This is a genomic window from Sphingomonas sp. SORGH_AS_0950, assembly GCF_030818415.1.
Taxonomy (GTDB): Bacteria; Pseudomonadota; Alphaproteobacteria; order Sphingomonadales; family Sphingomonadaceae; genus Sphingomonas.
This window is the reverse complement of record NZ_JAUTAE010000001.1, coordinates 2,374,668-2,484,538: the sequence shown is the minus strand read 5'-3', so window position 1 is coordinate 2,484,538 and position 109,871 is coordinate 2,374,668. Positions and strand designations below refer to the sequence as shown.

General features: G+C 68.9%; 114 protein-coding genes, 1 tRNA gene and 1 pseudogene (2 of these 116 cut by a window edge). 62 read left to right on the top strand and 54 right to left on the bottom strand.

The genetic code is table 11. The features are described 5' to 3' along the window. Together QE385_RS10945 and QE385_RS10940 are read left to right on the top strand one after the other, a co-directional pair. Positions 1-198 carry the end of a sterol desaturase family protein gene (locus QE385_RS10945; RefSeq protein WP_307104686.1) on the top strand. The gene continues 336 nt to the left of window position 1, outside the view, so only the last 198 of its 534 coding nucleotides appear in the window; its start codon lies off the left edge, out of view; its stop codon occupies positions 196-198. 26 nt (positions 199-224) lie between these two features. After that, positions 225-557 (top strand): pilus assembly protein PilZ, encoded by a 333-nt coding sequence (locus tag QE385_RS10940; protein ID WP_307101732.1) that lies wholly within the window; start codon positions 225-227, stop codon positions 555-557. Between the two features lie 193 nt (positions 558-750). Here QE385_RS10940 and QE385_RS10935 read toward each other — a convergent pair whose 3' ends face one another. Further along, positions 751-1,686 carry a ribose-phosphate pyrophosphokinase gene (locus QE385_RS10935; protein ID WP_307101731.1) on the bottom strand — a complete coding sequence of 312 codons (936 nt, stop codon included), beginning with the start codon at positions 1,684-1,686 and terminating at the stop codon, positions 751-753. Positions 1,687-1,784: 98 nt separating this feature from the next. Between QE385_RS10935 and gltX the strand changes: the two genes are divergently transcribed. The 4 genes from gltX to QE385_RS10915 all read left to right on the top strand — a co-directional run bounded on the left by gltX (position 1,785) and on the right by QE385_RS10915 (position 4,869). Then, positions 1,785-3,110: a glutamate--tRNA ligase gene (gene gltX, locus QE385_RS10930; RefSeq protein ID WP_307101729.1), complete on the top strand. Its 1,326-nt coding sequence runs from the start codon at positions 1,785-1,787 to the stop codon at positions 3,108-3,110. A gap of 86 nt (positions 3,111-3,196) precedes the next feature. After that, positions 3,197-4,093: a tetratricopeptide repeat protein gene (locus QE385_RS10925; protein ID WP_307104684.1), complete on the top strand. Its 897-nt coding sequence runs from the start codon at positions 3,197-3,199 to the stop codon at positions 4,091-4,093. 6 nt (positions 4,094-4,099) lie between these two features. Then, positions 4,100-4,705 (top strand): LON peptidase substrate-binding domain-containing protein, encoded by a 606-nt coding sequence (locus QE385_RS10920; protein WP_307101727.1) that lies wholly within the window; start codon positions 4,100-4,102, stop codon positions 4,703-4,705. Next, positions 4,702-4,869 carry a Trm112 family protein gene (locus QE385_RS10915; protein ID WP_307101725.1) on the top strand — a complete coding sequence of 56 codons (168 nt, stop codon included), beginning with the start codon at positions 4,702-4,704 and terminating at the stop codon, positions 4,867-4,869. The genes QE385_RS10920 and QE385_RS10915 overlap by 4 nt, the downstream gene beginning before the upstream one ends. A gap of 110 nt (positions 4,870-4,979) precedes the next feature. On the opposite strand, the gene QE385_RS10910 is transcribed toward QE385_RS10915, so the two are convergent. From QE385_RS10910 to QE385_RS10900, 3 genes are read right to left on the bottom strand one after another with little or no spacing between them, the layout of a single operon-like run. Then, positions 4,980-5,543 carry an MAPEG family protein gene (locus QE385_RS10910; protein WP_307101723.1) on the bottom strand — a complete coding sequence of 188 codons (564 nt, stop codon included), beginning with the start codon at positions 5,541-5,543 and terminating at the stop codon, positions 4,980-4,982. After that, positions 5,527-5,940, bottom strand: a complete 414-nt coding sequence (locus QE385_RS10905) for a VOC family protein (protein WP_307101721.1) — start codon at positions 5,938-5,940, stop codon at positions 5,527-5,529. The genes QE385_RS10910 and QE385_RS10905 overlap by 17 nt, the downstream gene beginning before the upstream one ends. Positions 5,941-5,958: 18 nt before the next feature. Next, complete coding sequence (locus QE385_RS10900; protein WP_307101718.1) at positions 5,959-7,173, bottom strand: UbiH/UbiF/VisC/COQ6 family ubiquinone biosynthesis hydroxylase; 1,215 nt, start codon at positions 7,171-7,173, stop codon at positions 5,959-5,961. Positions 7,174-7,298: 125 nt separating this feature from the next. Here QE385_RS10900 and QE385_RS10895 point away from each other — a divergent pair, with 125 nt between their 5' ends. Beyond that, entirely contained in the window at positions 7,299-9,614 is a 2,316-nt protein-coding gene (locus QE385_RS10895) for a DNA translocase FtsK (protein WP_307101716.1), read from the top strand. Positions 9,615-9,911: 297 nt separating this feature from the next. On the opposite strand, the gene QE385_RS10890 is transcribed toward QE385_RS10895, so the two are convergent. From QE385_RS10890 to hemC, 4 genes are read right to left on the bottom strand one after another with little or no spacing between them, the layout of a single operon-like run. Further along, entirely contained in the window at positions 9,912-10,664 is a 753-nt protein-coding gene (locus QE385_RS10890; protein WP_307101714.1) for a hypothetical protein, read from the bottom strand. Positions 10,665-10,720: 56 nt separating this feature from the next. Further along, positions 10,721-11,677, bottom strand: coding sequence for a hypothetical protein (locus QE385_RS10885; protein WP_307101712.1), 957 nt, complete (start codon positions 11,675-11,677; stop codon positions 10,721-10,723). Next, a complete protein-coding gene (locus QE385_RS10880; protein WP_307101710.1) occupies positions 11,674-12,357 on the bottom strand; it encodes a uroporphyrinogen-III synthase in 684 nt (227 codons plus the stop codon). The genes QE385_RS10885 and QE385_RS10880 overlap by 4 nt, the downstream gene beginning before the upstream one ends. A 4-nt stretch (positions 12,358-12,361) precedes the next feature. Next, positions 12,362-13,273: a hydroxymethylbilane synthase gene (gene hemC / locus QE385_RS10875; RefSeq protein WP_307101708.1), complete on the bottom strand. Its 912-nt coding sequence runs from the start codon at positions 13,271-13,273 to the stop codon at positions 12,362-12,364. 66 nt (positions 13,274-13,339) lie between these two features. Between hemC and tsaD the strand changes: the two genes are divergently transcribed. Next, positions 13,340-14,365 carry a tRNA (adenosine(37)-N6)-threonylcarbamoyltransferase complex transferase subunit TsaD gene (gene tsaD / locus QE385_RS10870; RefSeq protein ID WP_307101706.1) on the top strand — a complete coding sequence of 342 codons (1,026 nt, stop codon included), beginning with the start codon at positions 13,340-13,342 and terminating at the stop codon, positions 14,363-14,365. Next, positions 14,362-15,339 carry an NAD(P)H-dependent glycerol-3-phosphate dehydrogenase gene (locus QE385_RS10865; protein ID WP_307101703.1) on the top strand — a complete coding sequence of 326 codons (978 nt, stop codon included), beginning with the start codon at positions 14,362-14,364 and terminating at the stop codon, positions 15,337-15,339. The genes tsaD and QE385_RS10865 overlap by 4 nt, the downstream gene beginning before the upstream one ends. 154 nt (positions 15,340-15,493) lie before the next feature. Here QE385_RS10865 and QE385_RS10860 read toward each other — a convergent pair whose 3' ends face one another. Next, positions 15,494-17,353, bottom strand: a complete 1,860-nt coding sequence (locus QE385_RS10860; protein ID WP_307101701.1) for an AsmA family protein — start codon at positions 17,351-17,353, stop codon at positions 15,494-15,496. A gap of 121 nt (positions 17,354-17,474) precedes the next feature. Between QE385_RS10860 and QE385_RS10855 the strand changes: the two genes are divergently transcribed. From QE385_RS10855 to QE385_RS10840, 4 genes are read left to right on the top strand one after another with little or no spacing between them, the layout of a single operon-like run. After that, on the top strand, positions 17,475-17,786 hold the full coding sequence (locus QE385_RS10855) for a YggT family protein (RefSeq protein ID WP_307101698.1): 312 nt from the start codon (positions 17,475-17,477) through the stop codon (positions 17,784-17,786). Beyond that, the gene (locus tag QE385_RS10850) at positions 17,786-18,088 is read left to right on the top strand and encodes a DUF167 family protein (protein ID WP_307101695.1); all 303 of its coding nucleotides are present in this window, start codon (positions 17,786-17,788) and stop codon (positions 18,086-18,088) included. Before QE385_RS10855 ends, QE385_RS10850 begins: the two co-directional genes overlap by 1 nt. Continuing rightward, a complete protein-coding gene (gene folD, locus QE385_RS10845; protein WP_307101694.1) occupies positions 18,085-18,981 on the top strand; it encodes a bifunctional methylenetetrahydrofolate dehydrogenase/methenyltetrahydrofolate cyclohydrolase FolD in 897 nt (298 codons plus the stop codon). The genes QE385_RS10850 and folD overlap by 4 nt, the downstream gene beginning before the upstream one ends. A 4-nt stretch (positions 18,982-18,985) precedes the next feature. Then, on the top strand, positions 18,986-19,609 hold the full coding sequence (locus QE385_RS10840; RefSeq protein WP_307101691.1) for a MarC family protein: 624 nt from the start codon (positions 18,986-18,988) through the stop codon (positions 19,607-19,609). Positions 19,610-19,714: 105 nt separating this feature from the next. On the opposite strand, the gene QE385_RS10835 is transcribed toward QE385_RS10840, so the two are convergent. Further along, entirely contained in the window at positions 19,715-21,484 is a 1,770-nt protein-coding gene (locus QE385_RS10835) for an AcrB/AcrD/AcrF family protein (RefSeq protein ID WP_307101689.1), read from the bottom strand. Between the two features lie 119 nt (positions 21,485-21,603). Here QE385_RS10835 and QE385_RS10830 point away from each other — a divergent pair, with 119 nt between their 5' ends. The 7 genes from QE385_RS10830 (at position 21,604) to QE385_RS10800 (ending at position 30,246) form a co-directional block, all read left to right on the top strand. Next, positions 21,604-21,987, top strand: coding sequence for a GtrA family protein (locus tag QE385_RS10830; RefSeq protein ID WP_307104683.1), 384 nt, complete (start codon positions 21,604-21,606; stop codon positions 21,985-21,987). Between the two features lie 4 nt (positions 21,988-21,991). Continuing rightward, positions 21,992-22,720, top strand: coding sequence for a bifunctional 2-polyprenyl-6-hydroxyphenol methylase/3-demethylubiquinol 3-O-methyltransferase UbiG (locus tag QE385_RS10825; protein WP_307101687.1), 729 nt, complete (start codon positions 21,992-21,994; stop codon positions 22,718-22,720). Between the two features lie 163 nt (positions 22,721-22,883). Next, positions 22,884-23,993, top strand: a complete 1,110-nt coding sequence (locus QE385_RS10820; RefSeq protein ID WP_307101685.1) for an 8-amino-7-oxononanoate synthase — start codon at positions 22,884-22,886, stop codon at positions 23,991-23,993. After that, entirely contained in the window at positions 23,990-24,610 is a 621-nt protein-coding gene (bioD, locus tag QE385_RS10815) for a dethiobiotin synthase (protein ID WP_307101683.1), read from the top strand. The genes QE385_RS10820 and bioD overlap by 4 nt, the downstream gene beginning before the upstream one ends. Before the next feature lie 35 nt (positions 24,611-24,645). Next, positions 24,646-25,854 carry an adenosylmethionine--8-amino-7-oxononanoate transaminase gene (locus QE385_RS10810; protein ID WP_373424718.1) on the top strand — a complete coding sequence of 403 codons (1,209 nt, stop codon included), beginning with the start codon at positions 24,646-24,648 and terminating at the stop codon, positions 25,852-25,854. A 196-nt stretch (positions 25,855-26,050) separates the two neighbouring features. Continuing rightward, positions 26,051-29,497, top strand: a complete 3,447-nt coding sequence (locus tag QE385_RS10805) for a LamG-like jellyroll fold domain-containing protein (RefSeq protein WP_307101680.1) — start codon at positions 26,051-26,053, stop codon at positions 29,495-29,497. Then, a complete protein-coding gene (locus tag QE385_RS10800; protein WP_307101678.1) occupies positions 29,494-30,246 on the top strand; it encodes an SGNH/GDSL hydrolase family protein in 753 nt (250 codons plus the stop codon). Before QE385_RS10805 ends, QE385_RS10800 begins: the two co-directional genes overlap by 4 nt. On the opposite strand, the gene QE385_RS10795 is transcribed toward QE385_RS10800, so the two are convergent. Both QE385_RS10795 and QE385_RS10790 read right to left on the bottom strand, forming a co-directional pair. After that, a complete protein-coding gene (locus QE385_RS10795) occupies positions 30,225-30,638 on the bottom strand; it encodes a PaaI family thioesterase (protein ID WP_307101677.1) in 414 nt (137 codons plus the stop codon). The two genes, QE385_RS10800 and QE385_RS10795, sit on opposite strands and share 22 nt — an antisense overlap. Next, entirely contained in the window at positions 30,635-31,066 is a 432-nt protein-coding gene (locus tag QE385_RS10790) for a PaaI family thioesterase (protein ID WP_307101674.1), read from the bottom strand. The genes QE385_RS10795 and QE385_RS10790 overlap by 4 nt, the downstream gene beginning before the upstream one ends. Before the next feature lie 42 nt (positions 31,067-31,108). Between QE385_RS10790 and QE385_RS10785 the strand changes: the two genes are divergently transcribed. Continuing rightward, complete coding sequence (locus QE385_RS10785; protein WP_307104681.1) at positions 31,109-31,891, top strand: crotonase/enoyl-CoA hydratase family protein; 783 nt, start codon at positions 31,109-31,111, stop codon at positions 31,889-31,891. 212 nt (positions 31,892-32,103) lie between these two features. Here the strand turns inward: QE385_RS10785 and QE385_RS10780 are convergent, their stop codons facing one another. Then, positions 32,104-32,559, bottom strand: coding sequence for a peptidylprolyl isomerase (locus tag QE385_RS10780; protein WP_261268364.1), 456 nt, complete (start codon positions 32,557-32,559; stop codon positions 32,104-32,106). A 116-nt stretch (positions 32,560-32,675) separates the two neighbouring features. Here QE385_RS10780 and mgtE point away from each other — a divergent pair, with 116 nt between their 5' ends. The 4 genes from mgtE to QE385_RS10760 all read left to right on the top strand — a co-directional run bounded on the left by mgtE (position 32,676) and on the right by QE385_RS10760 (position 37,346). Then, the gene (gene mgtE, locus QE385_RS10775; protein WP_307104678.1) at positions 32,676-34,088 is read left to right on the top strand and encodes a magnesium transporter; all 1,413 of its coding nucleotides are present in this window, start codon (positions 32,676-32,678) and stop codon (positions 34,086-34,088) included. A gap of 239 nt (positions 34,089-34,327) precedes the next feature. Then, the gene (locus tag QE385_RS10770; protein ID WP_307101672.1) at positions 34,328-35,587 is read left to right on the top strand and encodes a NupC/NupG family nucleoside CNT transporter; all 1,260 of its coding nucleotides are present in this window, start codon (positions 34,328-34,330) and stop codon (positions 35,585-35,587) included. 257 nt (positions 35,588-35,844) lie between these two features. Continuing rightward, the gene (locus tag QE385_RS10765) at positions 35,845-35,991 is read left to right on the top strand and encodes a hypothetical protein (RefSeq protein ID WP_307101670.1); all 147 of its coding nucleotides are present in this window, start codon (positions 35,845-35,847) and stop codon (positions 35,989-35,991) included. Between the two features lie 26 nt (positions 35,992-36,017). Beyond that, positions 36,018-37,346, top strand: a complete 1,329-nt coding sequence (locus QE385_RS10760) for a carbohydrate porin (protein ID WP_307101668.1) — start codon at positions 36,018-36,020, stop codon at positions 37,344-37,346. Between the two features lie 137 nt (positions 37,347-37,483). On the opposite strand, the gene QE385_RS10755 is transcribed toward QE385_RS10760, so the two are convergent. Beyond that, positions 37,484-38,353: a 3-hydroxybutyryl-CoA dehydrogenase gene (locus tag QE385_RS10755; RefSeq protein WP_307101665.1), complete on the bottom strand. Its 870-nt coding sequence runs from the start codon at positions 38,351-38,353 to the stop codon at positions 37,484-37,486. Positions 38,354-38,431: 78 nt separating this feature from the next. Here QE385_RS10755 and QE385_RS10750 point away from each other — a divergent pair, with 78 nt between their 5' ends. After that, entirely contained in the window at positions 38,432-39,454 is a 1,023-nt protein-coding gene (locus tag QE385_RS10750; protein ID WP_307101662.1) for a DUF1176 domain-containing protein, read from the top strand. A gap of 18 nt (positions 39,455-39,472) precedes the next feature. After that, the gene (locus QE385_RS10745; RefSeq protein WP_307101661.1) at positions 39,473-40,093 is read left to right on the top strand and encodes a YbhB/YbcL family Raf kinase inhibitor-like protein; all 621 of its coding nucleotides are present in this window, start codon (positions 39,473-39,475) and stop codon (positions 40,091-40,093) included. Positions 40,094-40,485: 392 nt separating this feature from the next. On the opposite strand, the gene QE385_RS10740 is transcribed toward QE385_RS10745, so the two are convergent. Then, on the bottom strand, positions 40,486-41,511 hold the full coding sequence (locus tag QE385_RS10740) for a GGDEF domain-containing protein (protein WP_307101659.1): 1,026 nt from the start codon (positions 41,509-41,511) through the stop codon (positions 40,486-40,488). Positions 41,512-41,655: 144 nt separating this feature from the next. Next, positions 41,656-42,189: a peroxiredoxin gene (locus QE385_RS10735; RefSeq protein WP_307101657.1), complete on the bottom strand. Its 534-nt coding sequence runs from the start codon at positions 42,187-42,189 to the stop codon at positions 41,656-41,658. A gap of 94 nt (positions 42,190-42,283) precedes the next feature. Between QE385_RS10735 and QE385_RS10730 the strand changes: the two genes are divergently transcribed. After that, on the top strand, positions 42,284-43,105 hold the full coding sequence (locus QE385_RS10730) for an inositol monophosphatase family protein (RefSeq protein WP_307101655.1): 822 nt from the start codon (positions 42,284-42,286) through the stop codon (positions 43,103-43,105). Between the two features lie 39 nt (positions 43,106-43,144). Here the strand turns inward: QE385_RS10730 and QE385_RS10725 are convergent, their stop codons facing one another. After that, positions 43,145-45,262, bottom strand: coding sequence for an AsmA family protein (locus QE385_RS10725; RefSeq protein ID WP_307101654.1), 2,118 nt, complete (start codon positions 45,260-45,262; stop codon positions 43,145-43,147). Positions 45,263-45,438: 176 nt separating this feature from the next. On the opposite strand from QE385_RS10725, the gene rpmI reads away from it, so the two are divergent. Next, complete coding sequence (gene rpmI, locus QE385_RS10720; protein WP_007406658.1) at positions 45,439-45,642, top strand: 50S ribosomal protein L35; 204 nt, start codon at positions 45,439-45,441, stop codon at positions 45,640-45,642. A 21-nt stretch (positions 45,643-45,663) separates the two neighbouring features. Next, a complete protein-coding gene (gene rplT / locus QE385_RS10715; RefSeq protein ID WP_307101652.1) occupies positions 45,664-46,029 on the top strand; it encodes a 50S ribosomal protein L20 in 366 nt (121 codons plus the stop codon). 221 nt (positions 46,030-46,250) lie between these two features. On the opposite strand, the gene QE385_RS10710 is transcribed toward rplT, so the two are convergent. From QE385_RS10710 to QE385_RS10700, 4 genes and pseudogenes are all read right to left on the bottom strand, one after another. Further along, positions 46,251-46,571 (bottom strand): hypothetical protein, encoded by a 321-nt coding sequence (locus tag QE385_RS10710; protein ID WP_307101650.1) that lies wholly within the window; start codon positions 46,569-46,571, stop codon positions 46,251-46,253. Positions 46,572-46,606: 35 nt separating this feature from the next. Next, positions 46,607-46,822, bottom strand: a complete 216-nt coding sequence (locus tag QE385_RS10705; protein ID WP_307101649.1) for a hypothetical protein — start codon at positions 46,820-46,822, stop codon at positions 46,607-46,609. 63 nt (positions 46,823-46,885) lie between these two features. Then, a pseudogene (locus QE385_RS19855) lies at positions 46,886-46,957 on the bottom strand (hypothetical protein); the annotation flags it as partial. 93 nt (positions 46,958-47,050) lie between these two features. Then, on the bottom strand, positions 47,051-49,195 hold the full coding sequence (locus tag QE385_RS10700; protein WP_307101647.1) for a TonB-dependent siderophore receptor: 2,145 nt from the start codon (positions 49,193-49,195) through the stop codon (positions 47,051-47,053). A gap of 175 nt (positions 49,196-49,370) precedes the next feature. Between QE385_RS10700 and QE385_RS10695 the strand changes: the two genes are divergently transcribed. After that, complete coding sequence (locus tag QE385_RS10695; RefSeq protein WP_307101645.1) at positions 49,371-49,775, top strand: DUF1489 family protein; 405 nt, start codon at positions 49,371-49,373, stop codon at positions 49,773-49,775. A 168-nt stretch (positions 49,776-49,943) separates the two neighbouring features. Here QE385_RS10695 and QE385_RS10690 read toward each other — a convergent pair whose 3' ends face one another. After that, positions 49,944-50,543 (bottom strand): ankyrin repeat domain-containing protein, encoded by a 600-nt coding sequence (locus QE385_RS10690; RefSeq protein WP_307101643.1) that lies wholly within the window; start codon positions 50,541-50,543, stop codon positions 49,944-49,946. Positions 50,544-50,612: 69 nt separating this feature from the next. Between QE385_RS10690 and QE385_RS10685 the strand changes: the two genes are divergently transcribed. Genes QE385_RS10685 through QE385_RS10675 form a run of 3 tightly spaced genes read left to right on the top strand, consistent with a single transcriptional unit; the run spans position 50,613 to position 52,296 of the window. Next, positions 50,613-51,203 (top strand): SCO family protein, encoded by a 591-nt coding sequence (locus QE385_RS10685; RefSeq protein WP_307101641.1) that lies wholly within the window; start codon positions 50,613-50,615, stop codon positions 51,201-51,203. Continuing rightward, positions 51,203-51,631, top strand: a complete 429-nt coding sequence (locus QE385_RS10680) for a YcgN family cysteine cluster protein (protein ID WP_309691131.1) — start codon at positions 51,203-51,205, stop codon at positions 51,629-51,631. Before QE385_RS10685 ends, QE385_RS10680 begins: the two co-directional genes overlap by 1 nt. After that, positions 51,628-52,296, top strand: coding sequence for a M48 family metallopeptidase (locus QE385_RS10675; RefSeq protein ID WP_307101637.1), 669 nt, complete (start codon positions 51,628-51,630; stop codon positions 52,294-52,296). Before QE385_RS10680 ends, QE385_RS10675 begins: the two co-directional genes overlap by 4 nt. On the opposite strand, the gene QE385_RS10670 is transcribed toward QE385_RS10675, so the two are convergent. Further along, positions 52,272-54,482, bottom strand: a complete 2,211-nt coding sequence (locus QE385_RS10670) for a transglycosylase domain-containing protein (RefSeq protein WP_307101634.1) — start codon at positions 54,480-54,482, stop codon at positions 52,272-52,274. The two genes, QE385_RS10675 and QE385_RS10670, sit on opposite strands and share 25 nt — an antisense overlap. Before the next feature lie 204 nt (positions 54,483-54,686). Here QE385_RS10670 and QE385_RS10665 point away from each other — a divergent pair, with 204 nt between their 5' ends. Continuing rightward, positions 54,687-55,277, top strand: a complete 591-nt coding sequence (locus QE385_RS10665; RefSeq protein WP_307101633.1) for a PilZ domain-containing protein — start codon at positions 54,687-54,689, stop codon at positions 55,275-55,277. Positions 55,278-55,591: 314 nt separating this feature from the next. On the opposite strand, the gene QE385_RS10660 is transcribed toward QE385_RS10665, so the two are convergent. Next, positions 55,592-55,678: transfer RNA gene (locus QE385_RS10660), tRNA-Leu, on the bottom strand. Positions 55,679-55,813: 135 nt separating this feature from the next. Between QE385_RS10660 and QE385_RS10655 the strand changes: the two genes are divergently transcribed. Then, complete coding sequence (locus tag QE385_RS10655; protein WP_307101630.1) at positions 55,814-57,205, top strand: MATE family efflux transporter; 1,392 nt, start codon at positions 55,814-55,816, stop codon at positions 57,203-57,205. A 38-nt stretch (positions 57,206-57,243) separates the two neighbouring features. Here QE385_RS10655 and QE385_RS10650 read toward each other — a convergent pair whose 3' ends face one another. Beyond that, a complete protein-coding gene (locus QE385_RS10650; protein ID WP_307101628.1) occupies positions 57,244-57,978 on the bottom strand; it encodes an MJ0042-type zinc finger domain-containing protein in 735 nt (244 codons plus the stop codon). Between the two features lie 155 nt (positions 57,979-58,133). Between QE385_RS10650 and ftsE the strand changes: the two genes are divergently transcribed. The 4 genes from ftsE to QE385_RS10630 all read left to right on the top strand — a co-directional run bounded on the left by ftsE (position 58,134) and on the right by QE385_RS10630 (position 61,002). Then, a complete protein-coding gene (ftsE, locus tag QE385_RS10645) occupies positions 58,134-58,871 on the top strand; it encodes a cell division ATP-binding protein FtsE (RefSeq protein ID WP_307101626.1) in 738 nt (245 codons plus the stop codon). A 162-nt stretch (positions 58,872-59,033) separates the two neighbouring features. Beyond that, positions 59,034-59,762: an ABC transporter permease gene (locus QE385_RS10640; protein WP_307101624.1), complete on the top strand. Its 729-nt coding sequence runs from the start codon at positions 59,034-59,036 to the stop codon at positions 59,760-59,762. Continuing rightward, complete coding sequence (locus tag QE385_RS10635) at positions 59,759-60,295, top strand: YdcF family protein (RefSeq protein WP_307101622.1); 537 nt, start codon at positions 59,759-59,761, stop codon at positions 60,293-60,295. The genes QE385_RS10640 and QE385_RS10635 overlap by 4 nt, the downstream gene beginning before the upstream one ends. Beyond that, positions 60,292-61,002 carry a 1-acyl-sn-glycerol-3-phosphate acyltransferase gene (locus QE385_RS10630; protein WP_307101621.1) on the top strand — a complete coding sequence of 237 codons (711 nt, stop codon included), beginning with the start codon at positions 60,292-60,294 and terminating at the stop codon, positions 61,000-61,002. The genes QE385_RS10635 and QE385_RS10630 overlap by 4 nt, the downstream gene beginning before the upstream one ends. Positions 61,003-61,102: 100 nt before the next feature. Here QE385_RS10630 and QE385_RS10625 read toward each other — a convergent pair whose 3' ends face one another. After that, a complete protein-coding gene (locus tag QE385_RS10625) occupies positions 61,103-62,014 on the bottom strand; it encodes a prephenate/arogenate dehydrogenase family protein (RefSeq protein ID WP_307101619.1) in 912 nt (303 codons plus the stop codon). Further along, complete coding sequence (gene hisC / locus QE385_RS10620) at positions 62,014-63,132, bottom strand: histidinol-phosphate transaminase (RefSeq protein ID WP_307101617.1); 1,119 nt, start codon at positions 63,130-63,132, stop codon at positions 62,014-62,016. Before hisC ends, QE385_RS10625 begins: the two co-directional genes overlap by 1 nt. A 64-nt stretch (positions 63,133-63,196) precedes the next feature. Between hisC and QE385_RS10615 the strand changes: the two genes are divergently transcribed. From QE385_RS10615 to QE385_RS10605, 3 genes are all read left to right on the top strand, one after another. After that, the gene (locus QE385_RS10615; RefSeq protein WP_307101615.1) at positions 63,197-64,357 is read left to right on the top strand and encodes a homoserine O-acetyltransferase; all 1,161 of its coding nucleotides are present in this window, start codon (positions 63,197-63,199) and stop codon (positions 64,355-64,357) included. After that, positions 64,354-64,950: a methionine biosynthesis protein MetW gene (metW, locus tag QE385_RS10610; protein WP_307101613.1), complete on the top strand. Its 597-nt coding sequence runs from the start codon at positions 64,354-64,356 to the stop codon at positions 64,948-64,950. Before QE385_RS10615 ends, metW begins: the two co-directional genes overlap by 4 nt. Before the next feature lie 73 nt (positions 64,951-65,023). Beyond that, positions 65,024-65,416, top strand: coding sequence for a response regulator (locus QE385_RS10605; protein WP_307101610.1), 393 nt, complete (start codon positions 65,024-65,026; stop codon positions 65,414-65,416). A gap of 80 nt (positions 65,417-65,496) precedes the next feature. Here the strand turns inward: QE385_RS10605 and QE385_RS10600 are convergent, their stop codons facing one another. The 6 genes from QE385_RS10600 to QE385_RS10575 form a co-directional block, all read right to left on the bottom strand. Then, positions 65,497-67,020, bottom strand: coding sequence for a sensor histidine kinase (locus QE385_RS10600; protein WP_307101608.1), 1,524 nt, complete (start codon positions 67,018-67,020; stop codon positions 65,497-65,499). 91 nt (positions 67,021-67,111) lie between these two features. Continuing rightward, complete coding sequence (gene ssb, locus QE385_RS10595) at positions 67,112-67,708, bottom strand: single-stranded DNA-binding protein (RefSeq protein WP_307101606.1); 597 nt, start codon at positions 67,706-67,708, stop codon at positions 67,112-67,114. Positions 67,709-67,729: 21 nt separating this feature from the next. Beyond that, the gene (locus tag QE385_RS10590; RefSeq protein WP_307101604.1) at positions 67,730-69,589 is read right to left on the bottom strand and encodes a ferrous iron transporter B; all 1,860 of its coding nucleotides are present in this window, start codon (positions 69,587-69,589) and stop codon (positions 67,730-67,732) included. Positions 69,590-69,612: 23 nt separating this feature from the next. Continuing rightward, entirely contained in the window at positions 69,613-69,864 is a 252-nt protein-coding gene (locus QE385_RS10585) for a ferrous iron transport protein A (RefSeq protein ID WP_373424655.1), read from the bottom strand. Positions 69,865-70,067: 203 nt separating this feature from the next. After that, positions 70,068-70,742: a COQ9 family protein gene (locus QE385_RS10580; RefSeq protein WP_307101603.1), complete on the bottom strand. Its 675-nt coding sequence runs from the start codon at positions 70,740-70,742 to the stop codon at positions 70,068-70,070. After that, complete coding sequence (locus tag QE385_RS10575; protein ID WP_307101602.1) at positions 70,739-71,719, bottom strand: DMT family transporter; 981 nt, start codon at positions 71,717-71,719, stop codon at positions 70,739-70,741. Before QE385_RS10575 ends, QE385_RS10580 begins: the two co-directional genes overlap by 4 nt. Before the next feature lie 65 nt (positions 71,720-71,784). Here QE385_RS10575 and QE385_RS10570 point away from each other — a divergent pair, with 65 nt between their 5' ends. After that, positions 71,785-72,879 carry an alkene reductase gene (locus QE385_RS10570; protein ID WP_307101601.1) on the top strand — a complete coding sequence of 365 codons (1,095 nt, stop codon included), beginning with the start codon at positions 71,785-71,787 and terminating at the stop codon, positions 72,877-72,879. Between the two features lie 78 nt (positions 72,880-72,957). On the opposite strand, the gene QE385_RS10565 is transcribed toward QE385_RS10570, so the two are convergent. The 9 genes from QE385_RS10565 to QE385_RS10525 all read right to left on the bottom strand — a co-directional run bounded on the left by QE385_RS10565 (position 72,958) and on the right by QE385_RS10525 (position 80,309). Further along, the gene (locus tag QE385_RS10565; RefSeq protein ID WP_307101599.1) at positions 72,958-73,383 is read right to left on the bottom strand and encodes a hypothetical protein; all 426 of its coding nucleotides are present in this window, start codon (positions 73,381-73,383) and stop codon (positions 72,958-72,960) included. Beyond that, positions 73,380-73,928, bottom strand: coding sequence for a GNAT family N-acetyltransferase (locus QE385_RS10560; RefSeq protein WP_307101597.1), 549 nt, complete (start codon positions 73,926-73,928; stop codon positions 73,380-73,382). The genes QE385_RS10565 and QE385_RS10560 overlap by 4 nt, the downstream gene beginning before the upstream one ends. Then, positions 73,925-74,344 (bottom strand): 6,7-dimethyl-8-ribityllumazine synthase, encoded by a 420-nt coding sequence (gene ribH / locus QE385_RS10555; RefSeq protein WP_307101595.1) that lies wholly within the window; start codon positions 74,342-74,344, stop codon positions 73,925-73,927. Before ribH ends, QE385_RS10560 begins: the two co-directional genes overlap by 4 nt. Next, complete coding sequence (ribB, locus tag QE385_RS10550) at positions 74,344-75,495, bottom strand: 3,4-dihydroxy-2-butanone-4-phosphate synthase (RefSeq protein ID WP_307101592.1); 1,152 nt, start codon at positions 75,493-75,495, stop codon at positions 74,344-74,346. The genes ribH and ribB overlap by 1 nt, the downstream gene beginning before the upstream one ends. Continuing rightward, positions 75,485-76,087 (bottom strand): riboflavin synthase, encoded by a 603-nt coding sequence (locus tag QE385_RS10545; protein WP_307101590.1) that lies wholly within the window; start codon positions 76,085-76,087, stop codon positions 75,485-75,487. The genes ribB and QE385_RS10545 overlap by 11 nt, the downstream gene beginning before the upstream one ends. A gap of 1 nt (position 76,088) precedes the next feature. Beyond that, complete coding sequence (gene ribD, locus QE385_RS10540) at positions 76,089-77,030, bottom strand: bifunctional diaminohydroxyphosphoribosylaminopyrimidine deaminase/5-amino-6-(5-phosphoribosylamino)uracil reductase RibD (protein ID WP_307104675.1); 942 nt, start codon at positions 77,028-77,030, stop codon at positions 76,089-76,091. A 14-nt stretch (positions 77,031-77,044) separates the two neighbouring features. Beyond that, positions 77,045-77,392: a hypothetical protein gene (locus tag QE385_RS10535; protein ID WP_307101588.1), complete on the bottom strand. Its 348-nt coding sequence runs from the start codon at positions 77,390-77,392 to the stop codon at positions 77,045-77,047. A gap of 304 nt (positions 77,393-77,696) precedes the next feature. After that, the gene (locus tag QE385_RS10530) at positions 77,697-78,512 is read right to left on the bottom strand and encodes a phasin family protein (protein WP_307101586.1); all 816 of its coding nucleotides are present in this window, start codon (positions 78,510-78,512) and stop codon (positions 77,697-77,699) included. An 81-nt stretch (positions 78,513-78,593) separates the two neighbouring features. Next, positions 78,594-80,309, bottom strand: a complete 1,716-nt coding sequence (locus QE385_RS10525; protein ID WP_307101584.1) for an alpha/beta hydrolase — start codon at positions 80,307-80,309, stop codon at positions 78,594-78,596. A gap of 120 nt (positions 80,310-80,429) precedes the next feature. On the opposite strand from QE385_RS10525, the gene QE385_RS10520 reads away from it, so the two are divergent. Further along, positions 80,430-81,641 (top strand): LL-diaminopimelate aminotransferase, encoded by a 1,212-nt coding sequence (locus QE385_RS10520; protein ID WP_307101582.1) that lies wholly within the window; start codon positions 80,430-80,432, stop codon positions 81,639-81,641. Between the two features lie 22 nt (positions 81,642-81,663). Here QE385_RS10520 and QE385_RS10515 read toward each other — a convergent pair whose 3' ends face one another. Beyond that, a complete protein-coding gene (locus QE385_RS10515) occupies positions 81,664-82,836 on the bottom strand; it encodes a GGDEF domain-containing protein (RefSeq protein WP_307101580.1) in 1,173 nt (390 codons plus the stop codon). A 277-nt stretch (positions 82,837-83,113) separates the two neighbouring features. Between QE385_RS10515 and pheS the strand changes: the two genes are divergently transcribed. From pheS to QE385_RS10490, 5 genes are all read left to right on the top strand, one after another. Further along, the gene (pheS, locus tag QE385_RS10510) at positions 83,114-84,190 is read left to right on the top strand and encodes a phenylalanine--tRNA ligase subunit alpha (RefSeq protein ID WP_307101577.1); all 1,077 of its coding nucleotides are present in this window, start codon (positions 83,114-83,116) and stop codon (positions 84,188-84,190) included. Next, a complete protein-coding gene (gene pheT, locus QE385_RS10505) occupies positions 84,187-86,550 on the top strand; it encodes a phenylalanine--tRNA ligase subunit beta (protein ID WP_307101575.1) in 2,364 nt (787 codons plus the stop codon). The genes pheS and pheT overlap by 4 nt, the downstream gene beginning before the upstream one ends. Continuing rightward, positions 86,543-87,424: an aldose 1-epimerase family protein gene (locus QE385_RS10500; protein ID WP_307101573.1), complete on the top strand. Its 882-nt coding sequence runs from the start codon at positions 86,543-86,545 to the stop codon at positions 87,422-87,424. The genes pheT and QE385_RS10500 overlap by 8 nt, the downstream gene beginning before the upstream one ends. A gap of 256 nt (positions 87,425-87,680) precedes the next feature. Then, positions 87,681-89,207 (top strand): peptide chain release factor 3, encoded by a 1,527-nt coding sequence (locus QE385_RS10495; RefSeq protein WP_307101571.1) that lies wholly within the window; start codon positions 87,681-87,683, stop codon positions 89,205-89,207. 57 nt (positions 89,208-89,264) lie between these two features. Next, on the top strand, positions 89,265-89,786 hold the full coding sequence (locus tag QE385_RS10490; protein ID WP_307101570.1) for a hypothetical protein: 522 nt from the start codon (positions 89,265-89,267) through the stop codon (positions 89,784-89,786). A 107-nt stretch (positions 89,787-89,893) separates the two neighbouring features. Here the strand turns inward: QE385_RS10490 and QE385_RS10485 are convergent, their stop codons facing one another. The 5 genes from QE385_RS10485 to rpmF form a co-directional block, all read right to left on the bottom strand. Next, a complete protein-coding gene (locus tag QE385_RS10485; RefSeq protein WP_307101568.1) occupies positions 89,894-90,259 on the bottom strand; it encodes a MerR family transcriptional regulator in 366 nt (121 codons plus the stop codon). Beyond that, positions 90,243-90,542, bottom strand: coding sequence for an integration host factor subunit alpha (locus QE385_RS10480; RefSeq protein ID WP_307101566.1), 300 nt, complete (start codon positions 90,540-90,542; stop codon positions 90,243-90,245). The genes QE385_RS10485 and QE385_RS10480 overlap by 17 nt, the downstream gene beginning before the upstream one ends. Before the next feature lie 90 nt (positions 90,543-90,632). After that, a complete protein-coding gene (locus tag QE385_RS10475; RefSeq protein WP_307101563.1) occupies positions 90,633-91,601 on the bottom strand; it encodes a beta-ketoacyl-ACP synthase III in 969 nt (322 codons plus the stop codon). Further along, positions 91,598-92,626, bottom strand: coding sequence for a phosphate acyltransferase PlsX (plsX, locus tag QE385_RS10470; protein WP_307101561.1), 1,029 nt, complete (start codon positions 92,624-92,626; stop codon positions 91,598-91,600). The genes QE385_RS10475 and plsX overlap by 4 nt, the downstream gene beginning before the upstream one ends. Positions 92,627-92,664: 38 nt before the next feature. Next, positions 92,665-92,844: a 50S ribosomal protein L32 gene (gene rpmF / locus QE385_RS10465; RefSeq protein WP_230482852.1), complete on the bottom strand. Its 180-nt coding sequence runs from the start codon at positions 92,842-92,844 to the stop codon at positions 92,665-92,667. Between the two features lie 205 nt (positions 92,845-93,049). Here rpmF and QE385_RS10460 point away from each other — a divergent pair, with 205 nt between their 5' ends. After that, entirely contained in the window at positions 93,050-93,484 is a 435-nt protein-coding gene (locus QE385_RS10460) for an MAPEG family protein (protein ID WP_307104673.1), read from the top strand. Then, the gene (locus QE385_RS10455) at positions 93,484-95,112 is read left to right on the top strand and encodes a M28 family metallopeptidase (RefSeq protein WP_307101559.1); all 1,629 of its coding nucleotides are present in this window, start codon (positions 93,484-93,486) and stop codon (positions 95,110-95,112) included. The genes QE385_RS10460 and QE385_RS10455 overlap by 1 nt, the downstream gene beginning before the upstream one ends. Before the next feature lie 156 nt (positions 95,113-95,268). On the opposite strand, the gene QE385_RS10450 is transcribed toward QE385_RS10455, so the two are convergent. Next, positions 95,269-95,940: an MBL fold metallo-hydrolase gene (locus tag QE385_RS10450; RefSeq protein ID WP_307101557.1), complete on the bottom strand. Its 672-nt coding sequence runs from the start codon at positions 95,938-95,940 to the stop codon at positions 95,269-95,271. 81 nt (positions 95,941-96,021) lie between these two features. Between QE385_RS10450 and pabB the strand changes: the two genes are divergently transcribed. The 4 genes from pabB (at position 96,022) to msrA (ending at position 100,218) form a co-directional block, all read left to right on the top strand. Next, complete coding sequence (gene pabB / locus QE385_RS10445; RefSeq protein WP_307101555.1) at positions 96,022-97,770, top strand: aminodeoxychorismate synthase component I; 1,749 nt, start codon at positions 96,022-96,024, stop codon at positions 97,768-97,770. Between the two features lie 54 nt (positions 97,771-97,824). Continuing rightward, positions 97,825-99,024, top strand: coding sequence for a pyridoxal phosphate-dependent aminotransferase (locus QE385_RS10440; RefSeq protein WP_307101553.1), 1,200 nt, complete (start codon positions 97,825-97,827; stop codon positions 99,022-99,024). A gap of 244 nt (positions 99,025-99,268) precedes the next feature. After that, positions 99,269-99,406 carry a hypothetical protein gene (locus tag QE385_RS10435; protein WP_307101551.1) on the top strand — a complete coding sequence of 46 codons (138 nt, stop codon included), beginning with the start codon at positions 99,269-99,271 and terminating at the stop codon, positions 99,404-99,406. Between the two features lie 146 nt (positions 99,407-99,552). Then, positions 99,553-100,218 carry a peptide-methionine (S)-S-oxide reductase MsrA gene (gene msrA / locus QE385_RS10430; RefSeq protein ID WP_307101549.1) on the top strand — a complete coding sequence of 222 codons (666 nt, stop codon included), beginning with the start codon at positions 99,553-99,555 and terminating at the stop codon, positions 100,216-100,218. Positions 100,219-100,221: 3 nt separating this feature from the next. Here msrA and pdeM read toward each other — a convergent pair whose 3' ends face one another. Further along, positions 100,222-100,884 (bottom strand): ligase-associated DNA damage response endonuclease PdeM, encoded by a 663-nt coding sequence (gene pdeM, locus QE385_RS10425; protein ID WP_307101547.1) that lies wholly within the window; start codon positions 100,882-100,884, stop codon positions 100,222-100,224. A 146-nt stretch (positions 100,885-101,030) separates the two neighbouring features. On the opposite strand from pdeM, the gene QE385_RS10420 reads away from it, so the two are divergent. After that, positions 101,031-102,989 carry a potassium transporter Kup gene (locus QE385_RS10420; RefSeq protein WP_307104671.1) on the top strand — a complete coding sequence of 653 codons (1,959 nt, stop codon included), beginning with the start codon at positions 101,031-101,033 and terminating at the stop codon, positions 102,987-102,989. Positions 102,990-103,029: 40 nt separating this feature from the next. On the opposite strand, the gene QE385_RS10415 is transcribed toward QE385_RS10420, so the two are convergent. Then, positions 103,030-103,296, bottom strand: a complete 267-nt coding sequence (locus tag QE385_RS10415) for a hypothetical protein (protein WP_307101545.1) — start codon at positions 103,294-103,296, stop codon at positions 103,030-103,032. A gap of 197 nt (positions 103,297-103,493) precedes the next feature. After that, positions 103,494-104,876, bottom strand: coding sequence for a DEAD/DEAH box helicase (locus tag QE385_RS10410; RefSeq protein WP_307101542.1), 1,383 nt, complete (start codon positions 104,874-104,876; stop codon positions 103,494-103,496). Between the two features lie 278 nt (positions 104,877-105,154). On the opposite strand from QE385_RS10410, the gene QE385_RS10405 reads away from it, so the two are divergent. Next, a complete protein-coding gene (locus tag QE385_RS10405; protein WP_307101541.1) occupies positions 105,155-106,156 on the top strand; it encodes a fumarylacetoacetate hydrolase family protein in 1,002 nt (333 codons plus the stop codon). Between the two features lie 132 nt (positions 106,157-106,288). Here QE385_RS10405 and QE385_RS10400 read toward each other — a convergent pair whose 3' ends face one another. Continuing rightward, positions 106,289-106,666 carry a 4a-hydroxytetrahydrobiopterin dehydratase gene (locus tag QE385_RS10400; RefSeq protein WP_307101539.1) on the bottom strand — a complete coding sequence of 126 codons (378 nt, stop codon included), beginning with the start codon at positions 106,664-106,666 and terminating at the stop codon, positions 106,289-106,291. On the opposite strand from QE385_RS10400, the gene QE385_RS10395 reads away from it, so the two are divergent. From QE385_RS10395 to QE385_RS10380, 4 genes are read left to right on the top strand one after another with little or no spacing between them, the layout of a single operon-like run. After that, positions 106,636-107,055 (top strand): metallopeptidase family protein, encoded by a 420-nt coding sequence (locus tag QE385_RS10395; protein ID WP_307101537.1) that lies wholly within the window; start codon positions 106,636-106,638, stop codon positions 107,053-107,055. The genes QE385_RS10400 and QE385_RS10395 overlap by 31 nt on opposite strands. Then, on the top strand, positions 107,052-107,642 hold the full coding sequence (gene ccmA / locus QE385_RS10390) for a heme ABC exporter ATP-binding protein CcmA (RefSeq protein WP_307101535.1): 591 nt from the start codon (positions 107,052-107,054) through the stop codon (positions 107,640-107,642). The genes QE385_RS10395 and ccmA overlap by 4 nt, the downstream gene beginning before the upstream one ends. Continuing rightward, on the top strand, positions 107,639-108,277 hold the full coding sequence (locus QE385_RS10385) for a heme exporter protein CcmB (RefSeq protein ID WP_307101533.1): 639 nt from the start codon (positions 107,639-107,641) through the stop codon (positions 108,275-108,277). The genes ccmA and QE385_RS10385 overlap by 4 nt, the downstream gene beginning before the upstream one ends. Before the next feature lie 4 nt (positions 108,278-108,281). Then, positions 108,282-109,031, top strand: a complete 750-nt coding sequence (locus QE385_RS10380) for a methyltransferase (protein ID WP_307101531.1) — start codon at positions 108,282-108,284, stop codon at positions 109,029-109,031. A gap of 106 nt (positions 109,032-109,137) precedes the next feature. On the opposite strand, the gene QE385_RS10375 is transcribed toward QE385_RS10380, so the two are convergent. After that, positions 109,138-109,871 carry the 3' portion of a class I SAM-dependent methyltransferase gene (locus tag QE385_RS10375; protein WP_307101528.1) on the bottom strand. It continues 136 nt past the right edge of the window, so only the last 734 of its 870 coding nucleotides appear in the window; its start codon lies beyond the right edge, outside the window — the gene reads right to left on this strand; the stop codon is at positions 109,138-109,140.

Below are 109,871 nucleotides of genomic sequence, written 5' to 3'. Positions count from 1 at the left end.
GATTACATGAAGCGGATCATCCAGGCGCACCGGCTGCACCATGTCGTGGAAACCAAGCAGGGCACGGTCAGTTTCGGTTTCCTGGTCGCGCCGCGCCCCGAGGCGTTGAAGGCGGAGTTGAAGCGCCGGGCGCATGCCGGGGTGCGGCGACCGGCCGGTGCGGCGGAAGCCCGGGATGCCGCGTTGACGGAAAAGTAACCTTGTTTGGCCATAGCGGGAGCGTCATGGAAAAACCGGTCTTCACACCGCCCTTCGAGCCCGTCCAAGGCCAGGAACTTCGCCGTTCGCTTCGGCAGGCGGTGCGGATGCGGGCCCATCTGCGCGACAAGGGGCAGACCCGGTTCGAGATCGACGTGGTCGACCTGTCGCAAGAGGGCTTCCGGGCCGAGACCAGCTTCACCCTGTGGCCGGGCACGATCGTCTGGCTGACCCTGCCGGGGCTCGCCCCGCTGGAGGCGGTGATCGCCTGGCGCGACCGGTTCAAATATGGCTGCGCCTTTTCCAAGCCGCTCCACCCGGCGGTGTTCGAGCATATCGTCGCGCTGGGCAATCGCTGACTTTTTCTAGAGCGAGCGCCGTGATCGTCTCACCTAGACCCGACCCTCCCCCATCCCCTCCCGCCTGCGGGAGGGGCGTGCCTGGTTCGACCGGCTTGCGCGTATTCTAAGCCCCTCCTCCCGGTAGGGGGGAGGGGTTTGGGGTGGGGGCCAGCCGCGCACGAAACGCCTACGACTTGCGCCCGTCAAAGACTCAATCGAACAGGCTCGACACGCTGGTCTCGTCCGCGATGCGCTTGATCGCCTCGCCCAGCAGCGGGGCGATGGGCAGGTGCCGGATCTTGGCGGTGGTGCCGATCGACTCGTGGTTGCCGATCGAGTCGGTGATGACCAGCTCGCGCAGTTCCGAACCATCGACCCGCGCCACCGCGCCGCCCGACAGGACGCCGTGGGTGACATAGGCGACGACGTCCTGCGCCCCCGCCTGGCGCAAAGCGGCCGCCGCGTTGCACAGCGTGCCCGCCGAGTCGACGATATCGTCGATCAGGATGCAGAAGCGCCCCTCGACGTCGCCGATGATGTTCATCACCTCCGACTCGCCCGCGCGCTCGCGACGCTTGTCGACGATGGCGAGCGGCGCGTTGTTCAGCCGCTTGGCGAGCTGGCGCGCGCGGACCACGCCGCCGACGTCGGGCGACACGACCATCAGATTGTCGTTCTTGAACCGCGCGAGGATGTCCGCCGACATGACCGGCGCGGCATAGAGATTGTCGGTCGGGATATCGAAGAAGCCCTGGATCTGCCCGGCATGCAGGTCGACCGACAGGACGCGGTCGGCGCCCGCCACGGTGATCAGGTTGGCGACCAGCTTGGCCGAGATCGGCGTGCGGGGCCCGGGCTTCCGATCCTGGCGGGCATAGCCGAAATAGGGGATCACCGCCGTGATACGGCTGGCCGACGCGCGCTTCAGCGCGTCGATCATGATGAGGAGTTCCATGAGGTTGTCGTTGACCGGATAGCCGGTCGACTGGATCACGAACACGTCCTCGCCGCGCACATTCTCCTGGATCTCGACGAAGATCTCCTCGTCGGCGAAGCGGCGTACCAGCGCTTCCGTCAGCGGCACCTCCAGATAGGAGGAGATCGCCTTCGCCAGCGGCAGGTTCGAATTGCCGGTCATCAATTTCATGGTGGTATCCCGTCCCCGCAGACAGCCCGTTACTCGCGGCCCCTTTAATCGCGCTGTCACAATAGCGCAAAGGCGATTCCCGGATTATGGCGCCAGGCATGACCGTGACCCGTTTCGCTCCCTCGCCCACCGGGCGGCTGCATGTCGGCAATATCCGCACCGCGCTGCACAACTGGATGTACGCGCAAAAGGCCGGCGGGCGCTTCCTGCTGCGCATCGACGACACCGATGCCGAGCGGAGCGAGGAACGCTATGTCGATGCGATCCGGGCGGATTTGCAGTGGCTGGGGCTGAACCCCGATGCGGAGGTCCGCCAGTCGCAACGTTTCGCGCTGTACGAGGCGCGCTTCGCCGAGCTGGTCGCGAGCGGCCATGTGTACCCCGCCTATGAAAGCGCGCAGGAACTCGACCTGAAGCGCAAGATTCAGCTCGGGCGCGGCCTGCCCCCGGTGTACGACCGCGCCGCGCTGGCCCTGACCGACGAGGATCGGGCGAAGCTGGAAGGCGAGGGCGTTCGCCCGCACTGGCGGTTCAAGCTCGATCACGGCGCGGCGATCGAATGGGACGATGCGGTGCGCGGGGCCCAGCGTTTCGACCCCGCGACGATGAGCGATCCGGTGATCCGCCGCGCCGACGGCAGCTGGCTCTACATGCTCCCCTCGGTCATCGACGATATCGACATGGGCGTGACCCAGGTGGTGCGCGGCGAGGACCATGTCTCCAACACCGCGCTCCAGATTCAGATGTTCCAGGCGCTGGGGGCCGAATTGCCGCGCTTCGCCCATGCCGCGCTGCTGACCGGCAACGAGGGCAAGCTGTCCAAGCGACTCGGCTCGCTGGGCGTCGATCACTTCCGGGAGATTGGCATCGAGCCGCAGGCGGTGCGCGCGCTCCTCGCACGGATCGGGACCAGCGATCCGGTCGAGCCGGTCGCCGACATGGCCCCGCTGATCGCCGGGTTCGATTTCACGCGCTTCGGCCGCGCGCCCGCGCGCTTCGACGAGGGCGAACTGGCGCAGCTGAATGCGCGTATCCTGCACCAGACGCCTTACGAAGCGGTCGCGAAGCGGCTGCCCACCGGCATGGGCGAGGCGGAATGGGAGGCGGTGCGCCCGAACCTCGCCACCGTCGCCGAGGCGGCGGACTGGTGGCAGGTGATCGAGGGGCCGGTCGATGCGCCGGAGCCCGCCGGGGACGACCGCGCTTATCTGGCGCAGGCGGCGGAGGTCGCCGCGCGGATCGACTGGGCGAACGACCCCTGGCACGCGCTGACCGCCGCGCTGAAGGACGCCACGGGGCGCAAGGGCAAGACGCTGTTCCTGCCGCTGCGCCTGGCGCTGACCGGCCGCGCGCAGGGGCCGGACATGGCCGCGCTCCTGCCGCTGATCGGGCGCGACCGGACGATCGCACGGCTGAACGGCTGATTGCGGCTTCGGCCTTTCATTACCGACCGCCCTCGCCCACATAGGGTGGGCAACACGTAAAGGAGCGTCTTTTGGCCACGTTGGGAATGTCGCCCGCCGAGAAGGAGGCCGTCACCGCCTTCCGCCGCGATGTCGTAGAGCCGTCGATGACCAAGCTGGTCATCCTCGATTTCTGGGCCGAATGGTGCGGGCCGTGCAAGGCGCTGGGCCCGACGCTGGAAAAGGTCGCCGCCGACTATGCCGACAAGGGCGTGGTGCTGGCCAAGATCGACACCGACAAGAACCAGTTCATCGCCAACCAATTCCAGATCCGATCGATCCCCACCGTCTATGCGATGTTCCAGGGGCAGCTGGTCGCCGACCTGACCAGCGCGCGCACCGAAAGCGCGTTGCGCGCGACGCTGGACCAGCTGCTCAAGCAATTGCCGATCCAGTCGGAGGCGGCGGACGCGGCGGCCGAGCTGGAACCGCTGATCGCGATGGGCGAGGAAGTGCTGGAGGCCGGTGACGCCGAGCGCGCGGTGTCGATCTTCCAGCAGCTGCTCGACATGGCGCCCGACCATCCCGCCGTGCTGTCGGGGCATATCCGCGCGCTGCTCGGCGCGGGCCGGGTCGAGGAGGCCGAGGCCGCGACCGAGGCGCTGCCGCAGGAGCTTGCCAAAGACCCCGCCATCCACCGCGCGATGGCTGCGGTCGCGCTGGCGCGTTCGGCCCCACCGGCGGCGGATTATGCCGGTCTGGCGGCCGAGGTCGCGGCTGATCCGGACGATCACGAGAAGCGGTTCGCGCTGGCGAACGCGCAGATGGCGGCGGGCGACCGTGACGGTGCGGCGGACAATCTGCTCCACATCGTTGCCGCCGACCGCAGCTGGAACGAGGATGCCGCGCGGCAGCAGCTGCTCAAGCTGTTCGAGGTGGTCGGCATGACCGACCCCTGGGTGTCGCAGCAGCGGCGGCGGCTGTCCGCCATCCTGTTCGGATAACGCCCCATGGCGCGGCTCTCGATCTTTCCGCTGGCGGGTGCGATCCTCTTTCCGGGGATGCCGCTGCCGCTGCACATCTTCGAGCCGCGCTACCGGGCGCTCGTCTCCGACGCGATGGCGCGCGACCGGCGGATCGGCATGGTCCAGCCCTCGGGCGATGGCGATACGCCCAGCCTCTACCAGATGGGCTGTGTCGGCCGCATCGCCGAGGTCGAGGCGATGGAGGATGGCCGCTACAACCTCGTGCTGGAGGGGGTGTCGCTGTTCCGCATCGTCCGCGAGCTGACGGTGACGACGCCCTTCCGTCAGGTCGAGGCGGAGTTGCTGCCGGTGGTGGACGAGGACCTGTTGTCGCTCGGCCGCCGCGCCTCGCTGGAGCAGGAATCGCGCCGCTTTGCCGAGCTTCAGGGCTATGCGGTCGATTGGGACGCGGTCGGGCGGCTGGATGACGAGAGCCTGGTCAACGGCATCGCGCAGATCGCGCCCTTCGACATCGCCGCCAAGCAGGCGCTGCTCGAGGCGCCCGATCTGGAGCAGCGCGCCGAGCTGATCATCCAGCTGATGCAATTTTTCGGTCGCCATGACGGCGAGGATCGGGTGACGCTGCAATGAGCCTGGACCCCTGGCTGCTCGAACGGCTGGTCTGCCCGGTGACGCGGACGCCGCTGCGCTATGACGAAGTCGCCCAGGAACTGGTGTCGGAGGCGGCGGGGCTGGCCTATCCGATCCGCGACGGCGTGCCGGTGATGCTGGTCGAGGAAGCGCGGGAACTCTGATCCCCACCTCCGTTCGCACTGAGCGAAGTCGAAGTGCACGTTCCGCGCTCATTGCGAAGGTTTCCCTTAGCCTTCGACTTCGCTCAGGCTGAACGGAGGGTGGGGGGTGGTCAGATCAGCCTGCCCACCAACGCCACCAGCACGATAACCAGCGCCGCCACGCTCGAATAGAAAGTGAGCGCAAATCCAAACGCCCGCGCCGTCGCACCCCGCGCGTAATTCGCCCAGAACAGCGTCCGTCCCACCGAGAACAACGCCGCCAGCATCGGCACCATCGCCCCCGACCCCTCCACCACCCAGGCGAGCGCCAGATAGGCGGGGATCGCCAGCACCACCTGTTCCAGCGTGTTGCGCAGCACCGCATTGGCCACCGCTACTCGCGGCGAATCGGGACTGCCGCTCGCCGCGCTGTCGATATCGGCGGGCGAGTCGAAGCGCAGCGCCGCGACATGGCCGATCGCCGCCGCCAGCCACAGTGCCGCGACCGTCGAAGCCGCCACCGCGCGCAGCACCCGGTCGGTCGCGGACAGGGGATGGGCCAGGCTCCAACTGACCAGCAAGGTCAGCAGCACGACCGCCAGCGCGGCGGCCATGCCACGGGCTACGCCGGTCTGGCGGCGGTCGCGGATCGGTTGGCGGTCGGGTCGGGTGGGATAATCAGGCCCAGGGATCATAGCTGCCGAAACTCCAGACATGGCCTTCCGGGTCCCGCACGGCATAGCCGCGCCCGCCATGGGGCTTGTCCTCGGGCCCGGCGATGATCGTCGCACCCGCGGCGCGTGCCTGGTCGGCATGGGCATCGACATCGGCGACGACCAGATACAGGTCCATCGTCACCCCGCCCGCCTGGGTCGGTGTCTTCGATCCCGCCACGGCGGCATGGGGCGTGAACAGCGCGCTCGACACCATCACCATGCGGTCCTGCCACACCAGTTGGGCATGATGGATGATCGTCGGATCGTCGGGATCGGCAAAGACCGCCTGCCGCACGAAGCCGAAGGCGGTGCAGAGAAATTCGATGGCGCGCGGGGCATCCTCGTACCGGAGGCAGGGAATGATCTCGTGCCGCATCGAATCGTCCCTGATCGGTTACACCATCACGCCCTGCAACAGCCGGGGCAGCTGCCCGGTCTCGCCACGCGCCTCGGCCATGAAGCGGTTCTTGAGCGGCGGGATATGGTTGATCGCGGTGATGCCCAGCCGCCGGACCGCGCTGGCGGTTTTGCCGGGCACGCCGAAGATGCGGTTGAAGCTGTCGGTCGCCACCGAGACCATCAGCGTGTCGAGCCCGCGCCACTGCTGGTAACGCTGGAGCAGCGCGGCATCGCCCAGATCCATGCCGGTCCGCTTGCCCTCGACCAGCACCTCGACCAGCGCGGCGACGTCGCGATAGCCGAGGTTCACGCCCTGCCCCGCAATCGGGTGGATGCCATGCGCCGAGTCGCCGACCAGCACCAGCCGCTCGCCCGTCATCGTCGCGGCGCGGTGGAAGCCCAGCGGATAGGCCGAACGCGGGGACGCATGGCTGAGCTTGCCCAGGAATCCGCCCATGCTCTTCTCTGCCTCGGCCAGAAAGGCGCGGTCGGACAGTTTCAGCATCGCGTCGCCGTCGCGCCCCGGCACCGACCAGACGATCGCCGAGCGATGCCCGATCTCGTCATCGGGCAGGGGCAGCAGCGCGAACGGGCCGCTGGGATAGAAGATTTCGAACGCGATATTCTCGTGCGCCACCTCATGGTGGAAGGCGCTGATGATCGCCTTATGGTCATAGGACCAGCGCGCGACCTTGATCCCCGCCGCCTCGCGCGTCGGCGACTGGCGACCCTCGGCGGCGACCAGCAGCGGTGCGCGGACCGTGGTGCCGTCGCTGAGAATCGCGGTGACGCCCGCCGGGCCACGCTCGACCGACACCGCGCGGGTCTGCATCCGCAGGTCGACCCGTTCGGCTTCGTTGGCGGCCTCGTGGATCGCGCGGCGCAGCAGCTTGTTCTCGAACATCGTGCCCAGCGCGCCGTCATCGGCATCGGGGATGAAATCGAGCGCGCCCGGCTCCAGCCCGTCGCTGACCCGGATGTGCCGGATCTCGCAACCCTTGCCCGCCAGCTTCGCGCCGATCCCGATCGCATCGAGCATCCGCCAGCTGGCCGAGGCGACCGCCGAGGCGCGCCCGTCGAAACCGGGGGCCAGCACGACCGCCGGATCGGCCGGATCGACGATGATCGAAGACAGGCCATGCGCGGCCAGACCGACACCCAGAGTCGCGCCGACCAGGCCGCCGCCGAGGATGATGACGTCGCTATCCATGCGCATGCTCCTAGACCTTCATGCGGCGGCAAACAATGTGCAGACCGTCCCGCGCCTTGACGTAGGAACCGTCAGGGGCGATGAATTTTCCCGCATTTTCGGACATTCCTGAAGGATTACATCCCATGGCCAGCCGCGCGCAGCCGGTTTTATGGCGCGAGACGGTGAAGGCGGGCGCGGTGCGCAGCGGCGCGCTGGTCGCCGCGATCGCGCTGTTCGCCGTCACGCTGATGCTGGTGCTGGCGCTGGCCAGCTACCGCGCCAGCGATCCCGCGCTCAACACCGCGTCGGGCGCGGCCCCCGCCAACTGGATGGGGCTGCCCGGCGCGTGGATCGCCGATATCGCGCTGACCCTGTTCGGGCCCGCCGTCGCCCTGATCCTGCCGGTCGGGCCGATCGTCGCGACCCGGCTGTGGCGCGACCGCCCGGCGGGGCGCTGGGTGCGGATGCTGCGCCAGGCGGTGATCGGCACCGCGATGATGGCGTGCGCGCTGTCCTTCGTCTCCGATTCGGCGGTGCTGGCGCTGCCCGCCGGATGGGGCGGGGTGATCGGCCTGTCGGTGGCGAACCTGGTGCGCTGGGCACTGGCGTTCAGCGGACAGGCGGCGGTCGTCACCTGGGGATCGGCGGCGATCGGGCTGGCGCTGGGCGTCGGCGGCGCGCTGATCTGGGGACGCAGCCTGGAACTCGACATCGCCGAGCGCGGGCTGGCGCGCCTGCGCCGCCGTCGCGCCTTGAGCGAGGATGGCGAGGGCGTGGCCTGGGACGATGAGGATGCGGCGCTCTATGACGACGAGGAGGACGAAGAGGAGCCGCTGACCCTGGCGCGCAAGGCGGTGCCGGTGCGCGAGGATCGTCCCGCCCCCGTCATCGCCGACCGGCAGGTCGCGCCTGCGCCCGCACGGCCCAAGGCGGCGGCGGATCGCGACGCGCCCTATCAGCTGCCTGGCCTGGACCTGCTGACCCCCGCGCCGCCCTCTCCGGCGGGGACGATCGACAAGGCGGCGCTGGAGCGCAACGCGCGGTTGCTGGAAAACGTCCTCGACGATTTCCGCGTCCAGGGCTCGATCGTCGAGGTCCGCCCCGGCCCGGTCGTCACCATGTACGAACTGGAGCCCGCGCCCGGCATCAAGGCCAATCGCGTCATCGCGCTGGCCGACGATATCGCGCGCAACATGTCGGCCATCTCGGCGCGCGTCGCGGTGATTCCGGGGCGCAACGTCATCGGCATCGAACTGCCCAACGCCAAGCGCGAGATGGTGTCGCTGCATGAACTGGTCGCGTCTCAGAGCTTTGCCGACCAGGCGGCACAGCTGCCGATCATCCTGGGCAAGAATATCGCGGGCGATTCGGTCGTCGCCGACCTTGCCCCCATGCCGCACCTGCTGGTCGCGGGTACGACGGGTTCGGGTAAGTCGGTCGGCCTCAACGGCATGATCCTGTCGCTGCTCTATCGCCTGACGCCCGAGCAGTGCCGGATGATCATGATCGATCCCAAGATGCTCGAACTGTCGATGTATGACGACATTCCGCATCTGCTGTCGCCGGTCGTCACCGATCCGGCCAAGGCGGTCCGCGCGCTGAAATGGGCGGTCGAGACGATGGAGGACCGCTATCGGCAAATGTCCTCGGTCGGCGTGCGCAGCCTGGCCAGCTTCAACGACAAGGTGCGCGCGGCCAAGGCCAAGGGCCAGCCGCTGGGGCGCAAGGTCCAGACCGGCTATCACCCCGAGACCGGCCAGCCGGTCTATGAGGAGGAAAAGCTCGAATATGAACCGCTGCCGCAGATCGTGGTGATCGTCGACGAGCTGGCCGATCTGATGATGACGGCGGGCAAGGAAGTCGAATTCCTGATCCAGCGGCTGGCGCAAAAGGCGCGCGCGGCGGGTATCCACCTGATCATGGCGACGCAGCGGCCGTCGGTGGACGTCATCACCGGCGTCATCAAGGCGAACCTGCCGACCCGGATCAGCTTCCACGTCACCTCCAAGATCGACTCGCGCACCATCCTGGGCGAGCAGGGCGCCGAGCAGCTGCTGGGCCGCGGCGACATGCTCTACATGCCGGGCGGCAAAGGCATCGTGCGCGTCCACGGCCCCTTCGTCTCGGACGACGAGGTGCACCGGGTCGCGGACCATTGGCGCGCACAGGGCCAGCCCGACTATATCTCCTCGGTCACCGAGGAACCGGCGGAGAGCTTCGCGCTGGATGGCGCACCCACGGGCGAGGATTCGGCCGAGGACCAGCAATATCGCGCCGCGATCCAGCTGGTGTGCGAGAGCCAGAAGGCCTCGACCTCCTGGCTCCAGCGGCAGTTGCGCATCGGCTACAACTCGGCGGCGCGGCTGATCGAGCGGATGGAGACCGACGGCATCGTCGGCCGACCGGACCATGTCGGTCGCCGCGAAGTGCTGCGCGATACCGAGGGGCATCCGATCTAGGGGCGGATCACCATTCAGCGATGCCTTCCCTCGCCCCCCGCAGGGGGGAGAGGGTTGCGCAGACTTGGTCTTTGCGAGAGCAAAGGCCTAGTCGGAGCTGGGTGAGGGGTGGGCGCTCGCGAAGCGAGCGCGCGAGCCCTTGGGCTCGCTCAACCCCTCACCCAAGCTGCGCTAGCCAGCAGGCTGGCAAGCTTCGCTACCCCTCTCCCCTGTCCAGGGGAGAGGGAAGAAGAAGCCATCCTGAATGTCGATCCGCCCTGGGGGACGGGGCCGTTCGGGCCGGACGGAAGGATGCGCTTACGGCGCGACCGGCTTCAAGGTCGCCGAATCGATATGCCAGCGCAGTTGGTCCGCGCTCGCGCCCGGCACGTCGTTGACCCGTCGCACGACATATTGCCCCGCGAAACGCTGTTGCCGCCCATCGGTCAGCTGCGCATCGACGGTGACGGGAATGGTCGCATAGACCGATCCCGCCGCCCCTTCGCTGGGCGGCACCTGCCCGATCGTCACGCTGGTCGCGCGGGTCCGGGCGAAGCCCTTCTGGAAATCGGCGAAGCGCTGGCCCGGACGGCCATCGGGGCCCCATTGGGTCCAGGCGGTGGCATAGTCGTGCGCGTTGATCGCCGCATAATAGCGTCGCACGACCGCCGCTGCCGCCGCGTCGCTCTTGGGGGCGACCGAACAGCCCGTCGTGGTCGCGGCATCGTCGCCCAGCAGCGCACAGCTGCGGGCGATCTCGTCCTCGATCATCGCGCAGCTATTCGCCACGTTGCAAGGCGGATGGGTGGCAGGGCTGACCGAGGTGCAGATCCTCACCAGCCGGTCGGCGGCGGCGCGACCCCGCTCGGCCGAGCAGGCCAGGATCCGGTCGGGCTCGGCGGCGGTCTTGATCGGGGCGGGCAGGGTGCGGGGCGTGCCCGCCGGGCTGGCGGTCGGCGCGGGGGCCTGGGTCGCGGCGCTGTTGCGCAGGCTCCCCGCCTCACCGCCATCACCGCACCCCGCCAGCGGCAGGGCGATGCCAAGGGCGATCCAATAGGGGGAGCGGATCATCGCATATCTCCGGAGGGTGGACCCGGACCAACGCGTCGGCCGCGATCGGGCTCCGTTCAGATGGACGGCGTGGTCGGCGCAGAGGTGGTCGGCGGGGGCGTGGTGTCCTCGGCGACGGGCGGGGGATTGCCCGTCGCGGTCGCCGGGCCGGGCACCGTCACCGGGCTGGTGATGATCGGCGACGGCGTGGCGATCGAGGCGACCAGCGCGGCATTCTCGATCAGGTCGAGCGCATGGCGGGCCAGCACATAGCGCCGCGCGGCGCGCTGCCAGGTCTGGGCGGTGGCGGCGCCGGGCAGCCGGGTCACCTCGGCCCGCGCGGCCTCGACCTGTCCGCCGTCGAGCAGCCGCTGCGCGCGCGCCAGCCGCTCGGTGGGATTGGTCGAGGGTGCCGTCGCCTCGCGAATCACGATCAGCCGACCCAGCTCCTGCCGAAGCCCTTCCCACCAGCCATTGCTGGTGTTGACGATCAGGTCGGGCCCCAGCGTGTCCAGCCCCTGGCGCAGCGTCTCCAGCGTCACCGGCTGGTGCGAGGCCATGATGAGCGCGGACACGGCGCGCGGCTCGCTGCCCCCGAAGCGGATGCGGAGCTGTTCCTCCAGATAGCCCAGCGGCTGCCCCCGATCGATCGCGCGCCGTGCGGCGGCGGCGACCAGGATCGATTCGGCGCGGGCGGCCTGGGTGCCCGCCGCCGTCGAGTCGGTCGCGATTGCGGCGGCGCGCGCTTCCAGCGTGGCGAGTTGCGCGGCCAGCGCGGCTTCTCGGGTGGCGAGTGCGACCGGATCGGCGGCGGCATGCGCCGCATCGGTGGCGGCGGTATCGGTCGCGGTGCCGGACTTGGCAGCGGTGGCGTGCGGCGCGGTGGCGGTGCTGCCGCCGAACCAGCTCAGGTGGCGCATAGCATAGGCCATGAGCAGCAACCCGGCGGCAAAGGCGAGCAGGACCAGCGCGATGGTCGCGCCCGTACGGGGCCCGCGCGACGGCGGTCGGTCGGAAGGCGCGAATTCGTTCATGCCCCGCTTATCCCCGTGGCGGCGGTCCGGGTCAACGCCCGCGCGGCGGCGACCATCGCGGCGTCGCGCGGGGCGGCGGCGATCCGGCTGGCCGCCCAGCCCTCGCCCGCCGCCGCCGCCGTCTTCGCGCTGATCGCGACGATCGCCACCGCCGCGCGCGAAACCCCCGCGTCGTCGACCAGCATGGCCAGCCGCGCCGCCGCGCGCGCCGAATGGAGCAGCACGACCGTCCCCGCCAGCGCGCGGACCGCGTCCCGGTCGACCGCCACCGGCTCGGCGGCATAGACGGTGCGGACCATCGCCCCCGTCTCCACCCGGTCGCGCCCCGCCAGATGGAGCAGCCGGGTCAGCCCCGCCGCGCGCGCCTGTTCGACCACGGCGGCGGCATCGCGCTCGCCGGTCAGTGCCACCGTCAGGCCCGCCGCGCGCGCCGCCTCGGCGGTGGCGGGGCCGACCGCGACGACGGGCTTGTCGCTGAACGCGGCCAGACCCGGCCCGGCCAGCCGCACCGCCTGCGCGCTGGTGAAGAGCAGCGCCCCCACATCCTCCGGCGCGGGCGGCGTCCAGGCGATCGCCTGCGCCGCGAAGAAGGGGAGCGCGCGCGCCGCCAGCCCCTGGGCGCGCAGTTCGGCGATCGTCGCGGCATTGCCGGGCTCCGGCCGGACCACGACGACCGTCATCGCCTCAGCCGCCCGCGAACAAGCGGCGCACCACGGGCGGCGCGCGGTCGAGCAGATCGGTCGCCAGCCGCGCGCCCAGCGCCTCGTCCAGCCCGCCCTCGACCCAGCCGCTCACCCGCGCCGAGCCGTCCTCGGCCAGCAGTTCGGCGCGCAGGGTCAGCATTTCCCCCGACAGCGAGGCGAGCGCCGCGACCGGGCTGTGGCAATCCGCCTGAAGCGCGGCGAGCAGCGCACGTTCGGCCATGACGCAGGCATGGGTTTCGGCATGGTCGATCGACCCGATCAACATGGTGGCAGCGGCATCGTCGGCGCGCGTCTCGATCCCGACCGCGCCTTGCGAGGGGGCGGGGAGCATCTGGTCGGTCGGCACGGCATGGCCGACATCGCGCCCCAGCCGGTCGAGCCCGGCGGCGGCGAGCAGGGTGGCGTCCATCTCGCCGCTGGCCACCTTGGCAAGCCGCGTATCGACATTGCCGCGCAGCAGGGTGATGGTCAGGTCGGGCCGGTGCGACAACAGCTGGGCGCGGCGGCGCGGGCTGCTGGTGCCGATGACCGCGCCGGGACGCAGGCCCGCGATCGTCTCCGCGCCGATCAGCCGGTCGCGGACATCCGCGCGCGGCAGCATCGCGGCGATGTGCAGCCAGTCGGGGCGGACCGTCTCGACATCCTTCATCGAATGGACCGAGGCATCGATCTCGCCGTCGAACAGGGCGCGGTCGAGTTCCTTGGTCCACAGCGCCTTGCCCCCGATCTCGGCCAGCGCGCGGTCCTGCACCCGGTCGCCGGTGGTCTTGATCGGCACGATCTCGACCGCGTCTTCGTCCCACCCTTGCGCCTCCGCCAGCGCGGCGCGCACCATCTGCGCCTGGGTGAGGGCCAGCGGCGAACCGCGCGTACCGAGCCGAAAACGAACCATGGTCCGGCCTTTGCCGCAATACGCCCCCCTTCGACAATAAGGATGCGAGGGGGTATGGGGTGGGCCATGCTGATCCTGGGACTGGAATCCTCGTGCGACGAGACGGCCGCCGCACTCGTCACCGATGACGGGCGCGTGCTGGCGCATCGTCTGCTGGGGCAGGAGGCGGCGCATGCCCCGTTCGGCGGCGTCGTCCCCGAAATCGCCGCGCGCGCGCATGTCGAGGCGATGGAGCCGCTGGTCGCCGCCGCCTTCGCCGATGCGGGCGTGACCCTGGCCGATGTCGACGCCATCGCCGCGACCGCCGGGCCCGGGCTGATCGGCGGGGTGATGGTCGGCCTCGTCACCGGCAAGGCGCTGGCGCATGCGGCGGGCAAGCCGCTGATCGCGGTCAACCATCTGGAGGGGCACGCCCTGTCGCCGCGCCTGTCCGACCGCGAGCTGGCCTATCCTTATCTGTTGCTGCTGGTGTCGGGCGGGCATTGCCAGCTGCTGCTGGTCGAGGGCGTCGGGCGCTATCGCCGGATGGCGACGACGATCGACGACGCGGCGGGCGAGGCGTTCGACAAGACCGCCAAGCTGCTCGGTCTCGGCTATCCCGGCGGTCCGCGCGTCGAGGCGGCGGCGCGTGAGGGCGATCCTTATGCGGTGCCGCTGCCCCGCCCGCTGAAGGGCGCGGCCGAGCCGCATTTCTCCTTTGCGGGCCTCAAGAGCGCGGTCGCGCGCGCGGTCGGGCATCACCGGCCGGAGGATATCGCCGCATCCTTCCAGCAGGCGGTGGTCGATTGCCTGCTCGACCGCACCCGCCGCGCGCTGGCCGAAGTGCCCCCCGTCACCGCGCTGGTCGTGGCGGGCGGGGTCGCGGCGAACGGGGTGATCCGGGGTGCGCTCGAGTCGCTCGCCGCCGAGCATGGCCTGCGCTTCGTCGCGCCGCCGCTCTGGCTGTGCACCGACAATGCCGCGATGATCGCCTGGGCGGGGGTCGAGCGGTTCCGCGAAGGGTTGACCGATCCGCTCGACACGCCGGCGCGGGCGCGCTGGCCGCTCGATCCGGCGGCCGAGGCGGTGCGCGGCGCGGGGGTGAAGGCATGAGGATCGGGGTGATCGGGGCGGGGGCCTGGGGCACCGCGCTGGCGCAGGTCGCCGCCTATGGCGACCGGCCGGTGCGGATCTGGGCGCGCGACCCGGCGGTGGCCGAGGCGATCAACACCACCCATGCCAATCCGCTCTATCTGCCGAACATCGCCTTGGCGCCGAGCATTGAGGCGGTCAGCGATCCGGCGGCCATGGCCGATATGGATGCGCTGCTCGTCGTCACGCCCGCCCAGGCGGTGGGCGCGGTGCTGGCGACGATGCCGGTCGGCGCGACGCCGCTGGTCCTGTGCTCCAAGGGGATCGAGGCGGGGACGCGGCGGCTGGTCGGCGAGGTCGCGCGTGCCCTCCATCCCGACGCGCCGATCGCGGTGCTGTCGGGGCCGACCTTCGCGCATGAGGTGGCGGCGGGGCTGCCGACCGCGGTGACGCTGGCCTGCGAAGAGCCCGCGCTGCGCGAACGCCTGTCCGCGCGCATCGCCGCGCCGCATTTCCGACCCTATGCCACCGACGACGTGACGGGGGCGGAGATTGGCGGCGCGATCAAGAACGTCCTCGCCATCGGCTGCGGCGTGGTGGAGGGCGCGGGGCTGGGCCAGAATGCGCGCGCCGCACTGATCGCGCGCGGCTTTGCCGAGATGACGCGGTTCGGGCTGGCGCGCGGCGGTCGTGCCGAGACGCTGGCCGGGCTGTCGGGCCTGGGCGATCTGGTGCTGACCTGTTCGTCGACCGCGTCGCGCAATTTCTCGCTGGGGGTCGGGCTGGGGCAGGGGCGCTCGGCGGCGGAGCTGCTGGCCGACCGGCGGACCGTGGCGGAAGGCGCCTTCACCGCCCCCGTACTGCGCCAGGCGGCGATGGAGGCGGGAGTCGACATGCCGGTCTGCGCGGCGGTGTGCCGGTTGCTGGAGGGGGCAGGCGTCGGCGAGGTGATCGGGGCATTGCTGGCCAGGCCATTGAAGGCGGAAGGGGCCTGAGCCCCCTCTCCTGATTCCCGCGCTCCGTTCAGCCTGAGCGCAGTCGAAGGCCAAGGGATTTCGATGGCCCAACTTCCCTCTTGGCGAATGGTGCAGCGTGGCCTTCGACTGCGCTCAGGCTGAACGGAGTGCGGGAGGAGCTGGGGAGGCGAAATTACCGCAAAACCTGCCGCGCCAGCGCCCCGCATGCCGCATTCTGTGCCTTGGGCCCCGAATCGCCGGTGATCGCGCGGCCGATCGATTTGAAGATGTTGCCGACCGACTTCACCTCCTTCGGGATGACGAGGTCGGGTTTCTCCAGCGTCCCCGTCACCGTCGCGGCGCCCGCCAGGCGCAGCACCCCGCCCTGTTTGGGCGCGCCGGTCAGCCGCAGCGCCAGCCGCTCGTTGGGGAAGGTGACGGTGCCCGTCCCGTCCAGCCGGCTACGCGAGGTGTCGACGATCAGCGGGTCGGCGCGGCCGGTGCCGTTCCGCATGTCCACCCCGACGATCAGGCAGCGCAGATTGGCCCGTTCCGAGGAACCCGCCATCAGCGCCGCTCCGGCATCGAACCCCAGCGCCGCCGCATAGCGATCGGGCAGCGAGCCGTTCGCCACCACCAGCCCGATCCGCCCGTTCGATCGGCCGATGGCGGCCCGCACCGTCTCGCCCGCACCCGCCAGTTTCGCCCGCGCCGCGACCTGTCCGGTGATCTCGGTCTGGCCCGACAGCGACAGGACGCTCGCCCCGCTCAGCCGCAGGTCCAGCGTCAGTTGCGGCACCTTGCGCCCGCCGCGCTGGTCGATCACCGCGCGGCCGGTCACCACCCCTTGGCGCAAAGTCATGCGAATCCGGTCGATCGTCAGCCGCTGATGGTCCATCGCCATCCGCCCGGTGAATTCGGTGATCGGCGAGGCTCCCTTGGCGCTGACCACCCGGCCGACGCGAAAGGCGATGGTGCCGTCGGTCGTGTCGATCTTGCCGATGTCGATCCGGGTGTTGGGCACCAGGCGCGGCCCGATCCGCCGTTCGAGCGCGGCGGCCTCGGCCAGCCCCTCGGGCGAGGACAGGTCATCGAAATCCAGCTGCCGCGCGGTGACGTCGCCGTCCAGTATGGTACGCCCCTGCCGCTTGTCGACGGTCAGCCGGCCGCTCAGGTCGGAGCGTCCGATCCGCCCCTTGAGGTCGGTGATCGTCCAGCGCGGGCGTTGATGCTCGACATGCGCGGCCAGTTCGACGGCGCCGGTCTGGAACAGCCCCGCCTCGATCACCGCGTCGATCCGCTTCAGGTCGTCGGCCCTGGCCGTCAGGTCGAGCGTCATCGCATCGGTATCGAGCGGCCGCGTCATCGTGCCGGTCGCCTTCATCGACAATTGGGCGCCGCTGATCGTCGCCTGGAAGGGCCAGCGCCCCGGCTTCACCGCCGCGCCGGTAAAGGCGATGCGGACCGGCGCGCCGCGCACCGTGCCGTCGCCCTCGGCCCGCACGCCCTTGTCGGGATCGGCGGCGATGCGCAGCGTGGCGGTCCGGTCCTGCTTGGCGTCGCGGTATCCGACCACGCCGTCGGTGATGGTCAGCCCCTGGAGATCGGTGGAGCTGCCCCCCTCCTCGGGCTCGCCGGGGCGCGACCAGTTGGTCCGGCCCTGCTTGTCGCGAACCAGCGCCAGCCGCAGGCCCGAGACGCGGATATCCTCAGGCACGAAACGGCCTGTCAGCAGCGGCCAGACCGAGAAACGGATCTCGGCGCGTGACAGGCGGACGAAATCGCCACGGCCCGCCCAGTCGGCCTGCGGGATGCGCAGATCCTCGACCGCGATGACGGGGTGAAAGCCGATCGCGTCGACCCGGTGGACCGAACCGATCGTCACCGGCCGCCCGAATCGCTCGGTCGCCTCGCGCGTCACCGCCCCGCGCAGCACGCCCCAGGGAAAGACCGCCAGGACCAGCACCAGCACCAGCGGCAGCGCGACCAGCACCCCCACCGCGATCCTCACCCAGCGCCGCCGCCCCTCCGGGCGATTCTTCACCTGAATCATGACGACGGGACGCGCAGACCGGCGGTTCGTTCCACCTGCGTCAGGACCGGACGGCGCGATGATTGCCCCGACGCCCCGCCCGCCCTAGATATGGGGCCATTGTAATCGGGAGCTCCCTCCGTTGGTCCTCATCCTTCAGATCTTGCAGATTCTCCTCAACGTCGTCTGGTGGGTGATCATCGTTCAGGCGATCCTGTCCTGGCTGATCGCCTTCAACGTCATCAACACCTCGAACGATTTCATCCGTTCGGTCTGGTATGCGCTCCAGAAGATGACCGATCCGCTCTATCGCCCGATCCGGCGCATCCTGCCCGATTTCGGCGCGCTCGACCTGTCGCCGATGGTCGTGCTGCTGGCGGTGGTCATCCTCGACAAGATCCTGAACGCCGCGATCGCGCAACAGATGTACGGGGGCGCGGTCGTCGTCGGCTGATGCCTGCCTGGTCGCCCTGCGATGACGGCATCCGCATCGCGGTGCGCGTCACCCCGCGCGGCGGGCGTGACGCGCTGACCAGCGGCACCGACGCCCATTTCGCCGCGCGGCTGTCCGCACCCCCGGTCGACGGCGCGGCCAATGCGGCGCTGATCCCGCTGGTTGCGAAGCATTTCGGCGTGGCCAAGCGCGCGGTGACGATCGTCGCGGGTGAGACGGCGCGATTGAAACGCCTTCACATCGCCGGGGACCCGGACGCACTGGCGCGTCTGGCCGAGGCGCTTTATGGCGGTGCGCCATGACCCCAATTACCCCAATGACCAGCGCCACGATCATCGACGGCAAGGCGTTCGCCGCCGGCCTCCGCACCCGTATTGCCACCCAGGTCGCGACCTTCCGCGACGCCACCGGCCGCGCGCCGGGGCTGGCCGTCGTCCTTGTCGGCGAGGACCCGGCCTCCAGCGTCTATGTCCGGTCCAAGGGCAAGGCGACGCGCGAGGCGGGGATGGAGAGCTTCGAGCATCGCCTGCCCGCCGATACCGACCAGGCGACCCTGCTGACGCTGGTCGAACAGCTCAATCAGGACCCGACCGTCGACGGCATCCTCGTCCAGCTGCCGCTGCCCGGCCAGATCGACGCGCAGGCGGTGATCCAGGCGATCGACCCCGACAAGGATGTCGACGGCTTCCACCCGGTCAATGCCGGGCGGCTGGCGACGGGTGTCGAGGGCTTCGTGCCCTGCACCCCGCTCGGCTGCCTGATGCTGCTCAAGAGCATCCATCCCAGCCTGTCGGGCATGGACGCGGTGGTCGTCGGCCGCTCGAACATCGTCGGCAAGCCGATGGCGCAACTGCTGCTGGGCGAGAGCTGCACCGTGACGGTCGCGCACAGCCGCACCCGCAATCTGCCCGAGGTGGTCGGCCGCGCCGATATCGTCGTGGCGGCGGTGGGCGTGCCGGGTCTGGTCAAGGGCGAATGGATCAAGCCCGGCGCCAGCGTCATCGACGTCGGCATCAACCGGACCGAGACGGGCCTGGTCGGCGATGTCGAATATGACGCCGCCGCCGCGCGCGCGGGCGCGATCACCCCGGTGCCAGGCGGCGTCGGGCCGATGACGATCGCGGTCCTGCTGCGCAACACGCTGGTGTCGGCGGGACGGCGCGAGGGCGTCGCGATCGACCAGACGGCGCTCTGAGCCGGTGCTCGAACTCTTCATCTCGTCGCTGATCACCTTCTTCGTGGTGATCGATCCGCCGGGCTGCGCGCCGATCTATGCGGGCCTGTCGGCGGGGGCGACGCCGCAGCACCGCCGCGCCATGGCGATCCGCGCGGTCATGGTCGCCTCGGTCATCCTGTTCGTCTTCGCGCTGTTCGGCGAGGCGCTGCTCCACGGGCTCGGCATCGAGATGCCCGCCTTTCGCATCGCGGGCGGCATCATGCTGTTCCTGATCGCGCTGGAAATGGTGTTCGAGAAGCGCACCCAGCGGCGCGAGGACCGCGCGGCCAAGGTCGCCGACGATCCGCACGAGGCGGAGGATGTGTCGATCTTCCCCATGGCAATGCCGATGATCGCAGGTCCCGGGTCGATCGCGACCGTCATGCTGCTGATGAGCCGCAACCAGGGGCTGGAGGCGTCGCTGGTCGTGCTGGGCGCGATGGTGACGATCCTGCTCCTGACGCTGGTCGCCTTGCTGGCGGCGGGCCCGCTGATGCGGCTGCTGGGTGCCAAGATCGAGGCGGTCATCACCCGCGTGCTGGGCGTGCTGCTCGCCGCGCTGGCGGTGCAGTTCGTGATCGACGGGGTCACCGCCAGCCTGAAGTGATCCCATTCCTCCCCGGCCAGGGGAGGGGAACCATGGAGGGGGCGTGTCCCATGAGGTCGCCCCCTTCCGTCAGGCCCGACGGCCTGCCACCGCCCCGCAAGCGGATCAGTTGATCCGGTACAGCCGCAGCGGCGACCCCTTGGGCAGCGGCAGCGGGGTCAGCCAGTCCGGCACCCAGCCATGCGCCATCCGGTCGTAAAAGCCCCCCGGCGCCCGCGCGCGGTAGTTGGTCGACTCGGACATGTCGGGGCATAGCAGCAACAACGTCGCGCCATGCCGCTTCATGATCGCGCGCGCCTGCGCCTCGCCGCCCTGAAAGGCGTGCTGCACGTCCAGGATCGCGTCGCCGTTGCGGTGATAGGGCCCCGCAATCGCGTCATGATGGGTGGTCACGATCAGCCGCGGCCCCAGATCGACGAAGGTGAACACCGTCGCCGCCGGATAGGCGTTGAGCCGCGCCAGCACCGAGGTGCGCACGCACTGCCCCGTCGCGCGGTTGACCCGCGCGGCATAGGCATTGGCCTGCCCGACCGGCAAATGGTTGAAGATCAGCGCGGTGGCGATGCCGCTCGGCACCAGGATGGCCGCGACCATCACCGGCACGCGCAGCAGCGGCGAGGGCAGGCGGTTGATCCAGGGCAGGATGATCCAGAGCAGCGCCGCGACGCCCGGCACCGCCAGCATCTGCGCCGCCGGGGCCGCGCGCGCCTGCCACAACAGCATGGCGCAGGCGAAGGTGGTGAACAGCGCGATCGCGGTCCACCCGATCGTACGCCGCCGCACCGCCGCGACGATCGCCCCGATCATCCCGATGATCGGCATGATGACCATGGGCAGCGCGATACGCAGCGGATGCTTGTAGATCGGCTTGGCCTCGCGGACATTGTTCAGCCAGTTGCGCTGCAATTCGGGGCTGACCTGTTCGGGCCGGGTCAGGCATTGCGGAAAGCGCCAGGCGAAGCCGCCCGCGATCACCGCGCCCGCCAGCACGGCAAGGCCCAGCCGCGCGGCGCGCGACTCGGGGTTGATCCGCGCCAGCAGGAACAGCAGCGCCCCCGCCACCACCGTCACCGACAGCCAGACCGGGGTCAGCGCGTCGCAGCGCATCGCGTAATTGGCGTTGGAGGCAAAGGCGGCGAACCCCGCCGCGCTTCCCCCGCCGAGCGTCAGCGCATAGACCGCCAGCCGCGACGCCTCGTCCCGGTCCCAGACCCAGCGCAGCGTCAGGATCGCCCCCGCCATCGCGGCATAGGGCAGCATCTCCAGCCCGATCGACAGCGACACCGCGCTGGCCAGGCCGACCAGCGCGCCGCCGCGCCGCGCCTGCGGATCGCACAACCCGGCGACCGTGACCGCCAGCATCGCAAGCTGCCATCCGTGATGGTCGATGCGCATCGGCATGAACATCAACTGGGTCGAACCCGCGCAATAGAGCAGTGCGATCCCCAGCGGCCAGGCATAGGGCGCGATCAGGCGGCGCATCGTCGCCGCGATTCCCAGCATCGCGATCGACAGGGGGATGGTCGGTGCGATCCCGCAGGCCAGCCGCTCGGCCCAGGCGGGGGTGGTGAACAGGCGGAAGAACAGGATCAGCCCCGCGATCGGCAGGTCGACGATCCGGCTCCAATGGATGTCGAACCCGACCGGCGGGTTCATCCGATACTGGCGCAGATCGTACCAGCCCTGGCCCGCCATCCAGGCGCGCACCTGCATCAGCCGCATATTGTCGTCGGTGTCGCCCAGCGACCACCAGCGGATCTGGCCCCAGCGGTCATAGACGTACCAGGCGGCGATCGCGACCCAGGCGACCATGACCCATTGCCGCCAGTTGCGGTCGATCTCGCCCTTCAGACGTTCCAAAGACGCTTCCCTCATAACCGCCTGCGGCCTAAGGCGCAGGACTTCGGGCTCCGCTCTATCGCGGGCGACGTAAAGGGCAAGACGGCGGCGTGGCGACTCTTCAGCAGCGGATCGGGCGGTGGCGGGACAGCGGGATGCTGGGCCAGCTGATCCGCTTCGGCATTGCGGGCGGGCTGTCGACGGTCGTCTATTCGGCGGTCTATCTGCCGCTGACGTCCTGGGTCCTGCCGCATGACAAGGCGGTGCTGGCGGTGCCGCCTGCCTTTCTGGTCGCGGTGATCTTCGGCTTCTTCCTGCACAGCGCGTGGAGCTTTCGCGGGCACGGCACCCGCGACTCCAGCGGGCGGCAGCATCTGAAATTCCTGGTGGTACAAGGCTTTGGACTTGTGCTGAATGCGGTCTTCACGTGGATCGCCACCGGGCTCCTGCATCAACAACCCTGGGTCGCGCTGATCCCGGTGGTCACGATCACACCGATCGCGACCTTCGCGCTCAACCGCCAATGGGTCTTCGGATAAGTTCATGGACCGTATCGTTTACGACCGCATGGCCGCGCATGATTCCACCCATTGGTGGTATCGCGCGCGCCGCGACATCCTGGCCGATTATCTGACCCGCTATGGCAAGCTGCCGGGCGAGGCGCGCATCCTGGAGATCGGCTGCGGCACCGGGCACAATCTGCCGATGCTGGCCGGTTTCGGCACGGTCGACGCGATCGAGATCGATCCCGCCGCGCGTGAGATCGCGTCGGAGCGACTCGGCAAGCCGGTGGGGGCCGCCCCCCTGCCCGAACTGCCGGGGATCGAACGCGGCGCCTATGACCTGATCGCGGTGCTCGACGTGGTCGAGCATATCGAGGACGATGTCGCCGCGCTCGCCGCGATGAAGTCCTGCCTGAAGCCGGGCGGCAAGATCCTGATCGCGGTGCCGGCGCATCAATGGATGTGGTCGGCGCATGACGTGGTGAACCACCACCATCGCCGCTATTCCAAGGGGACTCTGGTCTCGGCGATCGAGAAGGCGGGGCTGCGCCCCCGCAAGCTGACCTATTTCAACTCGCTGCTCTTCCCGCTCGCCGCCGCCGCGCGCATCGCCGGACGGCTGACGGGCCGCGACGACAGCGACGACTCGCCTCCACCCGCGCCGCTCAACAAGGCGTTCGAGGCGATCTTCCGGCTGGAACGGCATCTGGTCGGCCGCGCGCCGATGACGCCGGGGGTTTCGATCGTGACGTTGGCGGAGCCGGTTTGACGGCTGGTTGGGGCGTGGCCTTCGACTTCGCTCAGGCTGAACGGAGGTTGGGATAGTTGGTCTTGAACACCTCGCTCCGTTCAGCCTGAGCGAAGCCGAAGGCCAAGGAAATCCCCGACCATTCCGGGTTTCGCTCGCGCATCAAGCGCGATACGGAGCCCCCATGCTGGACTTTCATCGCGCCGATCTGGCCCGGTTGGCCGCGCGGGACCGATTGCGGGTGCTGGCCCCGATGGCGGGCAAGGACTTCGCTTCCAACGATTATCTCGGCCTTGCAAACAGCCCCCGCCTCGCCGCCGCGATGGCGCGGGCGATCGAGCAGGGCGTGCCCGTCGGCTCGGGCGGCTCGCGGCTGCTGCGCGGCAACCACCCCGAGCATGAGGCGCTGGAGGCGGAGGCCGCCGCCTTTTTCGGCGCGGAGGCAAGCCTTTACTTCTCCTCGGGTTATACCGCCAATGTCGCGATCATGGCGACGCTGCCGCAGCGCGGCGACCTGATCGTTCATGACGCGCTGGTCCATGCCAGCATGCATGAGGGGATGACGCTGTCGCGCGCGACCTCGGTGGCGGCGGCGCATAACGACGCGGGCGCGTTCGAGCAGGCGATCCGGACCTGGCGCGCGCAGGGCGGCAAGGGCACGGCCTGGATCGCGGTCGAAAGCCTCTACAGCATGGACGGTGACACCGCCCCGCTGGCCGACCTGATGGCGGTCGCCGAGCGGCACGACGCGATGCTGGTGGTGGACGAGGCGCACGCCACCGGCATCTTCGGCGACCGGGGACAGGGGCTTTCGTCGCCGGGCGAGCGGGTGGTGACGCTGCATACCTGCGGCAAGGCGATGGGGTGCGAGGGGGCGCTGGTCGCCGGACCCGCCATCCTGCGCGACTATCTGGTCAATCGCGGGCGGGGGTTCATCTTCTCCACCGCGCCCTCGCCGCTGATGGCGCGCGGGGTGCGCGAGTCCCTGCGCATCCTGGCCGACGAACCCGAGCGGCGCGCGGCGCTCCACGCGCGGATCGCGCTGGCGGGCGAGCATCTGGCAAGGCACGGCGCCTCCGCACGGGGCACGCCGATCATGCCGCTGATACTGCGCGACAATGGCCGGACGATGCGCGCGGCGCAGGCATTGCAGGCGCGCGGCTTCGACATTCGCGGCATCCGCCCGCCGACCGTGCCGGTGGGCGCGGCGCGGCTGCGGCTGTCGATCACCCTCAATGTCGAGGCGGCGGACATCCTCGCCCTCGACCAGGCATTGCAGGAGGTTCTGGCATGAGCACCGTCATCGTCACCGGCACCGATACCGAGATCGGCAAGACCGTCTTTTCCGCCGCACTGACGGCTGCGCTGGGGGCGAGCTATTGGAAACCCGTCCAGGCGGGCACCGACGAGGAGGGGCATGGCGATGCCGAGACGGTGGCGCGGCTCAGCGGCCGTCCGGTCCTGCCGTCCGCCTATCGGTTGAAGACGCCGTGCTCGCCGCACCGCGCCGCCGAGATCGACGGGGTGGAGATCGACCGCGCACGCCTCGCGCTGCCGCAGGTCGACGGGCCGCTGGTCGCCGAGGGGGCGGGGGGCGTGCTGGTGCCCGTCACCCGGCAACTGCTGTTCGCCGACCTGTTCGCGCATTGGGGCCGCCCCGTGGTGCTGGTCGCGCGGACCGGGCTGGGGACGATCAACCACAGCCTGTTGTCGATCGAGGCGTTGCGGTCGCGCGGGGTGCCGATCCTGGGCGTCGCCTTTGTCGGTGAAGCGGTCGAGGATAGCGAGGCGACCATCGCCGCGATCGGCGGGGTGAAGCGGCTCGGCCGCCTGCCGCGGCTTGCCGAGGTGACCCGCCAGACGCTGGCAGAGGCCTTCGCCGCCAATTTCGACGTCGCGGATTTCCGATGACCTCGCCGGTCTGGCACCCCTTCACCCAGCATGGGCTGGGCGAACCGATCCCGCGTGTCGCCACCGCCTCCGGCGCGGTGCTGACCACGGTCGACGGGCGGCAGGTGATCGACGCCATTTCCAGCTGGTGGGTGACGACCCACGGCCACAACCATCCGCGCATCAGCGCCGCCATCGCCGAGCAGGCGGGCAAGCTCGACCAGATCATCTTCGCGGGCTGGACCCATGAACCCGCCGAGACGGTCGCCGCCGAGCTGGTGCGGATCACCCCGCCCGAACTGACGCGGGTCTTCTTCTCCGACTCGGGCTCCACGGCGGTCGAGGTCGCGCTGAAGATGGCGCTCGGCTATTGGCTCAACCGGGGCGAGCTGCGCCACCGTATCCTGGTCCTTGAACACAGCTATCACGGCGATACCATCGGCGCGATGTCGGTCGGCGCGCGCGGCGTGTACAACCGCGCCTATGCGCCGCTGCTCTTCGATGTCGGCACCATTCCCTTTCCCAGCGACGTGCAGGCGACGCTCGACGCGCTGGAGGCGGAATGCCGGGCGGGCGCGGCGGCGTTCATCGTCGAGCCGCTGGTGCTGGGGGCGGGGGGCATGCTGTTCTATAGTCCCCAGACGCTGGTGGCGATGCGCGAGATCTGCGCGGCCCATGGCGTGCTGTTCATCGCCGACGAGGTGATGACCGGCTGGGGTCGTACCGGCACGCTGTTCGCCTGTGACCAGGCGGGGGTGGTGCCCGACATTCTCTGCCTGTCCAAGGGGCTGACCGGCGGTGCGGTGCCGCTGGCGGTGACGCTGGCGACCGAGCCGATCTTCCAGGCGCACTGGTCGGAGAGCGACCGGTCGAAGCAGTTCTTCCATTCGTCCAGCTACACCGCCAACCCCATCGCTTGCGCGGCGGCGGCGGCCAATCTGGCGATCTGGCGCGAGGAGCCGGTGCAGGACCGCATCGATGCACTGGCGGCGGCGCAAGGCCGCCATCTGGCGGGGATCGCGGACCGGGCGGCGGTCCATAGCCCCCGCCAATTGGGCACCATCGCCGCGTTCGAACTGGGCGCGGGGCAGGACTATCTCTCCGACCTCGCCCCCCGGCTGCTCGCGCATTTCCGCGAGGCCGATCTGCTCGTCCGGCCGATGGGCAACACCATCTATGTGATGCCGCCTTATTCGATCACCCCGGCGCAGCTCGGTAAAGTCTGGACCGGCATCGGCGAGGCGATCGATCGTTTCGGGGGATAACCCCTATTCCTCCCCTGCAAGGGGAGGTGTCGCGCGAAGCGTGACGGAGGGGTGTCCCCATTATCGAGAGTGCGACACCCCTCCGTCAGGGCTTCGCCCTGCCACCTCCCCTGCAAGGGGAGGAACATATGCTGCGCCCTTTGACTTTACGGCTTTTCATTTGCTTTATCCGGCGGCAATTCAAAAGGGAGCAGGCATGAGCGTGGCGGCGGCAAGGGCGATAGGGGCTCTGGCATCGATGACGGCGCTATGCTGGAGCCTGGGCGTATCCGCGCAGACCGCCCCCGCGTCTCCCCCCGCCCAGCCATTGGGCCCGATCAATGCGGACCTGCCGCCGGGGGGGGATTCCTACGCCCGCGCGATCGAGACGACGCCGGTGGCCGCCGCCACCTGGACGCTGTCCGCCTGGGTCCAGCCGCGCAGCGTCGCGGGCAAGGGCACGACGATGCTGATCGGCGGCTTCGGCGATCCGACCCGGGGGCCCCGCCGCTATCTGGCGCTGGTCGACGGCCAGCCCGCGCTCGTCACCGAGGCGGGGGTGGTGCAGGGCGGCGGCGATGCCGACCGCAACAAATGGACGCATATCGCCGCCAGCTATGACGGCAAGGTCGTTCGGCTGTTCGTGAACGGGCGGCAGGTGGTGCAGCGCGGCCTGTCGCTGGAGCCCGTTACGGGTGTCGCGACCCTGGCCCCGCGCAGCTATCAGCCGATCTTCGCGGGCCGGATCATCGACTTCCGCATGGTGCGCGAGGCGGTCGATCCGCTCGCCATCCGCGTCGCCGCGCGGCGCGCGCCCGACCCGGCGAAGCTGGCGCTCCAGACCGGCAGCCCGAGCTGGCCCTTTCAGACCCGCCAGATGCAGGGCCAGACCGTACCGCAGGATGCCTGGACCCTGCCCCAGTCCAGGGCGCCGATCCCGACCAGCGGCACGGCGAAGCCCGAGCCGAAGGCGGCGGCGCTGGTTTCCACCGCGACCGGGCAATGGGCGGTCAATGGCTGGCGGCTGATCGAGGCGGCGAAGGTCGGCCCCGGCGGCGCGGACCTGTCGCAGGGCAATTTCGACGCCGACAAATGGTATGTCGCGACCGTGCCGGGCACGGTCCTGACCACGCTGGTCGATCGCGGCGTCTATCCCGATCCGGCGGTGGGGCTGAACAATCTGGCGATCCCCGAGACGCTGGCGCGGCAGGATTATTGGTACCGCACCGAGTTCGACACGCCTCCGCAAGCCGCCGGGCGGCAGATGTGGCTGACCTTCAACGGCGTGAACTATTCGGCCGAGGTCTGGGTCAATGGCCGGATGGCGGGCACGATGAAGGGCGCGTTCATCCGGGGCCGCTTCCCCGTGACGCTGGCCGCCGGGCGCAACGCCATTGCGGTGCGCGTCTCGCCGCCGCCGCATCCCGGCCTGGCGCATGAGGAATCGATGACGGCGGGCGTGGGCGAGAATGGCGGCGTCCAGATGATGGACGGCCCCACCTTCGTCGCGACCGAGGGCTGGGACTGGATCCCGAGCGTCCGCGACCGCAATACCGGGCTGTGGCAGGGGGTGACGCTGGCCGCGACCGGCCCGGCGGTGATCGGCGACCCACAGGTGGTCACGACCTTGCCCAAGCCCGACAATTCGGTCGCCGATGTCGAGATCGCGGTCCCCGTCACCAATACCGGCCAAGCGCCGGTGACGGCGACCGTCCGCGCGGTGTTCGATGACGTGGTGGTCGAAAAGCCGGTGATGGTCGCGCCGGGCCAGACGATCCGCGCCGTCCTGTCACCGTCCGAATTCCCGCAACTGTCGGTCAAGAATCCGCGCCTGTGGTGGCCCAATGGTTATGGCGACCCCGCGCTGCACGATCTGGCGCTGACCGCGGCGGTCGATGGCGCGCTGTCGGACAGCAAGGGTCTGCGCTTCGGCATGCGGCAGGTGACGTACGACCTGTCGCTGTTCGACGATGACGGCGATCTGGAGCGGGTGACGCTGGACCTCAACCGGGTGCGGGGCGGCCAGCGGGTGGTCGACACCAGCCATGCGGGCATCCGCAAGACCGCCAATGGCTGGGCGATGAGCTTCACCCCCGGCGCGTCCCAGTCGGCGGCGGTCGCCAAGGTGCAGGACGATCCGCGCCTCGCCCCCTATCTCGTCCTGCGGGTCAATGGCGTGCGGATCGCGGCGCGCGGCGGCAATATCGGCATGGACGATTTCATGAAGCGCATCGACCGTGCGCATCTGGAGCCCTTTTTCCGCCTCCACCGCGACGCGCATCTCAACATCGTTCGCAACTGGGTGGGGCAGAATACCGAGGACAGCTTCTTCGACCTGGCCGACGAATATGGCCTGATGGTCCTGTCCGATTTCTGGGAGTCGACCCAGGATTACAATATGGAGGCCGAGGACCCGCAGCTGTTCCTCGCCAACGCGGCGGACGTGGTGCGCCGCTATCGCAACCATCCCTCGATCGTCGCCTGGTTCGGCCGGAACGAGGGGGTGCCGCAGCCCATCCTCAATACCGGGCTGGACACGCTGCTGCGCGCCGAGGACGGGACGCGGCTCTACATGCCTTCGTCCAACGCGGTGAACCTGCAAGGGTCGGGCCCCTATGACTGGCGGCCGCCCGCCGACTATTTCACCACGCTCGCCAAGGGCTTTTCGGTCGAGGTCGGCACCCCCTCGCTGCCGACGCTGGAGGCGTGGAAGCGCGCCATCCCGGCCGAGGCGGATCGCTGGCCGATCGGCGATGTCTGGGCCTATCACGACTGGCACCAGACCGGGAACGGCGCGGTCAAGAGCTTCACCGCCGCGCTCGAACGCCGCTTCGGCCCCGCCACCGGGCTCGAGGATTTCGAGCGCAAGGCGCAGATGATGGAATATGAATCCTATCGCGCCATCTTCGAGGGGATGAATGCGGGGCTCTGGACCGAGAATTCGGGCCGGATGCTGTGGATGACGCAACCCGCCTGGCCGTCCTCGGCCTGGCAGATCTTCTCGTCCGACTATGACACCCATGCCGCCTTCTACGGCGTGAAGAAGGCCGCCGAGCCGATCCATGTCCAGATGAACCTGCCCGACCACCGCGTCGTGCTGGTCAACAACACCCGCGACGCGCTGAAGGGCGTGCAGGTGCGCGCGCGGGTCGTCGGGCTCGATGGCCGGGTCGAATCGGACCAGGAGACGAAGCTCGCCGCCAATGCCGAGGGGGTGACGCCGGTCCTGACCCTCGACCTGGCCTCGGCGATGAAGCGCGGGCCGGTGCTCGTCCGGCTGGAGGCGAGCGATGCGGGCGGACAGTTGCTGTCGACCAACAGCTACTGGCAGGCGCAGGACGATGCGGGCTATCGCGCGCTGACGACGATGGGCGCGGCGACCGTCACGGCCAGCACGGCGTTGCAGGGGCAGGGCGAGGAGACGCTCGCCAACGTCACCCTGACCAACAGCGGCACGGTCCCGGCGATCGAGACCAAGCTGACCGTGATGAACGCCGACGGGACCCAGGTCCTGCCCGCCTATTTCAGCGACAATTACGTCACCCTGTTGCCGGGAGAAAGCCGCGTGATCGAAGTCCGCTACCCCACCGCCAAGGCGGACAGGCCCAGCGTCACGCTGCGCGGCTGGAACGTCACCGCCACCGGCGCGGACCTGCGTCCGTGAGCCGCCTCACCCTGGCCGCGCTGCTCGCGCTGACCCTGGCCGCGCCCGCCGTCGCACAGGTGAAGGAGACCGACGGCCAGCGCTGGGCGCGCGAATGGGAGGAGCGGCTGCACAACGACTTCGGCTATCTCGCGCGCTACCGCGAGGACAATGCGAAGCTCGCGGCGCCGGTGCCGGGCCGTCCGCGCATCGTCTTCATGGGCGATTCGATCACGCAGAACTGGGTCGATCGCGCGCCGGGCTTCTTCACCCCCGGCCGGATCGGGCGCGGGATCAGCGGGCAGACCACCTCGCAGATGCTGCTGCGCTTTCGGCAGGACGTGATCGACCTGAAGCCCGCGGTCGTGCAGATCATGGCGGGCACCAACGACATTGCGGGCAATACCGGCCCGACGACCGATGCGCAGGTGCAGGGCAACATCATGTCGATGGTCGAGCTGGCCCAGGCGCATGGCATCCGGGTGATCCTGGCCTCGATCCCGCCCGCCGATCATTTCGAGTGGAAGCCGGGGGTGAACCCGGCCCCGCGCATCGCCGCGATGAACGGCTGGCTGAAGGATTATGCCGCGCGCATCGGCGCGACCTATGCCGATTACTGGTCGGTGCTGCATGTCGGCGACGCGCTGAACCCCGCTTATGGCACCGACGGGGTGCATCCCACGGCGGCGGGCTATGCCGCGATGGCGCCGGTCGCCGATACCGCGATCCGGCGGGCGCTGGCCAAGCCTCAGTCGCGCAGGATGCGGTAGTTCAGCCGCGCGGTCGCGATCGGCCGGTCGCGATCCTCCTGCCAGGCGGTCGCCTCGACATTGGCGATCCGCTGGCCCAGGCGCAGGATGGTGCCGACCGCGCGGGTCGGATGGTCGCGGCCCGTGCGCAGATAGTCGGTCGTCACCGTCACCGGCTTGATCCGCGCCGCCCCCTCCAGGGACAGGCGATGGGTCAGCGCGGCGATGCCCGCCACCTCCAGCAGCCCCGCGATCGCGCCGCCCTGAAGCAGCCCCGGCCAGCCCATCACATGGTCGCCGAACGGCATCACCAGTTCCGGCACCTCTTCGACCCATTCGATCGAACAGCCCAGCCACTCGGCATAGGGCGGCAGCACCATCTGGGTGCCGATCGCGGTGCGCGGCGGGGTCATGCCTCCACCCCCGCGTTCAGCCGCATGAAGGTGCCCGCGACATGCGCCACCGGATCGCCGGGATCGCCGTCATGCGCGATGCCCCGGACGAAGGCGATGCTGTGGGTGATGCGATAGCATTCGCCGCGCCCGATCACGGTCCGCTCCGGCACGGCGGGGCGCAGATAGTCGACGCGCAGGTCGACGGTGACATGCGCCTCGAACGCGCCGCGCTTCAGCCAGACCGACAGGCTGGTCGCCATGTCCATCATCGCGACGATCGGGCCCGAGGCGATGACTCCGCTGGCCGGATCGCCGATCAGCCGCGCGCCATAGGGCAAAGCCAGCTCCGCCCAGTCGTCCCCATGCGTCCGGTACTGCATCCCCAGATGCCGTCCATGGCCGCCAAAGCCGCCCATCGCCGTGAAGCGTTCAATATCGAACCCCATGGGCCGATGCTCTACATCAACGATGCGCAAAAGGAGAGTGGGATGAACGACCGGGTGACGATCACGGTGACGGAGGGCGTCGCCGATGTCCGGCTGGCGCGCGGCGAAAAGCTGAACGCGATCGACCGTGCGATGTTCGATGCGCTGGCCGGGGCGATCGAGACGCTGGCGGTGCGGGCGGATGTGCGCGCGGTGGTGCTGTCGGGCGAGGGGGAGGGTTTCTGCTCGGGGCTCGACATGGCGGCGATGGCGGGGGGCGATCTGGCGGGTCTGGACCTGTCGGCGCGGAGCCATGGCCCGGCCAATCGGGTGCAGCAGGTGGCGTGGGGCTGGCGGACGCTGCCGGTGCCGGTGATCGCGGCGGTGCACGGCGTGGCGTTTGGCGGGGGGACGCAGATCATGGCGGGCGCCGACATCCGGCTGGCGCATCCCGCGACGCGCTTTGCGATTCGCGAGGTGCATTGGGGGATCGTCCCCGACATGGGCGGCTTCGCGCTGTGGCGCGGCGTGCGCGAGGATGTGCTGCGCGAATGGGTCTATACCGCGCGCGAGTTCGACGCGGCCGAGGCGCAGGCGGCGGGGCTCGTGACCCGGCTGGTCGACGACCCGCGGGGGGAGGCCTTGGCGCTCGCCCGCACGATCGCGGGGCGGAGTCCCGATGCGGTGCGGAGCGCGAAACGGCTGTTCGGGGCGATGGGCTGCGCGCCGGAGGCGATGCTGGCGATGGAGAGCGCCGAGCAGGTGGCCTTGATGCGGGGGAAGAACCACCGCGAGGCGGTTGCGGCGAACATGGCGCGGCGGTGGCCGGTTTTCCGGGACGGTTGAGAGGGGCTGCTCCCTCTCCCGCAACGATAGCCCCTCCCGCAGGCGGGAGGGGTTGGGGAGGGTAGGGCGTCTCACCGAGTGCGTCGCCCGTGGCTTTCCCTCCCCCATCCCCTCCCGCCTGCGGGAGGGGCGTGCGCGTGGAGAAGTTGGGGCCAAACAAAAAAAGGGGGGAGCCCCTTTCGAGACTCCCCCCTTCCGGCGTTTCGCGAAAATTACTCCGCGGTCGCCTTCAGGATCTTGCCCGGATTGCGGGGCGGCTCGCCCTTGGGGAGCGCGTCGACATGCTCCATGCCGCTCTCGACCTGGCCCCAGACGGTGTACTGGCGGTCGAGGAAGCGCGCATCGTCGAAGCAGATGAAGAACTGCGAATTGGCCGAGTTCGGGTCGTTGGTCCGCGCCATCGAGCAGGTGCCGCGCACATGCGGCTCGGCGTTGAATTCCTGCTTCAAATTGGGCTTGTCCGAACCCGACATGCCGGTGCCGGTGGGGTCGCCGCCCTGCGCCATGAAGCCGGGGATCACGCGGTGGAACACGACGCCGTCGTAGAAACCTTCATTGGCGAGCCCGCCGATGCGCGCGACATGCTCGGGCGCCAGGTCGGGGCGGAGCGTGATGACGACATCGCCGCTGTCGAGCGTCAGGGTCAGCTTGGAAAAAGTCTCGGCCATAAGGGTCTTCCTTGGTTGATGTGCCGCAGGTAGGCATTCCTGTGCCCGCTGGCAAATGCGGGCACCGCGCGATAGAGGCATGACGCCGCGTTCATGTTCCATCGAGGGAGGCCGAGATCAGCGACACCGAACTCCCCGACCTCGAAACCGAGACCCCGTTGCCGGAAACCCAGCTGGACGAGGACGACCGGCTGAAGCCCGAATATGTCACCGCCGTGCTCGACGCGCTGAAGGCGGGCGACGACGAGGGCGCGCGAGCGCTGGTCGAGCCGCTCCATCCCGCCGACATCGCCGACCTGTTCGAACTGGTCGACGACGAGGAGCGGGTCAGCCTGGCGCGCGCGGTCGCGGACCTGCTGAACGGCGACGTCTTCGCCGAGATGAACGACTATGTGCGCGAGCAGCTGATCCAGGCGCTCGAACCGCATGAAGTCGCCGACATCGCCTCCGAGCTCGACACCGACGACGCGGTGGCGATCATCGAGGACATGGACGAGGATGAGCAGCGTGCGGTGCTGCGCGCGCTCGACCCCGACGACCGCGCCGCGATCGAGGAGGCGCTGTCCTTCCCCGAGGAATCCGCCGGCCGCCTGATGCAGCGCGAACTGATCGCGGTGCCCGAGCATTGGACGGTGGCCGAGACGATCGAGTTCCTGCGCGGCGACGAGGAACTGACCACCGATTTCTGGGAAATCTTCGTCGTCGATCCCGGCCATCGTCCGATCGGGACGTGCCAGCTGTCCTGGATCCTGCGCGCGCCGGGCGGCATCGCGATCGGCGACGTGATGAAGCGCGAACAGACGCTGATCCCGGTCGACATGGACCAGGAAGAGGTCGCGCTGCGCTTCCAGAAATATGCGCTGATTTCGGCCGCGGTGGTCGATGGCAGCGGGCGGCTGGTCGGCATGATCACCGTCGACGACATCGTCCACATCATCCAGCAGGAGGCGGGCGAGGACGTGCTGCGCCTGTCGGGCGCGGGCGAGGGTGACATCAACGAGCCGATCCTCGACAGCTACAAGAGCCGCGTCCGCTGGCTGATCGCCAACCTGGTCACCGCGATGGTCGCCTCTTCGGTGATCGCCGCGTTCGAGGGGACGATCGCGCGGATGGTGGCGCTGGCGACGCTGATGCCGATCGTCGCGGGGGTCGGCGGCAATGCGGGGACGCAGACGCTGGCGGTGACGGTGCGCGCGCTGGCGACCAACCAGCTGACCCGCTCCAACACGACCCGCGCGATCCTGCGCGAGATTCGCGTGGCGATGATGAACGGCGTGACGGTCGCGGCGGTGATCGGGGTGGGGGTCAGCCTGGTCTTCGCCAATCCGGCGCTGGGCATGGTGATCGCGGCGGCGATGATGACCAATATCCTGGTCGCGGGGCTGGCAGGCGTGCTGGTGCCGGTGACGCTCGACCGGTTCGATGCCGACCCGGCGGTGGCGTCGTCGGTGTTCGTGACGATGACCACCGATTCGATCGGCTTCCTGGCGTTTCTGGGGCTGGCGACGGCGGCCGGGCTGACGGGGTAACATTCCTCCCCTGCAAGGGGAGGTGGCGCGCGCAGCGCGTCGGAGGGGTGTCCCGCTATCGATAGGCCGACCCCCCTTCCGTCAGGGCTTCGTCCTGCCGCCTCCCCTTATAGGGAGGAATTACCTCCTCCGATCAAAACTATGGCGGTCGCCCCGGACCATGCTTATGATGCACCCCCGCGCAGCCGGGGGGCCGCGTCGTGTCACCACCCGTCAACGCGGATAGTTAAGCAGCGCGCATGAATCGTTTTGCCATCGGTATCGCCGGTATCCTTGTCATCCTGGCGATCGCGGTCGCCCTGTCCACCGATCGTCGCGCCATCCGCCTGCGCGTGGTCGGTGCGGCCTTTGCGTTGCAGGCGGGGATCGCGGTGCTCGTCCTCTATGTCCCCTGGGGCAAGAAGGTGCTGCAGACGCTGTCTGCCGGGGTCGCCGGGCTGCTCGGCTATGCCAATGAGGGGACCAGCTTCCTGTTCGGCGCGCTGGCCTCCGATCCGCTGGGGCGCAATTTCGCGATCCAGGCGCTGCCGGTCATCATCTTCTTCGCCGCGCTGGTGTCGATCCTCTATTATCTGGGGATCATGCAGCTGGTCGTGCGCTGGCTGGGCGGTGCGATCGAGAAGGTGATCGGCGTGTCCAAGGTGGAATCGCTCTGCGCGGCCGCCAATGTCTTCGTCGGCCAGTCCGAATCGCCGCTCGTCATCCGGCCCTATCTGGCCAGCCTCACCCCCGCACAGCTGTTCACCGTGATGACCAGCGGCATGGCGGGCGTGGCGGGCACGATCCTGGCGGCCTATGCCTCGATGGGCATCTCGATCGAATATCTGCTCGCGGCCAGCTTCATGGCAGCGCCCGGCGGCATCCTGATGGCCAAGATCATCATGCCCGACCGGCCCGAACCGCCCGCCGGCCAGCTGCCGCTGGGCGATGTGATCGAGGATGAGAGGATTTCCCTCGCCGAGGCGACGCATGACGAGGAAAAGCCCGCCAACATCATCATGGCGGCCGCGCAAGGTGCGCAGACCGGCGTGAAGCTGGCCGTCGCGGTCGGTGCGATGGTGCTGGCCTTCGTCGCGCTGGTCGCGCTGGCGAACGGGTTGCTGGGCGGGCTGGGCAATCTGGTTGGGATTCCGGGACTCAGCTTCCAGGCGCTGCTCGGCTATGTGTTCCAGCCGATCATGGCGCTGCTCAACGTGCCGTGGAAGGAAGCGGGGATCGCGGGCGGCCTGTTCGGCGAGAAGATCGTGCTCAACGAGTTCGTCGCCTATATCGACCTGGGCAAGCAGGCCGCGCAGCTGTCGCCGCGCACCGTCGCGGTCGTCACCTTCGCGCTGTGCGGCTTTGCCAATTTCTCCTCGATCGCGATCCAGATGGCGGTGACGGGCAGCCTGGCGCCGAACCAGCGCCCGACCATCGCGCGCCTCGGCATCCGCGCGCTGATCGCGGGGAGCCTCGCCAACCTGATGTCGGCCGCGCTGGCGGGCCTCCTGATCGGGTAGGGCGCTTTCGGGGTTGATCCTGCAGGTGGGCGCGCTATGGGCGCCCGGTCGGTCGCGCTCGTGGCCGACTCACTGCACAGGATCACAATGCCCCGATCTAGTCCCTTGTCCGGCGACGAGGACAGTAGACGCTTCGGCGTCCACGTTCTTGCCGACCGTCTGACGGGCCTGACGGGGTCGACGATGTCGGCCCGCTAACGCCGTTCCTCGCCGACCTTCCGCCGGGCTCGACCACACGAACCCGAAGGAGGTCTGTCATGACCCGCATGATGTTCCGCGCGCATGTCCGCGCCCAGTCGCTCGCCACCGTCATGGCCAGCGTTCCCCTTGAGCGCGCGCGGTTGCTCCGCGCCGTGGCGTCCAGCCGTCCCCAGGCGATCCGCCGGACCCGCCCCTCGGCCTGACCGCCCCGCTTTCAAGGACGACCTCGATGACCCGTATCGTTTCGCGGGCCGCGCTGTGCGGCCTGTTGCTGTTCGCGCGCGCCGCCGCCGCGCAGGACCTTGCCCCGCCGACCGACACGCCGCAGGATTTCGCCATCCACGGCCAGGCGACCCTCGTCGCGCAGGGCGTGGGCGGTTTCGCCTCGCCCTATGCCGGGACCAACAGCCTGACCCCGCACCAGCTGAAGGAAACCGCCGACGTCACCGCCTATCTCGGCGCGCGGCCCTGGGGCGGCGGCGAAATCTGGGTGAATCCCGAGATCGACCAGGGCTTCGGCCTGTCCAATACGCTGGGCGTCGCGGGCTTTCCCAGCGCGGAGGCCTATAAGGTCGGCAAGGCCGAGCCCTATTTCCGGCTGCAACGCGCCTTTTTCCGCCAGACCCTGGGGCTGGGCGGCGCGCGCGAGGCGGTGGCGGGGATCGCCAACCAGCTTGGCGGATCGCGGAGTGTCGACCGGGTCGTGCTGACCATCGGCAAGTTCGGCGTCGGCGACGTGTTCGACACCAACCCCTATGCGCACGACCCGCGCGGCGATTTCCTCAACTGGTCGGTCGTCGATACCGGCAGCTTCGATTACGCCGCCGATGCCTGGGGCTATACCACCGGCATCGCCGCGGAACTCTATCGCGGCGACTGGACGTTGCGGACCGGACTGTTCAACCTGTCGACCATCCCCAATGGCGAGCGGCTGGAACATGGCTTCGGCCAGTATCAGCTGGATGCCGAGGTCGAGCATCGCCACCGTCTGGCCGGGCGGCCGGGATCGGTGCGCTTCGGCTTCTTCCGCAACCGGGGCAATTTCAGCCGCTTCGACGAGGCGCTGGCCTATGCCGCCGCGACCGGCGGCGCGGTCGATCCGTCCTTCACCCGGCGGCGGCTGACGCGGATCGGCGGCTATATGAACATGGACCAGGCGCTGACCGACACGCTGGGCCTGTTCGCGCGGGTTGGGGTCAGCGACGGGTCGATCGAGCCCTATGACTTCACCGATATCGACCGGACGGCGCAGATCGGCGCGGCGCTGAACGGCAAGGGCTGGGGCCGGGCGCAGGACCGGGTCGGGCTGGCGCTGGTCGCCAACGGCATTTCGGCCGAGCATCGCCGCTATCTGGCGGCGGGCGGCCTGGGCGTGCTGGTCGGCGACGGGCGACTGCCCAATGCGGGCACCGAGGAGATTGCCGAGGCCTATTACGACGTGGCGTTGACCCGCGCGCTCGCGGTGACGCTGGACGCGCAATATGTCGGCAACCCCGGCTATAACCGCGATCGCGGGCCTGCGGAGGTCTTCGCGCTGCGCGTCCACGGCGCATTCTGAATCCTCCCCAAGCTCGGCTTGGGGAGGGGGACCGCGCCCGGAGGGCGTGGTGGAGGGGCATCCTCGCCCATGGCGAGGCCCCTCCGTCAGGCCTTCGGCCTGCCACCTCCCCATCTCCGATGGGGAGGATCGGGGGATTAGCGCGTCGGCACGGGCTCCGCGCCCGAATAGTCGTAGAAGCCCCGCTTGGTCTTGCGGCCATACCAGCCCGCCTCGACATATTTGATCAGCAGCGGGGCGGGGCGGAATTTGGGGTCGCCCGTCCCTTCGAACAGCACGCGGGTGATCTCCAGGCAGGTGTCGAGCCCGATGAAATCCGCCAGCGTCAGCGGACCCATCGGGTGGTTGAGCCCCAGCTGGCACGCCGCGTCGATGTCGGGGATCGTCGCCACGCCCTCGCCCAATGCGAAGATCGCCTCGTTGATCATCGGCATCAGCACGCGGTTCACGATGAAGCCCGGCGCGTCATTGGCATGGACGACGCGCTTGCCCAGCGCCTGGGCAAAGGCCTCGACCCGGGCGACCGTCTCGTCCGAGGTGGCGAGGCCGCGGATCAGCTCGATCAGCCCCATGACGGGCACGGGATTGAAGAAATGGACGCCGACGAACCGGCTCGCATCGGGCGCGGCCTGCGCCAGCCGGGTGATCGGGATGGAGGAGGTGTTGGTCGCCAGGATCGCAGTGTCGGACATCACCTTGCCGACCTCCTCGAAGATCGCGCGCTTGATGGCCTCGCGCTCGGTCGCGGCCTCGATCACCAGCTCGCAATCCGCCATGGCGGACAGGTCGCCGACCGGCGCGATGCGGGAGAGCAGCGCATCGGCATCGGCGCGGGTGATCTTTTCCTTCGTCACCAGCCGGTCGAGCGCCCTGGCGATTCCCGCCTTGCCGGCCTCGGCCCGTTCCGCCGACACATCGGCCAGCTTGACCGCATGGCCCGCCGCCGCCGACACTTGCGCGATGCCCGCACCCATCTGACCGGCACCGATCACGCCCACTGACTTCATCGCTCTGCTCTCCTTGTTCTTTGACCGTTGCCCTATCCGTTTCGGAACGTCACCGCCAGCAAAGGGGTTGATACGCCCATGATTCGCACCGCTGCCTTCACGGCTTTCCTGGCGTTCGCCATGCCTGTGGCCGCCGCCGCGCCGGACACGCCGGTCCCGGCCAAGCCGAAGCTGTTTCGCGACTGGATCGTCGCCTGCGACAATGGCGGCGGGTGCGAGGCGGCGTCGTTGTCGCCGCAGGACGGCATGTTGCAGGATGCCGGATTGCTGATCCGGCGCACCGCCGACGGCATGGTCGCGGTCGAGCTGGCCGACATGACGGGCAAGGCGCGGGTCGCCACGATCCGGGTCGATGGCCGCCCCGTCGCCACCGTTCCGCTGGCCCGCGAAGCCCGGGGCCGGATCAGCGGGGCGGCAGCCGACAGGCTGGTCGCGGCGCTGGTCCGGGGGCGGCGGGCCGCGATCCTGACGCCCGATGCCAAGCCCGTCTCGCTGAACGGCGTGGCCGCCACGCTGCGCTATATGGACGATCGGCAGCGACGGGCGGGCACCACCGCCGCCTTCGTTGCGAGGGGGGCGGCGCGCTATCGCGGCAAGCCGCCCGAACTGCCCCTGGTGCGGGTGGTGACGCCGCCGCCGGGCGACGCGCCCGCCATCCCCTCGGCGGCGATCAACGACATGCGGCGACGGCTCGACTGCCTGAACAGCCTGGGCAGCCCGGTCAGCGCCGAATCCTATCGGCTGGACGGACGCGCGACTCTGGTCCTGCTGTCGTGCGGGGCGGGGGCGTATAATTATCTGGTCAAGCCGCTGATCTGGCGCGACGGGCGGCTGGCGCCCGCGCGCTTCGACTATGCCTTTCCCTTTGCCGACGAACCGCAGCCGGGCGGCGCGGTGACGCTGGTCAACACCCAGTGGTCGCCCGCTGGCCGCTTGTCGAGCTGGGGCAAGGGCCGGGGGCTGGGCGATTGCGGCGATCGCCAGAGCTTCGGCTGGGACGGCACCCGCTTCCGGCTGATCGAGGCGGCGAGCATGACCGAATGTCGCGGCGCGATCGACACGCTGCACGTCTGGCGGGCGCGTCCTGTGTCCGCGCGATAGGCCGAGGGAGACAGGATCATGCTGGAACATCTGCCCGCCTGGCTGGGCAAGGCGATGAGCGGGTGGCGCGCCGGGGTCGAGTCGGTCGCGCTCGTCCGCCCCGAACTGGCCCCGCCCGCCAGCCTGGCGCTGAGCAGCCCGGCCTTTGCCGACCAGGCGCGGCTGCCCGAGCGTTTCACCGCCGATGGTGCGGGCGTGTCGCCGCCTTTGGTCTGGGGCGATCCGCCCGAGGGGACCGCACTGCTGGCGCTGCTGGTCGAGGATGCCGACGCACCGACGCCGCAGCCGCTGGTCCATGCGATCGTCTGGAACCTGCCGCCCCGGGCGGGCGATCTGGCCGAGGGCGCGATCGTCGCGGATGGCGCAGGCTCACCCGGACAGGGCGATGTCGGGCGCAATTCCTATCTGGGCGAAGGCTGGCTGCCGCCCGACCCGCCGCGCGGTCATGGCGAGCATCGCTATGTCTTTCAGCTGTTCGCGCTCGACTCGGCGGTCGATATCGGCGGGCAAAGCCCCGGACGCAGCGCGATGATCGAGGCGATGGCGGGGCATGTGCTGGCCGCCGGGGTGCTGACCGGCACCTATTCGCGCGAGGAGGAGGCGCCGGTGGGGCCGGTCGGGGCGGTCGCGCCCGCCTGATCGGGGAAGAGCGGGCGGCCGGGCGTCGACAGGCGACGATCCGGCCGCGGGACGAGGATGACAGGAGCGGCGGCGTCGATCCCGACGCGATCGCGCGTCACGCCTCAGGCGATCGGCAGGATCGGCGTCGCCGAGGTGATGGCCAGTCCGGCGAACAGCAGCGCGCCGATGCAGGAGACGAGGAACTGGCGGGCCTGGATGGTCTGGAACATGGTGGAACTCCCTTTTCGATCGGGTCGCCAACCCTTTGGCGACCGATGCCGGGAGCTTTGCAGAGAGCGTGCCAGTTTTATAAAGCGTTGATATTCAACAGATAATTATTCATCCCGAGAAAATCTGGCAAATTGCGCCAAGCCGATACCGGAAAATCCGCCACCGGATGGCGCAATCCGTCAATCCGCATAGGCCAGATCGCGGCCATCATTCTTGGCCCGGTACAAAAGCTCGTCGGCGCGCGCGAACAGCGTCTCCTGCGTATCCTCCGGACGGAAGGTCGTGATCCCCGCCGAGATGGTGATCTGGCCGATCGACTGGTCGGTTTCGCGGACGCGCAGCCGCCGCTCGCGCACCGCCTGCCGGGCGCGTTCGACCAGGGCGGTGGCGTCCCGCTTGGAAATGCCCGACATCAGGATGGCGAATTCCTCGCCGCCATGGCGGCACACCAGATGGCCCTGCCCTTCCTCGGCCAGGATCTGGCCGATCGCGGTCAGCACCCGGTCGCCGACCGCATGGCCATGCTCGTCGTTGATCCGCTTGAACCGGTCGATATCGCACAGCGCCAGATGGCAGGGATCGACCGCTTCGAAGCACTGGCCGAGCGACTCGTTGAACGCCAGCCGGTTCGCCAGCCCGGTCAGCGGATCGCGCCGGGCGGCCGCCCGCGCCTCCGCCAGCTTTTCGCGCAGCGCGTCCGCCTCGGCGGTGGCCTGTTGCAGCCGCCGTTCGCTGGCGTGGATCCGCTCCAGCATCTCGCCGGTCAGCGCGGCCAGCGCCGACAGCCCGATCGCTTCGGCACGATTCATCTTCGCGGCGCTGCGGGCCAGGTCGGCGCCGAAGGCCGTGGCGTCGGCCTGGACCGAGCGGAGGATGGCCAGGAACGTCTCGACATGGCCCTGGGTCTGCGCGGCCAGCGAATCGGACTGGCTGTCGACCGTGGGCACCGCATGATCGCGCACGGGCGGGGCCTCGACCTTCGGCTCGACCGGTTCCGGACGGGCCGCCGTAGTGCCCCCTCCCAGCCGGACGATATCGTCCTGGTGCAACCGCACGCCACCATCGATCAGCGACGCGGCGGCGCGCGCCAGGCCGCCGTTCGGATCGGTCAGGATGGCGTGGACGAACGCATAATGCGACGGATCGGGGGACAGGCGATGATCGTCGAGAAACCGGCCGATCCGTCGATAGAGGTCGGTGCTCATCGGCATCCGCCCCCTCCCGACCTGTCGCATGTCCGTTCCGCGTGTGACCCGTTTTCCGTCATCGCGAGACGGCGATCGACGGCGCACCCCTGTGCCGTCATCGTCCTGCGCCCTGCTGGCATGCCCCCTGTCATGTACGGCGCCTTAGCGCTTGGCCGCCAGACCGCGGACCGCCGCCAGCGTCGTGGCGACATGTTCGGCGGGGTTCATGTCATCATGGACGAACAGGATGCGCCCGTCGCGACCGATCACATAGCTGGTGCGCGAGGTGATATCGCGGCCTTCCATCTGGCGGCCGAGCGCGACGTCATAGCCCTTGACGATCGCGGGACCCGCGCTGGCGACCGGGAACTTGCCCGCGCATTCGGCCTTGGAAAAGGCGGCGAGCTTGTCCACCGGATCGGCCGACATGCCGATCACCCGCGCGCCCGCCGCGCGGAAGGCGTCGATCTTCTCGGCAAAGGCGCGCGCCTCGGCGCTGCATCCGCTGGTGAAGGCGGCGGGGAAGAAATACAGGACGACCGGGCCGTGGCGCAGCTGATCCTTCAGCTTGAGCGTGAAGACCTTGCCCGCGACCGCGCCGCGCGTCGTGAAATCGGGGGCGGTGGCGCCGGGACGCAAGGCCGCGGCGGCGGGAAACGCCGCCATTGCAAGAAGAACGCCCAAGACTGCCTTCATCACCCCAATCCTTCCGGTAATATGGTTAACGCCTATCCTGTCGCCGGGATGCCGTCCATTGCTGATCGTGCGTCGCTATCCTATCGGTTGCATCATGTCCGTTCATACAGCCGATATCGATCTGGCGTTGAAGCTGGCCGACGCCGCCGGCGCCGCCATCCGACCCTATTTTCGCCGCGAGATGGGGCTGGAGATCAAGGAGGATCGCTCCCCCGTCACGCTCGCCGACCGCGAGGCCGAAGCGGCGATGCGCCGCATCCTGGAGGCGGAACGCTCGGGCGACGGGATTCACGGCGAGGAATATGGCGTCAAGGACGGCGTCACCGGGCGGCAATGGGTGCTCGACCCGATCGACGGCACGCGCAGCTTCACCGTGGGGCGGCCGATCTTCGGCACGCTCATCGCGCTGGTCGACAATGGCTGGCCGGTGCTGGGCATCATCGACCAGCCGATCGCGAAGGAACGCTGGCTGGGCGTGATGGGCCGCCCGACGCTGTTCAACGGCCAGCCCGCGCGGACGCGCCGCTGTCCGGCGCTGGAAGGCGCGACGATCGCGACGACCAGCCCGCATCTGTTCGAGGACGACGACGTGCCGCATTTCATGGCGCTGGTGGCGGCGATCAGCGGCGACAGCCCGCGCCAGGGGCCGGTCTATGGCGGGGACTGTTATAATTACGGTCTGCTCGCCAGCGGCCATGTCGACATCGTGTGCGAATCGGGCCTGAAGCTCCACGACTTCGCGGCGCTGGTGCCGGTGGTCGAGGGGGCCGGGGGCCGGATGTGCGACTGGAACGGCGATCCGCTGACCGCCGACAGCGCCGGACATGTGCTGGCGATCGGCGATCCGGCGCGGACCGAAGAGGCGCTGGAGGCGTTGCGCAACGTGCCGCACGAGCATGATCATCACGATCACTGATCGCAGGCCCGTCATGAAAGCGCGCTGGGTGGGCAAGGCCTAGAAGATCCCCAGGAACTTCTTGCGCTGGCTCTTGGCCTCGCCTTCGCTCTGACGGCCGTCCTTCGACTTGGCGGTGGTGCCGTTGCCGACATCCTGGCGGGGCTGCCCCTTGGTGGTCCGCTGCGCGCTGGCACGGGCGCCCGACAGGACCGGGCCGCAGGCCGCCGCCTTGGCATCGCCGACATCGACAAAGGCCAGCACCCCCGCCAGCGGCGTCGCCACCACCGCCAGGCCCAGCCCGGCCCCGGCGCGCGCCAGCAAGTCGCCGCTGATCGGATCGATACCAGGATTGGCGAAGCTGCCGGTCAGGCCGACCGGGGACTGGCCCGAAAACAGGCTGAACTTCTTGGCATCGGCGCGGATCGCCATGTCGATGGCCTCGTTGCGGAAGCTGAAGCCGCCGCGCCCGACGATGACGTTCTTGGACGTGTCGATCAGGATCGGATCCGCCGCCGCGATCCCGCCGCGCACGGTGAAGGCGATCAGCCCGCAATTGATCCGCACCGGCTCCTTCAGGCGATCCTCGAACATCTTCTGGACGAAGGTGCCGAGATCCAGCTCGGCCAGCTGCGCGTTGCGGGTCCATAGCGAGCCGGCGGGCAGGATGAAGGCCATCCGCCCGTTCGCGCTGGCCAGCGAATCATGGATGGTGTCGCCGCGCCCCTGAAGCTGGATGCGACCCTTGACCGTGCCGGTCGTCCCCGCCTCCGCCACGCCCCATCCCGCCAGCAGCCGCCCGAGCGGCGTCGGCGACAGGCGGATGTCGTAACGGACCAGGCTGGGCCGTTGGCGCGTGTCGAACAGCAGGTCGGACGCGACGTCGCCGCGCGCCATCGCGAAGCGGAGCGGCGACAGGGTCAGCTTGCCGCGATCCAGCGCCAGCGTCAGGTCGACATCGGAGATGGGCACGCGGCGCGAGCGGACGGTACGGATCGTCCATTTCAGGTTGGCGTCGAACCGCTGCATCGTCGCCACCGGCAGCGCGGCATCGGGCAACAGCCTTTGCGCCCCCGCCCCGGTCGCGGCGGCGGCGGCCTGCGCGCCCCTGGTCGCGACGATGTCGGGATTATAGCCGATAAAGGGCGCGGCATCGACGATGTCGAGCTTGCCGGTGGTCAGCTGCGAATCGAGATGCAGCCGCTCGCCATGGGTGACGGTCAGCGTCCCCGCCAGGTCGCTGTCGCCGAACGTCCCCTTCATGCGGGTGAAGCGATAGACGTCGCCGTCCTTCACCAGCTGCGCGCGCAGGTCATAGGTGCGGGTGCGCGGGATGACGACGCCGATGACCTCGAGCAGCGTCGACAGGTCCTTGCCCCGCGCGCGGGTGCGCAGCGGGACATCCTCGATATCGGCGATCGAGGGCAGGGTGCCCGCGACATCAACCACATTGCCCGCCGCGCGCATCCGCGCGATCAGTTCGTTCCTGCCCCGATTGGCGGTGGCGTCGGGCGACAGCAACTGCCCGGTCAAGGTGAAGGGCGTCGCGCGGATCACGCCCTTGCCGCGTAGCCCGACCGCCTTGCCGATCCGGGCATCCTGCGACCGGAAATCCTCCAGCGCCAGGTCGGCGGTCACGCGCATCCGGGGATCGCGATAGCGCAGCGTCGTGCCGTTGATCTCGGCCGTGTCGATTCGCGGGAACTCCAGCGGCTTGCCGCCCTTCTTCTCGCTGAAGGTCCAGCTGTTCGTGCGGTGGTCGGGCGTCCATTCCAGATCGACCGCGCTGTTGGTCAGCGCCAGCCAGGTGAAGCGCCGCTTGCCGAACAACAGCGACAGCGGCGCGATTCGCGAATCGATCCGGTCGGCGGTGAACAGATAGGGACGGCTGGCCCAGCCGGGGTTGGAGATGGCGATCCGCTCGGCGACGAACTTGATCCGCCACGGCGCGAAATAAAGCTGGAAATCGCCGCCTACCGTCACCGTCCGGTGGGTCAGCCTGCCCGCGATCGACTCGAAGGGGTGGCGCAGGAACCGCCCCTTGGTGACGAACAGCACGAGCCAGATCGCGGCGATGGCGAGCAGCAGCCCGATCGCGATCCGCAACGCCCATCGCCGCCAGCCCGCACGGGCGGCGGTCGGGCTGGCGGAGGTGTCGGCCGCTGGCGCCTGATCCATGGCATCCCCAATCGCCCGAGCGAGGCGCTTGTTCCTTTGCGGCGGTCCGCCCTCTTCGGTTGCAATCCGCGCCCGGTTCGTCTAAGCGGCCCGCTTCCCGAGCGAGGTGTCACGAACGGCCCGGCCATCAGGGCTGCCGCGGCCGTTTCTGCCTTGCTCACAGCGAAAGGACCAAAATGCCCAAGCTCAAGACCAAGAGCGGCGTCAAGAAGCGCTTCAAGCTCACCGCGACCGGCAAGCTCAAGCACGGCGTCGCCGGCAAGCGCCACCGCCTGATCAGCCATAACGGCAAGTATATCCGCCAGAACCGCGGCACCTCGGTCCTGTCCGATGCCGACACCAAGACCGTGAAGGCCTGGGCGCCTTACGGCCTGAACTGATTTCTGGAAGGATAGAGAGATATGGCACGCGTCAAGCGGGGCACGACCACCAAGGCGAAGCATAAGCGGATTTTGGATCAGGCGAAGGGCTATTATGGCCGTCGCAAGAACACCATCCGCATCGCACGCCAGGCCGTCGAAAAGGCCGGTCAATATGCGTATCGCGACCGCAAGGTTAAGAAGCGGACCTTCCGTGGTCTGTGGATCCAGCGCATCAACGCCGGTGTCCGGGCCGAGGGCCTGACCTATTCGCAGTTCATGCACGGCCTGAAGCTGGCGGGCGTCGAACTGGACCGGAAGGTCCTGGCCGACATCGCGATGCACGAGGGCGAAGCCTTTGCGGCGATCGTCGCGCAGGCGAAGGCCGCTCTGCCGCAGGCCGCGTAATTCGCGACTGACGGACTAGCGCCGGAAATCAGCAAAGGGCGTCGGTGGAGTTCCACCGGCGCCCTTTTCCTTTGGGAATATTCCTCCCCTGCAAGGGGAGGTGGCAGGCCGAAGGCCTGACGGAGGGGTGTCCCGGTCGGCGAGGATCAGCCTCCTCACCACGGGTGACACCCCTCCACCACCGCTTCGCGGCGGTCCCCCTCCCCTTGCAGGGGGAGTGTTCACCCCGGACTCTGCAGGCGTTTTCTGGCGAGGAATATGTCGAGGGTGATCTCGAGCATGTTTTGGGTCTTGGAGGCGCGCTTGGTTCGGCGGTTGAAGCGGGCCAGCATGTCGCGGAACGAGGCGTTGGACGCTTCGATCAGATGCGTCTGCGCCTTGGTCTGCTGGTGGGGTTCGGGAGCGCCGATCCGCTGGAAGGCGAGGTGGTAGCAGGAGTTGGCGTCGGTGAAGATGGCGCTGATCTGACCGACGGCGGCCTTGGCCAGCGCGTAGATGGCAGTCGCACTTCTGACGCCGTTATCGCCCACATGATAGGCCACGACGCATCGATGCCGGCGGCTGTACGCCGTCCAGATTACCGCTCGCTGCCGTTTTTTTGGATGTAGGTGTAGATCTCGTCCATCTCGATGACATCGGGCTCCCCGGTGTCGACCGGAGCGGCATATGCCAGTTTCTGCTGCAGCACTGCATGTTCCTTGCGGATCCACTTGAGAACCGCAGCCGGTGATGCTCCCAGCACCCGGCCGATCGCCCGGATACCCATGCTGTTCATGTACATCTCGATCGCCATCGCCTTGGTCTCAGCACTGAACCGGGGTTGGCTGTCGGTGCAGTATCGACCGCACGCCCGGCACACATAGCGTTGATGCCCCGCCTTCCGGCCCCGCTTGATCAGGTCAGTCCCATCACACCTTGGGCAACGCATTCCATCCCCCCGTCTCAAATCACAGGAACAGACAAGAATCCACAATGCGGCCGGTGTAAACAGTCGCCCTTGCAGGGGAGTAACGCAGCGGCCTCAATACCGAACGCTGATCGTCCCCAGGATCGAGCGGGGCGCGCCGTAATAGCCGCCGTCGAAGGTCAGCGCGGTCAGATATTTCGCGTTGGTCAGGTTGCGCAGATTCGCCGACACCGCGACGCGCGGCGTGATGTCGTATTTCGCCATCAGGTCGACCAGCGCATAGCCGTCCTGCCGCACCGAGCGGGTTTGGGTATAGATCACGCTCTGATACTGGGCCGACGCACCCAGCTTCAGCGCGGGCAGGGCGGGCGGGGCATAGACGATGTTCAGCCGCCCGGTGTTGCGCGGCACGAACAGTCGCGCGGGGTCGCCCTTCTGATCCTCGATCCGCATCAGCGTATAGCCGCCGGTCACCTGCATTCCTTCGGCCAGGCGTCCGCCGATCTCCAGCTCGATCCCCTCCGATTGGGCGTTCACCCCGCGATAGAGGGTACGGCCGTTGAAGAAGCCGATGCTCTCGGCGGTGTTGTTCTGATGGACGCGGAAGATCGCGGCGCTGGCGTTCAGCCGTCCGCCGAACCAGTCGCCCTTGATCCCCGCCTCGATATTCTTGCCGCTGATGGGGGCCAGGATGCGCCCGTCCTGGCCGATCGCATCCTGCGGATTGAAGATCGTCGTATAGCTGGCATAGAGGCTGAGCGCGCGGTTCAGGTCATAGGTAACGCCCGCGAAGGGCGAGAAGCGCGTATTGTCGAAATTGGTGTCGACGCCGTAGGAAAAGCCGACGCTGCGCGCATGGGTGACGTTGCCGCCCAGCATCAGCTTCAACGGATCGGCCAGGCTGAAGCGGACCAGGCCATAGGCGGTCTCGCGCCGGGTCTGGGTATTCTGGCTCGACGCATAGTCGGTCGAGAAGGTCGTCGGGAAATTGACCTTGGGGAAGGTCCCCTGGAACAGGTCCGGGAAGGGCAGGGTCAGGCCGACCTGCGAATAGTCGTAAGAGGATTGCTGCTTGTAATCCTGCGCGCTGCGGTTGACGCCGAACATCAGCTGATGCTCGCGCCCGAACAGCGAGAAGGGACCGGTGGCATAGGCCTCCATGGTCAGGTTGCGCGTCTGCGCGCGGAAGGCGCCGGGATAGCTTTTGATGCCCAGGAACTGGCCGGGCTTGGTGGGGTCGGGGGCGATGCCGTTGGGCGCGCCGCGCACCGGATTGTCATAGACGTAGAACAGCTCGTCCGCCTCGCTGGTCGCGCGCCGCACCGCGCTGATCCGCGCGACCCAGTCGCCGAAATGATGGGTCAGGTCGCCGAAGATCTGCCGGTCGATCACGTTCCAGCCCGCCCATTCGGGTGCGACATTGGTCGATCGCGGCATGTCGATGCGGGTGCCGTCGGTATAGGTCAGCGGCAGTGCGCCCCACATCGCGCCGTGGCTCTGGTGATCCTGATGGCCATAGCCGCCGCTCAGCACCGTGTCGGGGCCCAGATCGGCCTCGACCACGCCGTACCCGGTCCAGCGGCGCAGGCTGTAGCGGTCGAGATAGCTGTCGGCATCGGAAAGGACGCCCACGACGCGGGCGCGGACATGGCCGTCCCTGGTCAGCGGCGTGCTGACATCGGCATCCAGGCGCAGGCTGTTGAACGAGCCATATTGCGCGCTGGCGGTCGCCTGCAGGTCCTTGGTCGGGCGCTTGCGGACGAAGTTGATGACGGCCGACGGATTGCCCGTCGGCGACAACAGGCCGGGCGCGCCGCGCACCACCTCGATATGATCGTAGATGGCGGTGTCGATCGACCCGGTCTGGATTCCGAAGGCGAAGGGAATGCCGATGCCGTCGATCTGGAAGGTCTGGATGTCGAAGCCGCGCGCCGAATAATAGACGCGGTCGGTCTCGTTCGCCTGGACGTTGATGCCCGGCACCGTCGTCAGCAGCTGGTTGACGTCGTTGAGCTGGAAATCCTGGATCTGCTGGCGGGTGACGATGCTCACCGACTGCGGCGTCTCGCGCAGCGTCAGCGGGATGCGCGTCGCGGTCGTCTGGCCGCCGATCGTATAGTCGTCGGAGCCCTCGGTCCGCTGGCCGGTGACCACGATATCGTCGCGCGCGGTCTGGGGATCGGTCGCCACCGGCACGGTGGACGGCAAGGGGGCGGCCATGGCGAAGGCATTGGCGGCCAGCGTCATCAAGAACGGCATTCGGGGACTCCCTGTTGTGCGGCGCGTCCTAGGAGTGACGGTCTGTTATTGCAAGTCAGTATCGAAAGCAGGAAGAGCTTTTAAGATCAGCGACTTCGCCCATCGACGACGCGGTGCAATTCGGGGCTCTCCGCCCTAGCCATGCCGCCCGCGCGCCCCCACATGGGCCCCCGACATGGCGCTTCATCTGACCAAGGTCGCGTTCGGGGCGGCCAGTATCGATCACCTGGCCGAACGACTGGCGATGCGGGCGCAGGACGGGCCGGTCTTCCTCACCACCCGCTATCTGCCCAAGCGGCATGAGGAGGTGGCGGGGCAGGGCTCGCTGTTCTGGATCCTGAAGCACCAGCTGGTGGCGCGCTCGCCGATCCTGTCGTTCGGCGAGGCGGAGGGCGGGCGCTGCGCCATCCATATCGACCCCGCGCTGGTGCTGGTACAGGCGCTGCCGCGCCGCGCGCATCAGGGCTGGCGCTATCTGGAGGCGGGGGATGCCCCGCCCGACCTGAGCGGGGCCGCGACGGGGATCGAGATGATGCCGCCGGTGCTGGTCGGCAAGCTGGTCGAGCTGGGGCTGATCTAGGGGGCGCTCATGATTTTCCTCCCCTGCAAGGGGAGGTGGCAGGCCGAAGGCCTGACGGAGGGGTGTCCCGGTGGGAGAGGTTGGTCAACGCCCGCCGCCGGGGACACCCCTCCACCATGCTCCGCATGGTCCCCCTCCCCTGCAAGGGGAGGGATTCGTGCCCAGTGCTTAGAGTTTCGGCCCGGCCACCGCCGCGCGCGCCTTTTTGGGGGTTTCGGCGAACAGCTTGGCGATCGCGACGTTGCGGCTGTCCTGCGTCGCATAGTCGCGCGCCGACAGGCCGGCGATATTGTCGGGCTGGTCGGGATCGGCGCCCGCATTCATCAGCTCGCGCACCATCGCCATGTCGTGGCGTTGCACCGCGCGGATCAGCGGGGTCTCGCCCGCCGCATTGGGCAGGTTGGGATTGGCCTTGGCCGCGGTCAGGATGCGGATCATCTCGGGCTGTCCTCCCGCCACCGCCAGCAGCAGCGGCGTGTTGCCGCGCCCGTCGCGCAGGTTCGGATCGGCGCCCTTTTGCAGCAGGAAGCGCAGATAGGTCTCGTCGCCGCGCTTGATGACGATGTGCAGCGCGCCCTCGCCGCTGGTCACGTCGCGGGTGTTGATGATGCTGGCACCCGGCCGGTCGAGCATGTTGGTGACGTCATTGCCCTTGGCCTCGCGCACCGCCTGGAGAAACTTGTAGCTTTCCGACTGCATCATCTGCGCCGCGACCGGCGTGGCGATGGCGCCCAGAAGCGCGGCGGCGAGCAGGGGGCGAAGGGACATGGGGATCGATCCTGAGCAATGGAGCATGGCTTGCAACCGGCGATTTATCACAGCAAGGCTGTCGGCGTCATGACCCGATTATATCTGTCCCTGCTGGTTCCGCTGGCCGTCGCGCTGGCCGGGTGCGGCGCGTCCGATCCCCAGGCGCAACCCCCGCTGGCGGGGGCGCGGATCGGCGGCCCGTTCCGGCTGGTCGATGCCACCGGCAAGACCGTCACCGATCGCGACTTCGCCGGGCGCTACCGCATCGTCTATTTCGGCTACACCTTCTGCCCCGACATCTGCCCGACCGACATGCAGGCGATCGGCGCGGGGTTGAAGGCACTGGAGGCGAGCGCCCCCGCCAAGGCCGCGAAGATCGTGCCGATCTTCGTCACCGTCGATCCCGAGCGCGACACGCCCGCCATCGTCGGCCGCTTCGCCACGACCTTCCACCCGCGCTTCGTCGGGCTGACCGGCACCCCGTCGCAGGTCGATGCGGCGCGCAAGGCCTATGCCGTCTGGGCGCAGAAGGGCGCGCCGTCGGCCGGTGGCGGCTATCTCGTCAACCATAGCAACCAGGCCTATCTGATGGACCCGGACGGCAAGCCGATGGCGCTGTTGCCGTCGGACCAGGGGCCGCAGGCGGTCGCCGCCACGCTCGACCAATGGGTGCGCTGATGGAGCGTTTCTGGGAAAAGCCGATCGAAAGCCTCGACCGCGCCCAGTGGGAGGCGCTGTGCGACGGCTGCGGCAAATGCTGCATCCACAAGCTGGAGGACGAGGAGACGGGCGAGCTGGTGCCGACCAACGTTGCCTGCCGCCTGCTCGACCGGCGCAGCGGGCAATGTTCCAACTATCGCCACCGCCGCGCCTTTGTCAGCGAGTGCGTGCGGCTGACCATGGGCAATGTCCGCTCGATCGACTGGCTTCCCTCGACCTGCGCCTATCGCCTGCGCGCGGCGGGCGAGGCGCTGCCCGAATGGCATTATCTGGTCTGCGGCGACCGCGAGGCGGTGCACCGCGCCGGGCAATCGGTCCGCGGCTGGACGATCAGCGAGGACGATGCGGGCGATTTCGAGAATCATATCGTGGAGCGGGAATTGTGATCGACGAGGTGGTGCGTCACCCGACTGCCAAGCGCATCCGGCTGAGCGTCGATCCCGCCACCGGCACCGCGCGGCTGGTGGTGCCCAAGCGTGCGCCGCTGAAGACCGCGCTGGCCTGGGCCGAGGAAAAGAAGGACTGGATCGCCGACCAGCGCGCGCGCCTGCCCGAACCGCGCCCCTTCGTCCCCGGCGCGCTGATCCCGTTCGGCGACACGGTGCTGACCCTGGCCTGGGAGCCTGGCAGCCGCCGGGTGATCCAGTGCGAGCATGATCGCCTGTCCGCCTCCGGCCCGATCGAGACGCTGAATCGCCGGGTCGAGACCTGGCTGAAACGGCAGGCGCTGGAAACGCTATCGCGCGAGACGGCGGAGATCGCGCGGACCGCAGGCGTCGCGGTATCGCGGGTCAGCGTCGCCGATCCCAAGGCGCGCTGGGGCAGCTGCGCCTCGTCGGGGGCGATCCGCTATAGCTGGCGGCTGATCCTGGCCCCGGCCTTTGTCCGCCGCGCGACGGTGGCGCATGAGGTCGCGCACCGGGTCCATATGAACCACGCCCCCGCCTTCCACGCGCTGGTCGCCGAACTGCTGGGGGCCGATCCCGCGCCCGCCACCGCCTGGCTGCGGCAGCATGGCGCGGGGCTTCACTGGTACGGCCGGTCGTCCTGACGGTCCTGACGGTCGCGCGCTGACGGACGCGGCGGGGGAGCGGCGGCGCGGGGATCGCGCGCCGCGCCTGCGCCGCCGCGTCCGGTCACCCGGTCGATCCACGCCTGATCCAGCCGCTGCTGCGGCACCACCGGTGCGGGCGCCTGCGGCGTGGTCGTGCCGGGCACGGGTTGCTGGAGCGGCTGCGGCGGCGTGGCGGGATCGCGACGGGTCGGGATCTCCATCGTCTCGTCACCCGGCTGCGACTCGCCCGGAACGGGGGCGGGCAGCGGGTTGCCGTCGGCATCGACCCCGGCCGTGCCATTGTCGGGCTGGCCGAAATAGCTCTCCTCGTCAGGCTCCAGCTGCCATTCGGGCAGCGTGACCTGGGTGTCGAACTGCTCGATCGGGCGATCGGCGACCGCGACCTTCATATAGTCGGCAAAGGCCTTGGCGGGCGCGGCGCCGCCATGCAGGCCCGCCACCGGCTTGGCATTGTCGCGGCCCATCCACACGCCGGTGGTGATCCCGCTGGAGAAGCCCAGGAACCAGCCGTCCTTCAGGCTGGTCGTCGTGCCCGTCTTGCCCGCGACCGGCCGCCCGATCTGCGCGGCGCGGCCGGTGCCGGTGTTGACCGTGGTCTGGAGCAGGTCGGTCATCTCGGCGGCGATATAGGGGGCGACCAGCACATGGCTGCGGTCGACCTCATGGGTATAGATGGTCTGGCCGTTCGCCACGACCTTGGTGATGCCATAGGGCGTCACCTTCACCCCCTTGTTCGCGATGCTGGCAAAGGCGCTGGTCATGTCGATCACCCGCACTTCCGAAGTGCCGAGCACCATCGAGGGGTGGGTGTTGACCGGCGTGGTGATGCCGAAGCGGCGCGCCATGTCAGCGACCGTCTGGAAGCCCACTTCCTGCCCCAGCTTCGCCGCGACGGTGTTGAGCGAATAGGCAAAGGCGGTGCGCAGGCTGACGCTGCCCGAATTGCGGCGCGAATCGTTGCGGGGGCTCCAGCCGTCGATGGTGACCGGTTCGTCGACGACCTGGTCCTCGGGCTTGTGACCCGCCTCCAGCGCGGCGAGATAGACGAACAGCTTGAACGCCGAACCCGGCTGGCGGACCGCCGTCACCGCGCGGTTATAGTTGGTGGAGACATAATCCTTGCCCCCCACCATTGCGCGCACCGCGCCGTCGCGGTCCAGGCTGACCAGCGCGCCCTGAGTCCCCTCGGGCGCGTTGGCGCGGATCGCCGCGTCGGCCGCCCGCTGCATGTTGAGGTCGAGCGTGGTCCACACGTCGAGCGGCGCGGTCTGCTCGTCGATCAGCAGGTCGAGCTGGGGCAGCGCCCAGTCGGTGAAGTAGCGGACCGAATTCTGCCTGGGCTCGGGCGCCAGCTTCAGCGTCTGCGGGTCGGCATTCGCGGCCTGGTCGGCGGTGATGAAGCCGTTGCGCTTCATCTGGTCGATCACCACGCCCGCGCGGCCGACCGCGGCGGCGGCATCGGCGGTCGGCGAATAGTTGGAGGGCGCCTTGACCAGCCCGGCGATCACCGCCGCCTCGGACAGGCTCAGATGGTCCGCGCCGTGCCCGAAGAATTTCCGGCTGGCCGCGTCGATGCCATAGGCGCCGCCGCCATAATAGACCTTGTTCAGATACAGCTCGAGGATCTGATCCTTCGAGAATTTCAGCTCCATCGCCAGCGCCAGGATCGCCTCGCGGAACTTGCGCCCGAACTTCTTCTGGTTGTTCAGGAAGATGGTGCGCGTGATCTGCTGGGTGATGGTCGAGCCGCCCTGTTTCCAGCGTCCCTTTTCCAGCCGGACCTCGACCGAGCGGGCGATGCCGATCGGATCGACGCCGGGATGCTGCCGGAAACGGCGATCCTCGACCGCGATCGTCGCGTCGCGCATGACCTCGGGAATCCGGTCATAGGGCAGCCATTCGCCATAGCTCGGCCCGAGCGACACGATCACCGTGCCGTCGGCGGCATGGACGCGGATCATCTGGCCGTTGGGCGAGGATTTCAGTTCGTCGAAGCTGGGCAGTTGCGACTTGGCGACGAACACCGCGATCGCCAGCGCGCCGACCGCCAGCACGGCCAGGCCGATCAGGATCTGCAGGGTTACGACGATCCGGCGCCGCCAGGGAGAGCGGGGCTTGGACGAGCGGGGCCGGGGGGACCGGGAAGACGACGCGCGAGGCATGGGACGGATCGCGAATTACAGGGCTTTGAACATGACCACAAGCCGCCGATGCCCGATGGTGGCTTGCGCGCCGCTGAACGCCCCGGCCGAAGGCGTCGCGTCGATGTGGTTCGGCCTGAAATGCCGGTCTTAATTTTTTATACCGCTTCCGGTAGTAGGGCGGGATGGCCATCCTCGGGGGAGAAGGTGGCGGAAAGGACGACGATGGAACAGGTCGAGCAGCAGCAGGGCGCGACCGCCGAACGGCGGGTGGGCAAGCGGCATTCGGCCGTCCTCCTCCTGGGCAAGCTGTGCGGCGAGGTGCCCGGCGTGTGTCTGGTCCATAATATCTCCACCCATGGCCTGATGGCGCGGTTCGTCGATCCGCCGCAGGTCGGCGACTCGATCTGTGTCGAGGTGCGCGGGCTGGCCCCGGCGCGCGGCACGGTCCGCTGGGTGCGCGGCAAGAAGGCGGGCGTCCAGTTCGATTCGCCCCAGCCCTATGAGCAGATCTTCTCGACCGAAAATGCCGACGGCACGATCCCGCGCCCGCCGCGCTTTCCGGTGACGCTGACCGCCGATGTCCGGTTGGGCGACCGCAAGTTCGCCGCCGAGATGGTCGACGTGTCGGCGGGCGGCGCCAAGCTGGCCGCCGCGCATCCGGTCCAGCCGGGGCTGGCGGGGCAGATCATCCTGCGGCCGATGGGCACGCCGATCTTCGGCACGATCTGCTGGGTGAAGGAGGGCCGTTTCGGCTTCCGCTTCGTCTCGCCGCTGCCCATCGACACGCTCGCGGCGATCGTCGCGCGGCGCTGAGCCGCGTCGGGCCTTCGGCCGGCCAACATTCGGTATTGCTTCTTCTTCCCCTCTCCCCTGGACAGGGGAAGAAGCTTGCCAGCTTGCTGGCTAGCGCAGCTTGAGCGAGCCCAAAGGCTCGCGCGCTCGCCAAGCGAGCGCCCACCCCTCACCCAGCTCCGACTAAGCCTTTGCTTTCGCAAAGGCCAAGTCTGCGCAACCCTCTCCCCTCTGCGAGGGGCGAGGGGAGGAAAGGGATCGCTGAATGGCGATCGACCCTGGGGTGCTTCGGATGGGGGTGAGGGCGTCGACCGATCGGGACGCCTGGGAAAATCTGGTGCGGTCGAGAAGACTCGAACTTCCACGGCCTTTCGGCCACAACGACCTCAACGTTGCGCGTCTACCAATTCCGCCACGACCGCACTCGATAGTCACCACCGGCAAGCCGGAGGGCTGGTAGGCGGGTGCCCCTAGCAAAGCGCCGGGGACTGCGCAATGGCCTTTTTGGCGGGATGCGGTGCTATCGCGCGACATTCATCGCGAATAGGGGAGGGACCATGACGCTTTTCCCCCGCCACGCCCCGATCCTCGACCGTGACGAGGTGCGTCGCCTGCTGGCGCTGGGCTGGCCGGTGATGCTGACCAGCCTCAACTGGACGATCCTGCACGTCACCGACGTGATCGTCGTCGGCCGGGACGGCGAGCATGAGGTGGCGGCGCTCTCGGCCAGCCGGTCGCTGACCTATGTCGCGATCGTCACCGGGCTGGCCTGGCTGTCGGGCGTGCTGGTGCGTGCGTCGCGGGCCGATGGCGCGGGGGACCTGCCCGCCACCGGCCAGGCGCTGCGCGACGGGCTGGTGCTGGGTGTCGTGCTGGGCGTCGCGGCGATGCTGATCCTGGGGCTGGGCGGTGCGGCGCTGCTGCGCGGGATCGGCGTGGCGCCGGGGCTGGTCGTACCCGGCGCGCGGGTCGTGACGGTGATGGCCCTGGGCTATCCGTTCCAGATGGTGCTGATCGCCGCCAGCTTCTTCCTGGAGGGGATCAGCCGGCCGCGCCGCGTGACGATGGTCAATCTGTCGATCCTGCCGATCAACGCGCTGCTCGCCTGGGGGCTGGCGGGTGGTGAGATGGGACTACCCGCGCTGGGGGCGGTCGGGGCGGCGCTGGCCACCGTGATCGCCTCGGCATTGGGAGCGGTCGCGATGGTCGCGAGCGCGGTGACGCTGCCGCGCGGTGCGGCGCGTGGCGTGCGGCGGCTGGACCGGGCCGCCTGGGCCCCCACGCTGGCGGGGGCGGTGGAACTGGCGCGATTCGGCTTCGTCCCCGCCATCGCCTCGGGGCTGGAGCTGGCGGGGTTCGCCATCCTGATCGCGCTGTCGACCCGGCTGGGCGATGCGACCGCGCATAGCTTCCAGATCGTCTTCTCGCTCCACAATGTCACCTTCGCGCTGGCGCTCGGACTGGGATCGGCGGCGGGGGTGCGCGCGGGCAATGCGGTGGGCGAGGGGGCGGCATGGGCCGCGGTCCCGCGCACGCTGGTCGCGGTCGGGCTCGCCGCGCTGGCCATGGGGGCGTGCGGCCTGGCGCTGTCGCTCTGGCCCGGTGCGGTCGTCGGGCTGTTCCCGGCCTTGCCCGAGGCGAAAGCGGTGGCGGTGGCGATGCTGGTGATCTGGGCGCCCTTCATCCTGTTCGACGGGATGCAGGTGGTGCTGGTCTATGCGCTGCGTTCGCTGGGCGACCAGGTGGCGGCGGGGATCAACAGCATCATCGCCTATTTCATCGTCACCGGCGGGGTCGGCTGGTGGCTGGTCGACGCCGGATGGGGCGCCCCGGCGCTCGCCTGGGCGTCGGGCGCGGGGATGCTGGTCGCCGCCGTCCTGCACGGATCGCGCTTCGCGATCGTCGCGCAGCGGTTGCGGGCATCGCATGGCATTCTTCGCTCAGGCTGAACGGAGCGAAGTCGAAGGCCACGCGGACACGTCGGCAATCAGTTCGCCGGGTTGGCCTCGCCCGCAAAGCTCAGGTCCAGCCGCTTGGAACTGGGCGGCACGTCGAGCTTGGCCGAGTTGAAGTCCATCGACGCGCCGGGGCCCAGCGTCCGCTGCTGCGGCGCGATCGCCCAGGAAAAGACGACGCGACCCTGCGCATCCTTCAACTCGGCACGCAGGTCGGGAACCCGCTGCGCGCCCGAGGACGGGTTGATGATCTGCCCCGAAATGGCGAACAGTTCCGACCCGTTCTCCAGCTCGCGCCGCTCGATCGGGTTGGAGCGCAGCTCCAGCGGCGATTCGGTGGTGCCGAACCCCAGCCAGCCGCCGATGCCCGGCATGCCGGTCCACAGGATCGCCGCCGTCGCCGCTAGCAGCGCCAGGCACGCGGCGACCGCGCCGATCGTCCAGCGACGCACCGGATTGCGCCGCGCGCGAAAGGGCGGGCGGTGCGCGAAGGCGTCGAATTCGGGCTCGTCCGCCTTCAGGATCGGCGGCGCGGGTGGCGGAGCGATGACGGGCGGCGGCGGGGGCGGCGGTTCGGCGACCGGCTCCTCGGCCCTGTCGCGTTCCACCGCAACGTCCGGCTCCGGCGCGGCGACCTCGTCGGGATCGGGCGGCGACTGGAACCAGCTGTGCCGGCAATTGGCGCAGCGCACGGTGCGCCCCTCCAGCCCGATCGCGCTGTCGGGCACCAGATAGCGGGTGCGGCATTCAGGGCATTCGAGGATCATGCGGAACGGCACTTCAACGGATGGAAAGGGTCGGTGGACGGGACCATCCGGTTCAGGTCCCCATGAAAGGCCAGTAAGCACGCCGCCCATGGCCGTGGCAAGCTTGAAGCGTGGAACTTGAAGCGCGCGGCGGGCCATGCCAAGGCCATGCGGGCATGGCGAACATCGTCCAGTTCGAGAATGTCGGCTTGCGCTACGGCGCCGGGGAGGAGACCCTGTGCGACGTCAGCTTCGCGTTGCGACCGGGGCAATTCTATTTCCTGACCGGCGCGAGCGGCGCGGGCAAGACCTCGCTGCTGCGCCTTCTCTATCTGTCGCAGCGGCCCAGCCGGGGCATCATCCGGCTGTTCGGCGAGGATGCGGTGATCCTGCCGCGCGACCGGCTGCCCGGCTTTCGGCGGCGGATCGGGGTGGTGTTCCAGGACTTCCGGCTGATCGCGCATCTCAGCGCCGCCGACAATATCGCGCTGCCCCTGCGCGTCGCGGGCATGGCCGAACCGGAGATTGCGCGCGCGGTGCGCGAGATGCTGGCCTGGATCGGGCTGTCCGAACGCGCGGGCGCCCGCCCCGCCACGCTGTCGGGCGGCGAGCAGCAGCGGGTGGCGATCGCCCGCGCGGTGATCGCGCGCCCCGAATTGCTGGTCGCCGACGAGCCGACGGGCAATGTCGATCCGGTCATGGCCGAGCGGCTGCTCCATCTTTTCCACTCGCTCCACCGGCTGGGGACGACGGTGGTGATGGCGACGCATGACTGGCATCTGATGGACCGGGTGCCGGATGCGCAGCATATGCATCTGGAGCGCGGGCGGCTGGTCGACCCGACCGTTCCGCCCGAGCCCGCCCCCCCGCCGCCCGAGCCGCGCCGCTCGACGATCGTGCGGAGCGGGCTGTGACGCGGGCGCGGGGGCGCGGGGGCGCGGAGGCGCGGGCGCTGGACGATGTCGGCGGCGCGCATGTCATGAGCTGGGTCATCGCGATCATGCTGTTCCTGACCCTGCTGGCGGGCGCGGCGGGGCTGGCGACGGCGCGCGCGGCGGGGTCGCTCCGACCGCCAGATGGCGGGGCGGCTGACCGTGCAGATCGTCGAGGGCGAGGCCGGACGCCGCGATGCCGCCGCCGCGCGCGTGCTGGCGGTGCTGCGCCGGCTGCCCGATGTCGCGCGCGCGACGCCGGTGCCGCAGGCCGAACTCGCGCGGATGCTGCAACCCTGGCTGGGCACCGATGCCGAGGCGGCGGGGCTGCCCGTGCCCGCGCTGATCGATGTCGACCTGACCAGCGACGATTCGGGCGCGGTCGCCCGCGTCGGGGCCGCGGTGACGCGGGCCAGCCCGGCGGCGCGGGTGGATGCGCATGCGACCTGGCTGGGGCCGGTCGGGCGGCTGCTCGACACCGCCGCCTGGCTGGCCGGGGCGATCATCCTGCTGATGCTGGGGGCGACCACGGCGGTCGTCATGCTGGCGGCGCGCGCTGGGCTGGAGGCGCATCGCGGCACGATCGAGGTCATCCATATGCTGGGCGCGACCGATCGGCAGGTCGCGCGGCTGTTCCAGCGGCGGATCGCGCTGGACGCGGGGATCGGCGCGGCCGTGGGCGGCATCGCGGCGGCGGGGGCGATCCTGCTGATCGCGCGACAGGTCGGCGCGCTCGAATCCGAATTGCTCGGCAATTTGCGGCTGGGGGCGGGGGATATGGGGATGCTGGTCCTGCTGCCCTTCGCCTTCGTCCTGCTGGCGGTGGTGGCGGCGCGCGCGGCGGTGCTGGCGCAGATGCGGCGGATGCTGTGATGGTGCGACTGATCGGACTGGCGGCGCTGAGCTGGTGCCTGGGTTTCGCGGCCTTCATGCTGACCCTGCCGCACCCGCTGGCGCACAACACCACCGATGCGATCGTGGTGCCGACCGGCGGGCCGGGGCGCATCGATCGCGGCATCGCGCTGCTCCAGGCGCACCAGGCCAAGCGGATGCTGGTCACCGGGGTCGCGCCCGGCGTGCGGCCGATCGACCTGGCGCGCACCTATCGCACCTCGCCCGCACTCTTTGCCTGCTGCATCGATCTGGGGGGCGAGGCGGTCGACACGCGCTCCAATGCCGAGGAAACGGCGAACTGGGTGCGCGCCCATGGCTATCGCACGGTGCGGCTCGTCACCTCCGATTGGCATCTGCCGCGCGCCCGGATGGAGCTGACCGCGGCGCTGGGCAAACAGGTGCTGGTGCTGGGCGACGGCGTGCCGTCGGAGCCCCGGCTGGGCACGCTGGTCAATGAATATAACAAGCTGATCCTGCGACGGATCGCGCTTTGGACGGGGATTGGCGCGTGATTCTTCTTCGCAACATCGTGTTCGTGGCGATCTTCTATCCGCTGTCGGCGATCATGGCGCTGCTGTCGCCGGTCATCGCGCTGAGCGGGCGGCGCGCGGTGATCCACTGGGCGACGAGCTGGACCCGGCTCCACCGGATCTGCACCCGCTATCTGCTGGGCATCCGCGTGGTGGTGGAGGGGACGCGGCCGACGACGCCGGCGCTCTATCCGGCCAAGCATCAGGCGATGTTCGAGACGATGGAGCTGCAACGCATCCTGGGCGCGCCCGCCATGGTCCTGAAGCGCGAGCTGGCCAATATCCCCATCTGGGGCTGGGCGGTGCGCAAGTACGGCGCGATCGTGGTCGACCGCAATGCTTCGGCCAGGGCGATGCGCGGCATGATGCGCGACGCCAAGGTGGCGGTGGAGCAGGGCCGCGCGATCATGATCTTTCCCGAAGGTACGCGGGTGAAGCCCGGCGAGACGCCGCCGCTCAAGCCCGGTTTCGCGGGGCTCTACCGGATGCTGGGCCTGCCGGTGGTGCCGGTGGCGACCGATTCGGGGCTGGTCTGGCCGCGCAAGGGCCTGAAGCGGCCGGGGGTGGTGACGCTGCGCTTCGGCGAGGTGATCCCGCCGGGCCTGCCGCGCGCCGAGGCGGAGGCGCGGGTCCATGCGGCGATGAATGCGCTGGAATCCTCCCCGGCACGGGGAGGTGGCAGGGCGTAAGCCCTGACGGAGGGGGGCTTCCGCAAGGTGTGTCCCCTGTGGCGATCCCCCTCCACCATGGCTATCGCCATGGTCCCCCTCCCCGTGCCGGGGAGGATCGTCAGCCCTCGTGGCTCCGCCCGAAATCCTCGCGCGCGTCGTCCTGGCCCTGATCGATGATCGAGCGGCGGATGGCGCGGGTGCGGCTGAACAGGTCGAACAGCTCGTCCCCCTTGCCCCAGCGGATCGCGCGCTGAAGCTGGCTCAAATCCTCGGAGAAGCGCTGGAGCATTTCCAGCACCGCTTCGCGATTGGTCAGGAACACGTCGCGCCACATGGTCGGGTCCGATGCGGCGATGCGGGTGAAGTCGCGGAAGCCACCGGCCGAATATTTGATGACCTCGGACTGGGTCACTTCCTCCAGGTCGCTGGCGGTGCCGACGATCGTATAGGCGATCAGGTGCGGCAAATGGCTGGTGACGGCCAGCACCCGGTCGTGATGGTCGGGTGCCATCTGCTCGACATCGGCGCCCAGCCTTCGCCAGAATTCGGCCACCCGCTCGACCGCCAGCGCGTCCGCGCCCTCGGGCGGGGTGACGATGCACCAGCGTTTCTGGAACAGGGTGGCGAAGCCCGCCTCCGGCCCGCTGCGCTCGGTGCCCGCGACCGGATGCGCCGGGATGATGGTGGCACCGGGCAGCGCCTCGCTCAGCGCGGCCAGCACCGAAGCCTTGCAGCTGCCCACGTCGGAGACGATCGCCTCGGCGGGCAGGTCGTCGGCGAATTCGGCCGCCACCGCGCCCATCGCGCCGACCGGCACGCACAGGATCACCAGATCGGCGTCGATCACGCTCGCGCCCGCCGTGTCGGCGACGTCATCGGCCAGGTCGAGCGCGCGCACCGTCTCGCGCACCTGCGGGTCGGCATCATAGGCGGTGATCCGCGCGGTCGGCATCGCCTTGCGCACCGCGCGCGCGACCGAGGAGCCGATCAGGCCGAGCCCGATGATGGTGATCCGCGCAAAGGGCAGCATCAGGCCCCCTTTGCCTCGGACTCGACCATCTGGCGCAGCGCGGCGACGACGCCCTTCACCTCGTCCTCGGTGCCGATGGTGATGCGCAGGGCCTGGCCCAGCCCCTGGCCCGGCAGCCAGCGGACGATGTACCCGGCGTCCATCAGCCCGTGATAGGCGCGCTCGGCGGTCAGCGGCCCTTCGAACAGCACCAGCGAGAAATTGGCGTGCGACGGCACGCAGCGCAGCCCCCCATTGCCCAGCGCCGCGATCTGCGCCTCGAACCAGGCCAGCCACGTCGCATTGTGCGCGCGCGACGACTCGACGAAGGCGCGGTCGCGGATCGCCTCGATCGCGGCATTCTGTCCGGCGATCGTCACGTTGAACGGCGCGCGGATGCGGTGCAGCGCGTCGATGATCGGGGCGGCGGCATAGCCCCAGCCGATCCGCTCGGCGGCCAGGCCGTGGATTTTGGAAAAGGTGCGCGAGACCAGCACGTTCGGCGCGCGCTCGGCCAGCGCCAGCCCACCATCGTCCTCGCCCTCGGCCAGATATTCGGCATAGGCCTGGTCGAGCACCAGCAGGACATGCGGGGGCAGCCCGGCATGGAGCCGCGCAATCTCGTCCGCGCCCGCATAGGTGCCGGTCGGATTGTTGGGATTGGCGACGAAGACGAGCTTGGTCTTTTCGGTCACCGCCGCCAGGATCGCGTCGACATCGGTGGCATAGTCATGGTCGGCGACCACCACCGGCTCCGCGCCCACCCGCCGGGTCGCGATCTCATAGACCGCAAAGCCGTAGCGGACATGGATGACCTCGTCCCCCGGTCCGGCGAACGCGCCCGCCGCCAAATGCAGGATCTCGTCCGAGCCGGTGCCATAGATGATTCGCGCCGGATCCAGCCCATGGACCTCGCCGATCGCCTGGCGCAGCGCGGTCGCGCCCGCGTCCGGGTAACGCTCCAGATGGTTGGCGGCGGCGGCGAAGGCGGCGCGCGCCTTGTCGCTGGTGCCCAGCGGATTTTCGTTGGACGACAGTTTGACGACCTTGCGACCGTCATCGGTCGTCGCGCGGCCGGGGACGTAAGGCGCGATCGCCTTGACCCAGGAGATCGGTTCGGGGGCGGTAAGCTCGGTCATGGCGAACGCCATAGCGGCCATGGCCTTGCGTTGCCAAGCATCGCGGCCTAGCGGAGAGGGCTCCATGGCCGCTTCCGTTTCCGCTTCTCCCCCCAGCGACGACCGGCGTTTCGGTCTGTCGCGCCATGTCGTGCTGCCGGGGCCGCTGCGGCTCGACGGCGGCGGCCTCTTGTCGCCGGTCGAGATCGGCTATGAAACCTATGGCACGCTGAATGCCGAGGGGTCGAATGCGATCCTGATCTGCCATGCGCTGACCGGCGACCAGCATGTCGCCTCGCCCCATCCCCGCACCGGCAAGCCAGGCTGGTGGACCCGGCTGGTGGGCGAGGGCAAGCCGATCGACCCGGCCCGGCACTTCATCATCTGTTCCAACGTCATCGGCAGCTGCATGGGGTCGTCGGGCCCCGCGACGATCGACCCCTCCACCGCCGAGCCCTGGGGGATGCGCTTCCCGGTCCTCACCATCCGCGACATGGTGCGCGCGCAGGCCATGCTGCTCGACCATCTGGGCGTCGGACAGCTGAAGGCGGTGGTCGGCGGGTCGATGGGCGGGATGCAGGCGATCAGCTGGGCCGCGACCTGCCCCGACCGCGTCCGCGCCTGCGTCATGGTCGCCTCGACCGCCAGGCATTCGGCGCAGAATATCGCCTTTCACGAGGTCGGGCGCCAGGCGATCATGGCCGACCCGAAATGGCGCGGCGGCGCCTATTATGAGGCGAACGACCCTCCCGCCGCCGGGCTGGCGGTGGCGCGGATGGCGGCGCACATCACCTATCTGTCCGAGGCGGGGCTGACCGAGAAGTTCGGGCGCCGCCTCCAGGCGCGGCCCGACCGGCCGGACGGGGCCAAGAGCTTCGGCTTCGACGCCGATTTCCAGGTCGAAAGCTATTTGCGGCACCAGGGGCTGGCGTTCGTCGACCGGTTCGATGCCAATTCCTATCTCTACATCACCCGCGCGCTCGACTATTTCGATCTGGCCGAGGAGCATGGCGGGCTGCTCGCCAACGCCTTTCGGGGGACGAGGACGCGCTTCTGCATCGTCAGCTTCGACACCGACTGGCTCTATCCCACCGCCGAGTCGCGTGCCGTGGTCCAGGCGCTGAACGCAGCGGGCGCGGCGGCGAGCTTCGTCGAGCTGTCCAGCCCCTATGGCCATGACGCCTTCCTGCTCGAAGCGCCCGAGATGAACCGGGTGATCGACGGCTTCCTGCGGGCCGAGCCATGACCGACACGACGTTGCGCCCCGATCTGGCGATCATCGCGAACCATGTCGCGCGCGGCGCGCGCGTGCTGGATGTCGGATGCGGCGACGGGCAGCTGATGGCGGCGCTGCGCGACCGGGCGGCGGTCGACGGGCGCGGGCTGGAGATCGATCCCGCCAATGTCGCCGCCGCCGTCGCGCGCGGGCTGGCGGTGGTGCAGGGTGACGCCGATGTCGATCTGGCGGGCTATCCCGACAAGGGCTTCGACTATGCGATCCTCAGCCAGACGCTGCAGACCGCGCGCGCGCCCGACCAGGTGCTCGACCATCTGTTGCGGATCGGCAAGCGCGCCTTCGTCTCCTTTCCCAATTTCGCGCATTGGCGGGTGCGGCTGTCGCTGCTGTGGGGCGGGCGGATGCCGGTAACGGGGCTGTTGCCCGAACAATGGTATGACACCCCCAACATCCACCATGTGACGATCGACGATTTCCGCGCCTTCGTCCGCGAACGGCGGATCACCGTGGAGGGCAGCTGGTTCCTCTCGCGCGGCCGTCCGACCAGCGCGGCGGCGGCGAACTTCCGGGCCGAGCATGCCGTATTTCTGTTACGGCGCTGACGACAATATCGTATCCATTTCGGAACTTTATCTGGATCAAGGCTGTTGTGCGGGAAAGTGACGGGATTTTGACATGAGCCGAACCGCGCTGATCGTGGAAGACGAGATATTCGTGGCTCTTGATCTGGAGCGCATCCTGACCGACGCTGGTTACCACGTGGCCGGCATAGCGGCAGATAGCCGCACCGCCATGGAGACCGCACCCGGCTGCGCCTTCGCCTTTGTCGACGTGAACCTGCGCGACGGCGCGACCGGCCCCGAGATCGCGCGCCGGATCGCCGCCGATTACGGGGTGAAGGTCGTCTTCGTCACCGCCAACCCTTCGCAGATCGATGCCGGTGTCGAGGCGTTGGGCTATATTCGCAAGCCGTTCAGCGAACGCGCGATCCTGGCGGCGGCGGCCATGGCGACCGGCGGACAGGCCGAGGCGCGCGAGGAGGTCATTCCGCTGGGGATGGTCGGCTGACCAGGCCGGTCTGACGATCAGGGGGCTGCCGCGACCAGGGTCGGGCAGCCCTTTTGCCGTAAACGGCACGGCCCCGTCCCCTACGGACGGCGAAAGGAGGCCAGCGGCACCCGGATCGTGACGACCAGCCCGGTCGGGTTCCAGTCGCGTTCGACCTCGCCACCTAGCTGGCGCACCGCCGACAGCTCGACCAGCTGCGACCCGAAGCCCGCATGGACCGGCGCGGCCTCCAGCACCGGGCCGTCGCGCTCGATCCAGCAGATCTGCACCATGTCGCCCTGCCGCTGGACCTGAAGGTCGACCATGCCTGTCATCACCGACAGCGCGCCATATTTGGCGGCGTTGGTCGCCAGTTCGTGGAACAGCAGCGCCAGCGGCGTCGCCGACCGGTCGTCGACCAGCACATCGTCGCCCGACACGCGGATGCGCGTCTCGCTCCGGCCACGATAGGGCTCGAACAGATCGTCCAGCAGGCCGTGGAGCGAATCCTGCCGCGATCGGGGGCGCGACTGTTCGCTGTGCGGCCGGACGAAGTCATGCGCGCGGCCCAGTGCAGTGATCCGGTCACGCAGGTCGCTGGCGATGCCCGCAAAGCCCGGATGGCTGCGCGCGGCGAAACCGATCAGGCCGGAGATCACCGCGAAGATGTTCTTGATCCGGTGGCTGAGTTCCTGGCTGACGATCTCGCGTTCCTCGAGCGCCAGCTTCTGTTCGTGAATATCGGTGCAGGTGCCGAACCAGCGGGTGATCTGCCCCTGGGCGTCGCGGATCGGCAGCGCGCGACCCAGCACCCAGCGATAGGTGCCGTCCCGGTGCCGGAGCCGATATTCGATCTGATAGGGCTCGCCGGTGGCCAGGCTGTGCTGCCACCGCGCCCGCGCCCGGTCCTGATCCTCGGGATGGAACACGCCGCTCCATGCCGCGCCATCGGTCGATCCGTCGGGCATGCCGGTGAAATCGTACCAGCGGGCATTGTAATAATCGTGATAGCCGTCGGGCAGCGTCGACCACACCATTTGCGGCATGGTGTCGGCCAGGGTGCGGAAGCGCCGCTCGCTGTCGGCGATGCGCGCGTCCGATTCCTCGACCGTTTGGAGATGTTCGCGCTGCGCCCGGCGATCCTGCAACCGGCCCATCACGGCGGTCGCCAGTATTTCCAGTCCGCGCCGCTGGAAATCGGTCAGGCCCTGTGGACGCGGCTCGGGCGAGATGACGCAGATCGCGCCCAGCGGCACGCCTTCGTGCGACAGCAGCCGCGCACCGGCATAGAAACGGATATGGGGGGCGCCGACCACCAGCGAGAAACCGGCGAACCGCGCATCCTCGCGCGCGTCGGGGACCACCGTCACCGGATCGGCGGCCATCATCGCCTGGGCGCAAAAGGACGTGTCGCGCCCCGTTTGCGGCTGGTCGAAGCCGACCGCCGCCAGAAACTGCTGGTGGTCGGCTTCGACCAGACTGACCAGCGCCACGGGGGTATCGCACAACTCGGCGGCAAAGGCGGCCAGATCGTCCAGCCCACCGCTTTCGCGATAGCCGGCGAGGTCATAGGCCCCGATCACTTCGGTGCGCTGCGTCTCCGTACAGGCCAGGGGATGGAGCATTCGGGTCTCGCCATCCTCCTGGGCCGTGAACGCGCTGGTCCTAAACTCCTGTTCGTCCATTCCTCGCACCGTGGCTCATGGACGCGACCGATCAGAACGGCACGTCGTCATCCAGATCGTCGGCAAAGCCGCCGCCCTGTCCGAACCCACCACGATTGCCGCCGTTCCCGCCGCCCTGATTGCCAGAGGCGCCGCCGCGCGCACCGCCGCCATAGCCGCCGCCCGACGAACCGCCGCCAAAGCCGCTCGACCCGCCACCGAAGTCGCCGCCGCCGAAATCATCGCCACCGCCGAAGTCGCTGCCGCCACGGCCGCCGCCGCCGCCCTGACCGCCGCCGGGGCCGTCGAGCATGGTCAGCACCGAATTGAAGCCCTGCAGCGTCACTTCGGTCGAGTAACGGTCGTTACCCTGCTGGTCCTGCCACTTGCGGGTGGTCAGCGCGCCTTCGATATAGACCTTCGAACCCTTGCGCAGGAAACGCTCGGCGACGTTGGCGAGGCCCTCGTTGAAGATCTTGACCGTGTGCCACTCGGTCTTTTCCTTGCGCTCGCCGCTGTTGCGGTCCTTCCACGATTCGGACGTGGCGATGCGCAGTTCGACCACCTTGCCGCCATTCTGGAAGGAGCGGCTCTCGGGATCGCGTCCCAGATTGCCGACGAGAATCACCTTGTTGACGCTGCCCGCCATGTATTCAGTCCCGTGCTTGGTTCAGAGGCCGGCGAAAACGGCCAGCCAATATGTGATGCCTGCCATCACATAGGCGGTGATGAACAAGTACGCCACCATGAAGGCGGGCCACTTCCAGCCATTGGTTTCCCTGCGCGTCACCGCGATGGTCGAGATGCACTGGGGCGCGAAGACGAACCACATCAGGAAGGCGAGCGCGGTGGGCAGCGACCAGTTGCGCTTCAGCTTCTCGGTCATCGCCTTCTGCCCGCCCTCATGCTCGGTATCGTCGATGGCATAGACGGTGCCGATGGCGGCCACCGCCACCTCGCGCGCCGCCATGGCCGGGACGAGGGCCAGCGCGATGTCGCGGTTGAAGCCGATCGGGCGGACCGCCACCTCGATGCCATTGGCGATGCGGCCCGCGATCGAATAGTCGACCGGCGAGATGCCCGACCCCTCGGGCGGCTTGGGGAAGGAGAGCAGCGCCCACAGGATCACGGTGGTCAGCGCGATGGTGGTGCCTGCCCGCTTCAGGAAGATCAGCGCGCGGCTCCACAGCCCCAGCAGCACGTCGCGGATATGCGGCCACTGATATTTGGGCATCTCCATCATGAAGCCCGAGGACGCGCCCTTGGTGACGGTGCGGCGCAGCAGCAGCGCGGCGACGAACGCGCCGACGATGCCCATCAGATACAGGCCCAGCAGCACCAGCCCCTGCAGCCCGACAAAGGGCAGCACCTGCCGGTCCGGGATGAACGCGCCGATGATGATGGTATAGACCGGCAACCGCGCCGAACAGGTCATCAGCGGCGCGATCAGGATGGTGGTCAGCCGGTCCTTCTCGTCATCGATCGTCCGCGTCGCCATGATGCCCGGCACCGCACAGGCGAAGGAGGACAGCAGCGGGATGAAGGCGCGGCCCGACAGCCCCACCTGCGCCATCAGCCGGTCCATCAGGAAGGCGGCGCGGACCATATAGCCGCTCGCCTCCAGCACCAGGATGAACAGGAACAGGATCAGGATCTGCGGCAGGAAGACGATGACCGCGCCGACACCGGCGATCAGGCCGTCGGTGATGAGGCTGCGCAACCAGCCTTCCGGCAAGGCGGCACCGACCTGTGCCTCCAGCCAGACGAAGCCCTGCTCGATCCAGCCTATGGGGGCTTCGGACCAGGCGAAGACCGCCTGGAACATGATGAAGAGCAGGCCGACCAGCAGGACGGGGCCGAAGATCGGATGCAGCGCGACCGAGTCGAGCATGTGCGTCCAGCGACGGGTCGGCGTCTCCGCGACGGTCGCGGCTGCGGCGATCTGGCGGGCGCGGCGTTGCAGCGTGACGATGTCGTCGATCCGGTCGGGGGCGGCGACGGCGTGCGCGCGTTCCTGCGTTACCAGCCGGTCGATCTCGGCCTTCAGCGTATCAAGCCCACGGCGGCGCACCGCCACGGTCGGGATCACCGTCACGCCCAGCTCGCGCGCCAGTATGTCGGCATCCAGCGTCAGGCCGTCGCGCTCGGCCAGATCGACCATGTTGAGCGCGACCACCACCGGCAGGCCCAGCGCGATCAGCTGCAATGCGAAGCGCAGGTGATTGTCGAGATTGGCGGCATCGACCACCACGACCAGCGCGTCGGGACGCCGCTCGCCCGCCTGCGACCCCATCACGACGTTGCGCGTGACCTGTTCGTCCAGGCTGCCGGGGTCCAGGCTATAGGCGCCGGGCAGGTCGACCAGTTCGATCGGGCGGCCATCGTCCAGGACGAGGCGGCCCGAATGCCGCTCGACGGTGACGCCGGGATAATTGCCGACCTTTTGCCGCGCGCCGGTGAGCGCGTTGAACAAGGCGCTTTTGCCGGCATTGGGATTGCCGACGAGCGCGACCAGCGGTGCGGCGTTCATCAGATCAGGCGAACCTCAAAAATTCAGGCGCCGGTCGCGACACGGATCGAGGCGGCGACCCGGCGACGCAGCGCCACCGTCATCCGGCCGATCCGGCAGGCGATGGGACCACCGCCCAGCGAGGCGCGGTGCAGCACCTCGACCCCCACGCCCTCGTCAAAGCCCAGTTCGCGCAGGCGGCGCGCCTCGGGCAGCGCCAGCTGGGTCCAGTCGATCGCGGCCACGGTCGCCGGTTGCCGCCGGGGAAGGGTTTCGAGACTGCTGAGCATCGCCATGGACGATACATAACCGCCATGCGATTGATTATCAATTACCCGTTGATGAAATGGGTGTTTGGTCGGGGGGCAGGCTTGAGGCGGGGTTCGGGGCGTGCACTTCGACTTCGCTCAGTGTGAACGGAGGTTTGGAAGCTTGGCACCCCCCACCTCCGTTCAGCCTGAGCGAAGTCGAAGGCCAAGGGAATCCCCCCCCCGACACATCACACCGCCGGATAGCGCAGCCGCCCGATAAAGCGCGACAGGCTGGGCATATTCTCGCCCCGCTTGGCGACGCCCGCCTTCCATTTCTCGAACCGCATGATCCCCTCGATCCGGCGGGCCAGGAAGGCGCGGGTGTCGGCATGATCCTCGCTATCGTCGTTCAGGAACACCGCGATGGTCGATCCATAGACCGCGAACAGCGTCGCGCGCTTGGTATAGTGGTTATAGTCGGTGGCGGTGTCGCCCGCCTGCGCCCAGATGGCATCCACCGTCCGCCAGCCGAGTCGCGCCCCGCTCGCGGCGTTTTGCGGCATGGCGAGGATCGTCAGCGCGCGGCGCAGCGCCTCGCGATTTGGGGCGACCGCCGCCAGCCGCGCCTCGACCAGCGCGGTGATGCGCTGGCGGATCTTCATCGCGGCGGCCTGTTCGGTGGGGACGGCCTCGATCATCGCCTGGTCGATCCGGGCGAACCAGGCGTCGATCATCGCGACCGCGCCGTCCTTGAAGGCGAGGCGGGCGATGTCGCGGTCGATACCCGCCGCATCCGCCGCCATGTCGCGCGCCTCGTCGCCCCATCCGTCGAACGCGGCATTGGACGCGATGCCCTCCGCCAGAGCGACGCGCACCTCGTCGAGAGTCAGGTCCTGAACATCGGTCATGGCAGCCTCGGTCATATGCGTTTCCCGTCGTTCCTATCGTCCGGCCGGGCAACCGCCCTGGCCGATCCACGCCGCACCAATACCAGAGCGGCCGCCACCATCGCCACACCCGCCAGATCGGGCAGCGCCAGCGTCTCGCCATAGACGATCCAGCCGATCGCCGTCGCCACCATCGGCTGGACCAGCAGCGCCAGGCCGACGACCAGCGGGCTCAGCAGCCCCAGCGCATAGATCATCAACCCCTGGCCGATGATCTGGCTCCCCAGCGCCAGCAGGATCAGCGGGCTCCAATGATCGGGCCATACCCGCTCGCCCAGCAGGACCGCGAAGACGAACAGCGGCACGATGCTGGCCATGGTCGACCAGGCGAGCGCGGGCATCGGCGGCATCGCGACCCGCACCCGCGACATCAGGATGAAATAGACCGCATAGAGCACCCCCGCGAGCACGCACAGCAGATCGCCGACCAGATGGCGCGGATCGACCTGATAGCTGCGCCCCATCAGCAATCCCGCCCCCGCCGCCGCCAGGATCAGCGCGATCCCCTGGCTCCGCGACGGCCAGGCGCGCGCGACCAGAAAGCCGTAGAGCGGGAAGATGAAGGTCGCCGAATTGCCGAACAGCGTGGCGTTGGCCATCGTCGTCTGGCGGATGCCGATATGCCAGGCGCCCAGATCGCCCGCAAAGGCGATGCCGCCGATCAGCAGCAGCCCCCAAAGCCCCGCCTGCGTCTTTCCCGGCATACGGGGGCGGGCAGGGCCGATCAGCGCGACCAGCGCCAGCACCGGCGCGGCCAGGGTGATGCGCCAGAAGGCGGAGGCGACCGGCCCGGTATCGGCCATCCGCACCAGCAGCGGGCCGAAGGCGAGCGCGACATTGGCCAGGATGACGGCGGCGAAGGCCAGCGGCGCGGGCGCATTGGTTCCGGACCGGTCCGACAGACGATCGCTTTCAGTCTGTTCACTTTTTCTTGCGGGGGCGGACACGGGCATGGGCTCTCTTAACGCCCTATCTGCGTTGCGTCAGGCCGGAAAGGCCGCAGAAGGATTGCATTTTGATGCCAACGCTGTTCGATCCCATCGATCTCGGGGCGATCCACGCCCCCAACCGTATTCTGATGGCGCCGCTCACCCGCGCCCGTGCCACCCGCCAGGCGGTGCCGACGCCGATCATGGCGCAATATTATGCCCAGCGCGCGAGCGCGGGCCTCATCATCTCCGAAGCGACCGGCATCAGCCGCGAAGGCCTGGGCTGGCCCTATGCGCCGGGCCTGTGGACCGACGAGCAGGTTGCGGCCTGGAAGCCGGTGACCGAGGCGGTGCACAAGGCGGGCGGCCGGATCGTCGCGCAGCTCTGGCATATGGGTCGCCAGGTGCACAGCTCGGTGACGGGGATGCAGCCGGTTTCTTCCTCCGCGACCCGGACCGAGGGGCAGGCGCATACCTTCGAGGGCAAGCAGGATTTCGAGACCGCCCGGCCGCTCGAACTGTCCGAGATTCCGCATCTGCTCGAGGATTATGAACATGCGACCCGCAATGCGCTGGCCGCCGGGTTCGACGGGGTGCAGATCCATGCCGCCAACGGCTATCTGATCGACGAATTCCTGCGCGACGGTGCGAACCATCGCGAGGACGAATATGGCGGCAGTCCGGAGAACCGCATCCGCCTGCTCCGCGAGATCACCGAGCGGGTGATCGCGGTTGCTGGCAAGGAGCGCGTCGGCGTCCGCCTGTCGCCCAATGGCGACAGCCAGGGCGTGGACGACAGCGATCCGGCCTCGGTCTTCGTGCCTGCGGCGAAAATGCTGTCGGACCTCGGCATCGCCTTCCTCGAACTGCGCGAGATCGGCCCGGACGGCACCTATGGCAGCACCGACGTGCCCAAGCTGTCGCCGCAGATCCGTCAGGTGTTCCAGGGTCCGCTGATCCTCAACAGCGATTTCGACAGCCGGGAAAAGGCGCAAGCCGCGCTCGATTCGGGTGTGGCGGACGGGATCGCGTTCGGCCGCACCTTCCTGGCCAATCCCGACCTGCCCGAACGGCTGCGCACCGATGCGCCGTTGAACGAGAGCGACATGAAGACCTGGTACAGCCAGGGGCCGGAGGGGTATATCGATTACCCCACGCTCGAAGAGACCGCACGGGCGGCGTGATGGACGAGGGCGGGGGGGGGGGCAATCCTCCCGCCCCCGCAGCATCCCTGCTCCGCTCAGCGCGAACGGAGGTGGGGGTTATTCGGACGAGTCCAGCCCGTCGAGAAAAACGGTCACCTGATCGCGCACCGTCTCGCGGGTCTTGGGATTGAACAGCAGCAGCGGCGCTCCCCAGACTATGGGAATGGCGAATGCCAGCCCCACCCAGATGACCACCAGCGCCACCAACCCGGCCCCGGCATAGCGCAGCTTCTGCATGGCATCCGAATCCAGAGTCAGCGTGCGCGGTCCCTTGGCGTCATAGAAGCTATCGGTCGCCCAGCTTCCCCCGCCATCGAAGCGCAACTTCTGCGGCAGCCGGAAGCGCGGTTTTCCCGCTATGGTGGCCGGACGTGGCGTTCCGGTCCTGCGCACAGGGGACGGCTTGCCGCCTTGCGTGTCGATCACCTCCAGCCGCCAGCCCCGCTCGACGACGCGAAAGCGGGTGGGCGGCATGTCGGTCATGCGGTGGCTGTACCCCGCCGGGCGCGCCACTGGTCGGCACTCTGGCCCCAGGCGTCCACCCGGAAACTCTCCAGCGGTGCGGGCAGCCGGACCGGCCCCTCATTCACCGCGCCCAGTCGCTGCGCCAGCTTGATCGAGCCCATATTCTCCGGGTCGATGGTGTGGATCACATGGTCCCAGCCCAGCACGTCGACCGCATAGTCGATCGCCGCGACCGCCGCCTCATGGGCATAGCCGCGCCCGGCGAATTCCCGCGCCACGCCCCAGGCCACTTCGCGCCCCGGCCAGCCCTCGGGCTGCCATGGCCCGATCCGCCCGACCCAGCGGCCGGTGTCGCGTTCGATCACCGAGAACATCGCGAAGCCGCGCACGCTCCACGCGCCGACCATGGTGCACAGGCTTCGCCACGCCGCGCCGCGCGCCTGCACGCCGCCCAGGAAGCGCATCGTGTCCTCCTCGGCATGAAAGGCCGCCCAGGCCTCGAAATCCTCCGCCGAGGGGAGCCGCAGGGTCAGCCGCTCGGTCTGGAGGACGGGCGACGTCACCCGAACCGACCCTTCAGCGCCAGCATGGCGAGCGCCGCCTTGGCCGCCTCGCCGCCCTTGTTCTTTTCGGTCGGCTTGGCGCGGGTCAGGGCCTGCGCCTCGTTCTCGGTGGTGATGATGCCGTTGCCGATCGGCAGCCCGTCCATGGTCAGCGCCATCAGGCCGCGCGCGCTCTCGTTCGACACGATCTCGAAATGATAGGTTTCGCCGCGGATCACCACGCCGATCGCGACGAAGGCGTCGTAGCGGCCCGTGTCCGCCGCCATCGCCACCGCGCCGGGAATCTCCAGCGCGCCGGGGACGGTGATCGTCTCATGGCTATGGCCAGCCTCCTCGATCGCGGCGCGCGCGCCCGACAGGAGCAGGTCGTTCAGATGCTCGTAGAAGCGTGCCTCGACGATCAACACATGCGCCATCAGGCGTCTCCCTCAAAATCTGCGATGCGACGTTCGCCGACGATCGACAGGCCATAGCCGTCGAGCCCGATCAGCGTGTGATGGGTGTTGGTCAGCAGCACCATGTCCTGCACGCCCATTTCGGCCAGGATCATCGCGCCGACGCCGTAATCGCGCAGTTCCTCCATGTCGATCTGCACTTCCTCGCCCGCTTTCAGGCGGACGGCGGTGGTGAAGGCGTCGGTGCGCGGGCGGTTGATGACGACGATCACGCCCGAGCCTTCCTCGGCGATCATCCGCATCGACTTGGCGAGCAGCGCGCCGCGCGACCCTGCCTCGCCGAACACATCGGCAAAGGGCGACAGGGCGTGCATCCGCACCAGCACGGGCTGGTCGGTATTGAGCTTGCCCTTGACCAGCGCCACCTGCTCGGTGCCCGTCGCCTTGTTGCGATAGGCGCGCGCGGTCCAGGTGCCGCCCCATTCGCTCTCGAACGTGGCTTCGGACTGCAATTCGACCAGATGGTCGTAGCGACGGCGATAGGCGATCAGGTCGCGGATCGTGCCGATCTTCAGGTTGTGGAGCTGCGCGAAGGAGACGAGGTCGTCCATCCGCGCCATCGTCCCGTCCTCGTTCATGATCTCGCAGATCACGCCCGAGGGGTTCAGCCCGGCAAGCCGCGCGACATCGACCGCCGCCTCGGTATGCCCGGCGCGCACCAGCACGCCGCCGTCGCGCGCGACCAGCGGGAAGACATGGCCCGGCGTCACCAGCGACTCAGGGCCTTGGCTCGCGTCGATCGCCACGGCGATGGTCCGCGCGCGGTCGGCGGCGGAGATGCCGGTGGTCACGCCTTCCTTCGCCTCGATCGAGATGGTGAAGGCGGTTTCGTGCCGCGTCCCGTTCTTGGGGCTCATCAGCGGCAGGCCGAGCGTGTCGACCCGCTCGCGCGTCATCGCCAGGCAGATCAGCCCGCGCCCGTGCCGCGCCATGAAGTTGACCTTCTCGGGCGTCGCCATCTGCGCGGGGATGACCAGATCGCCTTCATTCTCGCGGTCCTCGTCATCGACCAGGATGAACATCCGGCCGTTGCGCGCCTCGTCGATGATCTCTTCGGGGCTGGAGAGGAACCCACGCCGCAGACCGGCCAAGGCGTCGGGATCAGCGGCCACGATAATGCTCCATGCGCTGCAGGTAACGGGCGAGCACGTCGATCTCGATATTGACGCGCTGGCCTTCGGCGATGCCGCCCAGGGTGGTGACGGCGGCGGTGTGCGGGATGATGTTCAGGCCGATGACCGTGCCGTCGGAGCCGTCCTCGACACTGTTGACGGTCAGCGAGACGCCGTCGACCGTCACCGATCCCTTGGTCGCCATGAAGGGGGCGAGGTCGGACGGAACGGTCACGAAGACGCGGTGCGATCCGCCTTCCTCCGCCACCGATACCACGGTGCCCACGCCGTCGACATGGCCGGTGACGATATGGCCGCCCAGTTCGTCGCCCAGTTTCATCGCGCGTTCCAGGTTCAGCCGCCGGCCGCGCGTCCACTGGTCGGCGGTGCGCCCGATCGTCTCGGCCGAGACGTCGACCGCGAACCAGTCGGGGCCCTTCTCGACCACGGTCAGGCAGACGCCCGAACAGGCGATCGACGCGCCCAGGTCGATGGTCGCCGTATCATAGGCGGTGGCGATGACGACTCGCGTGTCGCCGCGCGCCTCGACGGCGGTGACGGAGCCGATGTCGGTGACGATCCCGGTAAACATATCAGTCGCGCTCGTAGACCTCCAACCGGTCGCTGCCAAGCATCCGCGAGTCGGCCATGCGCCAGCGGCCATGCGCGTCGGCCAGCCGGGCCAGCCCGATCGCGCCGATCGCCGCGCGGCCCTCGCCGATCAGGATCGGTGCGCGGTACAGGAGCAGCCGGTCGACCAGATCGGCGGCGAGGAAGGCGGATGCGGTCTGCGCGCCCCCCTCGACCATCAGCCGGTCGACACCCGCCAGACCGGCGATGGCATGGGGGGAGGGGATGGTCTCCCAACCCGGCGCGGGCGTGCGCGACAACAGGATGCGGCGCGGACTGCGCGGCTCCAGGCCGGGCAGGCGGACGTCGAGCCGGGGCGAATCGGCCTCCAGCGTGCCGCGCCCGACCAGGATCGCCTCATGGCGGCTGCGTTCCAGATGGGTATGCGCACGCGCCTGCGGCCCGGTGATCCAGCGGCTCTCGCCATCGGGGCGGGCGATCCGGCCATCGAGCGAGGTGGCGAGCTTGAGCGTGACGAAGGGGCGGCGTTTCGCGCGGCGGGTCAGGAAGCCCGCGATCATGCCCCGTGCCTCCGCCTCGCGCACGCCCGTCGTGACGGCGATCCCGGCGGCGCGGGCGCGGGCAAAGCCGATTCCGTCGGTGCGCGGATCGGGGTCGCCCATCGCCGCCACGATCCGCGCGACTCCGGCGGCGATCAGCAGGTCGGTGCAGGCGGGGCCACGGGTCGAGACATGCGCGCAGGGCTCCAGCGTGACATAGGCCGTCGCGCCCCTTGCGGCCGCGCCCGCCTGTGCCAGCGCCATCGCCTCGGCATGGGGGCGGCCGCCCGGCTGGGTCCAGCCGCGCCCGACGACCTGCCCGTCGCGAACCAGCACGCAGCCGACATTGGGATTGGGCGCGGTCCGTCCGACACCGCGATCCGCCAGTGCCAGCGCCGCCCCCATCCAGCGATGATCGGTCAGATGCCCCACTTGTTCAGCGCGTCGTCGACCTTCTTGAACTCGGCCTGCCGCTGATCCCTGGCGGCCTTTTCCTCGGCGATCCGCTGTTTCTTCTTCACATAGTCGATCTTCTGCTGCGCCTTGATCTGCACATCGGTGCGGTCGGCGGGCCATTGTTCGACATAGATGATGTCGGGCTTGTACGGAACCGGCACATAATCGTCGCGCGCAAAGGCATAGATGAAGAAGCCGGTGATGCCGACCGCGATCATCAGGAAGACGAGTTCATAGGGATGCCGTTGCGACAGGAACAGGCGCAGGTCGCGAATGGCGCGGACGGGCGAGAAGCGGCCGAAGAACGACATGCGGGGGAAGATAGGCGTTGCGGGCCTGGGACGCCAGTGGGGACGGGGCGGTCTCGGTGAGACCCGTTGCCCTCCCCCATCCCCTCCCGCCTGCGGGAGGGGAGCGTTGTGGGGCGGGCGCTCCGCATAAGCAAAGAAGCGGGTGCTCGCGGAGGCGCTCATGGGTCGAACTGGGCACGCCCCTCCCGCAGGCGGGAGGGGGTGGGGGAGGGAAGGCCCCGGGCCATGCCGCCTCGAACAGCACGAAAAAGGGCGGCCACCGCAGCGACCGCCCCCTTCCATTCCGCAAAGGAAACCGCAGCGTTTACGCGACGGTCTTCATCTTCTCGGCGGCGACCGCGAAGCGGTTGCTCAGCGGCTGGGCGATCTCGCCGGCCAGCTTGATCATGTGCTCGGTCGAGCGCGAGGTCTCGGCGACCAGCGAGTCGAAGGACGAGCGGGCGAAGTCCGACTGAAGCTTCATGAACTCGGTCGGCGACTTGACCGACGACAGCGTCTGCAGCGTCTGGGTCGCGGTCTCGAACGCGCGCTTGGCATAGTCGGCCGCGCCCTGGCCCAGCGTCTCGGCGCCCTTGGCGGCGATCTTCGACGATTCGACGACCGCTTCCAGATTGCCCTTGTTGAAGGCGACCATGTCCTCGAACAGCTTGGCGCTCTTCTCCACGGTGGCCTGGGTGCGGGCCTGGGCGTCGCCGAACATCGCCTGGGTCTTGGCAGTCGCGTTTTCGATGGTGCTCGTGGCGTCCATGATGATTTCCTTGGGCTTTGAGTCCGCCGAAACCGCGGCGGTCGGGGAAGAAACAGAAGCGGTCGGCGCGGCGTCGGGCGCGGGCTCCGCCGGGGCGGGGGCGGGCGCTTCGGCCGGAGCCTCGAGCGCGACCGCTGCGGGCGCCGGTTCGGGCGTCACCGGAACAGGCTCGGGCGCCTGGGCGACCGTCGGAGCCTTGGGCGCCCGAACCGCGACCTTGGGGGCGGCGACCACCGGCTTGGCGGCGGGGGCGTCGACAGCGGTGTCGGAGGGAAGGCCGGGCAGTGTCTTGGCCGCGACCGGCTTGGTCGTGCGACGCGGCTTTGCCGCCGCCTTGGCGGCGGGAACGGTCGGCTTGCTTTTATCCAACACCACTCTCCCGATTTGCTGCGCTGCACAATAATGGTTTCGACCGAAGTTATCAACAGCCTTTGTGCAGCGCAGCAATCGATTTTAGCGCTGTCGGACGTAGCGTCCCGGTGCGTCGTCCAGTGCGGGCAGGGGGCCTTGGCCGGGTATGCGCGCGCCGGTGGCATCGACCGTCGCCGAGTCGCGCTCGCGCAGCCATCCGGCCCAGTCCGGCCACCAGCTCCCCTTGGTCTCGCGGGCCCCCGCCACGAACTCGGCGAGCGTCGCGGCGGGCTGGTCGTTGGTCCAATATTGATATTTGCCCGCCGCCGGCGGGTTGACCACGCCTGCGATATGCCCCGACCCGGCGAGCACGAAGCGCAAGGGGCCGGCAAAGGCGTCGGTGATCTTCCACACGCTTTCGGGCGGGGCGATATGATCCTCGCGCCCCGCCTGGACATAGGCGGGGGTCGTGACCCGGCTCAGGTCGAGCGGCACCCCCGCCACCGCCATCGCGCCGGGCTTCACCAGCAGATTGTCGCGGTACAGGTCGGTCAGATAGCTCAGATGCCATTTGGCGGGCAGGTTGGTGACGTCGCCATTCCAGTGGAGCAGGTCGAACGGCACATAATCGCGCCCCAGCAGATAGTTGTTGGTGACGTAGTTCCAGATCAGGTCGCGCCCGCGCAGCAGGTTGAACGTCATCGCCAGATAGCGCCCGTCCAGATACCCCTCGGGCGACAGCGTGCCGATCAGCTTCAGCTGCTCGTCATCGACGAAGTGGAGCAGCTCGCCCGCCTTCGAGAAATCGACCTGCGCGGTGAAGAAGGTGGCGCTGGCGACCTTCTCCGCCTCGCCCCTGGCGGCGAGCCAGGCGAGCGTCGCAGCCAGCGTCGTGCCCGCCACGCAATAGCCGACCGTGTGGACCGACTCGACGTCCAGCAGATCGCGCACCGTGTCGATCGCATCGACCTGGGCGGTGACGTAATCGTCCCAGATCACGTCCTTCATCGTCGCGTCGGCCGATTTCCACGACACCATGAAGACGCTGAACCCCTGGTCGACCAGCCATTTGATCAGACTCTTCTCGGGCGCGAGGTCGAGGATGTAGAAGCGGTTGATCCAGGGCGGAAAGATCAGGATCGGCACCGCCGCCACCCGGTCGGTGGTGGGGGCGTACTGGATCAGTTCGTAGAGCGGGGTCCGCTTCACCACCTTGCCCGGCGTCGCGGCGAGATTGCGCCCGACCTCGAACGCCCGCGCGTCGCTATGGGTCAGCTGCCCGCGCCCCAGATCGGCGAGCATGTTCTGCAGGCCCTTCAGCAGATTCTCGCCGCGCGTCTCGACTATCTTGTCGAGCACCTCCGGATTGGTCGCGGGAAAGTTGGTCGGGCTCATCGCGTCGATGAACCCTTGCGCGGCGAAGCGGATCTGCTCCTTCTGCTTCGGCTCGACGCCCTCGATCGCATCGACGCCGCGCAGCATATGGTCGGAGATGACCTGATAGCTTTGCCGGATCCAGTCGAAGAGCGGCGATTGCCATTGCTCGGCCTTGAACCGGCGGTCGGGCCTGGGGGCGACGCTCGGCTCGGCGGCGGGGTCGACGAATCGCTGCCACAGCTTCATCGAATCGGACCAGAAGTCGCGCACCCGGCCCATCGTCGCGGGATCGTTGAAGCCGGGCACCACCGGCACCCCCTGCGGGGGGGGCGAGAGAGCGGCCTCCATCATCATCTGCTGCGCCCGGCCCATCACCCAGGTCCAGTGTTGCAACTCCTCCAGCGTGGGAAGGGTGGGGGCTGTCGCGGGGCGGGCCGTCATCGCATCCTCTCGTTCGTATGACCCCGTCTTAGCGTCAGGATATTGCGCCGTCATGTCGGGTCGCGTCGGGAAACGAAAGACGCTAAGGTCCGGGTCCCAAATCGTTACACAGAGGGACCCATGTCCGAAGAGTTCTACCGCATCAAGCGCCTGCCGCCCTATGTCATCGCCGAAGTCAACGCGATGCGGGCCGCGGCGCGCGCGGGCGGCGAGGACATTATCGACCTGGGCATGGGCAACCCCGACCTGCCGCCGCCCGACCATGTCCTCGACAAGCTGGTCGAGGTCGCCAAGAAGCCCGACGCGCACGGCTATTCCCAGTCCAAGGGGATTCCCGGCCTGCGCCGTGCCCAGGCGAACTATTATGGTCGCCGCTTCGGCGTCGATCTCGATCCCGAGACCGAGGTGGTCGTGACCATGGGCTCGAAGGAAGGGCTGGCGTCGCTGGCGACCGCAATCACCGCGCCGGGCGACGTGATCCTGGCGCCCAATCCCTCCTATCCGATCCACACCTTCGGCTTCATCATCGCGGGCGCGACGATCCGCGCGGTGCCGACCACGCCCGACGAAGCCTATTTCGAGAGCCTCGAGCGCGCGATGCACTTCACCGTGCCGCGTCCCTCGGTGCTGGTCGTGAACTATCCGTCCAACCCGACCGCCGAGACGGTGGACCTGGCCTTTTACGAGCGCCTCGTGGCGTTCGCGAAGAAGCACGAGCTGTGGGTGCTGAGCGACCTGGCCTATTCCGAGCTTTACTATGACGGCAATCCGACGCCGTCGATCCTTCAGGTCAAGGGCGGCAAGGACGTCGCGGTCGAGTTCACCTCGCTGTCCAAGACCTATTCGATGGCGGGCTGGCGAATCGGTTTCGCGGTCGGCAACCGCAAGCTGATCGCGGCGATGACGCGGGTGAAGTCCTATCTCGACTACGGCGCCTTCACGCCGATCCAGGCGGCGGCCTGCGCGGCGCTCAACGGGCCGCAGGATATCGTCGAGAAGAACCGCCAGCTCTATCACAAGCGCCGCGACGTGATGGTCGAGAGCTTCGGCCGCGCAGGCTGGGACATTCCTTCTCCCCGCGCCTCGATGTTCGCCTGGGCCCCGCTGCCCCCGGCGCTCGCGCATCTGGGCAGCCTGGAATTCTCCAAGCAGCTGCTGACCGAGGCCAAGGTCGCGGTCGCGCCGGGCGTCGGTTATGGCGAGAATGGCGAAGGCTTCGTGCGCATCGCCATGGTCGAGAACGAGCAGCGGCTTCGCCAGGCGGCGCGCAATATCAAGCGCTATCTGCAATCCATGGGCGTCAACACGCCGGGTTCGGCCAAGGCGGTGTGATGTCTTGGCGGCGGCGGATCGATCAGCCCGCCGCCGCCATCCGCCGGCATTCGGGCTGGCGGGCGGAATGGTGGGCAGGATGGCGGGCGCGCTTGACGGCGTACATCGCGCGGTCCGCTTCGGCCATCAGCCGGTCCAGGTCGCGGTCGACCACGCCTGCGACCACCCCGATGCTGAGCGAGGGGTAGAGCGGCCCGTCGACGGTCGCCGCCACCGCCCGGTCGAACCGGGCCGACAGCCGCGCGGCGAGGGATTGCGCCGCCGCCTGCGAGGCCCCCGGCAGGATACAGGCGAACTCGTCCCCGCCGAGCCGGATCACCATGCCCCGCTCGCCCAGCTCGCGCTGCGCCAGATCGGCGAGCAGGCGCAGCACCGCGTCGCCCGTGGCATGCCCCTGTCCGTCGTTGAGCGCCTTGAAATGATCGATGTCGATCAGCGCCAGCGCGCAGGGGCCCTGCAACCCCGCCTCAATCCGGCCCAATGCGAACCGGTTGCGCGCGCCGGTCAGGCTGTCGCGGCTGGCCTGCTCGCGCAACAGGGCCTGGGTCCGTTCCGATTCCATCAGCAGCAGCGAGAAATGGGTAAGCGTCAGCAGGATCAGCCCGACGCCGATCATCCATTCCTCGACCAGCTGGCCCTCGATCGACCAGGACGGCACGATCAGCGTGACCATCAACGTGCCCGCACGCAGCAGGAAGATCGGCGCGACCGCGGCGAACAGGGTGGCCATGATCCATCCGGTCCGCAACCGCTCGCGCCGCGCGATGCCGATCGCCAGCGCCATGATTCCCAGATAGCTCAGGCCGCGCGTCAGCCCGAGCGTGACGAAGGTCCAGCGGAATTCCTCGGCATCGCCGATCGTCAGCGCGACCGCGGCCAGCATCAGCGCGGCGAGTATCGCGACCAGCAGGCGCGGTACGGCGCGTTCGCCGAACACCGCGACGCTGTGCAGGCTCAGGCACAGGCCGATCATCATCACGATGTTGAGAAGCCGCTCGAAGAACGCGGTATTGCCGTTGCCGATCGCCAGGATCAGCACGTTGGACGCCCCGATCAGCAGCTTGCCGCTGCCCCAGTACAGCGCCCATTTGCGGCGTTCGGACCCGGTCACGCCGGGAATCAGATGGATCGCCCCGGACAGCAGATTGCTGAACGCCCCCACGACCTGCAGACTGGCGATATCGAGCGCGAGCATTCCCATCTCATGGCTGGCGCGATCGACATGTCGGGCCGTTGCGACCGGGGCCTAGCACGACAGAGCTTAGAAAATCATTTCGCTCCTCGGTCCATTGGGGCCGCATCGGATTTTCTGGGCCGTGGACGATCCGATCGCACGCGATTCGTCACGAAGGATTGATCCCGGCCGCCCCCAGCCGCTACGGCGGGCGCGATATCGCAAAGGGGCGGATGATGCCCCGTCAGCGCGGCCGATGGGGCCGACGGAGTGAAGAGTGAGCAACGAACTCGAACAAATGCGTGAGCCCCTGCTCGCCGCCATCGCCGATGCGCCCGCGCTCGACGCGCTGGAGGCGATCCGCGTCGACGCGCTGGGCAAGCAGGGTCGCATCACCCAGCTGTTGAAGACGCTGGGCAAGATGAGCCCCGAGGAACGCCAGGTCGAAGGGCCGAAGATCCATGGCCTGCGCGAGGCGGTGACCGAGGCGCTCGGCACCCGCAAGGCGGCGCTGGAGCAGGCCGCGCTCGACGCGCGCCTCGCCTCGGAGCGGCTGGACATGACCCTGCCGGTCGAGGGAAGCGGCTTCGGCACCGTCCACCCGGTCAGCCAGGTGATGGACGAACTGGCCGAGATCTTCGCCGATCTGGGCTTCGCGGTCGCGACGGGTCCGGAGGTCGAGACCGACTGGCACAACTTCACCGCGCTCAACATTCCGGAGACGCATCCGGCGCGCGCGATGCACGACACCTTCTATCTGGCCGGAGTCGAGGCGGGCGGCGACGAGCGTACGGTGCGCCGCGTGCTGCGCACCCACACCTCGCCGGTGCAGATCCGCACCATGCTGGACCAGAAGCCGCCGATCCGCATCATCGCGCCGGGCCGCACCTATCGCTCCGACTCGGATGCGACCCACACGCCGATGTTCCACCAGGTCGAGGGGCTGGTGATCGACAAGGGCATCACGCTCGGCCACCTCAAATGGACGCTGGAGACCTTCCTCAAGGCCTTCTTCGAGCGCGACGACATCGTGCTGCGCCTGCGCCCCAGCTATTTTCCCTTCACCGAACCCTCGGCCGAGGTCGATGTCGGCTACACCATCGAGAAGGGCAAGCGCGTCATCGGCGGCTCGGGCGGCGGCTGGATGGAGGTGCTCGGCTCCGGCATGGCGCACCCGAAGGTCATCGAGGCATGCGGGCTGGACCCCAATGAGTGGCAGGGCTTCGCCTTCGGTTGCGGCATCGATCGCCTCGCCATGCTGAAATACGGCATGGACGATCTGCGCGCCTTTTTCGACGGCGATATCCGCTGGTTGAAGCATTACGGGTTCGCGAGCCTCGACGTACCCACGCTGTCGGGAGGAGTCGGCGCATGAAGTTCACCCTGGGCTGGCTGAAGAGCCATCTGGACACCGACGCCTCGCTCGACGCCATTGTCGAGGGGCTGACCCGTATCGGCCTGGAGGTTGAGGGCGTGCACAATCCGGGCGAGGCGCTGTCCTCGTTCCGCGTCGCGCGCATCCTGTCGGCCGAGCGGCATCCGCAGGCGGACAAGTTGCAGGTCCTGTCGGTCGATGCCGGTGACGGCCCGATGCAGGTCGTGTGCGGCGCGCCCAACGCCCGCGCAGGGCTGGTCGGCGTGTTCGGCGCGCCGGGGGCCTATGTCCCCGGCCTGGACGTCACGCTGAAGGTCGCGGCGATCCGTGGTGTCGAGTCGAACGGCATGATGTGCTCGGCGCGCGAGTTGCAGATCGGCGAGGGCCATGACGGCATCATCGAACTGCCCGAGGATGCAGCCATCGGCACGTCCTTCCCGGATTATGCGGGCCTCAACGATCCGGTCATCGACGTGTCGATCACGCCCAACCGCCAGGACTGTATGGGCGTCCACGGCATCGCGCGCGACCTCGCCGCCGCCGGTCTCGGCACGCTGATTGCGCCGACCGTGCCGTCGGTCGCGGGCGAGGGCGCCGGTCCCGATGTGCGGATCGAGGATGCGGAGGGCTGCCCGGCCTTCTATGCGCAGGGCGTGTCGGGCCTGACCAATGGCGACGCCCCCGAATGGATGCGCCAGCGGCTGACCGCGATCGGGCAGAAGCCGATCTCGGCCTTGGTCGACATCACCAATTACATGACGGTCGATCTCGGCCGCCCGCTGCACGTCTATGACAAGGCCAAGCTGTCGGGCGCGCTGGTCGCGCGCAAGGCCAAGGACGGCGAGACGGTCGAGGCGCTCAACGGCAAGACCTATACCCTGTCGGAAGGCATGACCGTCATCGCCGACGACGCAGGTGTCCACGACATCGGCGGCATCATGGGTGGCGAGCATTCGGGCGTGTCGGAGACGACCACCGACGTCATCATCGAATGCGCCTATTTCGCGCCCGAGGCGATCGCACGGACGGGCCAGAAACTCGGCCTGACCTCCGACGCGCGGACGCGGTTCGAGCGCGGGGTGGACCCGGCGTTCCTGGACGACGGCCTCGCCATCGCGACCTTCCTGGTCCTGGAATATTGCGGCGGCACGGCCAGCGGCGTGACCCGCGCGGGCCAGCCGCCGGTCGTGACGAAGACGATCGCCTATGACCCCAATCTCGCCGAGACGCTGGGCGGCCTGGCCATCGCGCCCGACCGGCAAAAGGCGATCCTCGAGTCGCTGGGCTTCACCGTCACCGCCGACTGGCAGGTCACGGCGCCGAGCTGGCGTCGCGACGTGGACGGCCCTGCCGATCTGGTCGAGGAAGTGATCCGCATCGAGGGGATCGACCATGTTCCCCCGGTGGCGCTGCCCCGCACCCCCGGCGTCGCGCGTCCCACCGCCACGCCGCAGCAGAAGCTGGAGCGTCGCGCCCGCCGCGCCGCCGCCGCGCGTGGGCTCGACGAAGCGGTGACGTGGAGCTTCATCAGCGAGGCGCAGGCCGCGCCCTTCGGTGGCGGCGCCTTCACGCTCGCCAACCCGATCAGCGAGGATCTGAAGGTCATGCGGCCCTCGCTCCTCCCCGGCCTGCTCGCCGCGACCGAGCGCAACATCAAGCGCGGCGCGACCAGCGTGCGGCTGTTCGAGATTGGCCGTCGCTACCTGGAAGAGGCCGAGCGGCCGACTTTGGGCGTGGTGCTGGCGGGCGACAAGGCGCCCCGCAACTGGCGCTCGGGCAAGGCGCAGGGCTTCGACGCCTATGACGCCAAGGCCGAGGCGATCGCGCTGCTGGCGCATGCAGGGGCCCCGGTCGACAATCTCCAGGTGATGGGCGAAGCGGGCGAGGCCTGGCATCCCGGCCAGTCGGGCACGCTGCGGCTGGGGCCGAAGACGGTGCTGGCGGCGTTCGGCATGGTCCACCCGTCGGTCCTCAAGGCGTTCGATCTCGACGGCGCGGTGGCGGCGGTCGAACTCTATCTCGACGCCATTCCGCCCAAGCGGGCCACTGGCTTCATGCGCCCGGCCTACACCCCGCCCGCGCTGCAATCGGTCCGCCGCGACTTCGCCTTCCTGGTGCCCACCGATCTGGCGGCCGACCAGCTGATCCGTGCGGTGCGCGGCGCGGACAAGGCCGCGATCACCGCTGCGCGCGTCTTCGACGTGTTCGCCGGACAGGGCGTGCCCGAGGGCCACAAGTCGGTCGCGGTCGAAGTGCTGCTGCAACCGTCGCAGAAGAGCTTCACCGACGAGGAACTCAAGGCCATCGCCGACAAGATCGTCGCGGCGGCCGCCAAGCAGGGAGCGCAACTCCGTGGCTAATGAGGAAAACTGGGTCCGGATCGGCAACGACCATCTGTCGGCGGCGATCAATCCGTTTGGCGCGGAGCTGTCCTCGCTGAAGGACGCAGCGGGCCGCGAGTTGATGACCAATGCGGACCCGGCCTTCTGGACCGGCCGCGCGCCGCTGCTGTTCCCGGTGATCGGCGTGACCCGCGACGGCATCCGCCTGAACGGGCGACATTATCCGATGGCCAAGCATGGCTTTGCCCGCCATTCCATGTTCGAGCTGGTGACGCACGAGGCCACCCGCGCGGTCTTCTCGCTGGGCGACAGCGAGGAAACCCGCGCCTCCTATCCTTTCGCCTTCCGGCTGGAGGCGGAGTTCCGGCTGGAGGGGGCGACGCTGGTGATGGAGGTCCGCGTCCTCAACCGGGGCGAGGTGGCGATGCCCGCCAGCTTCGGCTTCCACCCCGCCTTTGCCTGGCCGCTGCCCTATGGCCAGGCACGTGCCGAGCACCGGATCGTCTTCGAGAAGGAAGAGCCCGCCCGGCTGCGGGAAATCGCACCCGACGGCCTGATTGCGAAGCCGCTCCGCGACAGCCCGCTCGACGGGCGCGTGCTGCATCTGGCGGACGATCTGTTCGCCAACGACGCGCTGGTCTGGGACCCGGTTGAGAGCCGCCACGTCACCTACGGCGCGGACGGCGCGCCGCAGCTGCGCATCGCCTTCCCCGACACCGACAAGCTGGGCATCTGGACCAAGCCGGGCGCCGCCTATGTCTGCGTTGAGCCCTGGCACGGCATCGCCGATCCGGAAGGATTCGATGGCGAGTTCGTCGACAAGCCCGGCGTCTTCGTCGTGCCCGTGGGCGGCGAAAAGGTCATGCAGATGACGGTGACGTTGGCGGGGTAAGGGCTCGCTCAACCGCTTGGCCCCCACCCCGGCGGAGGCCGGGGTCCAGTTGCTATGACGTCCGTGGCGAAGTTTCACGTCCTATCATGACCCGCTTGGCAACTGGACCCCGGCCTTCGCCGGGGTGAGGCTGATGGGGAGGGGCGGCATGATCGACCCCCAAAATCCGGGGCCTGTCTTGTGCCACAATTTGCTGTAACAGGCGGATCATCTCGGGCGCTCGGATGCGCCAATTCCCTATTCGACAGAGCCGCCCATGACTTCCCCCCGCCGTACCTTCGCGATCATCTCGCACCCTGACGCCGGCAAGACGACGCTGACCGAAAAGCTGCTCTATTTCGGCGGCGCGATCCATCTGGCGGGCGAGGTCAAGGCGCGGGGCCAGAATCGTCGCGCGCGGTCGGACTGGATGAAGATCGAGCAGCAGCGCGGCATCTCGGTCACGTCGTCGGTCATGACGTTCGAGAAGGACGGCGTGACCTTCAACCTGCTCGACACGCCGGGCCACGAGGATTTCTCGGAGGATACCTATCGCACGCTGACCGCGGTCGACTCGGCCGTGATGGTCATCGACGCGGCACGCGGTATCGAGGCGCAGACGCGCAAACTCTTCGAGGTGTGCCGCCTGCGCTCGGTGCCGATCATCACCTTCGTCAACAAGGTCGACCGCGAGGGCCGTCCGCCCTTCGAACTGCTCGACGAGATCGCCGACATCCTGGCGCTCGACGTCGCGCCGATGAGCTGGCCGGTCGGCATGGGCGGGCTGTTCGAGGGCATTCTCGACCTGACCACCGGCAAGGTCAGCCGTCCCGAGGGCGACAGCCGGGCGTTCCTGGGCAAGGTCGACGACGCGCCGACCCTGCCCGCCGAGATCGCCGAGGAGGTCGAACTCGCCCAGGCGGGCTATGCCGCATTCGATGGCGAAGCCTATCGCAACGGCGACCTGACGCCCGTGTATTTCGGATCGGCGCTGAAGGACTTCGGCGTCGCCGAGCTGATCGACGCGCTCAGCCGCCACGCGCCGCCGCCCCGGCCCCAGCCTGCCGAGCCCGCGCCCGTCGCGCCGGAGAATAAGGAAGTCACCGGCTTCGTCTTCAAGGTGCAGGCGAACATGGACCCGCAGCATCGCGACCGGATCGCGTTCATGCGGCTCTGCTCGGGCACCTTCAAGCGCGGCATGAAGCTGACCCCGACGGGCCATGGCAAGCCAATCGCGGTCCACTCGCCGATCCTGTTCTTCGCGCAGAATCGCGAAGTCGCGGACGAGGCGTTTCCGGGCGACATCATCGGCATCCCCAATCACGGCACGCTGCGCGTCGGGGACACGCTGTCGGAACGGGCAGACGTCCGCTTCACCGGCCTGCCCAATTTTGCGCCCGAAATCCTGCGCCGCGTCGCGCTGAAGGACCCGACCAAGACCAAGCAGCTTCGGAAAGCCCTGGACGACATGGCCGAGGAGGGGGTGACCCAGGTCTTCTATCCCGAGATCGGGTCGAACTGGATCATCGGCGTGGTCGGCCAGCTCCAGCTCGACGTGCTGCTGTCGCGGCTGGATGCGGAATATAAGGTCGCGGCCGGGCTGGAGCCCGCGCCGTTCGACACCGCGCGCTGGATCACCGCCGAGGACCCCGCCGACCTCAAGGCGTTCATGGACCTGAACCGCTCGGCCATGGCCAAGGATCGCGACGACAACCCCGTCTTCCTCGCCAAGAGCGCCTGGGAGGTCGGCTATGTCGCCGATCGCTATCCCAAGGTCCGTTTCCTCGCGACGCGTGAACGATAAGGGAACCGGCGGGCCGTTTCGCGGCTTCAACGGTCCATGCACGAACAGGGACCCATCATGGACCGTACCGCGATCGAAGCGACCTTCGAGGCCAATGAGAAGCTGATCCGCCGCCGCGCGTTGAAGGCGGGGGCCAAGGCGCTGACCATCGGCACCGAAAGCCTGGCCGAGACGATCGACCAGATCGCCGACGCCTATGCCCTGACCGGCGCGCAGCGGCGCCAGCTGGAACCCGGCATGGCGATCGAGGCGCAGGAGATCGTCGGCAAGCTCAAGGGCTTTGTCGGCCCGGCCGCGATCCTGGGCGACCTGCGCGGCGGATCGGGGCTGTTGTCGCAGGCGCGAGCAGCCGGGAAGCTTGCCAAGACGGCGCGGCGGATCGGCCAGGGCGGGCTGGCGGCGGGCCGGGTCGCGGCGCGCGGCGGCCGCGTGGCGCGCGCGGTGCCCTGGGCGGCGCTGGGCGTCGCGGCCTGGGGCGTGGGCAATGGCGGATGGTTCTGGTGGCGGGCGCACGCCTATAACCGGGCCTGCCGGGATCTGCTGCTAGGCGAGCAGGGCGGGGTGGTCGTCTCCGCTTGAGGCGAGGGCAGGGCGTGGGCTTCGACTTCGCTCAGCCTGAACGGGGTTTCGGATAAGGTACGATTATCCGTTCAGCCTGAGCGAAGTCGAAGGCCACGCCCTCACGCCTAGCGCTCCGCCCGGTCGTCCCAGGCCAATCCCTCGGCCAGCGAGTCGCGAATCGCACGCAGCATCGTCGCGGGATCGTCCTTCGCCTTGGCCTCGCCCTCGAACAGCTGCTGGACGCCGCGCACGGTATAGCCCTGCTGGTTGAGCAGCCGGTCGATCCGGCGGATCAGCGTCAGGTCGTCGGGGCGATAATAGCGGCGATTGCCCGCCCGCTGCACCGGCTTGAGCTGTGGGAAGCGGCCTTCCCAATAGCGCAGCACATGCTGCGCCACGCCGGTCTCACGCGACGCCTCACCGATGGTGCGCAGGGCACCATCGGCCTTTCCGCCGTCGGAAGGACGCTCGGGTCTATCCCGCCGCGACAATGCGATCGCGCATCATTTGGCTGGCGCGGAAGGTCAGGACGCGGCGGGGTGCGATCGGCACCTCGATCCCGGTCTTGGGATTGCGGCCGATCCGCTCTCCCTTGTCACGCAGCACGAAGGTGCCAAAACCGGAAATCTTGACATTCTCGCCGCGCGACAGGGCGTCGCACATCTCGACGAGGATCTGTTCGACCACTTCGGCGGAATCGGAGCGCGAGAGCCCCACTTCCTGATGAAGCGACTCGGCAAGATCGGCGCGGGTCAAAGTTCCGGTTTTAGTCATGTCCATCCCCCAATGGTGTCTCAGATTGCGCCTAACACAGCGCAATATGCGACCGAAAGGGATTTATCTCGGTTAAGCAAAATCGATTGTTCAGAAGCGGATTACCGCTGCCCCCCAGGTAAAGCCGCCGCCCATTGCCTCCAGAACGATCAGATCATTTTCCTTGATTCGTCCGTCCCGGACCGCCGTATCCAGCGCCAGCGGAACCGAGGCGGCGGAGGTGTTGGCATGTTGGTCGACCGTGACGACAACCTTTCCGGCGGGAAGGTCCAACTTGCGCGCGGTCGCATCGAGGATGCGGGCATTGGCTTGGTGCGGCACGACCCAGTCGACATCGGACGACGACAGACCGGCAAGACCCAGTGCTTCTTCCATGACTTGCGCCAGATTGACGACGGCGTGGCGAAAGACTTCGCGACCCTTCATCCGCAACTTGCCGACCGTGCCGGTGGTCGAGGGACCGCCATCGACATAGAGCAGGCCGTTGTGGCGGCCGTCGGCATGGAGCCGGGTCGCCAGGATGCCGCGGCCCTGGGCGTCGTCGCTCTCGCGCGCCTCCAGCACCATCGCGCCCGCGCCGTCGCCGAACAGGACGCAGGTGGTGCGATCCTCCCAGTCGAGGATGCGGCTGAAGGTTTCCGCGCCGATCACCAGCGCGCGACGCTGCACGCCGCTGCGCAGCATCGCGTCGGCGACCTGCACCGCATAGAGAAAGCCCGAGCAGACCGCGGCGACGTCGAACGCGACGCAGTCGTTGATGCCCAGCATCGCCTGGACCTTGGTCGCGGTGGCGGGGAAGGTCTGGTCGGGGGTGGCGGTGGCCAGGACGATCAAGTCGATGTCCTGCGCCGACAGGCCGGCGGCGGCGATCGCGGCCTTGGCGGCGTCGGCGGCCAGCGTCGCGGTCGTCTCCTCGGGGCCTGCGATATGGCGGAAGCGGATGCCGGTCCGCTCGACAATCCATTCGTCTGAAGTGTCGATCTCCTGCGCCAGTTCCGCGTTCGACACCCGCCGGGTGGGAAGCGCCGAGCCCGTGCCGGTGACGATCGAGCGTATCATGCCGCAGCCTCGAAGTTCAGGAGATCCTCGGCGATCCGCCGGGTCAGGTCGGCGCGGACCATCTTGGCCGCATTGCCGATCGCGGTGGCGACGCCCACTTCGGTCGCGCCGCCATGGCTCTTCACCACCAGCCCGTTCAGGCCGAGGAAGACCGCGCCATTATGGTTGTTGGGGTCGAGATGGTCGCGCAGCAGCTGGGTGGCGGGGCGCGAGATCAGGAAGCCGATCTTCGACCGGGTCGAGGAGCGGAAGGCGCGCTTGAGCAGGTCGCCGACGAATCGCGCGGTGCCCTCGGCGGTCTTGAGCGCGATATTGCCCGCAAAGCCGTCGCACACGATCACATCGACCTCGCCACGGGCAAGCTGGTTGCCCTCGATGAAGCCGGTGAAGTTGAGCGGGAGATGGCTCTGCCCGCGCAACACGGCGGCGGCGTCGCGAATCTCGTCGGTGCCCTTCTGGTCCTCGGACCCGATGTTCAGCAGCGCGACGCGCGGATTGTCGAGTTCGAGCAGCGTGCGGGCATAGGCCGCGCCCATCACCGCGAACTGGACGAGGTTGCGCGCATCGCACTCGGTATTGGCGCCGAGGTCGAGCATGACGACGTCATTGTCGCCGAGCGTGGGCAAGGGGGCGGCCAGTGCGGGCCGGTCGATGCCGGGCAGGGTGCGCAGCGACAGCTTGGCCATCGCCATCAGCGCGCCGGTGTTACCCGACGAGACGGCGGCGGCGGCGCGGCCGCGCTTCACCAAATCGATGGCGATGCCCATCGACGTGACGCGCGCGCGCCGGATCGCCTGGCTCGGCTTGTCGCTCGAGCCGACGACCTCGGGTGCGTGCACGATCTCGGACGCGGCGGACAGGTTGGGATGGGACTTCAGCCCCTCCGCAATCTGCGTCTCGTCCCCGACCAGCAGGAAGCGCATGCCTTCGAAGCGGCGTCGCGCTCTGGCGACACCGGCCAGCATCACGGCCAGCCCGTCGTCGCCGCCCATCGCATCGACGGCGATCCAGGCGTTATCGGCCATGCGTTCCTCTAACGGTCGTTATTGCCAGGAAGAGGGGATCAGCCCTCGACCGACACGACCTCACGGCCGTTATAGTGGCCGCAAGCGGTGCACAGATTGTGCGGACGCTTCAGCTCGCCGCAGTTCGGGCATTCCTGGAACGCGGCGATCGACAGCGAGTCGTGGCCACGGCGCATGCCGCGCTTGGAGGGCGAAGTCTTTCTCTTGGGGACGGCCATTGCGGCACCTTATCAATTCGAACAATGGGTGGAATACGCCACGGTCAGCACCCATTGCGCGCCCGGATCGAAGACCCGGCCGCGTGAGCACCCAGCCGGACGCATCGCGAAGCCCCGCGCCTATAGCGAGTTTTGCCGATGTTGCAAGCATCGCCGCAGAATGGCACGCGGTGTTCGGGTTCAATCGACGGAGAATATGGCGCTTATGGTCCTGCCGGTCACGCTCAGCATCGCGGCGGCCGCCGCGCTGGTCAATCTGTGGCTCGCGCTGCGAATCGTCGTCGGGCGGTTTCGCGGCAAGATCCTGATCGGCGACGGGGGCGATTCGCGACTCGTGGCGGGGATGCGGGCCCAGGCCAATTTCGTCGAATATGCGCCCTTCGTCCTGATCCTGATGGGGCTGATCGAGTTGGCGGGCGGCGCGCGCTTCTGGCTGTGGGTGCTGGGCGGCGCGTTCATCGTCGCGCGGATCGGCCATGGCTGGGGCATGACGCGGCCCGCGCCCAATGTCGGTCGCGCGGGCGGGGCGATCGGAACCTGGGCGATCCTGGCCTTGTTGGCCGGCTGGGCGATCGGGATCGTCTATACCGCGCAGGCCGTGCCTGTCGCTACCACCACCGTCGTGAGGATCGACCGCTGATGATTCGCCTTCCCCTGATCGGCCTGGCCGCCGTCGCGCTGACCGCCGCCGCCCCCGACCCCATCTCGCCCGCGCGGCTGTCGGCGGATGTGAAGACGCTCGCCTCCGACGCCTTTGAGGGGCGCGCGCCGGGCACCCCCGGCGAGGCGAAGACCGTCAACTGGCTGGTCGCGCAGTTCAAGGCAATGGGGCTGCAACCCGGCGGTCCGAACGGACAATGGACCCAGCCGGTGCCGCTGATCCGCACTCAGATCGGGCAGGGGACGATGCGCGCGGGCACGATGCCGCTCGTCCAGGGGCAGGGCGTCTATGTCTCGACCGTGCGGCCCGTCGACCGGGTGGCGATCGCGAACGCGCCGATGGTGTTCGTCGGGTACGGCGTCCATGCGCCCGAGCGCGGCTGGGACGATTTCAAGGGCGTCGACCTGAAGGGCAAGATCGCCGTCTTCCTGGTCAACGATCCCGATTTCGAGGCTGCTCCGGGCGACGACGCCAAGGGGAAGTTCGGCGACCGGCGGATGACCTATTATGGCCGCTGGACCTATAAATATGAGGAGGCCGCGCGACAGGGCGCGATCGGCGCGCTGATCGTCCACGACACGCCGGGCGCCGGCTATGGCTGGGCGACGGTGACGGCTCCGGCGGGCGAGAATTACGATATCGTCCGCGCCGATCCGAGCTCGCGCGTGCTGCTTCAGGGCTGGCTGTCGGGTGAGGCGGCGACGAAGCTGTTCGCCGCCGCCGGGCTCGACCTGGCGCAGCAGCGCGCCCGCGCGCGGCGGGCCGATTTCCGCCCCGTCACGCTGGAGGGGCAGCGATTCTCCGCCGATCTGCCGGTCAAGACGGTGCGCGCGGAGAGCCGCAACGTGCTGGCCAGGCTGCCCGGCAGGACGCGCCCCGACGAGGTGGTGATGTTCGGCGCGCATTGGGACGCCTATGGCAAGGGCGCGCCGGACGCGCAGGGCCGGGTGATCCGGCCGGGCGCCAATGACGATGCGCTGGGCGTGGCGGGCGTGCTGGAACTGGCGCGCGCGTACAAGGCGGCGCCGCGCACCGACCGCAGCCTCGTCTTCGCGCTGTGGACCGGCGAGGAGCGCGGCCTGCTGGGGTCCGAGACCTATGCGGTCAATCCGGTCACGCCGCTGGCCAAGACAGTCGCGAACCTGACGCTGGACATCCTCCAGACGGCGGGACCGTCGCGGGACGTGATGCTGGTCGGGGACGGGCAGAACGACCTGGAGGACCGGCTGAAGGTCGCCGCCGCCGCGCAAGGGCGCACGGTGACGCCCGAGGCGCTGCCCGAGCGCGGGCTGTTCTACCGCGCCGATCACTTCTCGGTCGCGCGGCGCGGCGTGCCGACGCTGTTGCTGATGGCGATCAGCGGCGCGCCCGATCTGGTGGCCGGGGGACGCCCGGCAGGGCAGGCATGGCTCGACGGCTATATGCGTTGCTACCACCAGACCTGCGACGCCTGGGATTCGGCCTGGGACCTGCGCGGCGCGGCGGCGGATGTCGGCCTGTTCTACCGGATCGGGCGCGATCTGGCGGATGGGCGGGACTGGCCGGAATGGCGCGCGGGGTCCGAGTTCAAGGCGATTCGGGCGGAGAGTGAGTCAGCCCGGCGGTGAGGTGATTCCCTTGGCCTTCGACGTCACTCAGGCTGAACGGGGGTAGGGAGTGGGTTCTCTTCTCAACCTCCGTTCAGGCTGAGCGTAGTCGAAGCCCACGCCCCACCTCACCTCACCCCAGATGACAAAGGCCCCAGCCTGCGCTGGGGCGACGGGTCAAAGCCCCAGGACCCGGTCCGCCACGAAGGCATTGCTCTGCCGCTCATGCCCGAAGGTGCTGGGCTGGCCATGGCCGGGAATGAAGGCGGTCTCGTTGCCCAGCGGCCAGAGCTTCTCGACGATCGAGCGGATCAGCGTGTCGTGATCCCCGCCGGGCAGGTCCGAGCGCCCGACCGAGCCCTGGAACAGCACGTCGCCGACCAGCGCGAAATGCGACGGCGCATGGTGGAAGATCACATGCCCGCGCGTATGCCCCGGCGTCTCGTACACATCGAGCGTCAGGTCGCCGATCGTCACCGTGTCGCCCTCCGACAGCCAGCGGGTCGGCTCCAGCACTTGGGCGGGGATGCCATAAGCCTGGCCGTCCTCGTCCAGCCGCGCCAGCCAGAAGCGATCTTCCTCCTGCGGACCCTCCACGGGCACGCCCAGCATATCGGACAGCGCCTTGGCACCGCCCGCATGGTCGATATGGCCATGGGTCAGCAGGATTTTTTCCACCGTCACGCCGGTCTTGGCGATGGCATCCCGGATGCGCGGCAGGTCGCCGCCGGGATCGACCACCGCCGCCTTCATCGTCGCGGTGCACCAGACGATCGAGCAATTCTGCTGAAGCGGGGTGACGGGGACGATCGCGGCGCGCAGCGGCGGATTTTGCAAGGGGTCGGTCATCCCCCCGAGATAGGCAATGGCACAGGATCGGCCAATCGATACTTGCATGTGCGGGGGCGGGCCGTGCATGCATGGCCCTTCATGATCGTGAACCCCCCTCCGTTCGTCCTGCTGGACGATGCCCGCCACGGGGGAGCGGCCGCGCGTCTCTATACCGCGCCGGTCGACATCGTCACCGCGCATCGCCCCGAACAGGTCGCCCCCGCGCTGGCTGCGCTACGCCGCGCGCAGCGACAGGGGCTGCATGCCGCCGGCTATCTGGCCTATGAGGCGGGAGCGGCGTTCGAGCCGGGGGTGGCGGCCCGCGCGGTCGACGGGCCGCTGCTGTGGTTCGGGCTGTTCCGCGATCATGCGACGGTCGATGTCGCGGCGCTGCTGCCCGACCCCGCCGGCGCCTGGGCGGGCGATCTGATTCCCGAGGGCGATGCGCAGCGTCATGCCCGGCAATTCGCCGAGGTGCAGGCGCTGATCGCGGCAGGCGATCTCTATCAGGTCAATCTGACCTTTCGCGCGCAGGTGCCGGTCGCGGGCGATCCGCTGGCGCTCTATGCGGGGCTGCGCGCCCGGTCGCGCGCGGGCTGGGGCGCGGTGGTGGCGACGGAGGAGGCGACCATCCTGTCGCTGTCGCCCGAGCTGTTCTTCGCGCTGGAGGACGGCCGCCTGACCGCGCGGCCGATGAAGGGGACCGCACGGCGCGACGACGACCCCGCCGCCGATGCGCGCGCGGCGCAGGAACTGCGCGACGACCCCAAGCAGCGCGCCGAGAATCTGATGATCGTGGACCTGATGCGCAACGACCTGTCGCGAGTCGCGCGGCCGGGCAGCGTCGCGGTGCCCGCGCTTTTCGCGGTCGAACCCTATCCGACCGTCCACCAGATGGTGTCGACCGTCACCGCCGATCTGGCCGAGGGGCAGGACGCGCTGGACGTGCTGTCCGCGCTTTTCCCCTGCGGTTCGATCACCGGCGCGCCCAAGATCCGCGCGATGCAGGCGATCGCGGAGATCGAGGATTCGCCCCGCGGCCTCTATACCGGCGCGATCGGGCGACTCGATGCGGATGGCGATGCGATGTTCAACGTCGCGATCCGCACCCTGACCTGGCCGCACGGCGCCGACCATGCGACGCTGGGGCTGGGATCGGGGGTGGTCGCCGACTCGGTGGCGACGGACGAGTGGGACGAATGCCTCGCCAAGGCCGCCTTCCTGGACGGCGGGCGCAGCGATGTCGATCTGATCGAGACCATGGCCTTCGATCCCGTCGACGGGATCCAGCATCTGGAGGAGCATCTCGCCCGGATGAAGGCGAGCGCGGCGGCGCTGGGCTTCACCTTCGACCGGCATGACGCGCGCAACGAGTTGCAGGCGGCGACCTTCCGACTGCGCGATACCCGGCGCATCCGGCTGTTGCTGGCGCGCAGCGGCGCGGTGGTGGTCGAGGTCGCGCCGCGTCCGGCGCCGTTCGACGGGGTGGTGCCGGTGCGGATCGTGCCGTTGCCCGTCGCCACGTCCGACCTGCGGCTGCGCCACAAGACCAGCGCGCGCGGCTTCTACGACTCGGCGCGGGCGGCGGCGGGCACGGCCGAGGTCGTGTTCGAGACGCCCGACGGCTATCTGACCGAGGGCAGCTATACCTCGCTGTTCGTCGCGCGCGGCGACAAGCTGGTGACGCCGCCGCTGGCGCAGGGGCTGCTGCCGGGCGTGCTGCGCGGCCATCTGATCGAGAGCGGTCGCGCGGTCGAGGGGCCGTTGACCCGTGCCGATCTGCAAGACGGATTCTTGCTTGGCAACGCGCTTCGCGGATTGTTTCGTGCACAGATGGTTGCGGATTGAGGCAGGAGGGCGCTAAAGCGCGCCCGCACTCTCCTGTCGCAAAGGTTCCGTTCCATGCAGCCCTCCGCCGCGCTCGGCCGTATCAGCCCGTCCCCCACGCTCGCCATCACCAGCCGCGTGATGGAGCTGAAGCGCGCCGGCGTCGATGTGATCGGGCTGGGCGCGGGCGAGCCCGATTTCGACACGCCCGACTTCGTGAAAGAGGCCGCGATCCAGGCGATTCGCGACGGCAAGACCAAATATACGAACGTCGACGGCACGCCGGAGCTGAAGGCCGCGATCGCACAGAAGTTCGCGCGCGACAACGGCCTGACCTACAAGGCCGATCAGATCAGCGTGAATGTCGGCGGCAAGCACACCCTGTTCAACGCGATGGTCGCGACGATCGATGCGGGCGACGAGGTGGTGATCCCCGCGCCCTATTGGGTCAGCTATCCGGACGTCGTCCAGTTCGCGGGCGGCGTGCCGGTGATCGTGAAGGCCGGGCCGGAACAGGGTTACAAGCTGACCCCGGAGGCGCTCGACGCCGCGATCACGCCCAGGACCAAGTGGGTCATCCTCAACTCGCCGTCCAATCCGACGGGCGCTGGCTATACCGCCGACGAGCTGAAGGCGCTGGGCGAGGTGATCCTTCGCCATCCGCATGTCTGGGTCTTCGCCGACGATATGTACGAACATATCGTCTATGACGGCTTCCGCTTCGCCACCATCGCGCAGGTCTGCCCCGAGCTGTACGAGCGCACGCTGACCGTCAACGGCTGTTCCAAGGCCTATGCGATGACCGGCTGGCGAATCGGCTATGCGGGCGGCGCGCCCTGGCTGATCAAGGCGATCGCCAAGCTCCAGTCGCAGTCGACCTCCAACCCGTGCTCTATCGCGCAGGCGGCGGCGACCGCGGCGCTGACCGGCGACCAGAGCTTCCTGGCCGAGCGCAATCTGGCGTTCCAGGCGCGGCGCGACATGGTCGTGTCGATGCTCAACGCAATCGACGGCATGACCTGCCCGACGCCCGAAGGCGCCTTCTACGTCTATCCGTCCTTTGCGCCGCTGATCGGCAAGACCACGCCCTCGGGCCGGTTGATCGACAGCGACGAGGCGTTTGTCGGCTATCTGCTCGACGATGCGAAGGTCGCGGCGGTGCAGGGCGCGGCGTTCGGCCTCTCGCCCGCGATGCGAATCAGCTATGCGACCTCGGACGCCCTGCTCAAGGAAGCGTGCACCCGCATCCAGACGGCCTGCGCCGCGCTGAAATAATTTCCCGCCCTTGCGGCGGTGCGAAAGCCCGTGGGTATGGCCAAAAGGCTGTACCTGCGGGCTTTTTCCTATCCCCATGTGCGCCGCAGCAATAAGGCCTAACTGTGGCATGAACGACACGTCCACGTGCCGTTAATGCTGTGTTTCTATAAATGCCATTGTCGGAAGGACGCGGATCGACCAGATGGCGCCCGGAAGATCGCCGCCCATTTGGGGGCGACCCGTTTTAGACAGGTGAAGACGAATGCGTGCCCTCCTCAAGTCCAGCTTCGTGTGGCAGTTCGCCGGCGGATTTGCGCTGGGTGCTCTGGGCCTCATCGTGCTTCACCCCGCCGAGGCGCCCAGCCGTTACGGTTCGGCCCCGGTCGAGGCGGTTCGCTAAGCGACGGGCCTGGCCTTCGACTTCGCGCAGGCGGAACGGAGGCCGGGAAAGCATGACGCAATCAGCCGTTCAGGCTGAGCGAAGTCAAAGCCCACGCTACAACGCCAGCCCCTGGCCGAACCCCAAAAACACCCCATATCCCGGCGATGCGCAATAGCCTCTGCATCGCCCTGGCCGCGACCGCGTTCGGAGCGGTCGCCTTGTCCTCGCTTCCCGCGCACGCCGAGCGTGCCGTGCCCTTGCCCAAGGCGACGCTCGACCTGCCCGCCGCACGGCGTCCGCAGGTGGCGGTCCTGGCGGGCGGCTGTTTCTGGGGCATGGAGGCGGTGTTCGAGCGGGTGAAGGGCGTGCGCGGCGTCACCGCGGGCTATGCCGGGGGCGGGGCGGCCGATGCCAATTATGCCGCCGTCTCGACCGAGCGGACCCGCCATGCCGAGGCGATCCGGATCACCTACGACCCCGCGCAGGTCTCCTATGCCACGCTGCTGCGCGTCTATTTCTCGATCGCGCACGACCCGACCCAGGTCGGCGGACAGGGGCCCGATCGCGGTCCCAGCTATCGCTCGGCGATCTTCGCCCAGTCGCCCGAACAGGCGCGGGTGGCACGCGCCTATATCGCGCAGCTGAGCCAGGCCCATGCCTTTGCCCGGCCGATCACCACGCGGATCGAGCAGGGGCGTTTCTTCCCCGCCGAGGCGGATCACCAGAATTTCTACGACCGCAATCCCGGCCATCCCTATATCGTCCGCTGGGACAAGCCCAAGGTGGCGGGCTTCCGCGCGGGCTTCCCCGATCTGGCGCGCGCGGGATAGGCTTCAGGCCGCGACCGGAAAGCGCAGCATCCGGTCGCGCACGGGCACCAGCGCCTCGGCCGGGCGACCGACCGCCTGGACGAGCGCGGGGTGGTCGACGTCCAGCCCCCCGGTCAGCGCCCCGAAGGCGGGCAGGACCAGCTTGCGCGCGGTGCCGACGAAACAGCGGCGCGCGACCATCTTGCCCCGGACGCGCAGGCGCAGCTTGGGATGGAAATGCCCCGACAGTTCGGGCCGCGTCTCGGCGGGATCGGCCTCGTGGCGCAGGATCAGCCCGTCGACCACCGCTTCGTCCATCACCGCGCCGCCGCAGCGATCGCGCAGCACAGGATCGTGATTGCCGGTGATCCACATCCACCGCGTCGCGCCGGTCAGCGACAGCAGCATCGCGCGCGCCTCGGGCAGCAGGCGGTCGCACCCCTCCGCATCGTGAAAGCTGTCGCCCAGACACCAGACCTCGCGCGCGCCGGTCTGGCGGACCAGCGCGGTCAGCTCGGTCAGTGTGGCGAGCGAATCATAGGGCGGCAGCATCTGCCCGCCCCCGGCATACCAGCTCGCCTTCTCCAGATGGAGATCGGCGACCAGCAGCGCTCCCCGCGCGGGCCAGAACAGCGCGCCATCGGCCAGGGCCTTGAACGCCTGGCCGCCGAACGAAAAGGGAACCATTTCCTGTCCATGCGCTTGACGCCTGGCAAGATCAAGCGATTGCAGCGGCTATGGGAAAGCCCTTGCGTCGGGCGCGCAGAAGCGTAAAGCGCGCCGTCCTTTTGGCACAGGGGGTTCCGGCGGACATGACGGGGACGGCGACCGATATGACGGGCATCCAGACCGCATCCGTAGAGTCGGCGGAGAGCGGCGCATCGTCGCATGCGCCCCATCCCGCGCTGGTCGCGCTGACCATCGGCGCGATCGGCGTCGTCTTCGGCGATATCGGCACCAGCCCGCTCTACGCCTTTCGCGAGGCGCTGGGCCAGTCGGCGGGCGACGGCATCGACCCCAGCGAGATTCTGGGCGTGCTCAGCCTGGCGCTCTGGTCGCTGATCCTGGTCGTGACGATCAAATATGTCGTCTTCCTGATGCGCGCCGACAATCAGGGCGAGGGCGGGGTGCTGGCGCTGGCCGCGCTCGCCCGGCGCGCGACCGGCGTGCGGTCGCGCGTCGCGCTGGTGCTGGGCGCGGCGGGCGCTTCGCTCTTTTATGGTGACGCGATCATCACGCCCGCGCTGTCGGTGCTGTCGGCGATGGAGGGGCTGCGCACCATTCCCGCCGCCGCGACGATCTTCGACGAGAATATCATCCGGCTGTGCACCATCGTCATCCTGGTCGTGCTCTTCTGCATCCAGTCGCGCGGGACCGCGCAGGTGTCGAAGCTGTTCGGCCCGATCTGCATCCTGTGGTTCCTGGTCATCGGCGGGCTGGGCGTCTGGCATATCGCCGACGAGCCCTCGATCGCGCGGGTTGTCTGGCCGGGCTACGGCGTCAGCTTCCTGGCGAGCCACGGGCTGGTCGGGCTGTTCGTGCTGGGCGCGGTGTTCCTGACCGTGACCGGGGCCGAGGCGCTGACCGCCGATATGGGCCATTTCGGACGGCTGCCCATCCGCATCGGCTGGTTCTCGCTGGTCCTGCCCGCGCTGGCGCTCAACTATCTGGGGCAGGGGGCGTTCGCGCTGTCGACGCTGGAACAGGCGGCGGCGAGCGGCCAGCCCTTCGCCAACCAGGACTGGTTCTTCCTGATGGCGCCCGAGCCGTTGCGCCCCGCGCTGATCGTGCTGGCGGGCCTTGCCACCGTGATCGCGGCGCAGGCGGTGATCACCGGCGCCTTCTCGCTGACCCAGCAGGCGATCCAGCTGGGGCTGTTGCCGCGCCTGCGCGTCCGCCAGACCTCGGCCGATTTCCGGGGGCAGATCTATCTGCCCGCGATCAACTGGATGCTGTTGTTCGGCGTGCTGGTGCTGGTGATCCAGTTCAAGACCTCCTCGGCGATGGCGGCGGCCTATGGCATCGCGGTGACGGGCACGATGGTCGTGACCACCTGCCTGGCCTATCTGGTGGTGCGGCATCGCTGGGGCTGGTCGCGCGGCGTTGCGGTGGCGGCGCTGTTGCCCTTCCTGGCGCTCGACCTCGTCTTCTTCGGCGCGAACATCCTGCGCGTGATCGAGGGGGGCTGGGTGCCGCTGCTGGTCGGTGTGGGCGTCGGGCTCATCATCCACACCTGGGTGCGCGGGCGGGGCATCGTCTCGGCCTTCGAGAAGCGGCAGGCGATTCCGCTCGCCGACCTTGCCGCCGCGCTCGCCAAGCGGCCGCCCGAGCGGGTGGCGGGGACCGCCGTGTTCCTGACCGCCAACCCCGCCTCGGCCCCCGGCGCGCTGCTCCACAATCTGAAGCATAACAAGATCCTGCACGCGCAGAATCTGGTGGTGACGATCCGCACCGCCGACCGTCCGGTGGTCCCGCCCGAGCGGCGCGCGCATGTCGAGCGGCTGGACGACAATTTCGCGACCGTCACGCTGACCTATGGCTTCATGGAAACGCCCGACGTACCGCGCGACCTGAAGGACCTGGGCGTCGAGACCCGGCATTCGGGGCTGGACCCGATGAAGACCAGCTATTTCATCGGCCGCAACACGCTCAAGCCCGAAGCGGAAAAGGGCATGCCCCCTTGGCAGGACCGGGTGTTCATGTTCCTGCAGCGCAACGCCAGCGACCCGACCGACTTCCTGCGGATTCCGCCGGGCAAGGTCCTCGAACTGGGCGAGCAGGTCACGGTCTAGGGTCTGGCCCTCCCCAGGCTCGCCTGGGGAGGGCCAGCGGTTACAGCGTGACCTTGGGTGGTTTGGCGGCCTCGACCGCCACGAGGATCATCTTTTCCCAGATGGCGGGATCGCCCGCATCGGCCATCGCCTGATCGGGCTCGCGCAGCGTGCGCAGCACCGCCAGCGCATCGGCCATATGCTCGCGCCAGTGATCGTCGACGAGACGCCCGGCGGACTCGGCATCGCCCCCCGCATTGGCGCTGAGCCGCTGGCCGCACAGCACGCGTGCGATGCGTTCGGCGGCGGGGGTGTGGGCAATATCCATGGCAATCTCTCCTGACGCGTGGAAATCGTTACGCGATCAACGCGGGAGAGGCGGGAATGGTGCCAGCGGCTGGGGCCGGGCACGCCCCTCCCGCTTGCGGGAGGGGATGGGGGAGGGAATGCCACAAGCGACAGTCTCGGTGAGACTTCCATGCCCTCCCCAACCCCTCCCGCCTGCGGGAGGGGCCAAGAAGGCGGTCAGCCCTGGGCGCCGCGACCCGCACCGCCGCCGGAGCGGCCGCCACGACCGCGGCCACCGCCGCCCGGACCGCCAGCTCCGCCACCGCCGCCACGACGGCGCGGCTGGCGACCCTGGGGTGCGCGCGAGTCGGTCGCGCGCGGGGAATGCGTGGCGCGCGGCCGCGCCGGATCACGCGGACGGTCGACGCGCGGCGCGGGATCGGCGCCGATCGCCTTGACGCGCTGCGACTTGATCGTCTCGGCGCGCTTCACGAAATCGGCGGGCAGCGGGACGACGGTGATCTTCTGCCGCGTCAGCTTCTCGATGTCCTTCAGATACGGACGCTCATCCTCGGCGCAGAAGGCGATGGCCATGCCCGAACGGCCCGCACGCGCGGTGCGGCCGATGCGGTGGACATATTGCTCGGCGACATTGGGCAGCTCGAAGTTGAAGACGTGGCTGACGCCCGGAATGTCGATGCCGCGCGCGGCGATGTCGGTCGCCACCAGCACGCGGGTCTGGCCCGAGCGGAACTCGCCCAGCGCGCGCTCGCGCTGGCCCTGGCTTTTGTTGCCATGGATCGCGTTGGCGGCGATGCCGTTGCCCGCCAGCAGCTTCACGACGCGGTCGGCGCCATGCTTGGTGCGGGTGAAGACCAGCGCCAGCTCGATCGCGGGATCGGCGAGCAGGATGGTCAGCAGCGCCTGCTTTTCCTGCTGCGTCACGAACGTCACCGACTGGTCGACGCGCTCGGCGGTGGTCGACACCGGGGTCACGGTGACGGTCGCGGGATTGTCGAGGAACTTGTCGGCCAGGTCGCGGATCGCGGCGGGCATGGTGGCCGAGAAGAACAAGGTCTGGCGCTTGCGCGGGATCATCTTCACGATGCGGCGCAGCGCGTGGATGAAGCCCAGGTCGAGCATCTGGTCGGCTTCGTCCAGCACCAGGATCTCGATCATCGACAGGTTCAGGAAGCCCTGCTCGACCAGGTCGATCAGGCGGCCCGGCGTCGCGACCAGGATGTCGACGCCGCGTGACAGGTCCTGACGGTTCTTGTTCAGGCTGGTGCCGCCAAAGACGGTCGCGACCGCCAGCTTGGAGAATTTGGCATAGCCCTTCGCATTCTCGGCGATCTGGCTGGCCAGTTCGCGGGTCGGGGCGAGCACCAGCATCCGGCAATGGGTCGGCAGGACCCGCTTGTTCGCCTCGACCAGCCGCTGGATCGACGGCAGCACGAATGCGGCGGTCTTGCCGGTGCCGGTCTGCGCGATGCCCAGCAGGTCGCGGCCTTCGAGCAGCGTCGGGATCGAGTCGCGCTGGATCGGGGTGGGTTCGGAATAGCCCTTGGCTTCGAGCGCGCGGACGAGCGGCTCGGCAAGGCCGAGTTCGGAAAACGACATGAAATGACTTTCTGACATGGGCGCGCGAGTCACGAAGGGCCGCGAGAGGCGGCGCCGGGGTTGATGACACCCCGCGTGACAAGGGAAGCCTGGAGACAGGGTCGGGGCGGAGCCGGGACTGGAGAGTCCGTTCACGCTGCAAGTGGACGCCTTCGACGGGTGAGCATGTGCGCCCCGCCTTGCGAAAAGTCAAGTTTCGGGCAGGATCATTGTCACGGTGCGTGACAACCGCGGGCGGATGGTTACATCCGATACCAGTTAGCGAAGAGGAGTCCTGCATGAAACTCGCCAGTCTCAAGGGTGGTCGCGACGGCAAGCTGGTCGTCGTGTCGAGCGATCTCGCCTGGTATGCCGATGCCGGCCATATCGCCCCGACCTTGCAGGCCGCTCTCGACGACTGGAATGTCGTCGCCCCCGCGCTGGCCAATCTGGCGACCGACCTCGACCATGAGGTGATCCCGCGCGAGCGATTCCATGAGCATGACGCCGCCTCGCCCCTGCCGCGCGCCTATCAATGGGCGGACGGATCGGCCTATGTGAATCACGTCGCGCTCGTCCGCCAGGCGCGCGGGGCGGAACTGCCCGACAGCTTCTGGCACGATCCGCTGATGTATCAGGGCGGGTCGGACGGATTCCTGGCGCCGCGCGACGCGATCCCGCTGGCCGACGAAAGCTGGGGCTGCGACTTGGAGGGCGAGGTCATCGTCGTCACCGGCGACGTGCCCATGGGGGTAAGCCGCGAGGACGCGCTGGCGGCGATCCGGCTGGTCGGGCTGACCAACGACGTGTCGCTGCGCGGGCTGATCCCCGGCGAACTGGCCAAGGGCTTCGGGTTTTTCCAGTCCAAGCCCGCTTCGGCCTTTTCGCCGGTCTTCGTGACGCCCGAGTCGCTGGGTGACTGGTGGCGCGACGGCAAGCTGCACCGGGTGCTCAAGGTCGATCTCAACGGCCAGCCCTTCGGCCGCGCGGATGCGGGGCAGGACATGACCTTCGACTTCGGCACGCTGGTCGCCCATGCCGCGAAGACGCGCGCGCTGGGGGCGGGGACGATCATCGGTTCGGGCACCGTGTCCAACCGCGACGCCGATGGCGGGCCGGGCAAGCCCGTTGCCGAGGGCGGCGTCGGCTATAGCTGTATCGCCGAGCTGCGCATGATCGAGACGATCCGGGGCGGCGAGCCCGTCACGCCGTTCCTGAAGAAGGGCGATACCGTCCGCATCTGGATGGAGGACGACCGCCACCATCCGATCTTCGGCGCGATCGAGCAGACGGTCGGCTGATCCCAATCCTCCCCATCTTGGATGGGGAGGGGGACCGCCCGGCACAGCCGGGTGGTGGAGGGGCGACGGCGCCCCTCCACCACCGCTTCGCGGTGGTCCCCCTCCCCAAGCACAGCTTGGGGAGGATTGGACTTACTCCACCAGCGCGTCGATCGCCTCGGCCATGTCGATGTCGCGCGCCGACAGGCCGCCCGCGTCATGGGTGGTCAGCACGATGTCGACCCGGTTCCACACATTCGACCATTCGGGATGATGGTCCGCCTTCTCCGCCAGCAGCGCCACGCGGGTCATGAAGCCAAACGCCTCGTTGAAATCGGCGAAGACGAAACGGCGGCTGATCGCGTCGCGTCCCTCGTCCCAGTCCCAGTCGGGCAGGCCGTCCAGCGCCTCGTCCCGGTCCAGCTCGCTCAGCCGCTCCACCATTGCCGTCCCCTTGCTTCTCTTGTTCTTTTGACCGGCACAGCGGTATGACGACGCGCATGAGCGGGCAAGACGGGATCGGCGCGGCACCGGGGGCCGATGTGATCGAGGCGATCGCGCGCGACGCCATCGCGCGCCTTCCCGCGGCGTTCGCGGCGCATCTGGGCGATGTGGTGCTGATCGTCGAGGAATTCGCCGATGACGAGACGCTGGCCGCGCTGGGGCTCGACCATCCGCTCGACCTGACCGGCCTGTATCACGGGCGGCCGGTGGGCGAGAAGAGCAGCATGGATTCGGGCGCGCTGCCCGACCGCATCCATCTCTATCGCCGCGCGATCCTGGACGAATGGGTCGAGACGGGGGTGCGGCTGGACGATCTGGTCGTGCATGTGACGATCCATGAGATCGGCCATCATTTCGGCCTGTCGGACGAGGATATGCACGCGCTCGAAGAGGCGATGGACGGTCCGGCCGCGTGATATTGCAGCTGTCCCAAGTCGCCTGCGCGCGCGGCGGGCGGCTGTTGTTCGCCGGGCTTTCGCTGGCGCTGGGCCCCGGCGGCGCAGCGCTCGTCACCGGCCCAAACGGCATCGGCAAGTCCAGCCTGCTACGTCTCGCCGCCGGGCTGATCGCCCCGTTCGAGGGGCATGTCGTGCGAAGCGGGCGGGCGGCGCTGATGGCCGAGGATCTGGCGCTCGACCTGGACAGGCGCCTCGTCGATGCGCTGTCCTTCTGGGCGAAGCTGGATGGCGGCGACCAGACATCCGCGCGGGTGGCCACGGCGCTGGCCGAGGTCGGGCTGGCGACACTGGCCGAGGTGCCGGTGCGGCTGCTGTCCACCGGGCAGCGGCGGCGCGCGGCGCTGGCGCGGGTGCTGGCGGCCGATGCGCCGCTCTGGCTGCTGGACGAGCCGGGCAATGGGCTGGATGCCGCCGGGATCGCGATGCTCGAACAGGCCATTGCCCGCCACCGCGCCGGGGGCGGGGCGGTGCTGCTCGCCACGCATCAGACGCTCGCCTTGCCCGATGCCGAGCCGGTCCTGCTGGCCGAGAGGGTTCCGGCATGACGATCATCGGCACGCTGATCGCGCGCGATGTGCGGCGCGGCTATGCCGGGGGCGGGGCGGGGCTGGTCAGCGGCTTCTTCCTGTTGGCGGTCATCCTCTTTCCCTTCGCCATCGGGCCCGACCGGGCGATGCTGGCGCGGATCGGTGCGGGCGCGATCTGGGTGGCGGCGCTGCTCGCGGCGCTGTTGCCGGTCGAGCGGCTGGTCGCGCCCGATTGCGAATCGGGCTGGTTCGACCAAGTCGCGGTGCGCGGCCTGTCGCTGCCGCTCGTCATGGGGGTGCGGATCATGGGGCACTGGCTGGCCTTTGCGCCGCCGCTGATGCTCGCGGCGCTGCTCGCGGCCGGGCTGTTCGGGCTGGACGGCGCGGCGCTGGTCCGGGTCGAGGCGGGGCTGCTGCTCGGCACGCCGGGGCTGGCCGCGCTGGCGGTGGCGACGGGCGCGCTGACCGCCGGGCTGCGCGGCGCGGGCGGCGTGGCGGGGCTGCTGCTGTTGCCGCTCGCCCTGCCGCTGCTGATCTTCGGCGCGGGCGGCGGCGATATGGGGGCGATGAAGCTCCTGGCGGCCTGTTCGCTGCTGCTGGTGGCGGGAGCGCCCTGGCTGGCGGCGGCGGCGGTCCGGTCGGTGCGGGACTGACATCATGGCAGACGCCCAGGTGATCGCGCGGGCCTTCGACGCGGCGGCGGCCTATGACGCGCATGCGGTGGTGCAGCGGCAGGTCGCCGACTGGCTGGCCGAGCGGATCGTCGCGGTCGCGCCGCCCGGCCCGCGCGTGCTGGAGGTGGGATGCGGCACCGGCTTCCTGACTGGCGCGGTGCGGCCCCGGCTGGAGGGGGCCGACTGGCTGATGACCGACATCGCCCCCGCCATGCTGGCGCGCGGACTGGCGGGGCAGCCGGGCGCGCGGGGGCGGGTGATGGACGGCGAGCATCCCGACCTGCCCGACGAAGCGCCGTTCGACCTGATCGTCAGCAGTCTGGCGGTTCAGTGGTTCGCCGATCTGGCCAGTGGGTTGCAGCGGCTGGCGGGCCTGCTGCGCCCCGGTGGGCGGATGCTGGTGACGACGCTGGTCGAGGGGACGTTCGCGGCCTGGCACGAGGCGCACCGGGCGGAGGGATTCGCGGCGGGGAGTCCGGTCTATCCGCCGGTCGGGTCGCTGGGTTGGCCGGTCGAGACCCGGCGGTTCGAGCAGCGGCACGGCTCTGCGGCCGCGTTCATGCGCGCGCTCCGGGCGATCGGTGCGGGAACGCCGCGCGAAGGGCACCGACCGATCCCGCCGGGCGCGATGCGGCGGATCGCGAAGCGGTTCGAGGCTGGGGGTGCGGTGGCGACCTATGAGGTGGCGCTGATCGAAATTGTCGCCCCGCAACCCTCGCTACGTTCGTGCTGAGCGAAGTCGAAGCGCACGCCCCGCCGCTATGACCGCGCGTGGCCTTCGACTTCGCTCAGGCTGAACGGAGGTTGGGAAGGGGCGTGAGGGGCAGGAGGGTGTGTCTTTACCGGCTCCACCGCGCCCAGATGGCGGTGGGCAGGGTCAGCCCGCGGGCTTCCTCGCGCACGCCGAGTTCGCCGCATTCGACCTTGCCGGGCAGGTCGGCCATCACCTGGCGCATCATCTCGCCGATCGCCATTGCCGACATGCGCACCGCATACACCGTCAGGAACAGGAAGCGCGAATCACCGTCCAGCAGCTGGCGGCAATTGGCGATCAGGCCGGGCAGGTCTTCCTCCAGCCGCCAGACCTCGCCCTCCGGCCCGCGTCCGTATTTGGGCGGGTCGAGCAATATGCCGTCATAGCGCCGTCCGCGCCGCACCTCGCGCGCGACGAACTTGGCGGCGTCGTCGATGATCCAGCGGACCGGCGCATCGCCCAGGCCCGACAGCATCGCATTGCTCCGCGCCGCCTCGACCGATTTCTTCGACGCGTCGACATGCACCATCTTCGCGCCCGCGCTGGCCATCGCCAGCGTGCCGACGCCGGTATAGCCGAACAGGTTCATGCATTCGGGCTCGGCCAGCCCGTCGACCTGCTCGCGCATCCAGCTCCAGACCGGGGCCATGTCGGGGAAGAAGCCCAGATGGCGGAACGGTGTATTCTGCGCGGTGAAGCGTACCTCGTTCCACTTTAGCGGCCAGCCCTCGCGCGGGACCGGCTCGTTGAAATTCCAGCGGCCGCCGCCATCCTCGTCGGAGCCGGGCACGAACTCGGCCGCCGCGCGCCAGTCGCTGG

Coding starts and splice junctions, on each gene's coding strand:
- QE385_RS10940 (WP_307101732.1), top strand. CDS start 225: ATGGAAAAACCGGTCTTCACACCGCCCTTCGAGCCCGTCCAAGGCCAG.
- QE385_RS10935 (WP_307101731.1), bottom strand. CDS start 1,686: ATGAAATTGATGACCGGCAATTCGAACCTGCCGCTGGCGAAGGCGATC.
- gltX (WP_307101729.1), top strand. CDS start 1,785: ATGACCGTGACCCGTTTCGCTCCCTCGCCCACCGGGCGGCTGCATGTC.
- QE385_RS10925 (WP_307104684.1), top strand. CDS start 3,197: ATGTCGCCCGCCGAGAAGGAGGCCGTCACCGCCTTCCGCCGCGATGTC.
- QE385_RS10920 (WP_307101727.1), top strand. CDS start 4,100: ATGGCGCGGCTCTCGATCTTTCCGCTGGCGGGTGCGATCCTCTTTCCG.
- QE385_RS10915 (WP_307101725.1), top strand. CDS start 4,702: ATGAGCCTGGACCCCTGGCTGCTCGAACGGCTGGTCTGCCCGGTGACG.
- QE385_RS10910 (WP_307101723.1), bottom strand. CDS start 5,543: ATGATCCCTGGGCCTGATTATCCCACCCGACCCGACCGCCAACCGATC.
- QE385_RS10905 (WP_307101721.1), bottom strand. CDS start 5,940: ATGCGGCACGAGATCATTCCCTGCCTCCGGTACGAGGATGCCCCGCGC.
- QE385_RS10900 (WP_307101718.1), bottom strand. CDS start 7,173: ATGGATAGCGACGTCATCATCCTCGGCGGCGGCCTGGTCGGCGCGACT.
- QE385_RS10895 (WP_307101716.1), top strand. CDS start 7,299: ATGGCCAGCCGCGCGCAGCCGGTTTTATGGCGCGAGACGGTGAAGGCG.
- QE385_RS10890 (WP_307101714.1), bottom strand. CDS start 10,664: ATGATCCGCTCCCCCTATTGGATCGCCCTTGGCATCGCCCTGCCGCTG.
- QE385_RS10885 (WP_307101712.1), bottom strand. CDS start 11,677: ATGAACGAATTCGCGCCTTCCGACCGACCGCCGTCGCGCGGGCCCCGT.
- QE385_RS10880 (WP_307101710.1), bottom strand. CDS start 12,357: ATGACGGTCGTCGTGGTCCGGCCGGAGCCCGGCAATGCCGCGACGATC.
- hemC (WP_307101708.1), bottom strand. CDS start 13,273: ATGGTTCGTTTTCGGCTCGGTACGCGCGGTTCGCCGCTGGCCCTCACC.
- tsaD (WP_307101706.1), top strand. CDS start 13,340: ATGCTGATCCTGGGACTGGAATCCTCGTGCGACGAGACGGCCGCCGCA.
- QE385_RS10865 (WP_307101703.1), top strand. CDS start 14,362: ATGAGGATCGGGGTGATCGGGGCGGGGGCCTGGGGCACCGCGCTGGCG.
- QE385_RS10860 (WP_307101701.1), bottom strand. CDS start 17,353: ATGATTCAGGTGAAGAATCGCCCGGAGGGGCGGCGGCGCTGGGTGAGG.
- QE385_RS10850 (WP_307101695.1), top strand. CDS start 17,786: ATGCCTGCCTGGTCGCCCTGCGATGACGGCATCCGCATCGCGGTGCGC.
- folD (WP_307101694.1), top strand. CDS start 18,085: ATGACCCCAATTACCCCAATGACCAGCGCCACGATCATCGACGGCAAG.
- QE385_RS10835 (WP_307101689.1), bottom strand. CDS start 21,484: ATGAGGGAAGCGTCTTTGGAACGTCTGAAGGGCGAGATCGACCGCAAC.
- QE385_RS10830 (WP_307104683.1), top strand. CDS start 21,604: ATGCTGGGCCAGCTGATCCGCTTCGGCATTGCGGGCGGGCTGTCGACG.
- QE385_RS10825 (WP_307101687.1), top strand. CDS start 21,992: ATGGACCGTATCGTTTACGACCGCATGGCCGCGCATGATTCCACCCAT.
- QE385_RS10820 (WP_307101685.1), top strand. CDS start 22,884: ATGCTGGACTTTCATCGCGCCGATCTGGCCCGGTTGGCCGCGCGGGAC.
- bioD (WP_307101683.1), top strand. CDS start 23,990: ATGAGCACCGTCATCGTCACCGGCACCGATACCGAGATCGGCAAGACC.
- QE385_RS10805 (WP_307101680.1), top strand. CDS start 26,051: ATGAGCGTGGCGGCGGCAAGGGCGATAGGGGCTCTGGCATCGATGACG.
- QE385_RS10795 (WP_307101677.1), bottom strand. CDS start 30,638: ATGACCCCGCCGCGCACCGCGATCGGCACCCAGATGGTGCTGCCGCCC.
- QE385_RS10790 (WP_307101674.1), bottom strand. CDS start 31,066: ATGGGGTTCGATATTGAACGCTTCACGGCGATGGGCGGCTTTGGCGGC.
- QE385_RS10785 (WP_307104681.1), top strand. CDS start 31,109: ATGAACGACCGGGTGACGATCACGGTGACGGAGGGCGTCGCCGATGTC.
- QE385_RS10780 (WP_261268364.1), bottom strand. CDS start 32,559: ATGGCCGAGACTTTTTCCAAGCTGACCCTGACGCTCGACAGCGGCGAT.
- QE385_RS10770 (WP_307101672.1), top strand. CDS start 34,328: ATGAATCGTTTTGCCATCGGTATCGCCGGTATCCTTGTCATCCTGGCG.
- QE385_RS10765 (WP_307101670.1), top strand. CDS start 35,845: ATGACCCGCATGATGTTCCGCGCGCATGTCCGCGCCCAGTCGCTCGCC.
- QE385_RS10760 (WP_307101668.1), top strand. CDS start 36,018: ATGACCCGTATCGTTTCGCGGGCCGCGCTGTGCGGCCTGTTGCTGTTC.
- QE385_RS10755 (WP_307101665.1), bottom strand. CDS start 38,353: ATGAAGTCAGTGGGCGTGATCGGTGCCGGTCAGATGGGTGCGGGCATC.
- QE385_RS10750 (WP_307101662.1), top strand. CDS start 38,432: ATGATTCGCACCGCTGCCTTCACGGCTTTCCTGGCGTTCGCCATGCCT.
- QE385_RS10745 (WP_307101661.1), top strand. CDS start 39,473: ATGCTGGAACATCTGCCCGCCTGGCTGGGCAAGGCGATGAGCGGGTGG.
- QE385_RS10740 (WP_307101659.1), bottom strand. CDS start 41,511: ATGAGCACCGACCTCTATCGACGGATCGGCCGGTTTCTCGACGATCAT.
- QE385_RS10735 (WP_307101657.1), bottom strand. CDS start 42,189: ATGAAGGCAGTCTTGGGCGTTCTTCTTGCAATGGCGGCGTTTCCCGCC.
- QE385_RS10730 (WP_307101655.1), top strand. CDS start 42,284: ATGTCCGTTCATACAGCCGATATCGATCTGGCGTTGAAGCTGGCCGAC.
- QE385_RS10725 (WP_307101654.1), bottom strand. CDS start 45,262: ATGGATCAGGCGCCAGCGGCCGACACCTCCGCCAGCCCGACCGCCGCC.
- rpmI (WP_007406658.1), top strand. CDS start 45,439: ATGCCCAAGCTCAAGACCAAGAGCGGCGTCAAGAAGCGCTTCAAGCTC.
- rplT (WP_307101652.1), top strand. CDS start 45,664: ATGGCACGCGTCAAGCGGGGCACGACCACCAAGGCGAAGCATAAGCGG.
- QE385_RS10705 (WP_307101649.1), bottom strand. CDS start 46,822: ATGGCGATCGAGATGTACATGAACAGCATGGGTATCCGGGCGATCGGC.
- QE385_RS10700 (WP_307101647.1), bottom strand. CDS start 49,195: ATGCCGTTCTTGATGACGCTGGCCGCCAATGCCTTCGCCATGGCCGCC.
- QE385_RS10695 (WP_307101645.1), top strand. CDS start 49,371: ATGGCGCTTCATCTGACCAAGGTCGCGTTCGGGGCGGCCAGTATCGAT.
- QE385_RS10690 (WP_307101643.1), bottom strand. CDS start 50,543: ATGTCCCTTCGCCCCCTGCTCGCCGCCGCGCTTCTGGGCGCCATCGCC.
- QE385_RS10685 (WP_307101641.1), top strand. CDS start 50,613: ATGACCCGATTATATCTGTCCCTGCTGGTTCCGCTGGCCGTCGCGCTG.
- QE385_RS10680 (WP_309691131.1), top strand. CDS start 51,203: ATGGAGCGTTTCTGGGAAAAGCCGATCGAAAGCCTCGACCGCGCCCAG.
- QE385_RS10670 (WP_307101634.1), bottom strand. CDS start 54,482: ATGCCTCGCGCGTCGTCTTCCCGGTCCCCCCGGCCCCGCTCGTCCAAG.
- QE385_RS10665 (WP_307101633.1), top strand. CDS start 54,687: ATGGAACAGGTCGAGCAGCAGCAGGGCGCGACCGCCGAACGGCGGGTG.
- QE385_RS10655 (WP_307101630.1), top strand. CDS start 55,814: ATGACGCTTTTCCCCCGCCACGCCCCGATCCTCGACCGTGACGAGGTG.
- QE385_RS10650 (WP_307101628.1), bottom strand. CDS start 57,978: ATGATCCTCGAATGCCCTGAATGCCGCACCCGCTATCTGGTGCCCGAC.
- ftsE (WP_307101626.1), top strand. CDS start 58,134: ATGGCGAACATCGTCCAGTTCGAGAATGTCGGCTTGCGCTACGGCGCC.
- QE385_RS10640 (WP_307101624.1), top strand. CDS start 59,034: ATGGCGGGGCGGCTGACCGTGCAGATCGTCGAGGGCGAGGCCGGACGC.
- QE385_RS10625 (WP_307101619.1), bottom strand. CDS start 62,014: ATGCTGCCCTTTGCGCGGATCACCATCATCGGGCTCGGCCTGATCGGC.
- hisC (WP_307101617.1), bottom strand. CDS start 63,132: ATGACCGAGCTTACCGCCCCCGAACCGATCTCCTGGGTCAAGGCGATC.
- QE385_RS10615 (WP_307101615.1), top strand. CDS start 63,197: ATGGCCGCTTCCGTTTCCGCTTCTCCCCCCAGCGACGACCGGCGTTTC.
- metW (WP_307101613.1), top strand. CDS start 64,354: ATGACCGACACGACGTTGCGCCCCGATCTGGCGATCATCGCGAACCAT.
- QE385_RS10605 (WP_307101610.1), top strand. CDS start 65,024: ATGAGCCGAACCGCGCTGATCGTGGAAGACGAGATATTCGTGGCTCTT.
- QE385_RS10600 (WP_307101608.1), bottom strand. CDS start 67,020: ATGCTCCATCCCCTGGCCTGTACGGAGACGCAGCGCACCGAAGTGATC.
- ssb (WP_307101606.1), bottom strand. CDS start 67,708: ATGGCGGGCAGCGTCAACAAGGTGATTCTCGTCGGCAATCTGGGACGC.
- QE385_RS10590 (WP_307101604.1), bottom strand. CDS start 69,589: ATGAACGCCGCACCGCTGGTCGCGCTCGTCGGCAATCCCAATGCCGGC.
- QE385_RS10585 (WP_373424655.1), bottom strand. CDS start 69,864: ATGGCGATGCTCAGCAGTCTCGAAACCCTTCCCCGGCGGCAACCGGCG.
- QE385_RS10580 (WP_307101603.1), bottom strand. CDS start 70,742: ATGACCGAGGCTGCCATGACCGATGTTCAGGACCTGACTCTCGACGAG.
- QE385_RS10575 (WP_307101602.1), bottom strand. CDS start 71,719: ATGCCCGTGTCCGCCCCCGCAAGAAAAAGTGAACAGACTGAAAGCGAT.
- QE385_RS10570 (WP_307101601.1), top strand. CDS start 71,785: ATGCCAACGCTGTTCGATCCCATCGATCTCGGGGCGATCCACGCCCCC.
- QE385_RS10565 (WP_307101599.1), bottom strand. CDS start 73,383: ATGACCGACATGCCGCCCACCCGCTTTCGCGTCGTCGAGCGGGGCTGG.
- ribH (WP_307101595.1), bottom strand. CDS start 74,344: ATGGCGCATGTGTTGATCGTCGAGGCACGCTTCTACGAGCATCTGAAC.
- QE385_RS10545 (WP_307101590.1), bottom strand. CDS start 76,087: ATGTTTACCGGGATCGTCACCGACATCGGCTCCGTCACCGCCGTCGAG.
- ribD (WP_307104675.1), bottom strand. CDS start 77,030: ATGGGGGCGGCGCTGGCACTGGCGGATCGCGGTGTCGGACGGACCGCG.
- QE385_RS10535 (WP_307101588.1), bottom strand. CDS start 77,392: ATGTCGTTCTTCGGCCGCTTCTCGCCCGTCCGCGCCATTCGCGACCTG.
- QE385_RS10525 (WP_307101584.1), bottom strand. CDS start 80,309: ATGACGGCCCGCCCCGCGACAGCCCCCACCCTTCCCACGCTGGAGGAG.
- QE385_RS10520 (WP_307101582.1), top strand. CDS start 80,430: ATGTCCGAAGAGTTCTACCGCATCAAGCGCCTGCCGCCCTATGTCATC.
- QE385_RS10515 (WP_307101580.1), bottom strand. CDS start 82,836: ATGCTCGCGCTCGATATCGCCAGTCTGCAGGTCGTGGGGGCGTTCAGC.
- pheS (WP_307101577.1), top strand. CDS start 83,114: ATGCGTGAGCCCCTGCTCGCCGCCATCGCCGATGCGCCCGCGCTCGAC.
- pheT (WP_307101575.1), top strand. CDS start 84,187: ATGAAGTTCACCCTGGGCTGGCTGAAGAGCCATCTGGACACCGACGCC.
- QE385_RS10495 (WP_307101571.1), top strand. CDS start 87,681: ATGACTTCCCCCCGCCGTACCTTCGCGATCATCTCGCACCCTGACGCC.
- QE385_RS10490 (WP_307101570.1), top strand. CDS start 89,265: ATGGACCGTACCGCGATCGAAGCGACCTTCGAGGCCAATGAGAAGCTG.
- QE385_RS10480 (WP_307101566.1), bottom strand. CDS start 90,542: ATGACTAAAACCGGAACTTTGACCCGCGCCGATCTTGCCGAGTCGCTT.
- QE385_RS10475 (WP_307101563.1), bottom strand. CDS start 91,601: ATGATACGCTCGATCGTCACCGGCACGGGCTCGGCGCTTCCCACCCGG.
- plsX (WP_307101561.1), bottom strand. CDS start 92,626: ATGGCCGATAACGCCTGGATCGCCGTCGATGCGATGGGCGGCGACGAC.
- rpmF (WP_230482852.1), bottom strand. CDS start 92,844: ATGGCCGTCCCCAAGAGAAAGACTTCGCCCTCCAAGCGCGGCATGCGC.
- QE385_RS10460 (WP_307104673.1), top strand. CDS start 93,050: ATGGTCCTGCCGGTCACGCTCAGCATCGCGGCGGCCGCCGCGCTGGTC.
- QE385_RS10455 (WP_307101559.1), top strand. CDS start 93,484: ATGATTCGCCTTCCCCTGATCGGCCTGGCCGCCGTCGCGCTGACCGCC.
- QE385_RS10450 (WP_307101557.1), bottom strand. CDS start 95,940: ATGACCGACCCCTTGCAAAATCCGCCGCTGCGCGCCGCGATCGTCCCC.
- pabB (WP_307101555.1), top strand. CDS start 96,022: ATGATCGTGAACCCCCCTCCGTTCGTCCTGCTGGACGATGCCCGCCAC.
- QE385_RS10440 (WP_307101553.1), top strand. CDS start 97,825: ATGCAGCCCTCCGCCGCGCTCGGCCGTATCAGCCCGTCCCCCACGCTC.
- QE385_RS10435 (WP_307101551.1), top strand. CDS start 99,269: ATGCGTGCCCTCCTCAAGTCCAGCTTCGTGTGGCAGTTCGCCGGCGGA.
- msrA (WP_307101549.1), top strand. CDS start 99,553: ATGCGCAATAGCCTCTGCATCGCCCTGGCCGCGACCGCGTTCGGAGCG.
- pdeM (WP_307101547.1), bottom strand. CDS start 100,884: ATGGTTCCCTTTTCGTTCGGCGGCCAGGCGTTCAAGGCCCTGGCCGAT.
- QE385_RS10420 (WP_307104671.1), top strand. CDS start 101,031: ATGACGGGCATCCAGACCGCATCCGTAGAGTCGGCGGAGAGCGGCGCA.
- QE385_RS10415 (WP_307101545.1), bottom strand. CDS start 103,296: ATGGATATTGCCCACACCCCCGCCGCCGAACGCATCGCACGCGTGCTG.
- QE385_RS10410 (WP_307101542.1), bottom strand. CDS start 104,876: ATGTCGTTTTCCGAACTCGGCCTTGCCGAGCCGCTCGTCCGCGCGCTC.
- QE385_RS10405 (WP_307101541.1), top strand. CDS start 105,155: ATGAAACTCGCCAGTCTCAAGGGTGGTCGCGACGGCAAGCTGGTCGTC.
- QE385_RS10395 (WP_307101537.1), top strand. CDS start 106,636: ATGAGCGGGCAAGACGGGATCGGCGCGGCACCGGGGGCCGATGTGATC.
- QE385_RS10385 (WP_307101533.1), top strand. CDS start 107,639: ATGACGATCATCGGCACGCTGATCGCGCGCGATGTGCGGCGCGGCTAT.
- QE385_RS10380 (WP_307101531.1), top strand. CDS start 108,282: ATGGCAGACGCCCAGGTGATCGCGCGGGCCTTCGACGCGGCGGCGGCC.